Source organism: Wolbachia endosymbiont (group A) of Bombylius major (assembly GCF_947251895.1).
GTDB classification, from domain to species: Bacteria; Pseudomonadota; Alphaproteobacteria; order Rickettsiales; family Anaplasmataceae; genus Wolbachia; species Wolbachia pipientis.
The window spans coordinates 57,672-173,014 of sequence record NZ_OX366395.1 but is presented as its reverse complement, the minus strand read 5'-3'; the positions used below and the strand labels follow the sequence as shown (position 1 = coordinate 173,014).

The 115,343-nt window shown below is 34.9% G+C and carries 98 protein-coding genes, 2 tRNA genes, 2 other RNA genes and 9 pseudogenes (1 of these 111 only partly in view); 59 read left to right on the top strand and 52 right to left on the bottom strand.

Annotated elements, in window-relative coordinates; translation table 11 throughout:
• Window positions 1–165: 165 nt before the first annotated feature.
• A complete protein-coding gene (locus tag OPR49_RS00835; RefSeq protein WP_265027164.1) occupies window positions 166–1,281 on the bottom strand; it encodes a hypothetical protein in 1,116 nt (371 codons plus the stop codon).
• A complete protein-coding gene (locus tag OPR49_RS00830) occupies window positions 1,247–2,479 on the bottom strand; it encodes a hypothetical protein (protein ID WP_065095464.1) in 1,233 nt (410 codons plus the stop codon). The genes OPR49_RS00835 and OPR49_RS00830 overlap by 35 nt, the downstream gene beginning before the upstream one ends.
• Window positions 2,480–2,697: 218 nt before the next feature.
• Between OPR49_RS00830 and OPR49_RS00825 the strand changes: the two genes are divergently transcribed.
• The 13 genes and pseudogenes from OPR49_RS00825 to OPR49_RS00765 all read left to right on the top strand — a co-directional run bounded on the left by OPR49_RS00825 (window position 2,698) and on the right by OPR49_RS00765 (window position 15,474).
• Window positions 2,698–3,162, top strand: coding sequence for a RuvC family protein (locus tag OPR49_RS00825; RefSeq protein WP_065095465.1), 465 nt, complete (start codon window positions 2,698–2,700; stop codon window positions 3,160–3,162).
• Between the two features lie 103 nt (window positions 3,163–3,265).
• The gene (locus tag OPR49_RS00820; RefSeq protein ID WP_265026783.1) at window positions 3,266–4,486 is read left to right on the top strand and encodes a DNA modification methylase; all 1,221 of its coding nucleotides are present in this window, start codon (window positions 3,266–3,268) and stop codon (window positions 4,484–4,486) included.
• Between the two features lie 131 nt (window positions 4,487–4,617).
• Complete coding sequence (locus OPR49_RS00815) at window positions 4,618–6,510, top strand: hypothetical protein (RefSeq protein WP_264328554.1); 1,893 nt, start codon at window positions 4,618–4,620, stop codon at window positions 6,508–6,510.
• A gap of 175 nt (window positions 6,511–6,685) precedes the next feature.
• Entirely contained in the window at window positions 6,686–7,165 is a 480-nt protein-coding gene (locus OPR49_RS00810) for a hypothetical protein (RefSeq protein ID WP_065095468.1), read from the top strand.
• Window positions 7,166–7,184: 19 nt separating this feature from the next.
• A complete protein-coding gene (locus tag OPR49_RS00805; RefSeq protein ID WP_265026784.1) occupies window positions 7,185–8,654 on the top strand; it encodes an ankyrin repeat domain-containing protein in 1,470 nt (489 codons plus the stop codon).
• Window positions 8,651–10,477, top strand: coding sequence for a phage terminase large subunit family protein (locus OPR49_RS00800; protein ID WP_265027489.1), 1,827 nt, complete (start codon window positions 8,651–8,653; stop codon window positions 10,475–10,477). The genes OPR49_RS00805 and OPR49_RS00800 overlap by 4 nt, the downstream gene beginning before the upstream one ends.
• A gap of 3 nt (window positions 10,478–10,480) precedes the next feature.
• Window positions 10,481–10,705, top strand: coding sequence for a gpW family head-tail joining protein (locus tag OPR49_RS00795; RefSeq protein ID WP_065095024.1), 225 nt, complete (start codon window positions 10,481–10,483; stop codon window positions 10,703–10,705).
• On the top strand, window positions 10,706–12,115 hold the full coding sequence (locus OPR49_RS00790; protein WP_265026785.1) for a phage portal protein: 1,410 nt from the start codon (window positions 10,706–10,708) through the stop codon (window positions 12,113–12,115).
• Window positions 12,115–13,146: a S49 family peptidase gene (locus OPR49_RS00785; RefSeq protein ID WP_264328556.1), complete on the top strand. Its 1,032-nt coding sequence runs from the start codon at window positions 12,115–12,117 to the stop codon at window positions 13,144–13,146. The genes OPR49_RS00790 and OPR49_RS00785 overlap by 1 nt, the downstream gene beginning before the upstream one ends.
• Before the next feature lie 76 nt (window positions 13,147–13,222).
• Window positions 13,223–13,591 (top strand): head decoration protein, encoded by a 369-nt coding sequence (locus OPR49_RS00780; RefSeq protein WP_265026786.1) that lies wholly within the window; start codon window positions 13,223–13,225, stop codon window positions 13,589–13,591.
• A 37-nt stretch (window positions 13,592–13,628) separates the two neighbouring features.
• Window positions 13,629–14,024, top strand: a pseudogene (locus OPR49_RS00775) (major capsid protein); the annotation flags it as partial.
• A 65-nt stretch (window positions 14,025–14,089) separates the two neighbouring features.
• Window positions 14,090–15,178, top strand: coding sequence for an IS481 family transposase (locus tag OPR49_RS00770; RefSeq protein ID WP_265027486.1), 1,089 nt, complete (start codon window positions 14,090–14,092; stop codon window positions 15,176–15,178).
• 89 nt (window positions 15,179–15,267) lie between these two features.
• The gene (locus OPR49_RS00765; protein WP_265027163.1) at window positions 15,268–15,474 is read left to right on the top strand and encodes a hypothetical protein; all 207 of its coding nucleotides are present in this window, start codon (window positions 15,268–15,270) and stop codon (window positions 15,472–15,474) included.
• Between the two features lie 263 nt (window positions 15,475–15,737).
• Here OPR49_RS00765 and OPR49_RS00760 read toward each other — a convergent pair whose 3' ends face one another.
• Window positions 15,738–16,976, bottom strand: coding sequence for an IS256 family transposase (locus tag OPR49_RS00760; protein ID WP_265026724.1), 1,239 nt, complete (start codon window positions 16,974–16,976; stop codon window positions 15,738–15,740).
• Window positions 16,977–17,036: 60 nt separating this feature from the next.
• Between OPR49_RS00760 and OPR49_RS00755 the strand changes: the two genes are divergently transcribed.
• Window positions 17,037–17,741 carry a hypothetical protein gene (locus OPR49_RS00755; protein WP_265027162.1) on the top strand — a complete coding sequence of 235 codons (705 nt, stop codon included), beginning with the start codon at window positions 17,037–17,039 and terminating at the stop codon, window positions 17,739–17,741.
• Between the two features lie 125 nt (window positions 17,742–17,866).
• Here OPR49_RS00755 and OPR49_RS00750 read toward each other — a convergent pair whose 3' ends face one another.
• The 4 genes from OPR49_RS00750 to OPR49_RS00735 form a co-directional block, all read right to left on the bottom strand.
• Complete coding sequence (locus OPR49_RS00750) at window positions 17,867–19,861, bottom strand: ankyrin repeat domain-containing protein (protein WP_265027161.1); 1,995 nt, start codon at window positions 19,859–19,861, stop codon at window positions 17,867–17,869.
• 209 nt (window positions 19,862–20,070) lie between these two features.
• A complete protein-coding gene (locus OPR49_RS00745; protein WP_265027160.1) occupies window positions 20,071–22,317 on the bottom strand; it encodes a TomO hydrophobic C-terminal domain-containing protein in 2,247 nt (748 codons plus the stop codon).
• Between the two features lie 328 nt (window positions 22,318–22,645).
• Window positions 22,646–23,020 carry an Hsp20/alpha crystallin family protein gene (locus OPR49_RS00740; RefSeq protein ID WP_265027159.1) on the bottom strand — a complete coding sequence of 125 codons (375 nt, stop codon included), beginning with the start codon at window positions 23,018–23,020 and terminating at the stop codon, window positions 22,646–22,648.
• 219 nt (window positions 23,021–23,239) lie between these two features.
• Complete coding sequence (locus OPR49_RS00735) at window positions 23,240–24,433, bottom strand: coiled-coil domain-containing protein (RefSeq protein ID WP_265027158.1); 1,194 nt, start codon at window positions 24,431–24,433, stop codon at window positions 23,240–23,242.
• 271 nt (window positions 24,434–24,704) lie between these two features.
• Between OPR49_RS00735 and OPR49_RS00730 the strand changes: the two genes are divergently transcribed.
• The 7 genes from OPR49_RS00730 (at window position 24,705) to OPR49_RS00700 (ending at window position 32,749) form a co-directional block, all read left to right on the top strand.
• On the top strand, window positions 24,705–25,574 hold the full coding sequence (locus OPR49_RS00730) for an IS982 family transposase (protein ID WP_458694421.1): 870 nt from the start codon (window positions 24,705–24,707) through the stop codon (window positions 25,572–25,574).
• 586 nt (window positions 25,575–26,160) lie between these two features.
• Entirely contained in the window at window positions 26,161–29,490 is a 3,330-nt protein-coding gene (dnaE, locus tag OPR49_RS00725) for a DNA polymerase III subunit alpha (RefSeq protein WP_265027488.1), read from the top strand.
• Between the two features lie 48 nt (window positions 29,491–29,538).
• Window positions 29,539–30,312: a 30S ribosomal protein S6 gene (gene rpsF, locus OPR49_RS00720; RefSeq protein ID WP_265027157.1), complete on the top strand. Its 774-nt coding sequence runs from the start codon at window positions 29,539–29,541 to the stop codon at window positions 30,310–30,312.
• Window positions 30,312–30,587: a 30S ribosomal protein S18 gene (gene rpsR / locus OPR49_RS00715; RefSeq protein WP_265027156.1), complete on the top strand. Its 276-nt coding sequence runs from the start codon at window positions 30,312–30,314 to the stop codon at window positions 30,585–30,587. The genes rpsF and rpsR overlap by 1 nt, the downstream gene beginning before the upstream one ends.
• Window positions 30,588–30,594: 7 nt before the next feature.
• Window positions 30,595–31,152, top strand: a complete 558-nt coding sequence (gene rplI / locus OPR49_RS00710; RefSeq protein WP_265027155.1) for a 50S ribosomal protein L9 — start codon at window positions 30,595–30,597, stop codon at window positions 31,150–31,152.
• A 232-nt stretch (window positions 31,153–31,384) separates the two neighbouring features.
• Window positions 31,385–32,677: an adenylosuccinate lyase gene (gene purB, locus OPR49_RS00705; RefSeq protein ID WP_265027154.1), complete on the top strand. Its 1,293-nt coding sequence runs from the start codon at window positions 31,385–31,387 to the stop codon at window positions 32,675–32,677.
• A tRNA-Met gene (locus OPR49_RS00700) sits at window positions 32,677–32,749 on the top strand. Before purB ends, OPR49_RS00700 begins: the two co-directional genes overlap by 1 nt.
• Before the next feature lie 170 nt (window positions 32,750–32,919).
• Here the strand turns inward: OPR49_RS00700 and OPR49_RS00695 are convergent.
• Window positions 32,920–34,200, bottom strand: coding sequence for an iron-containing alcohol dehydrogenase (locus OPR49_RS00695; RefSeq protein WP_265027153.1), 1,281 nt, complete (start codon window positions 34,198–34,200; stop codon window positions 32,920–32,922).
• A gap of 42 nt (window positions 34,201–34,242) precedes the next feature.
• Between OPR49_RS00695 and dapE the strand changes: the two genes are divergently transcribed.
• Window positions 34,243–35,439, top strand: a complete 1,197-nt coding sequence (gene dapE / locus OPR49_RS00690; RefSeq protein ID WP_265027152.1) for a succinyl-diaminopimelate desuccinylase — start codon at window positions 34,243–34,245, stop codon at window positions 35,437–35,439.
• Window positions 35,440–35,556: 117 nt separating this feature from the next.
• Here dapE and nth read toward each other — a convergent pair whose 3' ends face one another.
• From nth to icd, 6 genes are all read right to left on the bottom strand, one after another.
• Window positions 35,557–36,195: an endonuclease III gene (nth, locus tag OPR49_RS00685; RefSeq protein WP_265027151.1), complete on the bottom strand. Its 639-nt coding sequence runs from the start codon at window positions 36,193–36,195 to the stop codon at window positions 35,557–35,559.
• A gap of 37 nt (window positions 36,196–36,232) precedes the next feature.
• Window positions 36,233–36,607 (bottom strand): hypothetical protein, encoded by a 375-nt coding sequence (locus OPR49_RS00680; RefSeq protein ID WP_265027150.1) that lies wholly within the window; start codon window positions 36,605–36,607, stop codon window positions 36,233–36,235.
• A gap of 62 nt (window positions 36,608–36,669) precedes the next feature.
• Entirely contained in the window at window positions 36,670–37,539 is an 870-nt protein-coding gene (locus tag OPR49_RS00675; protein ID WP_458694421.1) for an IS982 family transposase, read from the bottom strand.
• 57 nt (window positions 37,540–37,596) lie between these two features.
• A complete protein-coding gene (locus OPR49_RS00670) occupies window positions 37,597–38,007 on the bottom strand; it encodes a hypothetical protein (protein ID WP_265027149.1) in 411 nt (136 codons plus the stop codon).
• 113 nt (window positions 38,008–38,120) lie between these two features.
• Entirely contained in the window at window positions 38,121–38,540 is a 420-nt protein-coding gene (locus OPR49_RS00665; protein ID WP_245611009.1) for a DnaJ domain-containing protein, read from the bottom strand.
• A gap of 83 nt (window positions 38,541–38,623) precedes the next feature.
• A complete protein-coding gene (icd, locus tag OPR49_RS00660) occupies window positions 38,624–40,060 on the bottom strand; it encodes an isocitrate dehydrogenase (protein WP_265027148.1) in 1,437 nt (478 codons plus the stop codon).
• A 148-nt stretch (window positions 40,061–40,208) separates the two neighbouring features.
• On the opposite strand from icd, the gene OPR49_RS00655 reads away from it, so the two are divergent.
• On the top strand, window positions 40,209–41,243 hold the full coding sequence (locus OPR49_RS00655) for an RDD family protein (protein ID WP_265027147.1): 1,035 nt from the start codon (window positions 40,209–40,211) through the stop codon (window positions 41,241–41,243).
• A gap of 22 nt (window positions 41,244–41,265) precedes the next feature.
• A complete protein-coding gene (locus OPR49_RS00650; RefSeq protein WP_265027146.1) occupies window positions 41,266–41,742 on the top strand; it encodes an RDD family protein in 477 nt (158 codons plus the stop codon).
• 166 nt (window positions 41,743–41,908) lie between these two features.
• Here OPR49_RS00650 and rho read toward each other — a convergent pair whose 3' ends face one another.
• Window positions 41,909–43,312 (bottom strand): transcription termination factor Rho, encoded by a 1,404-nt coding sequence (gene rho, locus OPR49_RS00645; protein ID WP_007549497.1) that lies wholly within the window; start codon window positions 43,310–43,312, stop codon window positions 41,909–41,911.
• Between the two features lie 199 nt (window positions 43,313–43,511).
• Complete coding sequence (locus OPR49_RS00640) at window positions 43,512–44,114, bottom strand: cell cycle transcriptional regulator TrcR (protein ID WP_010082495.1); 603 nt, start codon at window positions 44,112–44,114, stop codon at window positions 43,512–43,514.
• A 331-nt stretch (window positions 44,115–44,445) separates the two neighbouring features.
• Here OPR49_RS00640 and OPR49_RS00635 point away from each other — a divergent pair, with 331 nt between their 5' ends.
• The 5 genes from OPR49_RS00635 (at window position 44,446) to trpS (ending at window position 49,611) form a co-directional block, all read left to right on the top strand.
• Entirely contained in the window at window positions 44,446–46,254 is a 1,809-nt protein-coding gene (locus tag OPR49_RS00635) for a peptidylprolyl isomerase (protein WP_265027145.1), read from the top strand.
• 401 nt (window positions 46,255–46,655) lie between these two features.
• Window positions 46,656–46,976, top strand: coding sequence for a 30S ribosomal protein S16 (rpsP, locus tag OPR49_RS00630; protein ID WP_265027144.1), 321 nt, complete (start codon window positions 46,656–46,658; stop codon window positions 46,974–46,976).
• Window positions 46,977–46,986: 10 nt separating this feature from the next.
• Window positions 46,987–47,964, top strand: a complete 978-nt coding sequence (locus OPR49_RS00625; protein ID WP_265027143.1) for a polyprenyl synthetase family protein — start codon at window positions 46,987–46,989, stop codon at window positions 47,962–47,964.
• A 61-nt stretch (window positions 47,965–48,025) separates the two neighbouring features.
• A complete protein-coding gene (locus tag OPR49_RS00620; protein ID WP_265027142.1) occupies window positions 48,026–48,595 on the top strand; it encodes a nucleotide exchange factor GrpE in 570 nt (189 codons plus the stop codon).
• A 17-nt stretch (window positions 48,596–48,612) separates the two neighbouring features.
• The gene (trpS, locus tag OPR49_RS00615; RefSeq protein ID WP_265027141.1) at window positions 48,613–49,611 is read left to right on the top strand and encodes a tryptophan--tRNA ligase; all 999 of its coding nucleotides are present in this window, start codon (window positions 48,613–48,615) and stop codon (window positions 49,609–49,611) included.
• Window positions 49,612–49,786: 175 nt separating this feature from the next.
• Here the strand turns inward: trpS and OPR49_RS00610 are convergent, their stop codons facing one another.
• The 3 genes and pseudogenes from OPR49_RS00610 to OPR49_RS00600 form a co-directional block, all read right to left on the bottom strand.
• Entirely contained in the window at window positions 49,787–50,548 is a 762-nt protein-coding gene (locus tag OPR49_RS00610; RefSeq protein ID WP_012673268.1) for an alpha/beta hydrolase, read from the bottom strand.
• A 1-nt stretch (window position 50,549) separates the two neighbouring features.
• Window positions 50,550–51,077, bottom strand: coding sequence for a c-type cytochrome (locus OPR49_RS00605; RefSeq protein ID WP_010082469.1), 528 nt, complete (start codon window positions 51,075–51,077; stop codon window positions 50,550–50,552).
• A gap of 440 nt (window positions 51,078–51,517) precedes the next feature.
• Window positions 51,518–52,771 (bottom strand): annotated as a pseudogene (locus OPR49_RS00600) (IS4 family transposase).
• Window positions 52,772–52,952: 181 nt separating this feature from the next.
• Between OPR49_RS00600 and OPR49_RS00595 the strand changes: the two are divergent.
• The 5 genes from OPR49_RS00595 (at window position 52,953) to OPR49_RS00575 (ending at window position 58,168) form a co-directional block, all read left to right on the top strand.
• Window positions 52,953–53,117, top strand: coding sequence for a hypothetical protein (locus OPR49_RS00595; protein WP_265027140.1), 165 nt, complete (start codon window positions 52,953–52,955; stop codon window positions 53,115–53,117).
• 205 nt (window positions 53,118–53,322) lie between these two features.
• Window positions 53,323–54,582 (top strand): hypothetical protein, encoded by a 1,260-nt coding sequence (locus OPR49_RS00590; RefSeq protein WP_265027139.1) that lies wholly within the window; start codon window positions 53,323–53,325, stop codon window positions 54,580–54,582.
• A gap of 92 nt (window positions 54,583–54,674) precedes the next feature.
• Window positions 54,675–55,943, top strand: a complete 1,269-nt coding sequence (gene proS / locus OPR49_RS00585; protein ID WP_265027138.1) for a proline--tRNA ligase — start codon at window positions 54,675–54,677, stop codon at window positions 55,941–55,943.
• On the top strand, window positions 55,940–56,311 hold the full coding sequence (locus tag OPR49_RS00580) for a holo-[acyl-carrier-protein] synthase (RefSeq protein WP_265027137.1): 372 nt from the start codon (window positions 55,940–55,942) through the stop codon (window positions 56,309–56,311). Before proS ends, OPR49_RS00580 begins: the two co-directional genes overlap by 4 nt.
• Window positions 56,312–56,671: 360 nt before the next feature.
• Entirely contained in the window at window positions 56,672–58,168 is a 1,497-nt protein-coding gene (locus tag OPR49_RS00575; protein ID WP_265027136.1) for a proton-conducting transporter transmembrane domain-containing protein, read from the top strand.
• On the opposite strand, the gene OPR49_RS00570 is transcribed toward OPR49_RS00575, so the two are convergent.
• From OPR49_RS00570 to OPR49_RS00550, 5 genes are all read right to left on the bottom strand, one after another.
• Window positions 58,165–58,827, bottom strand: coding sequence for a conjugal transfer protein TraJ (locus tag OPR49_RS00570; RefSeq protein ID WP_265027135.1), 663 nt, complete (start codon window positions 58,825–58,827; stop codon window positions 58,165–58,167). The two genes, OPR49_RS00575 and OPR49_RS00570, sit on opposite strands and share 4 nt — an antisense overlap.
• Before the next feature lie 58 nt (window positions 58,828–58,885).
• Complete coding sequence (locus tag OPR49_RS00565) at window positions 58,886–59,680, bottom strand: hypothetical protein (protein ID WP_065094520.1); 795 nt, start codon at window positions 59,678–59,680, stop codon at window positions 58,886–58,888.
• A gap of 73 nt (window positions 59,681–59,753) precedes the next feature.
• Entirely contained in the window at window positions 59,754–60,575 is an 822-nt protein-coding gene (locus OPR49_RS00560; RefSeq protein ID WP_265027134.1) for an AAA family ATPase, read from the bottom strand.
• Window positions 60,576–60,592: 17 nt separating this feature from the next.
• Window positions 60,593–61,180, bottom strand: coding sequence for an L-threonylcarbamoyladenylate synthase (locus tag OPR49_RS00555; protein ID WP_265027133.1), 588 nt, complete (start codon window positions 61,178–61,180; stop codon window positions 60,593–60,595).
• A gap of 118 nt (window positions 61,181–61,298) precedes the next feature.
• Window positions 61,299–61,769, bottom strand: a complete 471-nt coding sequence (locus tag OPR49_RS00550) for a hypothetical protein (protein ID WP_065094523.1) — start codon at window positions 61,767–61,769, stop codon at window positions 61,299–61,301.
• Window positions 61,770–61,844: 75 nt separating this feature from the next.
• Here OPR49_RS00550 and miaA point away from each other — a divergent pair, with 75 nt between their 5' ends.
• A complete protein-coding gene (gene miaA, locus OPR49_RS00545; RefSeq protein WP_265027132.1) occupies window positions 61,845–62,738 on the top strand; it encodes a tRNA (adenosine(37)-N6)-dimethylallyltransferase MiaA in 894 nt (297 codons plus the stop codon).
• A 6-nt stretch (window positions 62,739–62,744) separates the two neighbouring features.
• On the opposite strand, the gene OPR49_RS00540 is transcribed toward miaA, so the two are convergent.
• Window positions 62,745–63,683 (bottom strand): hypothetical protein, encoded by a 939-nt coding sequence (locus OPR49_RS00540; RefSeq protein ID WP_265027131.1) that lies wholly within the window; start codon window positions 63,681–63,683, stop codon window positions 62,745–62,747.
• Between the two features lie 167 nt (window positions 63,684–63,850).
• Between OPR49_RS00540 and recG the strand changes: the two genes are divergently transcribed.
• Window positions 63,851–65,872, top strand: a complete 2,022-nt coding sequence (gene recG / locus OPR49_RS00535) for an ATP-dependent DNA helicase RecG (protein WP_265027130.1) — start codon at window positions 63,851–63,853, stop codon at window positions 65,870–65,872.
• Between the two features lie 820 nt (window positions 65,873–66,692).
• Window positions 66,693–66,980 (top strand): hypothetical protein, encoded by a 288-nt coding sequence (locus tag OPR49_RS00530; RefSeq protein WP_064125289.1) that lies wholly within the window; start codon window positions 66,693–66,695, stop codon window positions 66,978–66,980.
• A gap of 15 nt (window positions 66,981–66,995) precedes the next feature.
• Here the strand turns inward: OPR49_RS00530 and OPR49_RS00525 are convergent, their stop codons facing one another.
• From OPR49_RS00525 to walE1, 4 genes are all read right to left on the bottom strand, one after another.
• Window positions 66,996–67,571, bottom strand: a complete 576-nt coding sequence (locus OPR49_RS00525) for a hypothetical protein (protein WP_265027129.1) — start codon at window positions 67,569–67,571, stop codon at window positions 66,996–66,998.
• 18 nt (window positions 67,572–67,589) lie between these two features.
• Window positions 67,590–67,664: transfer RNA gene (locus OPR49_RS00520), tRNA-Gln, on the bottom strand.
• Complete coding sequence (cutA, locus tag OPR49_RS00515) at window positions 67,655–67,990, bottom strand: divalent-cation tolerance protein CutA (RefSeq protein ID WP_253303679.1); 336 nt, start codon at window positions 67,988–67,990, stop codon at window positions 67,655–67,657. The genes OPR49_RS00520 and cutA overlap by 10 nt, the downstream gene beginning before the upstream one ends.
• A 441-nt stretch (window positions 67,991–68,431) precedes the next feature.
• Window positions 68,432–69,922 carry an actin bundler gene (gene walE1, locus OPR49_RS00510; protein WP_265027128.1) on the bottom strand — a complete coding sequence of 497 codons (1,491 nt, stop codon included), beginning with the start codon at window positions 69,920–69,922 and terminating at the stop codon, window positions 68,432–68,434.
• Between the two features lie 453 nt (window positions 69,923–70,375).
• Here walE1 and hflK point away from each other — a divergent pair, with 453 nt between their 5' ends.
• The 4 genes from hflK to terL all read left to right on the top strand — a co-directional run bounded on the left by hflK (window position 70,376) and on the right by terL (window position 75,527).
• The gene (gene hflK, locus OPR49_RS00505; RefSeq protein WP_010962866.1) at window positions 70,376–71,410 is read left to right on the top strand and encodes an FtsH protease activity modulator HflK; all 1,035 of its coding nucleotides are present in this window, start codon (window positions 70,376–70,378) and stop codon (window positions 71,408–71,410) included.
• 2 nt (window positions 71,411–71,412) lie between these two features.
• The gene (gene hflC / locus OPR49_RS00500; protein WP_182319521.1) at window positions 71,413–72,285 is read left to right on the top strand and encodes a protease modulator HflC; all 873 of its coding nucleotides are present in this window, start codon (window positions 71,413–71,415) and stop codon (window positions 72,283–72,285) included.
• 3 nt (window positions 72,286–72,288) lie between these two features.
• A complete protein-coding gene (locus tag OPR49_RS00495) occupies window positions 72,289–73,764 on the top strand; it encodes a DegQ family serine endoprotease (RefSeq protein WP_265027127.1) in 1,476 nt (491 codons plus the stop codon).
• A 230-nt stretch (window positions 73,765–73,994) separates the two neighbouring features.
• Window positions 73,995–75,527 (top strand): phage terminase large subunit, encoded by a 1,533-nt coding sequence (gene terL, locus OPR49_RS00490; protein ID WP_265027126.1) that lies wholly within the window; start codon window positions 73,995–73,997, stop codon window positions 75,525–75,527.
• A gap of 5 nt (window positions 75,528–75,532) precedes the next feature.
• Here terL and OPR49_RS00485 read toward each other — a convergent pair whose 3' ends face one another.
• The 3 genes from OPR49_RS00485 to OPR49_RS00475 all read right to left on the bottom strand — a co-directional run bounded on the left by OPR49_RS00485 (window position 75,533) and on the right by OPR49_RS00475 (window position 79,313).
• Window positions 75,533–77,935 carry a hypothetical protein gene (locus OPR49_RS00485; RefSeq protein ID WP_265027125.1) on the bottom strand — a complete coding sequence of 801 codons (2,403 nt, stop codon included), beginning with the start codon at window positions 77,933–77,935 and terminating at the stop codon, window positions 75,533–75,535.
• Window positions 77,936–77,967: 32 nt separating this feature from the next.
• On the bottom strand, window positions 77,968–78,147 hold the full coding sequence (locus OPR49_RS00480) for a hypothetical protein (protein WP_265027124.1): 180 nt from the start codon (window positions 78,145–78,147) through the stop codon (window positions 77,968–77,970).
• Between the two features lie 236 nt (window positions 78,148–78,383).
• Window positions 78,384–79,313, bottom strand: coding sequence for a hypothetical protein (locus OPR49_RS00475; protein WP_265027123.1), 930 nt, complete (start codon window positions 79,311–79,313; stop codon window positions 78,384–78,386).
• A gap of 750 nt (window positions 79,314–80,063) precedes the next feature.
• Here OPR49_RS00475 and OPR49_RS00470 point away from each other — a divergent pair.
• From OPR49_RS00470 to OPR49_RS00460, 3 genes and pseudogenes are all read left to right on the top strand, one after another.
• Window positions 80,064–80,675 (top strand): annotated as a pseudogene (locus tag OPR49_RS00470) (hypothetical protein); the annotation flags it as partial.
• A 600-nt stretch (window positions 80,676–81,275) separates the two neighbouring features.
• Complete coding sequence (locus tag OPR49_RS00465) at window positions 81,276–83,009, top strand: ankyrin repeat domain-containing protein (protein ID WP_265027122.1); 1,734 nt, start codon at window positions 81,276–81,278, stop codon at window positions 83,007–83,009.
• Window positions 83,010–83,085: 76 nt separating this feature from the next.
• Window positions 83,086–83,929: pseudogene (locus OPR49_RS00460) on the top strand (IS630 family transposase).
• Window positions 83,930–84,151: 222 nt separating this feature from the next.
• Here OPR49_RS00460 and OPR49_RS00455 read toward each other — a convergent pair.
• From OPR49_RS00455 to OPR49_RS00440, 4 genes are all read right to left on the bottom strand, one after another.
• A complete protein-coding gene (locus tag OPR49_RS00455) occupies window positions 84,152–87,853 on the bottom strand; it encodes a hypothetical protein (protein ID WP_265027121.1) in 3,702 nt (1,233 codons plus the stop codon).
• A 35-nt stretch (window positions 87,854–87,888) separates the two neighbouring features.
• Window positions 87,889–88,083, bottom strand: coding sequence for a hypothetical protein (locus tag OPR49_RS00450; RefSeq protein ID WP_265027120.1), 195 nt, complete (start codon window positions 88,081–88,083; stop codon window positions 87,889–87,891).
• A 273-nt stretch (window positions 88,084–88,356) separates the two neighbouring features.
• Window positions 88,357–89,658 carry an SHOCT domain-containing protein gene (locus OPR49_RS00445; RefSeq protein WP_265027487.1) on the bottom strand — a complete coding sequence of 434 codons (1,302 nt, stop codon included), beginning with the start codon at window positions 89,656–89,658 and terminating at the stop codon, window positions 88,357–88,359.
• Window positions 89,659–90,468: 810 nt separating this feature from the next.
• Window positions 90,469–92,352, bottom strand: coding sequence for an ankyrin repeat domain-containing protein (locus tag OPR49_RS00440; RefSeq protein ID WP_265027119.1), 1,884 nt, complete (start codon window positions 92,350–92,352; stop codon window positions 90,469–90,471).
• 390 nt (window positions 92,353–92,742) lie between these two features.
• Between OPR49_RS00440 and OPR49_RS00435 the strand changes: the two genes are divergently transcribed.
• Window positions 92,743–93,687, top strand: coding sequence for a hypothetical protein (locus OPR49_RS00435; protein ID WP_265027118.1), 945 nt, complete (start codon window positions 92,743–92,745; stop codon window positions 93,685–93,687).
• A gap of 13 nt (window positions 93,688–93,700) precedes the next feature.
• Here the strand turns inward: OPR49_RS00435 and OPR49_RS00430 are convergent, their stop codons facing one another.
• Window positions 93,701–94,600 carry an Rpn family recombination-promoting nuclease/putative transposase gene (locus tag OPR49_RS00430; protein ID WP_265027116.1) on the bottom strand — a complete coding sequence of 300 codons (900 nt, stop codon included), beginning with the start codon at window positions 94,598–94,600 and terminating at the stop codon, window positions 93,701–93,703.
• Between the two features lie 356 nt (window positions 94,601–94,956).
• Here OPR49_RS00430 and OPR49_RS00425 point away from each other — a divergent pair, with 356 nt between their 5' ends.
• Window positions 94,957–95,235: a helix-turn-helix domain-containing protein gene (locus OPR49_RS00425; RefSeq protein ID WP_265027114.1), complete on the top strand. Its 279-nt coding sequence runs from the start codon at window positions 94,957–94,959 to the stop codon at window positions 95,233–95,235.
• On the opposite strand, the gene OPR49_RS00420 is transcribed toward OPR49_RS00425, so the two are convergent.
• The 5 genes and pseudogenes from OPR49_RS00420 to OPR49_RS00400 all read right to left on the bottom strand — a co-directional run bounded on the left by OPR49_RS00420 (window position 95,232) and on the right by OPR49_RS00400 (window position 98,722).
• Window positions 95,232–96,101, bottom strand: a complete 870-nt coding sequence (locus tag OPR49_RS00420) for an IS982 family transposase (protein WP_458694421.1) — start codon at window positions 96,099–96,101, stop codon at window positions 95,232–95,234. The two genes, OPR49_RS00425 and OPR49_RS00420, sit on opposite strands and share 4 nt — an antisense overlap.
• An 89-nt stretch (window positions 96,102–96,190) precedes the next feature.
• Window positions 96,191–97,114: pseudogene (locus OPR49_RS00415) on the bottom strand (phage portal protein); the annotation flags it as partial.
• Between the two features lie 656 nt (window positions 97,115–97,770).
• Window positions 97,771–98,085, bottom strand: a complete 315-nt coding sequence (locus OPR49_RS00410; RefSeq protein WP_064085789.1) for a GIY-YIG nuclease family protein — start codon at window positions 98,083–98,085, stop codon at window positions 97,771–97,773.
• Window positions 98,086–98,249: 164 nt separating this feature from the next.
• The gene (locus tag OPR49_RS00405; protein ID WP_231115917.1) at window positions 98,250–98,423 is read right to left on the bottom strand and encodes a type II toxin-antitoxin system RelE family toxin; all 174 of its coding nucleotides are present in this window, start codon (window positions 98,421–98,423) and stop codon (window positions 98,250–98,252) included.
• A 65-nt stretch (window positions 98,424–98,488) separates the two neighbouring features.
• A complete protein-coding gene (locus tag OPR49_RS00400) occupies window positions 98,489–98,722 on the bottom strand; it encodes a DUF6290 family protein (RefSeq protein WP_012673333.1) in 234 nt (77 codons plus the stop codon).
• A 251-nt stretch (window positions 98,723–98,973) separates the two neighbouring features.
• Between OPR49_RS00400 and lipB the strand changes: the two genes are divergently transcribed.
• The 3 genes from lipB to OPR49_RS00385 all read left to right on the top strand — a co-directional run bounded on the left by lipB (window position 98,974) and on the right by OPR49_RS00385 (window position 100,811).
• Window positions 98,974–99,591 carry a lipoyl(octanoyl) transferase LipB gene (gene lipB / locus OPR49_RS00395; protein WP_010081985.1) on the top strand — a complete coding sequence of 206 codons (618 nt, stop codon included), beginning with the start codon at window positions 98,974–98,976 and terminating at the stop codon, window positions 99,589–99,591.
• Window positions 99,591–100,574, top strand: coding sequence for an LD-carboxypeptidase (locus OPR49_RS00390; protein ID WP_265027113.1), 984 nt, complete (start codon window positions 99,591–99,593; stop codon window positions 100,572–100,574). The genes lipB and OPR49_RS00390 overlap by 1 nt, the downstream gene beginning before the upstream one ends.
• 63 nt (window positions 100,575–100,637) lie before the next feature.
• A complete protein-coding gene (locus OPR49_RS00385; protein WP_156518066.1) occupies window positions 100,638–100,811 on the top strand; it encodes a hypothetical protein in 174 nt (57 codons plus the stop codon).
• Between the two features lie 260 nt (window positions 100,812–101,071).
• On the opposite strand, the gene OPR49_RS00380 is transcribed toward OPR49_RS00385, so the two are convergent.
• Both OPR49_RS00380 and OPR49_RS00375 read right to left on the bottom strand, forming a co-directional pair.
• Window positions 101,072–101,353: a recombinase family protein gene (locus OPR49_RS00380; protein ID WP_265027112.1), complete on the bottom strand. Its 282-nt coding sequence runs from the start codon at window positions 101,351–101,353 to the stop codon at window positions 101,072–101,074.
• Window positions 101,350–101,637 (bottom strand): annotated as a pseudogene (locus tag OPR49_RS00375) (IS3 family transposase); the annotation flags it as partial. The pseudogene OPR49_RS00375 and the gene OPR49_RS00380, both read right to left, overlap by 4 nt.
• An 81-nt stretch (window positions 101,638–101,718) precedes the next feature.
• Here OPR49_RS00375 and OPR49_RS00370 point away from each other — a divergent pair.
• The gene (locus tag OPR49_RS00370) at window positions 101,719–102,588 is read left to right on the top strand and encodes an IS982 family transposase (protein ID WP_458694421.1); all 870 of its coding nucleotides are present in this window, start codon (window positions 101,719–101,721) and stop codon (window positions 102,586–102,588) included.
• A 14-nt stretch (window positions 102,589–102,602) separates the two neighbouring features.
• Here the strand turns inward: OPR49_RS00370 and OPR49_RS00365 are convergent.
• Window positions 102,603–103,338, bottom strand: a pseudogene (locus OPR49_RS00365) (DDE-type integrase/transposase/recombinase); the annotation flags it as partial.
• 117 nt (window positions 103,339–103,455) lie between these two features.
• On the opposite strand from OPR49_RS00365, the pseudogene OPR49_RS00360 reads away from it, so the two are divergent.
• Window positions 103,456–103,901: pseudogene (locus OPR49_RS00360) on the top strand (transposase); the annotation flags it as partial.
• 33 nt (window positions 103,902–103,934) lie between these two features.
• Here the strand turns inward: OPR49_RS00360 and OPR49_RS00355 are convergent.
• Window positions 103,935–105,023 carry an IS481 family transposase gene (locus tag OPR49_RS00355; RefSeq protein ID WP_265027486.1) on the bottom strand — a complete coding sequence of 363 codons (1,089 nt, stop codon included), beginning with the start codon at window positions 105,021–105,023 and terminating at the stop codon, window positions 103,935–103,937.
• Window positions 105,024–105,379: 356 nt separating this feature from the next.
• Window positions 105,380–106,447, bottom strand: a complete 1,068-nt coding sequence (gene recA / locus OPR49_RS00350) for a recombinase RecA (RefSeq protein ID WP_265027111.1) — start codon at window positions 106,445–106,447, stop codon at window positions 105,380–105,382.
• A gap of 366 nt (window positions 106,448–106,813) precedes the next feature.
• Here recA and OPR49_RS00345 point away from each other — a divergent pair, with 366 nt between their 5' ends.
• Complete coding sequence (locus tag OPR49_RS00345) at window positions 106,814–107,683, top strand: IS982 family transposase (protein WP_458694421.1); 870 nt, start codon at window positions 106,814–106,816, stop codon at window positions 107,681–107,683.
• 293 nt (window positions 107,684–107,976) lie between these two features.
• Window positions 107,977–108,894 carry a J domain-containing protein gene (locus OPR49_RS00340; protein WP_265027110.1) on the top strand — a complete coding sequence of 306 codons (918 nt, stop codon included), beginning with the start codon at window positions 107,977–107,979 and terminating at the stop codon, window positions 108,892–108,894.
• Here the strand turns inward: OPR49_RS00340 and OPR49_RS00335 are convergent.
• Entirely contained in the window at window positions 108,879–110,180 is a 1,302-nt protein-coding gene (locus OPR49_RS00335; protein ID WP_265027109.1) for a bifunctional folylpolyglutamate synthase/dihydrofolate synthase, read from the bottom strand. The two genes, OPR49_RS00340 and OPR49_RS00335, sit on opposite strands and share 16 nt — an antisense overlap.
• Window positions 110,177–110,767 carry an MlaC/ttg2D family ABC transporter substrate-binding protein gene (locus tag OPR49_RS00330; RefSeq protein ID WP_182367199.1) on the bottom strand — a complete coding sequence of 197 codons (591 nt, stop codon included), beginning with the start codon at window positions 110,765–110,767 and terminating at the stop codon, window positions 110,177–110,179. The genes OPR49_RS00335 and OPR49_RS00330 overlap by 4 nt, the downstream gene beginning before the upstream one ends.
• A 109-nt stretch (window positions 110,768–110,876) precedes the next feature.
• On the opposite strand from OPR49_RS00330, the gene ssrS reads away from it, so the two are divergent.
• From ssrS to OPR49_RS00315, 3 genes are all read left to right on the top strand, one after another.
• Window positions 110,877–111,038: non-coding RNA, 6S RNA (gene ssrS / locus OPR49_RS00325), on the top strand.
• Between the two features lie 19 nt (window positions 111,039–111,057).
• Window positions 111,058–111,519: a type II toxin-antitoxin system RatA family toxin gene (locus OPR49_RS00320; protein ID WP_341812822.1), complete on the top strand. Its 462-nt coding sequence runs from the start codon at window positions 111,058–111,060 to the stop codon at window positions 111,517–111,519.
• A 53-nt stretch (window positions 111,520–111,572) separates the two neighbouring features.
• A complete protein-coding gene (locus OPR49_RS00315; protein ID WP_265027106.1) occupies window positions 111,573–112,259 on the top strand; it encodes a DsbA family protein in 687 nt (228 codons plus the stop codon).
• A 29-nt stretch (window positions 112,260–112,288) separates the two neighbouring features.
• On the opposite strand, the gene OPR49_RS00310 is transcribed toward OPR49_RS00315, so the two are convergent.
• Window positions 112,289–112,567 (bottom strand): DUF2671 domain-containing protein, encoded by a 279-nt coding sequence (locus OPR49_RS00310; RefSeq protein ID WP_265027105.1) that lies wholly within the window; start codon window positions 112,565–112,567, stop codon window positions 112,289–112,291.
• Between the two features lie 250 nt (window positions 112,568–112,817).
• On the opposite strand from OPR49_RS00310, the gene OPR49_RS00305 reads away from it, so the two are divergent.
• Window positions 112,818–113,465 carry an O-methyltransferase gene (locus OPR49_RS00305; RefSeq protein WP_010081993.1) on the top strand — a complete coding sequence of 216 codons (648 nt, stop codon included), beginning with the start codon at window positions 112,818–112,820 and terminating at the stop codon, window positions 113,463–113,465.
• 1 nt (window position 113,466) lies between these two features.
• Here OPR49_RS00305 and OPR49_RS00300 read toward each other — a convergent pair whose 3' ends face one another.
• The gene (locus tag OPR49_RS00300; RefSeq protein ID WP_265027104.1) at window positions 113,467–114,120 is read right to left on the bottom strand and encodes a glutathione S-transferase family protein; all 654 of its coding nucleotides are present in this window, start codon (window positions 114,118–114,120) and stop codon (window positions 113,467–113,469) included.
• Between the two features lie 107 nt (window positions 114,121–114,227).
• A pseudogene (locus OPR49_RS07520) lies at window positions 114,228–114,344 on the bottom strand (WPE palindromic element domain-containing protein); the annotation flags it as partial.
• 232 nt (window positions 114,345–114,576) lie between these two features.
• On the opposite strand from OPR49_RS07520, the gene ffs reads away from it, so the two are divergent.
• An RNA gene (gene ffs, locus OPR49_RS00290) (signal recognition particle sRNA small type) lies at window positions 114,577–114,676 on the top strand.
• Window positions 114,677–114,691: 15 nt separating this feature from the next.
• Window positions 114,692–115,343, top strand: the beginning of a protein-coding gene (gene dnaX / locus OPR49_RS00285) for a DNA polymerase III subunit gamma/tau (RefSeq protein ID WP_265027103.1). 833 nt of this gene lie beyond the right edge of the window; the window shows 652 of its 1,485 coding nt (coding positions 1–652); its start codon is at window positions 114,692–114,694; its stop codon lies beyond the right edge, outside the window.

Below are 115,343 nucleotides of genomic sequence, written 5' to 3'. Positions count from 1 at the left end.
AAGGAAAAAATTTGTCAATGCAAGGCAATATGAAGAGCAGTTAAAGCACCTATGCTGCAGGTGATATAAAACCAAAAGCTACTAGCCCTGCTCCAACTGTAAAATGGGAACTGGGAAACTATTTATAGGTGATTTGAACCGGAGAGACTTTAATCTACTAAAAACTTAACGAACTACTTTTATCAGCACAGTGAAAGGGTTAATACGGTAGCCATAATCTTTACGCGATGATCCAGGCCAACCAACTGTTTGAATCACATCATTACGTTCGATGTTTAATCCTAACTTTTTAGCTAAGGTGGTTTTTATTGTTCTTTGGATTGTGTTTAGTGGTTTTCTGATGTGATGTTCTGGATCTGCTTCTGGATCAAGATTTAGGCGCTTTTCTATTTCAGTTATGCTAAGCAACATGTGTTTTTCAGGAGGTAATTCTTTTTTACAATCATGCAAAAATTGTTCAAATAATATGCGAAAAACCTTCATACATGCTACAGCTTTCTTATTTAGAATCTCTATATTGTTTACGTAAAGTGAGCCCTCTATCAATTGCAACTTTAGCAATTCCTTCTCTTTAGGAGGTTCAATTAGATTAAGTGCAGTATGTAAGATTTGCATTGAAGTATTTGGTATGAACTCTAGTACTCCTCTTTGTGCTGCTTCTTGGAATACTTCAATTAACGTCTTATGCTGAAAGAAAAGGTCAACCATTTTTACTATGGGCAAATCAAGAGGTATGTTTGATGGATTTTTTCTCAGTATTATTAATACAGTTGGATTAGCTTTAAGCTTATCTATCGTTAAGAATGTTGGATTGGTGCAAAAATCAAGTATGATTAAACTTACAATCTTACCTTGTCCACCAACATGATAAACTCCACTTTCCACTTTTTGCCACATGAAATGCGTATTACTTAGCTGACCTTCAAACCAATTCATAAATTTCTCTGGGTTTAAATATGCAGATAAGCGGTGAAATCTTTGCTTCTTGTAGGTATTAGGTAAAATATCACGGTTGCAATTTTCACAAATTATATTATCGCATGCTTCGTTAAAGTCCTCATCAATGAAAATCTCATTGTTACAGTATGGATCAACTATATTTGGCCAATCTAATTTATCTTGTCTATGAGAGCAGATAATATAGGCCCTCTCTTGCATCTTAATTAATTCAAGATTCGACAAATACCTTGCTGCTTCGATATAATTTTGATTTGGATTAACCCAAGAGCTGCCAGAATTAAGAAGATCAGAGATTTGCTCTTGGCAAGATTGTAAGACCATAAAATTGTTTTATGTATGCTTTAAAATCCTCTCTTTCCCTTTTATTCAGAGGATGTTCAGAGTAGTAAATTGCTATATACTCATCACTTCGCTTGAAAAATAAGCCTATCTTTTTGCCTTGAAATATTACTTTAATCGACTCTATAAATGGCACTATGTCTCCTACAAATGGCTTTAAAACATGCAATTCCGGTGCAATAGGATCATATGGAGCAACAGTCAAAGTGATATTAGTATAGCTGTAATTGAAACGATTTGACTGAAATTTTAACTCAAAAGTGAATATATTTGAATCAGAGCCATCAACACAAACTTTAATGAATTTATATACTTGCTCTGCAAAGTTTTTATCCTGCGCGTTTACAAAAACACATTCAGAGCTAAAATAACGACTCGCAATGCTATTTGCTATCTCTGTAGCTTGATCAATATTTTTGGCAGTAAGATCTACTTGAGTACCATTAACTAGAAAATCCAAAATCATCCAATCTGGCTTATGACCATGAATAACCTTATTTGAGTTTAGTAGTAAATCTATACCACTAGCTCTACGAACTAATACATATAAACGATTTTGATGGTAGAAGAAACCTTGTAATTGATTTTCAAAACCGTCATTGCGTTTAATGTCGTCTTCTTTCAGTATCTGCACTATGGTTTCCTGAGAGATGAAGTCTTTAAATGGAACATTTGGTTGTCGTGGTGTCTTTTGAAGAGCAAATGATACAGAACCTTTTCTTTGTATTTTTTCAAAGTGATAGACAGACTTTAAAAGGTTGTGATCTACATGAAACAATAGAAATAACAAAGACTTTTTGTCGTATTTATTGTTACCTTTTAGAAGGTAGGATTTCATGAGTTCCTCAGTCAATGCAGATCTTGCAATTTCACTGACAGTAGCTTCAAGCTTTGCACGTTCAAAACAGCTAATCAGATAATAAATAACTAGAGAGTCTAAATGTTTAGCAATCACTTTACGTTTATATTGTATGGATGTGTTATCGTAGTCTTGATCATCAAAGAGTTGACCATTTAGCTTGTCTTTAAAGCAGTGTTGAAAGATAACACTTAACTGCCTACCAGAAAGTGAATTCATCCAAGAATGACGGACTTCTGTATTGTGAAAACGCTCAAGTAAGTAGTTAACTGGTACTTCTAAATCATCTTCCCAGAATTTACGGTTTGGGTAAACGTTCATAAGAAATTAGCTAAGCTACGTTAGCATAATAGATTAATTACACTGTTAAGATAGAAATCTGAAAGCCTTGACCAATAATTATACAATGCTTGTTTACTGATTTTTAACCAAGTTTTTTTCTAAAAAGTTTATTTATGAAGAAGATTTTTTGGACAAAAATTTTTCAAATCCTGAATATATATTATATAGCACTCTAGCGAAACAAATTCTGAATATAAGTGTCAATCCTAACACTCGATCTCGGCAAACAAACAGGCTGGGCAATTCTAACAGATGGAATAATTGAAAGTGGAAGCAAAAGCTTTCATGGTAGTCGTTTCAGTGGAGGTGGCATGTGTTTTTTAAGTTTTCGCAATTGGCTTAATTCTTTGAAAGAGATTTCTGCAGTGTACTTTGAGGGGGTGAGAAGACATCTAGGAACTGATGCAGCTCATTGCTATGGTGGTTTTCTTGCAGTGCTGTCTGCTTGGTGTGAAGAACATCACGTACCATACAAAGGTGTTAATGTTAAAACTATAAAACGCTTTATAGCAGGCAAAGGCAATGCAAGTAAGAGTGAAGTTATTGAAGCTGTAAAGGAAAAAGGGTTTTTGCCTAAAGATGATAATGAATCTGATGCTTTAGCATTAATGTTCTATGTTATGGATTTCAGTAAAAATGTTAATAAGACGAAAAATCCATAAAAAGTGGGTCCTTTCAGCCAGAATGGCGGGTTTGGTGGTGCTGACCCCAGGCCTTCTTTAGCGTCAGAGATATTTTGAATATTAACTTTTTAATTATTAAGATATGAATTTAGCAATCCACTACTATCCTGTTGAAAACCTCGTCGAATATAAGCGTAATCCTCGTAAAAATGATGATGTAGTAAATAGAATGTGTGCTTCAATTCGGGAATTTGGCTTTCGTATACCAATAGTTGCAAAAAGCAATGGAACTGTGGTTGATGGTCATTTAAGACTTAAAGCAGCAAGAAAGCTTGGTATGGAGAGTATTCCAGTGGTTTTAAGTGATAATTTAAATGAACCACAAACCAAAGCTTTTCGGTTACTTGCCAATCAATCAGCTAATTGGGCAAAGTGGGATGATGATCTTTTAAAGGTAGAAATTCAAGAGCTAGAAGATTTGCAGTTTGACCTTAAAATGACAGGATTTGAATTGGAAAAAGTTCAACGGTTTCTTGATGATTTAGATGGTGAAGAAGAAGATCTTTCTGACTTAGTTGTTGATGACAAAAAAGTAGAAATAACAAAACCAGCTGATCTATGGATTTTAGGTGATCATCGAATCTATTGTGGTGATAGCTCTTTAGTTGAATCATATAAAGCGGTATTAGATAATAAAATGGCAGATATTACCGTATGTGATCCTCCATATAACGTTGATTACGGTAGCAGTCAGGAAAGAGAAGAGAAAAAAATATTAAACGATAATCAAGGTGAAAAGTACGAACTTTTTCTCTACGACATCTGTTCCCATATTTTAGCATATACGAAAGGTGCAATTTACATCTGCATATCATCATCAGAGTTTTCAACGTTACAAAAAGTATTTGAGGAAGCGGGAGGGAAATGGTCAACATTTATCATTTGGGCAAAGAATCACTTTACGCTAGGAAGATCAGATTATCAAAGACAATACGAAGCAATGCTCTATGGATGGAAAAGCGGCAATAAACGTGAGTGGCATGGGGGTAGAAATCAAAGTGATCTGTGGTTTTATGACAAACCAGTGCATAACTCATTACATCCAACAATGAAGCCAGTAGAGCTAATGGAAAGAGCAATAGTTAATAGCATTAGATCAGGAGATATCGTACTTGATCCATTTAGCGGCTCTGGAAGTACACTGATTGCATGCGAGAGAACAGGAAGAATTTGTAGGACAATAGAGCTAGATTCAAAATTTGTAGATGTAACCATAAAACGTTGGCAAGTGTACACAGGTAGGGAAGCAATTCTTTCTGGTACTGGTAAAACTTTTTCAGAGATTCAAGAAGAAAAACAGTAAGAAAAAAGTGGAAAAGATAACGCAAACAGAAATTTAGTAAGCCTTGGTAGTTGTAATATTAATACTGGTATATACCGTATTTTAATGAGTTTAGCGTAACAAATAACTTTGGATTAAATGTGATGTACTCAATGAATCAAGAAAAGATGTTAGCTGGAGTAGTAACTTCGCAAACAAATAATGAAGCATCGTTTTCTGAAGAAGTAGAAAATAATGTTTCAAATTCTACACTATCTGTTAAGGAGAGAATTGAATTGTTTGAAAAAGGTACGAAGCAAGAACCTGACCTGAACACTGAATGCAAACTAGCTTCTTTAAATGTGATTAGCAATAGTAGCGATAGCAGTATTACAGCAAAAATAGACGAAGCAGGTGCTGATTTTTCAGTGAGTTGTTCTTCTTTAGTATTGGATGATGGTAAAGACATAGAGGACGAATTTAATGCAGTTTGTGAGGCAAATGGAATAGAATATAACCGTCCGTATTCTCTTGATCAGTTTGAGGCAGCATCCAACACATCTTCCAACCCCAAAATAGACAATACAAAAGAAATGCAAAAAGAGGAAGAGGATAAAGAATTAGGAGATAAACCAAAGCCGTTACCTAGGAATGGAATGTTGGAGAAGGACAATATTAGAAATGTAGCTCCACCTTCACCTAGAACAGCAGAAAATCATCGGTTGAGTATTATTCAGGATATTGCACCACCAAAGCTACCACATTCTTCTTTCCAATTAAATGGAGAAAAATGTGATGAGCAAGAAGCTATAGGAGAACCTATGTATGCAACTATAGACCAAAGTAAAAGATTCTCGAAAAGAGGTTTAGATGGTGAAATAAATGATCAAAGTCCAGAGATAGAAAAGTCAAATTCTGAAGAAACATCAATTAAGAAAGAATCAGAAGATATAACTGATGAACCTGTAGATCTGAATACGAAATTTTTAAAAAAGAGTTTGGAAGGAAGCGATAGTGGGATAGACAATAGAAGTGCAGAGGTGACAAGATCAAATTCTCAAGTAACAGAAATGAGTGAGTTTTGTGGCAGGCAAGGATGGGAGAATATGTCATTAAATCATGATAGTCCAGTTACACTTTCAACTAGCCCATCAGAAAAAAGTGATAATGAAGAAACCCCGTTAATTAAAAAAGAAAAGAAAACAAATAGAATTTTGCCAAGAGTAAAATATGCAATGCAGCAGAAGGAATTTGTAATTTTCGGTATAGCTGCTGTTGCACTTAGCGCTTCTGCAGCTTTGGTATATCTACAGGATAAAGGACAATTTATTGCATTTTTTGCAAACAGCCCTCTCTATATTACTATGCCAATGATAGCAATTACTTCATTGCTTGCAATTAGCACAATATTTTGTGGAATAAAGCAATTTAGAGATACTGAGGAGTGTCAAATAGGGGGAAAGAATGCGAATGAAACTTTGAATCAGGTGCTAAAGTATCAACCAAAAGATAAAGTAATAAAATCAGTCAAACTGGAATACAGCAATGGTACTCATTCACATTTTACACTTAACGCTTGGAAGGGTAAGAACAACTTCATTAATATTGACGACAAAGTCATTAGTAGAAGAAATAAAGTAGAATCAGTAATCAAAGATAGGCCATTATTTACAGCATTATTAAGCAGTTTGGTTGCTGCAAATATAGTATTGCCTTTATTACTGTATGTAGAAGGTGGTATTAATAGTGTACAGAAGTTTTACCAGAACGCTTTGATTAATAACGTAGGGTTATCACTACTTATAGGCTCGAGTATACTTGCACTATCAGTGATATTCCTTGGAGTACATTACTACAGAAAAACAAATTGCACAAATCTTGTATATTGTGAGGAAAGAATTGAACCAGAAAAAGTTAATGGAAAGTTCATTGAGGAAATAAAGGAAGCAAGGACAAAAGTGCTTGAAGAAAACCATAGTAAAGATGCCAAATGCAGCAGTTTAACGCTAGAGCAAGTAGTGGTTGAATCTCATAACTACAAAGATGCAATTTATAGTATTAGTTGAAAATAGCCAAATTTCACTATGTAAAAAGAAAGCACCGGAGTACTTCGCTCTATATTAGTAAAATATCTCTAAGACGCCGGCAAGTATAAACAGGTAGGGAATTGCTGATACTGGCAAAACCTTTTCAGAGATTCAAGAAGAAAATTCGTAGAAACAAGAGAGAGGAGAAAAAAAAGTGAAAATCACACAAACAGAATGGGCAAGAGAGATAGGAGTATCAAAGCAATATGTCTGTTATTTAGTAAAAAAAGGAATAGTTGAGTTGGAGGATGGACTCATTGACCGAGAACAAGCAAACAGGGCTATAGAAACAATCAGAGATCCAAGTCAACCACTGAGAAGAAAAAACTATTCAGAAAGCGGAGAAAAACTTTCCACGATGTTGCTTAAAACGCGAATAAAAAATGAAATGGAACGAGGTAAACTTCTTGAGGCAAAAGCTAGGGCTGAGATAGGAGAACTTGTAGCAGTAGAAGAAGTAAAGCGCGATGCATTTAATGTAGCAAGAGTTGTCCGTAATAATTTACTTAATATTCCAAATAGAGTTTCAGCATTGCTTGCATCACTGAGTGACACTGAAAAGATTCATATGGCGCTAACTGAAGAGATTACAAACTCACTTGAAGAATTATCTAACACTAAATTTCAAATATAAAAAAGATTTTGAATATAAAATGTCTGATAACTTAAGTTTAGAGTTAATAAAATGTCTCATCAATCAACCAGGAGTAGATGTAAATGTTAGAGGATTAAACGGAAAAACCCCACTACATTGCGCTATAGAGTTTGATGAATTAAGTATGGTAGATCTGTTACTCACGAAAAAGAACATTAATCCTTTTATAGAAGATAATGATGGTAAAACATCTCTTGATTACGCCAAAGAAGGGAAAAAAGCAGAAATATTACAAGCGCTAATTAATAACAAATACGGGTCAGAACAAGATAGCTTACTTCATTTAGCTGCAATGATAGGTGAAGTTAATGCAGTTAGATATTTGATAGGAAAAGGCATTGATGTTAATGTACGAAATACTCTGCATCATACTCCATTACATCTAGCAGCAGGCATAGGACATGAAAATATTGTCAAAATTTTAGTGAAAGAAGGAAATGCTGAAATAGATGTCTTTGATGCACGAAATCAGACACCAATGCACTATGCAGTTAATAACAAAAAGTTGGAAATAGTAAAGTTACTGCTAAAGCTTGGAGCAGATGTGAATAGTGCACGCATGGGACAAAACTCAATGAAATTGTCACCTGTGCATATAGCTGTAAGTAATACTAATTACGATGAAAGAGACTTATGTCTTGATATCCTCAAATCCTTAATAAAGGAGCCTAATGCTCAAGTCAATTTGCAAGACTACGAAAGTAAAACACCACTACATTACGCTGAAAGACTTAAAACAATAGAAGTTTTACTAACACGAGAAGATATAGACCCTCTGGTAAAAGACGATAGCGGCAAGACACCATTTGATTACGCTAAACCTGAGATAAAGAAGGCTTTGATGAGTAATAAATACGGTTCTGAAAAGAATAGTCTACTCCATTTAGCTGCACAAAGAGGAGAAATTGAGATTGTAGATGCAATTTTAAAAGAAGAAATCAATATTGATATTGTAAATAATAAAGGTCTATCACCAATTTATCTTGCTGCAGAAAAAAGGCATTTACATGTAGTAAAGTTATTGCTGAAAAAAGGAGCAAACTATACACCTGTTTTGCACTTAGCAATCAAGTCAAATAATTTAGAATTGCTAAAAACTTTATTTAAAGAAAAGAGCATCAAATTACCAGACGAGATAGGCAAGTCTGTACCAGTTTATTATAGGTGTATAGAACATAGAGATGCAAAAGTAAGAAAATACAACAATGTGATCTGTGTTTTTACCTCAGTAAGTGCAGTAGCAATAGCGGTATGTATAGGGTTAACAGCAACAACAATAAGCAATGCAATCATTTTTGCAACAATAACAGGGATATTTGCACTTATTATAGCAATAATGATAAGTGAGGTGAGCAAAAGATATATAGAAAACGAATTTCAGAAAAAGATGTTTATGGAACTGGAGGAGTGTAGTTCTACTGTTAATGACGTTGAGTTAGAACCAATTACTAGTAGATGCAGACAATGATATACGCTAGAGCTTTTTCTGAAGGTTTAAGACCAGATCCCCAGCTTAAAGTGTCAGAGTGGGCAAATGAGTATCGAGTTTTAGCACCAACTGCAGCATCAGAGCCAGGAAAATGGAGAACAGAGAGAACTCCTTATTTAAAAGAGATCATGGATTCACTTTCTCCGTCCTCACCAGCAGAAAAAGTAGTATTCATGAAAGGAGCGCAGATTGGTGGAACAGAAGCTGGTAACAATTGGATTGGCTACATCATAGATCAGACTCCTGGTCCAATGCTGGTAGTACAGCCAACAGTTGAAATGGGAAAACGTTGGTCGAAGGGAAGATTTGCACCGTTAATAGAGAGTACGCCATGTTTAAAAAGTAAAGTAAAAGACCCAAGGTCAAGAGATTCAGGGAATACTGTACAGAGTAAGGAATTTCCAGGTGGAATAGTAGTAATAACTGGAGCAAATAGCAGTGTAGGACTTCGTTCTATGCCAGTAAAATATCTCTTTCTTGATGAGATTGATGCCTATCCAGGAGATTCAGGAGGTGAAGGAGATCCAGTTTTACTCAGCATAGCCCGTACTAATACATTTGCACGGCGAAAGATTTTTTTAGTATCAACACCAACGATTCATGGAATAAGCAGAATTGAGAAAGAATTTGAAGCAACAGATAAGCAGTACTTTTTTGTACCATGTCCGTATTGTAATTACTATCAAGTTCTAAAATGGTCACAAATTAAATGGGAAAACAACGACTCAAGAACAGCACATTATGTCTGCACTGAATGTAGCAGCAAAATAGAAAATCATCAAAAGACAGAGATGCTAGACCGTGGAGAATGGAGAGCTACAAATCAAGTACACAATAGCAAAGTAATAGGATTTCACCTTTCAAGTCTTTATAGTCCAGTTGGCTGGTATAGTTGGCAACAAGCAGTAGAAGATTTTCTCCATGCCAAAGAAAGTGAACAATTACTGAAAGTTTGGATAAACACAACGCTTGGAGAAACTTGGGTAGATAAAGGAGAAGTACCAGACTGGAAGCAATTATTTAACAGGAGAGAATTTTTTCCCGTAGGCACAGTACCTAGGAGAGAAGTGGTACTTACTGCAGGAGTAGATGTCCAAAAAGATCGTCTAGAGGTGGAAGTTGTAGCCTGGGGAAAAAGCCGTGAAAATTGGTCAATAGACTACCGAGTATTTGAAGGAGATACAGGAGGTGGAGAAGTATGGAAAAAGCTTTCGGAGCTCCTCAATCATCATTTTATCGGTGAAAATGGGCTTGAATATATGATAAGTATGATGGCAGTTGATGCAGGATATGCAACACAGGAAGTATACAATTGGGTAAGAGGTCATCAAGGCTCTGGAAGAGTAATGGCAGTGAAAGGTGTAAATAAAGCGCTAGTGCCGCTGAGTAGCCCAAGTAGAGTAGATATAACAGTTGGTGGTCAAAAGCTAAAAAGAGGAATAAAGCTATGGCCAGTAGGAGTATCGATATTAAAGTCAGAGCTTTTTCAATTACTTAATATTTTGAAAGAAGAAGAGAAAGTGCCAGCAGGATATTGTCATTTTCCGGAGTATGCACCTGAATATTTTAAGCAGCTAACGGCAGAGCAATTAGTCAGCAAGGTAGTAAAAGGATACACTAAACAAGAGTGGCAGAAGGTAAGAGAAAGAAATGAAGTACTAGATTGCCGAATTTACGCAAGAGCAGCATCGATAGCACTGGGAATAGACAGATGGCCAGAGAGTAAATGGAATAGTTTAAGTGAAAAACCAGAAAGTAAAAAATCAAAGAAAATAGTGAAAAGTAAATGGATCAGCAAGTAGTAAATGTATAACGAAGATTATTTAATTCAAGTCGAAGAAGCGATAAAGAAGCTGCAAAGCGGAGAAAGAGTTGTCTCAATTGCATATGGTGACCATGTTGTGCGGTACGGAGAAGTTCAAATAAATGATTTATTGAATTTAAGACAACGAATTAAGGCTGAGTTAAAAGTTGCAGGCATGAGGCCAAAGAGGAAAATTGTTTTTTCAACGAGTAAAGGAATTTTATAAATGCTGCTAAAAACCTTCAAGCAATTATTTAACAAACCAAAGATAAAAAGCTCAGCGTGGGATGCAGCAGGCTCAGGAAGAAGATTTTTTCACTTTCAACCAGAGTTAGGAAGTATAAACAATTTGCTGTCTCAAAGCCTTGAGCACTTGCGTAGCCGCTCTCGTGATATGGTGAGAAAAAATCCATATGCAGCAAATATTATTGATACAATAGTAAGTAACTCTATTGGAACAGGAATAAAGCCGCAATCAAAAGCAAAGAATGCAGAATTTCGAAAGAAAGTACAAGAATTATGGCTGAAATGGACAGATGAAGCAGACAGTAGTGGAGTAAGTGATTTTTATGGATTACAAGCTCTAGTATGCAGAAGTATGATAGAAGGTGGAGAGTGTTTTGTACGCCTCCGACATCGTAAACTCGAAGATGGATTTTCTGTACCATTGCAACTTCAAGTATTGGAATCAGAACATTTAGATAACAAGAGCAATCAAACACTAGCCAATAGTAATGTAATAAGAAACGGGATTGAGTTCAATAGACTTGGGCAAAGAGAAGCATATTACCTATTTAAAGAACACCCTGGTGAAGGTTCGTTTGGCGAATCAGTGAGAGTGCCAGCAAATGATGTTTTACATATCTATAGACCATTAAGACCTGGGCAAATCAGAGGGGAGCCATGGCTTTCGAGTATACTTCTGAAACTTTATGAGCTTGATCAATACGATGATGCAGAATTAGTGAGAAAAAAGACAGCAGCAATGTTTGCGGGATTTATTACAAGACTTGATCCTGAAGCAAATATTTTAGGTGAGGCGCAAGCAAATGAGCAAGGAGTAGCACTATCTGGCCTGGAACCTGGAACAATGCAGCTTTTAGACCCAGGAGAGGACATAAAATTTTCAGAACCATCAGACGTAGGAGGAAGCTATGAAGCATTCATGAGACAGCAACTGAGGGCAATAGCAATAGGCACAGGGATAACATACGAACAACTAACAGGAGATTTAACCGGTGTTAATTATTCATCAATCAGAGCAGGATTAATAGAGTTTCGTCGTAGATGCGCTATGCTGCAACATAACATTATGGTATTCCAATTTTGCAGACCAGTATGGAGTAGATGGCTAGAACTTGCCACTTTATCTGGAGAGCTTTCTACAACAGATAATCAAGTATTTAAAGATGTAAAATGGATACCACAGGGATTTGATTGGGTAGATCCGCTTAAAGACCAGCAAGCACAGCAAATGGCGGTAAGAAATGGCTTCAAAAGTCGAGCAGAAGTAGTATCAGAAATGGGTTACGATGTTGAAGAAATTGACCAAGAAATAGCAGAAGATCAAAAGCGAGCTAATTCTTTTGGACTTTGTTTCGATTCTGATGTTAATCATAAAAGGGAAGGAAGGTGATGTGGATAAATAAACCAGTAATGGTAGAGAGAAGAAGCTTTGAACTACTATCATTATATAACAGCAAACAACCTATCTTTAAGAACTTAAAGCATTTTCATATAAACCCAAAAGGAATAGCAATAATACGTATTTATGGAGTTTTGACAAAAAAAACAGAAGCTTTTGATCATATTTTAGATATGACTTCGTATGAAAATATTCATGAAGAGATAGAGAGTGCTTTAGGAGATAAAAGCATAGAGACGATTCTACTTGACATAGATAGTCCAGGAGGGGAAGTAAACGGTGTCTTTGACCTAGCTGATTTTATTTATGAATCAAGAACAAAAAAGAGAATTATTGCAATAGCAAATGATGATGCATATTCTGCTGCATATGCTATAGCTTCTAGCGCTGAGAAGGTATTTGTGAGCAGAACTTCTGGTGTTGGCAGTATTGGAGTAATAGCAAGTCATATCGATCAAAGTAGGTTTGATGAAAAGCAAGGTATTAAGTACACCACAATCTTTGCTGGTAGTCGAAAGAATGATTTAAACCCACATGAGCCAATGACGTCTGAAAGTCTGGGAAGCTTACAAAAAGAAGTAGACCGACTATATGAAATGTTTGTGCAGCTGATAGCAAGGAACAGAGGTCTTTCAATTGAAAAGATTCGATCAACAGAGGCAGGGCTATATTTTGGGGAGAAAGCAATAGAAATAGGTCTTGCAGATGGAGTTACAACATTTTTTGAATTTATCAACAATCATAAAAGTAGGAGTGTTAGTATGACAACTATTGAGGAAAGCTACGAGAACTGTCGTAGAGAAATTTTAGAGATAATAAGATTATGTAATGTATCAAAGATGCCAGAAAAGATAGGAGAATTTATTGAGCAAAGCGTAAGTGTTGAGCAAGCACGGGAAGTTTTAATGGAGTTACTTGCAGAGCGAACGAAAAAGACAGAGATACTGAGTGCAATACCACAGAATTCAGGAGAAGAATTGATGATGCAGGTAGCTAAAGCTAGAGCACAATCAAGTATTTAAGTTTTTTTATAACCGCCGCGTACAATAACTACAAACATGGCGGTAAAACTAAAGGAAAAAAAGGAGAAAAGAAAATATGACATGTATAACCGAACAAAATAATCTAGGTGACTTATTAAAGTATGAGGCATCAAGTCTATATTCAAGAGATCAGATAACAGTAGCAAAAGGGCAGAACCTAAAGCTTGGTACAGTAGTGGCTCTCGATAAAGATAGCATGGTTAAGATAATAAATCCAACTGCCACAGATGGTACACAAACAGCGATAGGTGCAGTAGTAAGTGATGTAAATGCGACAGAAAATGCTAAAGCAGTAATTATTACTCGTGGTGCAATACTAGCAGATCATGCAGTGGTGTGGCCAGCAAATATCACTGAAGAACAGAAAGCTGAAGCAATAAAGCAACTTGAAGGACGAGGGATCATTATCCGCAAGGGAGCTTAAAAAAACTATTAAAAACACAAAAGGGGGAAAATAAAAAATGCAAAATCCATTTACAAATCCAGCATTTAGTATGACGGCACTAACAAATGCGATGAATATATTGCCGATAAATTATGGACGTGTTGAAAATTTAAATTTATTTCCAAGTAGGTCAGTAAGATTTAGACATATCACCATAGAAGAACATAATGGAGTTTTAAGCCTATTGCCAACACAAGTTCCAGGAGCACCAGCAACAGTGGGAAAACGAGGAAAACGGAAAATAAGAACATTTACGATTCCGCATATTCCGCATGATGATGTAGTACTGCCAGAAGAAGTGCAGGGAATAAGAGCATTTGGATCAGAAAGTGAACTGAAAGCGCTGGCAGACGTAATAACTGACCATTTACAGCTAATGAGAAACAAGCACGCAATAACATTAGATGTATTAAACAGGACTTGATATGACACTTTAAAAAAGTAAGTTAAGAATAATAAAAATAAGGAGTGTTAGAAATGAGTACAATACAAACAAAAATACTAAAACCAAAACTAGGATTACTAGAGCTAGCAAAACAATTAGGAAATGTGTCTCAAGCGTGCAAAGTGATGGGATACTCAAGAGATACATTTTATCGATTCAAGGAGTTATATGAAAATGGGGGAGAAGAAGCATTACATGAAATAAGTAAGAAAAAACCGCTATTAGCAAACAGAGTTTCGGAAGATATAGAAAGAGCAATAATTGGCATAGCTACAGAATTTCCTGCATATGGACAAGAAAGAGCTGCAAATGAGCTGAGAAAAAGAGGTATAATAATTTCCCAAGGAGGAGTAAGATCTGTATGGCTAAGAAATGACCTTGAAACTTTGAAAAAGAGACTTAAAGCACTGGAGGCAAAAGTAGCTCAAGACGGAATCATTTTAACTGAAGAACAACTTGCAGCTTTAGAAAAAGTGAAAGAACAAAGGGAAGCTCATGGTGAAATTGAGACGCAACATCCAGGTTATTTGGGTTCTCAAGATACCTATTATGTGGGCAATATCAAAGGCATAGGGCGCATTTATCAGCAAACTTTTGTTGATACTTATTCCAGAGTTGCAATGGTTAAACTTTACACGGACAGAACAGCTATTACAGCTGCAGATCTTCTTAACGATAGAGTTATCCCATTTTTTGATGAGCAGAGAATTCCATTATTACGCATTCTAACTGATAGGGGTACGGAGTATTGTGGCAAGCCCGAAAATCACGCTTATCAGCTATATTTAGGAATCGAAAATATCGATCATTCTAGAACCAAAGCCAACTCTCCACAAACTAATGGCATATGTGAAAGATTCCATAGAACTATGCAAGATGAGTGTTACAATATTATCTTTAGAAAGAAAATCTACTACTCTTTGGAGGATCTACAGATCGATGTTGATCATTGGTTGCGTTCTTACAATGAGACAAGGCCTCACTCAGGCAAATACTGCTATGGCAAAACACCTATGCAAACGTTTTTTGACAGTAAACATATTGCTTTTCAGAAAAATATTAGTAGCATTAAACAACAGCCTGATATTAGTTTTGACTACGTCAATTCTTCTGTCAGTTAATTCTTCTCTGTCAGATTAAATCTTGTCTTTTACAAAGCAAGAAGTTAGCATTTTTACTCACAGCTGGAACGATTGTAGCAATTTTACCAATGTTCAATTTGACCCCTTTTCCAGCACTTGCAATAACTTCTGCATGTGTTTTCAGTATCAATTTTATCGCAGTCAAGACACTAAAGAAAGCTATCACACAACGCAAAGCAAAATCCAAAACGGTAGCTGAGCCAGAAAAGTTGGAAAATGTTTCAGTTGAGCAAGCAAAAGAAGAATCTAAACAAGTTTCCAAAGATCTCCACTAATATATTTATTAAATAACTTTCTATTTCTATTTAAATATTATCCTTTCAATAAAATGCACTAGCAACACGAATATTTTGCAAAAAAATATGCAGGTTATGAAATTTTTGCTATCAAATTACGCAAATTCCTTAGCAGTCAGGCCCTGTTATTTGGGAAATGACATCAATAGAAACACCCATTCTAATTAAATTATTTGCGACTTTAATTCCCTCAATTTTATTAATTTTTGGGAATGTTCAAAAAAGTGTGTCAAAGCGCATTTTTAGTTCAACTCAATTTTCAATCTATCTGGAAAGAAAATATCAAGTTGAGACATAGTTAAAGCCCAATTAGGCAGAGCCATAGTCCATTTTTGCTCTACCTTCTTTATAGCACAATATACCTGTTTATACAAGGCATTTGTGCTGGTAAATGAGCCCTTGGTTTTAGTGAATTTTCTGATCTGTCTGTGCAGCCCCTCAATTGGATTTGTGGTGTAAATTAGCCTTCTAACTGGGCTAGAATACTTGAAATAACCAGATAAATTTTCCCAATTGTTCTGCCACGATTTTATAACTAAAGGATACTTTTCTCCCCATTTTTCTTCCAGCTCAAGTAAGTAATTTTCAGCAATTTCTTTACTTGTAGCACGATATATTTTTTTCAAATCATTCATGAAAACTTTCACATCTTTGCTGGATACATATTTTAGTGAATTTCTTATCTGATGCACTATACATAGCTGTACTTCTGCTTTAGGAAACGCACTATTTATAGCTGCAGGAAAGCTTTTTAGCCCATCTACACATGCAATCAGAATATCTTCTACTCCTCTTTCTTTGAGGTCATTTAGCACTCCCAACCAAAAGTTAGCTCCTTCACTTTCAGCCAAATAAAAGCCCAGGACTTCTTTTCTGCCATTTTGGTCTATGCCCAATATATTGTACATACATTTACTTACGCAATGTCCATCCTCTTTGACCTTAAAGAACATCCCATCCATAAATACTATCGGGTATACTGATTGCAGTGGACGACTACGCCATTCATTGATTATAGGCAGTAATTTGTCGGTAATACTTGATATCTCTGCCGCCGATATTTTGTGATCATAAATTTCCTCAACGTGTGACGCTATATCTCTATAGCTCATACCACTGGCAAATGTGCTCAAAATCTTCGTTTCAAGCTCTGGATGTAAGCTTGTTTGCCTTTTTTTGACTATTTGCGGCTCAAAACTTCCTTCTCTATCCCTTGGCGTCAAAAGTTCAAATGAACCGGCACTTGTCCGTAAAGTCTTTCCATTTCTCCCATTTCTTCGATTATTCTCTTCACTTTCAGCTAATAAGTGGTTTTCTATTTCACCTTCCAAACTTGCCTCCAGCAGCTTTTTTATAAATGGTGTTAATGCTCCCTCCCTTCCTGTCAACGGTCTTCCTTCTCGTATAGACGACAGGATATTTGTTTCCAACTCTTTATAATCTACCAATCCGTTAGTTCTGTTTACTACTTTCTGACTCATTGTCACACCTCCATTTTTTTATATCAATTTATTACTTTTTTTTCGGTTTGACACACTTTTTTGAACATTCCCGAAGCTGTTGATGATTATAGAAATAATTTTGATTTCAAAGAGCAAAAAGTTATAGAAACTGGCACTCAATCATATGAGGATATTAATAAAAATAATAAAGATTTTTATCTAATATTTAAAAACAAGAAAAGAGCTGAAACCGAGGTTCTTCTTCCTAAAGAAAAAATGGTGTCAACACAAAGACTAATACCATTAGATCCAGTATTATTAAACGACGAATATATAGGTAATGTTAATCTAACAATGATAGAACATGCTGAAGAAAAAGCGATGTCAACAAGAAGACTGATAAAAGTAGATAGGTCATTATTAGACAATGAAGATAACAAAGACTTTCAACTGACATTTGAAAACACCAAAAAAGCCCAAAACTCCTCAATAGAAAGGCCAAATGCTACTGACAGCTCCTCTTTAGTTGTATGTTTTGATGGCGATGCAACAGACAAAAAAGACAACCCATCAACAAAAACAACGCAGCAAAGACAAGCAATCCTAGCTGGTTTTGTTGGTACAGTGTTACTAGTGAGTAGTGTTGCGTTGTGTATAATGGAAATGCACGTTATAGCGGTAGTTGGCGGGATTGTTGGATTAGCGTGTATAGGTTTCGCACTGTATAAGCCAAATACCAAACTGGAGAAAGTGGAAGATCCAGCACAGCCTGTCATTGTTCATTCTTATTTGAATACAACATAAAAATGTTATGCTTAAAAACAAATAAGCATCAGGTAAACCTTTAAATAAGATAATTTATTGAGAAAATTACTCAAAATGTTAACTTAATATTACCATGGCTTTCCATTGTAAAATTATGTAACTGACTATCTTACCTTTTGTATACTTTCTTGTATAGGAGAAGATAAAGATACATCACCTAATGAGGAGTTGACGCTAAGTGTTTCAGAAGGTTGACTAAGCTTTCCAGATCTGAAAAAATATCCTTGTTCTATTGCCTTATTGACTGATAACCCTCCTAGCAAGCAATTCCTTCCTAGTTCTTCTTTACAGTGCTTTAAACTTTCCAGCAGACCTTGATCTTTTATTTCTACCTTTATTTGTTCTTTATTTTGCTCATCAGGGTATAACCTAACTTCTAACTCCCCTTGGCTAGTGTAGAAAGTTAATACTATGTCACTATCTTCTGCAAGATCTGTATAATTTCTTATTCTTCCTTGAGTTATAATTTCTACCTCACTTTTACCGATCTTGATTATATCTCTTCCGCATTCTATTTCTCCTTGAGTGAGTCCTAAATCCCTTGCTCCATCTGTAATCTTTGCAACATATATTGTGCTATCTTCTGAATATTCTAAGTAAAAAGTGGAATTATCTATCCTTGCATCATTCAATTCACCATTAGCAGCATTTTCCGCGATTGTAAAAAATTCTTTAGCATAATTAATATAATTGTTATATGCTCTGATCATATTCGCTTTATGACCCTTAAAGCCTGACTCTATTTCATTAATGACTTCAAAACTGCTCGAATTCTTTAACTTTCCTCCTCTCGATATTAATGCACATATTATATCACTAGCAACTTCAGGGCTTTTTTCTAGCTGTCTAATTCTTTTTATTACATGATCTGTGAAATAATTCTCTTGATCTTTAGCAAAATTCAGTCTTATTCCAGATATGATAGCTTCATTCACAACTTTTTGTAATTCAGCTATGCTTCCAGCTTCTAACACTTGACGCAAAAACTGATCTATCTTAGCTAATCGATCAGGTGGGATAATGTTTGATAAAAGGCTATCCCATCTTTCTACTAAATTCTTCCTTATCCCTTCAAAATTATCTTGCTCATCTTTCGTTAAAGAAGTTACTCCTGCTTGTGAAAGCAATTCTTTTACTGCAGAAAGTGTATAACTGTTAATCAGTGCTGAATTACCAGAATTAATTTTAACATTTAAAACTGTCTTTAAATCTTCGTCATTTTTATGCTCATTGAAAAAATTCTTTAGATTTTCAAATTGTTCGGGATCAGGTGCGTCCCAATCTGAATCAAGCGATTCAATATTAACCAGATGTAATAGCCGTCCATACAATTTTTTTTGATTGTCAGTTAAGAGACATTCTATAATATTATTATTATCACTTGCGATTTGTAGGGGGGTTTTGCCATCATTATCCTTTATACTCAGATCAGCCCCATTTTTTACAAGTAAATCCATGATTTTCCTACTTCTACTAGTACAATAAGCAGCATAGTAGTGCAGTGGTGTTTTACCTTCTCTATCCTGTATATTAGGATTAGCGTGTAGACCCAATAGACAATCGACATCTTCATATTTACAATGATACAGAGCAGTATCATGCAAAGGTGTTTTACCTTTGTTATCCTGTATGTTTGGATCAGCTCCTGCTTTCAGAAGATCATGCATATTCTCTTGTCCTACAAAGACATGTAGTAGTGTTGTTCCTAACTTGCTTCTCTTAAGGTTGAACACAGTCTTTAGGTCTTCACTGTTCTTATTATCTGCTAAGCACTGCTTAAGATTTAAGAAATGATTATAGTCATCACAACCTAAATCTTTTACAGCACTCAGGAGTAACTCTTCGTTTAACTTTTTTTGGCTAGATGTTAACTCTAAGTTGGGTGCATCCATGAGCCATTCGTATACTAGAGACTCTAAGTATTTTCTATCGTCTACCAAAGTTCTTGGACCATTATCTGAACAAATTAAACGTGCCTTGATGAAATTATAGTAATCATCTTGACTGTCCTGTGGTAGTAAATCAGTTGTTTTCGAAGCATGATGCTCAGAGCTTAATTCAAGTTCTGAGTTTTTCTCAATAGATTGATTAGAAACCATACTGTACCTCCTAGTCTAGATTAATATATTATGTAGAATATTTAGTATAAAGTCAAGCTAACTTAAGAATAATTCTTTCACTAAGATACTCTACAATATTACATGGAGAATGTATATTTTCTTTTCTTCTACACCCCCTCCTCTTAACTTAAGCTTATGGGTCACACCTTTGAACTTGCTAAAAGCTGAACGGGTACAAATTTAAGACTCTAAACACTATTTTGAGGAACTACACATTCAGGATCTTTTAAGACTTGATCAACTTCAATATTACTAAGTGCTGTATTTGCTTTATATGAACAGTAACATCCTGTTGCAAGAAAAATAAATGCAACTATAGCAAGCGTAATACATATTGCTAAGTAAGGTATTGTTAAACTTGCACCAACAGCACATACTCCAGAAAGTATAAAAAACGCAGATGCGTAGCTTATCTTATCTTTTATTTTTCTAGCACTCACGGTTAGGTTTTTTTCTTTTTTGCCTTCGATATCTTTATTTTTACTTTTTAGTTGTTTTTCTAGATTCTTAATTTGATTCTCTAACTGTTCATTTGTGCTCTCAGATTTCTGTACTTGTGTTTTCAGATCATTATTTTTACTTTTAACTACTACTAATTGTTTGATCTTAACATTTTGAAGTTCTTCTAGCTTGTGTTTTGTGACATTATGCTCGTGTTCTAGTTGTGAAACTCTTTGGTTTGCATTATTCTGCTCCTTCTCTGTAAGCTGAGCCTTTATGCTCATAGGTTCATTAGTTTTTTCATTCAAGCTTTGCTGGAGATTATTCGACTTCGGCTTTAACCTATGACTATTTTTTCCTACATTTGAGGTTGTGTAAGTACTTACAGAAAATCTTCTCTGTATAAGAGAGCGCTTTATATTTGGGTTTCTCAAACTTGAAACTTTGTTTAATTTTTCTGACCGTAAGGAAGGATTGGAATTTTCTTTACATAACCTAGAGATCATCGCTCTACTAGTTACTTGAGTGGGTTGCTTAGCCACTGGCTTCATTATATTTGGGCTCTCGTTTTCATTATTTTCGCATAAGACTTTAATAAATTGGCCAGAATTAGGCATTTTTACCTCCTTGTAACTATCGCTTATCGTTTCCTGTTGAAAACGCCCTGTTCCCACTATAGTGTCACTTTTTGCTTTTTCTGTCAACGCACTTTTTTCATCTGAAACTGATTGATTTGTTATAGTCAATGAAACATCTTCAACATTTATGATAGGTGATCCTTTATTGTAGTTATTGTTCATTCTTTCTATTAGGTCAGACTGGATCTTACACAAAATGTCCTCAAGGCTTTTAACTTTTTCATAATCTTCTTGAGAAATATAACCGTTATAATAGCACTGACTAGCAGAATATATAGTTTTGATAACAGGCATACCAGGATAAGCGTCCCATGCCCTACCTTGTTCCTTAGTGAAGTTACCTACCATTTCTAATATTTTTTCTACTACTTTCAAACCTTTTTGAGGCGATACAGAAATAACATTATCCTGAACAACATCTACACAATTAATTAAAGAATCAACATTTTTAGCATTTATTGCTCCTTTTACTGATTCTACTACACTCTCTAGATCGAGAGTTGGATTTTCAGGAATAATGACAAGTGATGATTCTTCATCATTATTTAAATCTTCTTGATCTGCAATGAATGACTTAGGACCGTCACCAATATTTGCAATCAGGGACTCAACAACTGTATTATCAGCGTCTTTAAAGTTTTGATTGATATCATCTATTAAACCTTTGCTATTAGCTTTGTAACTACTTAGTTGCTCAGGAATAGTAAGTGTTACTTTGCCATTTTCATAGTCCACTCGATCACTTTGAAATTTAAGTGTGAATTCTAGCTTACTAGCAGATTCATATTGCTTGAATTGGTCTGGATCTGGGTTTTTTATAATTATAACATCACTATACTTAACACTTGCAGAATCCGCACTATTACAATCAATACTTATTGTTTTTTTAGGAATTGTCATTACTAAATTATAGTGGATAAGTATAGGATGAATTTGCCTATATATTGCAAACTCATATCCTGCTTGATTACAATGAGTAATTAATTCTTCCAGTATATGACCGTTTGGCACTTCTGCTCCGGCATGTTCAAACATTTTTATAAAAACATGTTTTGCAATCTGACGTTTATCATTTTGCTTGGGCTCATCGGTTAATTGTTTAACAAAACTCTTACCTATAGGTTTATTGTTGATTATAAAACTCATCCTAGGTAGATCTTTGCAAGCTTGTTTACCAGAATTTGCATCTTTATTACTTTTGTTTGCTTTTACCTCACTGAGTAGACGTTGCGTAAGTTTAAACTCTAATTTGGTCATTGTGCTAGGACTGTAGTGAGCTTCATTCTGATCTTTCTCAGGAAAAGAGTGAATATCTACTTGCTGATTTGCAACACCAATAATTTTACCTCTTGTCATGTTTATCCTCAATATAGATAAGCTTACCCTAGTTTAGCACTAAATTGCAATTTAATCAAGTAAATTATTTAACTTTTCTCAAGAATGTAAAACATAACTATAGGTGTCTCGATATACACCTTGATTTGAATTTATACAGATACTTCTAAACTTACAATGTTATACCAATCCTCAATAGCTTTCTATCTATAAACCAGGGCTTAAGCTAATTTACCGTACGTTCTACTTACCTTCCCAACAACGAACTTCAGTATCACATCATGATGTCATCAATGTCTGTATATAGTGATTAAAACAGCAAGCCCCCAAGTTGGAAGCTTGCTATTGGTTACTTTACATCAATTTTCTTAACATGTTTTTCAGACTTAGGTACACTTATATGTAATACTCCGTCTGAGAAATTAGCAGATATTTTATCTTGGTCTACATTAGCTGGAAGTTGAAAAGACCTATAGAAAGAACCATGATACCTCTCACGATGGTAATATTGTTTATCTTCTGACTCTTTTTCGCATTTCTTTTCACCTTTCACTATGAGATTATCGCCAGATGTACTAATATCTACATTTTCTTTAGAGATACCTGGCAATTCTAAAGATAGGCGATAGTTTTGCTCTGTTTCATACAAGTCACAAGCTGGCAATACACTACCATCTCTTCTGAGAAGTCCAGGGCTAGCTCCCATAAAGAAGCTATTGATCAACAGCTTTTTGTAGACCTCTTAAGCTAAAATTATCGCGATTATTGTTTTTATTTGAATGAACTAGATTACTCATGTTACACCTCCTTATCGTTACTTGTGCATTATATAATCATTCTATTCACTAGTTTCAATACTGTGTGATATAGTTAAAATAAACGTGGACAATATTTTCTAAAACTAAATTGATGTCACGCTTTTTAGTAATACTTGGTTTACTGATTACAGGGATAGGTCTTGTTTATCCTCTAATACAAAAACTTGGCATACTACTGGAATATTTAATCCTTTTACACCATCCGTTGTGCTTGAGTAGAGTTTTTTCAAGTTCTCTAAGAAATCTTCCATTGTTTTGAAGTTTATCTGTCTTCCTTCGTTTTTCTCTCTATCCAAAAGGCGTTCTACATCTTTTATCTCCCTTTCTATATTAGATATTACCTCATACATGAAGCTGATCAGTCTTTTATTTTTATTAGAACAGATGGTTGTTTCATCAGCAAGAGTCTTGTTCTGTTGCTCAAGGGAGTAAACTTGTTTGCTTAACTCCCTTATTTTATATTCATTGTCTGTGATAGTTTGTTCTTTTAAAGATAAATCTTGAGCTTGATTTTTAATTTTTTCTTTTAACCTTCTATAATCTAAATCCATAAAACATTGTTTTCTCTCTTCCATTTTTGTCAACTTAGAGTCTAGTTGTATAATGTAACCATTTTTCGATTCAATGTCCTGTTGCATAGCCTGGCACTTTTCTACAAGCGAACCTCGTTCACTGATCAAAGTGGCTACTCTCGATTTCAAATTAGCAAAATTCCATACATTAGAATCTTTTTTACACTGAAGATCACCTAACAGATCATTTAATTTCTCGATTTCACTGTCTTTATCATTGAACTCTTTGTTTTTCTGATTAAGGTCAACTTTGTTTTTTAATTCTGTGCTTAATCTTTGTATTCCTTCTTGGCTTTTTAATTCTACTTCTAATCTTCCTTTTTCTGTTGTTAATTCGGAAATATTCTTACATTTATCATCTAATTGTCGTTTTGTATCAATTAGCTCTTTATCTTTCTGCTGTAATTGATTCTTTAATTCTTCCATTTGATTATTTGCAGTTTCTTTAGCTTCTTGCTTTAGAGTTAGCTCGTTTTCTAGCTCTAGCTCTCTTTTAGCAAGTTTATTTTTCCAAGTCCCCAACTCCTTATTATTACTAACTATTTTATATGAAAGTACAACTACCAAAACAGATAGTATAGATAGAACCAGTGCAACAGTAAGAGCTGCATTGAAAAATCCAACTGAAGAGAAAAAGTCAAAATAAGAGGATGCAGCAATTGCTACAGATGTAAGTAATGTAAGAGTGGCAAAAGCACTAGCTATAATATAAGGTGTATTATTGGTTTCATTGCGTAAATTCCTCATTACCTCTTTCTCACAAGTAAAATGGCAATCATATTATTATAAGCATCGAAAGAAGGTAAGCCATAAAAAATTAACATAAATCTATACTCACTGTACATTTTCCATTTTCAGTTTCAAGTACTGCTGGCTAAAGAGATAATTTTACTATCTTTTTTAGCTTGCAGAAGGTACCAGTTAATCGTTATAACGTGAATTCTGGATTAAAGGAGAATAGAAAAGGCAAGAAAACAGGGTAAACTCAGCAGTTATAAAAAAATAGATGAGGTTACCCATGGAAGATATAACAAAACTGTTTTGTTTGGTCGATGATTTTTGCAGAGATATAGAGAAAAATTTTGCAGATAAACTACTGCCAAATGGTAAAAAACCCACAAGAACAACGGAAATTGAGCACTCCGAAATCATGACAATAATCCTGCTATATCAACAATCTCCGTGTAAAAATTTCAAAACTTTCTATCTACATTACCTAACGTTGCTCTACAAATCAGAGTTTCCAAAGTTACCTTCATATACCAGGTTTGTTGCTCTAAAGCCTAGGGTTTTGTGGCATTTAGCAATGTTGTTGCATTGGCTTTGTGGACAGTCAGAAAACACTGGAATTTCATATATAGACACAACTCCCATTGCAGTTTGTCATGCAAAAAGAATATCCAAAAACAAAGTTTTTGCTGGAATTGCAAAATTAAGCAAGAGCACTTACGGCTGGTTTTTTGGTTTCAAATTACATATGGTAATCAATGAAAATGGTGAAATTTATGCACTTACGCTCACAAAAGGCAATGTTGATGATAGGATACCTGTGCCAAATCTGACGGAAAAATTAATCGGCCTTTTGTTTGGTGACAAAGGTTATATTGCAAAAGAGCTTTTTCAGAAGCTGTTTGACCGAGGTTTGAAACTTGTTACCAACGTGAAAAAAGGTATGAAAAATACATTGATTTCGCTAAATGAGAAGATTTTACTGAGAAAAAGGTCTATCATTGAGACTGTTTTTGGTTACCTAAAAAATAGACTAGAAATTGAACACACTCGCCATAGATCCCCTGTTAATTTTTTGGTTCATATCTTTTCTACTCTCATTTCCTATTCCATCAAATCCAAAAAGCCTTCTATTTCCTATTCTTTCTTCCTTCCTTAATCCAGAATTCGCGTTTTTAGCTACAAACGTTAAGAAATTTACCAAATGAAAAAAAAGGCAAAAGAAGCCCTGGGGTTATTATCCGCTTTAAAATATTGGCGTTTTTTATGTTTTAAACGCTTGACAAGCGAAATTCAGCTGCTTTTAATTGCAACTAACCTACGCTGCAAATGTTTAAGAAATTTACTAAGCAGAAAAAAAGACAAAGAATCCCCGAATTAGCTAGTCTTTTACTATCTCTGTCGAGTATTGGCATTTTTTGATGTCTTGTAACGCTTTATAAGCGCGTTCAGCTTATTTAGATAAAAATCTAGATGTAGATGAAGTTTTGTAAAGACATACAGTATCTATATACTGCAAAAAATTAAACATAAGACGCCGATACATTAAGTAATCCTTACCTTTTAATCTGCAGATTGGCGAAAGCAAATACAATAGCTTCAGTTTCATGATAAGGGGGCTGGCGAAGGGTGTCAAGTAAGTTTTTGTATTTTAATTTTAGAATTTTATAGGCTTTTGTTCTCATGAAAATTATGTTCTCATGAGTAAATTAATGTTATCCTTTTTTGTTGATCTAAAGTTTTTTATGTTCATACACTTGCGTGTTCATAGTGTTTATTCGCTGCTTGAAAGCTCGGTTAAAATTGAGGAGCTGATTAGCCTTTGTTTGCGAAATAAAATGCCAGCGGTTGCAATTACTGATTCAGGTAATTTATTTGGTTCACTTGAGTTTGCAGAATATGCGGCAAGTAGGGGAATACAGCTAATAATAGGATGCAATATTATAGTTAAACATTCAGAACAAAATTTACCTATATTATTGCTTGCAAAAAATGAGCAAGGGTACACTAATTTAGTCACTTTGGTGAGTGAGTCTTTTAGAAAGCGCAAGAATAACAGCGATATTCCTTACGTTGATTTTGATGAGCTATTGAATTTAAGTACGGGTCTGATCGCTTTAACCGGTGGATGTTTGGCTCAACTATTGTTGGGGCAAGATAAAGAAACGGTTGAAAAACTGCTTTCAGCATTCAATGGTCATTTATATGTTGAATTGCAGCGTCATGGGTTGAATAAAGAGCTAGAGCTTGAAGAAGCTTTAATAGATTTTGCTTATCAGCACAATGTACCACTGGTTGCAACGAACGATGTGTTTTTTCCAAATAGGTCTGATTATGAGGCTTATGATATATTAACGTGTATATCGGAGGGGAGTTATGCCCTGGAGAATAACAGAAAGAAGTTAACTACCGAGCATTATTTCAAATCTGTGGCAGAAATGGAGGAACTGTTCAGCGACATTCCTGAAGCAATTCATAACACTTTAGTGATAGCTAAGCGGTGCTCTTACATGCCAAGAAGCAGGCAGCCTATTTTGCCTAAATTTCCTTGTCGAGAAAATAAAACTGAGAATGAAGAACTGAGGGAGCAGGCAGTTGCAGGATTAGAATTCCGTATTGCGAATGAGACAGACATAGACCTTAAACAATACTACGATCGGCTGAATTACGAACTGAGTGTGATAACTTCGATGAACTACGCTGGCTACTTTTTGATAGTTTCTGATTTCATTCGTTGGAGCAAAGCAAATGGCATTCCAGTTGGTCCAGGAAGAGGCTCTGGTGCTGGATCAATTGTTGCTTGGGGCTTGCAGATTACAGACCTTGATCCAATAAAGTTTGGCCTAATATTTGAAAGATTTTTGAATCCTGATCGTGTATCGATGCCTGACTTTGATATCGATTTCTGCCAAGAGAAAAGGGACCTGGTTATTGATTATGTTCAGAAAAAGTACGGTTATGTTGCTCAAATAATCACTTTTGGTAAATTGCAGGCAAGGGCAGTATTGCGTGATGTTGGTAGAGTATTGCAAATGCCTTACTCTCAAGTGGATAAAATATCTAAAATGGTTCCATTTAATCCAGTAAATCCTGTAACTTTATCACAAGCGATAGAGTTTGATCAAAACCTGCAGAAAGAGCGGGATAGTGATGAGGTAATTGCAAAGCTTCTTGATATATCTCTTAAGCTTGAAGGAATATATCGTCACGTTTCAACCCATGCTGCTGGAATTGTAATATGTGATCAAAAGTTGGAAAATTTTGTTCCTGTGTATTATGATCCAAATTCAGCTTTGCCAATCACTCAATACAGCATGAAATATGTGGAGAAAGCTGGGCTAATAAAATTTGATTTTCTTGGGCTTGGTACGCTAACGCTAATAGATCATGTATGTCGTTTAATTAATCGTGATGGAAAAAAGATTGATATTTCTTCAGTTCCTTTGAATGACCAAAAAACCTATGAGATACTCTCAAGCGGTGATTCAATTGGAGTGTTTCAGCTTGAAAGTTCGGGAATGAGAGAAGCTTTAATTAAACTAAAACCGGACTGCATTGAAGATATTATCGCTTTAATTTCCCTTTATCGTCCAGGACCTATGGATAACATTCCAACTTATGTTGCAAGAAAACACGGACTTGAAAAGCCAGATTATATTCATCCGTTACTTGAGGAAGTATTAAAAGAGACATTTGGGGTAATAATTTACCAAGAACAAGTGATGGAAATAGCCCGTATTCTTTCCGGGTATAGCTTAGCGGAAGCAGATCTGCTGAGACGTGCCATGGGTAAGAAAATCAAGGAAGAGATGGATAAACAACGTGAACTTTTCATCCAAGGGGCAACGAAGAATGGCGTTGATTATGACAGGGCAAGTTATATTTTTGACCTTGTTGCAAAATTTGCTGGTTATGGGTTCAATAAATCTCACGCAGCCGCATATGCGGTTATATCTTATCAAACGGCTTACCTTAAAGCTAATTATCCGTTAGAATTTTTTACAGCACTAATGAATCTGAATATTGATGATAGAGATAAACTGAATTTATTTTATCATGCAGCAAAGTTTAGTGGCGTTACCGTTCTTCCACCTGATATAAACAAATCTAAAGCTGAATTCTCAATAGAGAACGAACGCATACGTTATGGTATTGCTGCCTTGAGGAATGTTGGTTTTTCTATAGCGGAAGGAATAGTGAACGTACGTTCAAGCGCTTGTAAGGACATATGGGAATTCATTCAAAATTCAGGTCATATAATAAATAAGAGAGCGCTAGAAAGCCTGATTAAATCCGGAGCATTCGATAGCGTGCATAAGAACAGAAAGCAGCTATATGAGTCAATGGACATGCTGATTTACTTTGCAAATAAAAACAAACAGGATAGAGAATCAAGTCAAGCTGCTTTGTTTGGTAGTCTTGATGTCCTCAAACCGAAACTTGAGAATGTGGAAGATTTTGATGAGGAGGAAAAATTAGAACATGAGTTATTTTCACTAGGATTTTATTTAACTAATCATCCACTTGAAAAATTTAGAACTCTTCTGGAAAAGTTAAATATTGGGTTTATCGGAGAAAATAGAACAGCAAAAACTGCTGGGGTAATATTAAATGCACGTATGAGAACTTCAGAGCGTGGAAGGTTTGTTATCCTCACACTTTCTGATCCCCATAACGTTTCTGAAATAGCATTCTATAATAATGAAATAATAGAAGAAAAAAGAGATTTATTTTCACCAGGAACATTTGTGATAATTGATCTTGAAGCTTCGGAAAATACAACAAGATTGGCAGGCAAAGATATATCTGAGTTTACAAAAAGAATCACTTCTACAATAAAAGAATTAGTTCTCACCACTGAGTGCACGGATTCGCAAAAAGCCGCTATGGAATTAAACGCAATATTAAAAGATGAAGGCAGAACCAAAATAATGCTAAAACTTCTTCTCGAAAAACACAAAGTGAGCATCTTATTACCAGGTGCATACTCAATTGCTCCTCAAGTAATTTATGAAATATCTAACTTAAGCTGGATTAAAGGCGTAGAAATTAATACAAATAACTTGCTTATATAAAAAAGCTTTATATAATGAAATATTTAATCGGTATTAAAGGAAGATATAGTGAATCTTTATGAATTTACTTTTATAGCACAACAAGGATTGTTACAGCAAGAAGTAGAGGAGATGGTCCAAGAGCTAGCTGTTTCATTGAAAAATATTAAAGCAGATGTTATGTTCCAGCAAATCAGGGATATTCTGAAAAAAGGAAATGAAAAGCTTACAACACAAGAGTTAGAAGTGCGTGCTGAAAACATTAAAGAAGGTCTAGTTGCTTACTCTGATTTCTTGGAAGATCTTACAAAAATTTTATGGGTTGAATTGGAAGAAGATCTTTCAAATTTGAAAGAAGTGAAGTCAAAAATCGATAAAGAGTTGAAAGATGACCTAAAAGATTTAGGAATAACGCAAGATTTTACAAAATTTCTAGGAGGCAGTACTAAAAGTGTGTTTATCCATAACGCAGTAAATGCTTTGAAGAGAAATATTTCAGAACATCTAATAAAGATTTTTCAAGATATTTTGAAAGATTTTAGAATAAACGGTCCAACTCAATCGAGCAAAGCGTTGGAAATGCTTTTGAAAAACATTGAAGCATCAGGATTAATCAAGTATGAACATTGGGGTCTTTTGGATTTTGCATATCCAATAAATAAGATGAAGAGCGGTCATTATTGTATAATGTGCATAAGTTCTACTGCGAGCATTCTGGATGAATTTGTGCGTAGAATGAAACTTAATGAGAACGTTATTCGCCACTTTCCTGTGCAGGTTGATAAAATTTTTGAAGGTAAATCTTATATGATGAATAAACAAATTGAGGAGCAAAGCGCATAATGATGAAAAGACGAAATAGTTTTAATAATTCTTACGTATCTGTAAATAATAGGACTGGCTTTAGGCGTTCTAAAGTTTGCCCTCTTGCTGCGTCTAAAGATGAAGACATAGATTATAAGAATATAGATTTATTATCCAAGTTTACCTCTGACTATGGTAGGATATTACCTAGAAGATTAACAGGCGTATGTGCAAAAAAACAAAGGAAGTTACGCTTAGCGATCATAAGGGCACGTTTTTTAGCTCTTGTTCCTTACTGTACTAAAAAAGTTTAGGTAATTTATGTTGATAATTTTAAAGGAAAATATAAGGACTTTAGGTAAGCTTGGTGAAGTTGTCAAAGTTAAACCAGGTTATGCACGTAATTTTCTTTTTCCACAAAGAAAAGCGGTGAAAGCTACCAAGGAGAATTTAGCAAAACTAGAAGAACAACGTTTATTGCTGGAGGAAGAGAATACAAAAAGATTAAATGTAGCAAAAGAGCTTGCATTGTCACTACATGATAAGTTTGTGGTATTAATAAAGCAAGCTTCAGAGGATGGTAAAATTTTTGGTTCTGTAACAACACGTGAAATTGCGAAAATTTTACTACAAGAAGGACATGTGATAGATCACCGTAGTTTATCTTTTGGTGGAATAAGCATCAAAAACTTGGGTGAATACCAAGTAAACGTAGAATTACATAGTGAAGTAGTAGTACCAATTACTATATACGTCGTGAAATCCGAAACAGATGCAAATGAGCTAAGGCAAGTAAAATTGCAAAATCAGAAGTCTGAGCAACAAGAGGCAGAGCAAGATGCGAATAAAGAAGCTACTGATGGTGATGAAGCTGATTAAAGATGATCTCCCATTATAGCCAAAAAGAAATGTCTGCCATGGCTAAGCTGGTGTCATCCCAGTGCTCCCCTCATGTCATCCCAGTGCGTGACACTGGGATCCAGTTTATTTCATCATGGACATTATTTTATGCTTCTAGAATCCGTTGTCCATTGAATAATTTGCAAATACTTTTATATCTGGATTCCAGTGTCACGCACTGGGATGAGACCATTATTGGAATAAATCAAAAATGATTCCCCGCTATAGCCGAAAAGAAATGTCTGCCATTTGGGAGGAAAATAATAAATTTAATATATGGCTTAAAATAGAAAAATTAGCGTGTGAAGCTCAAGCAAAGTTAGGAGTGATTCCGAATAATGTTGCTGAGAACCTCTCTGGTGCTATTGAATTTGATGTTGAATGTATCAACGAAATTGAATCCATTGTAAAACATGATGTTATAGCTTTTCTGACATATGTTGCTGAAAAAGCGGGAGTTGATGTTCGGTATCTACACTATGGAATGACAAGTTCTGATGTTTTGGATACATGCCTTGCGGTGCAGTTGAAAGAGTCATGTGATATTTTACTCGAGAATCTAAAAAATTTACTTGCAGCATTGAAAAAAAAAGCTGAGGATTATAAAGATATTGTTTGTGTTGGGCGCAGTCATGGAATGCATGCAGAACCAACAACTCTTGGATTAAAATTTGCTAGATTTTATGCTGAATTTAAACGCAATTATCAGAGATTAATTAGCGCGCAAAAAGAGATCTCAATTTGTAAAATATCAGGTGCAGTAGGTAATTTTGCAAATGTTGATCCGTTTGTTGAAGAGTATGTAGCGAAAGAAATGGGACTCATACCTGAAACCATATCGTCTCAAGTCATTCCTCGTGATAGACATGCCATGTTCTTTTCGGTTTTGGGAGTGATTGCAAGCTCAATAGAAAATATTGCAATTGAAATTCGTCATTTGCAAAGAACTGAAATCGGCGAAATTTCTGAGCATTTTTCTATTGGGCAGAAGGGAAGCTCTGCTATGCCACACAAATGTAATCCTATTTTAAGTGAAAATCTGACTGGACTCTCACGTTTAATACGCAGTTATGTTTTTCCTGCATTAGAAAATGTTGCATTGTGGCACGAACGTGATATATCACACTCGTCTGTGGAAAGATGCATTGCTCCTGATGCTTGTATAACAATGGATTTTGCTTTAGTGCGATTAACAGATTTGATAGATAAATTGGTGATCAATAAGGAAAACATTGAAAAGAACTTAAATTCTTCAAAAGGTTTAGTTTTCTCACAGCGTGTATTGCTTGAGTTAGTAAGTAGTGGTTTGGCGAGGGAAGAGGCGTATAAAATTGTTCAGAGCAATGCAATGAAAGTGAAACAAAACAACAGTGATTTTCTGGCCGAATTGAAACAAGATAAACCCTTACTTAAGGTTATTAACTCGGAAAAACTTGAATCTTTGTTTGATTTGAAATATTATACAAAACATGTAGGTCACATGTATAGCAAGGTTTTCAATTAGGCTGAGTAGCTCAGTTGGTAGAGCAGGAGGATCATAATCTCTTGGTCGGGGGTTCAAGTCCCTCCTCAGCCACTCGAACTAAACTATGTTTAGCAAAGCAGTGCTATTGGTGAAACCCAGTGTCAGTTACTTGGAATGAGTTGTATATCCACTCAGGTGAGGAGACAATGGATAAGAGATTGTGAAAAGGGTTTAGCTTTTGGCCTATGATCTCTTTAAATGACAGAATTTCACTACAAAACTTAACTTTCTTCTATGCAGTTAGCTAAGTCAAGAAAGGTGAATCTATCTCTTGTTGTAAACGCAAGATCGACCACTTTACAATATTGTTCTTTATTCCAACTGAGGTGCTCTGGTAAGTGTGGAATTGATAGATCTTCAAATATTTTTTGCAGGTGTTTTGCAGGTAGTAAATTTTGCTTAATTAAACTGGAAATATTATGCCATTCTTTACAAATAATCTCTTGGATTTTTTGCTGCATAATTTGCTTCTGTTCAAAAGTTCTTACAAATTCGATATTATCAAAGCACTGAGTTATATGTTTTACATCTAAAGTGGTCGGTTTGATAATCGGGTTTTGTATTGATAATATCTTTTCCTGCAAATTAGCCATAGTAATCGTTGTGACAGCAATTTTTTCGCCATGTAGTGAGGAATGGTCTCTTGTTACCATCTCCATTGCGTGAGCTATCATATGCTCTCCTTGGCTTGCAGAATAGCTGCCTTTTGATATTACCATTCCAAGTCCTGAAATTAGTAGAACTTCCATAAGTAATAGGACCACTTTTCTACTTCTTTTAGTAAGCGCCGTATACTCTCTTAGCAAAATTTGCTCCAAATCGCGAACAAGTGTAAAAGGTAATTCATTGTATTCTGTGCCAAGCAACAAATGAGATAGTAGCCAGTCAGCCTGAACTGTTGAACGACAAATGAAATCTGCAAATCCGCTTAATGTGAGACGCAGTGGTGCATTGGCAAGTATGTCTATATCTATATATACTGCTCTTGGAAGATGTGCTTTGAACGATTTTTTATATCCATTTACTAATATTGAAGCATTTGCAGAGGTATATCCATTCATAGAAGCGGCTGTTGGGAACGATATATAATCTTTTTTCTCGAGGTAGCTTGCATATTTGCAGATATCGTTAACAGTGCCGCTACCAAATGCAACTATTAAGTCACTGTCTTTTGCTTTGTTTCTAACTAGATTTACGGTTTCAAGAGAGGCAGCTCTGCTTGGTGTCATGCAAGTAGCTGACACTGGGATCCAGGAAAACAACTTATGGATTCCAGTGTCACGCGCTGGAATGACAGGTGGAGCTGGAATAATTAAGTTAGGAATTTTATTAAGTACGTTTTTGTTTAAAAGTTTTGCTGTATTTTTATCTGCAACTAGAAAGACGTCATTTCCGTGTCGTGTGCATATTTCATAGATATCATCAGCAAGGTAGTAATCTGTTATTACTTCCCTTAGAAAAGTTTGTTCGGTTTGATGTAATATTTGTTTTAAATAGTGCATAGAGTGTTTACAATATAGCAGTATAAGTATTTTAAGATTGACATGAAAATTGACCCTGTAGAGCTAACTAGGAAATTGATCTCTTTTGAGAGTATAACACCAAGGGACGGCGGGGCAATAGAGTATATAGCAACAATCTTTAAGAAGAGTGGCTTTGATTGTGAGATTTTAGAATTTGGTGATAAAGTTAAAAATCTTTATGCGAAATATATAAATGGAGTACCAAATTTGTGCTTTGCTGGGCATGTTGATGTTGTACCACCGGGTCAGTTAAAAGATTGGGCATTTGGTCCATTTAATCCAGAAGTGAGGGATGGCATATTATATGGAAGAGGGGCCGCTGATATGAAAAGCGGAGTAGCTGCGTTTATTGCTGCTATGGTAAATTTGATTGCAGAGAAGTTTCAATTCAATGGTTCAATAAGTGCATTGATTACCAGTGCTGAAGAAAGCATGGAAGAATATGGAACAAAGGCAGTTTTGGAATGGATGAAAAATAAGCAGAAAAAGATAGATTTTTGTGTGGTTGGCGAACCAACCAGTAGTGAGAAATTAGGTGATACCATAAAAATAGGCAGAAGAGGTTCTGTAACATTTGAATTAATTTGCCATGGAAAACAAGGGCACGTTGCCTATCCAGACCTAGCAGATAATCCAATATATAAGGTAATATCGATATTGAGTAAGGTAAAAAATACTACTTTTGATCATGGTAATAAATATTTTCAGCCTTCACATTGCGAAGTTACTACTATCGATGTTGGAAATAATACTAGCAATCTAATACCTGGTTCAGCAACTACACGTTTTAACATTCGATATAACAATGAACAAACACCGGGTGGCTTATATAAGCTGATTGATGAAATATGCTCCAGTGTAACTAACGATTATAAACTTTCTGTGCATAGCAGCAGGGACGTTTTCCTCTCTACTCCCGATAGAAATACTGATATTATGCTTGATGCGATAAATAAAGTTACCAGTATTGATGCTGTGCTGAGCACAAGTGGTGGCACATCTGACGCTGCGTTTATCAAAGATGTTTGTCCAGTGATTGAATTTGGTATAATCAACAAAACCGCACATCAGACAAATGAATGCGTATTAGTAGACGATATACACAAGTTAACAGCTATATATAAGGAATTTATAGAAAATTATTTCAATCCCACTAATAAAATATTAAATCAGGTCAACGTAGTTAGTAATATATCTAGTGGTCCATTGTTAGCTTAGATGTAATCAGATCTCTTGCATAACTGTTGTTTGAATAACAACTGGTGTCATTCCAGCAAAATGTGTCAAGTAAGTTTTTTCGTTTCTATAGCTACTTGGATGACAAAAAAAGAAATACTAGACTTTATACCTTTTGCACTCAAATTCACATAAATCATGAATTATGCACGTTTCACACGAAGGTTTCTGTGCTTTGCAAACATATCTACCATGCAAAACTAGCCAATGATGAGCATAAAGCAGGTATTTTTTGGGAACCACATTTAAAAGAGATTGTTCTGTTTTAAACACATCTTTTTCTTTCACAAGCCCGATTCTATTGCTCACTCTAAAAACGTGAGTATCAACTGCCAATGTTGGAATGCCAAGCCCCGAATTTAAGAACACATTAGCGCTCTTTCTCCCCACTCCCGGCAAAGACACCAAATCATCGAAATCAGTAGGCACTTTGCTGTCGTATCGTTCTACCAATATTTTACTAAGCCCGATTATGTTTTTTGCTTTGGAATTATATAAACCAATACTGCTTATGCATTTTCTCAGCTCATTTTGCCCAAAGCCCAGCATCTTTTCTGGCGTATCAGCAATGTCAAATAGTTCTCTTGTAATTTTGTTAACGCTTACATCAGTTGTCCGCGCTGATAAAACTATCGCAATCAGTAACGTAAAATGATTGGTATAATTTAGCTCTATTTTTGGCGCAGGATTTGATTGTTGAAACTTTTCAAATATTAGTTCTACTTTTTTTGAGTCCATGCATAGAGCTAAAAGCTTATACTATACTGCCAACCTCTTATTGTGCAAGAATTTGCTTTTGAGGTCCAGACGGCTGTTTAGCGTTAACATCAGACATATTAGTGTTCACTTCATCGAAATTCCTCTCAGCAAATTCGTTAGCCACCTCTGCAAAACACTTTCTAACAAGAGGCATAATTATCGGCATTAATAGTTTTCGCGGGTCATACCGTCCTAACAGATCAGTTTCCTTTTGCACTCTATCTCTTGGATCTTCCTCAAGTAAATCTTTCATGTGTTTTTCAGTGTATATTTCACAAGCCTTTGAAAATGTAGGACTAAATATCTCAGTAGCTAGCAGTGCTAACAATGACAAAGTACCAAATATTGTCACATCAACATAAAAACTGCCAGAGATAAAACCCTCTATCATTAAAGAAGTAAAAAAGACAGGCAAAGGGTAAAAAACAAAAAGCTTATAACGCGAATTCTGGATTAAGGAAGGAAGAAAGAATAGGAAATAGAAGGCTTTTTGGATTTGATGGAATAGGAAATGAGAGTAGAAAAGATATGAACCAAAAAATTAACAGGGGATCTATGGCGAGTGTGTTCAATTTCTAGTCTATTTTTTAGGTAACCAAAAACAGTCTCAATGATAGACCTTTTTCTCAGTAAAATCTTCTCATTTAGCGAAATCAATGTATTTTTCATACCTTTTTTCACGTTGGTAACAAGTTTCAAACCTCGGTCAAACAGCTTCTGAAAAAGCTCTTTTGCAATATAACCTTTGTCACCAAACAAAAGGCCGATTAATTTTTCCGTCAGATTTGGCACAGGTATCCTATCATCAACATTGCCTTTTGTGAGCGTAAGTGCATAAATTTCACCATTTTCATTGATTACCATATGTAATTTGAAACCAAAAAACCAGCCGTAAGTGCTCTTGCTTAATTTTGCAATTCCAGCAAAAACTTTGTTTTTGGATATTCTTTTTGCATGACAAACTGCAATGGGAGTTGTGTCTATATATGAAATTCCAGTGTTTTCTGACTGTCCACAAAGCCAATGCAACAACATTGCTAAATGCCACAAAACCCTAGGCTTTAGAGCAACAAACCTGGTATATGAAGGTAACTTTGGAAACTCTGATTTGTAGAGCAACGTTAGGTAATGTAGATAGAAAGTTTTGAAATTTTTACACGGAGATTGTTGATATAGCAGGATTATTGTCATGATTTCGGAGTGCTCAATTTCCGTTGTTCTTGTGGGTTTTTTACCATTTGGCAGTAGTTTATCTGCAAAATTTTTCTCTATATCTCTGCAAAAATCATCGACCAAACAAAACAGTTTTGTTATATCTTCCATGGGTAACCTCATCTATTTTTTTATAACTGCTGAGTTTACCCTGTTTTCTTGCCTTTTCTATTCTCCTTTAATCCAGAATTCACGTTTATAGCATAAGTAAATACAATTTATTCTATTTACATATTGATCAGTAGAAATTTCAGAGTTTTTGTATTTTTTTTCGTAATGTTGTGTTAAAGCAGATAAAATCTCTGTCATAATAAGATTTAATGCTACTAGTGGCAAGCATAAACACATCAAGGTATTACTGGCAATTAACCAAGTAGGTAAGAAAATATAGCAATAAGTTGCTTCAGCAAAGGCCAAAAAAAGTAAAGTATATGCCTTGGTCTTAAAAAGACTAGATAGCAAATCGTCTCTACGCTTTATAAACTTTTGCATTAGCGCTTGTTTGTCTTCCCTTATTAAACTTCCATTCTTTGTTAAAGGGGCGATATAACTAAATAATTGTATGTTAGGTTTAAGCAAGTGTTCGTCAAGCTCATTTCTCAGCTCTTTGACTTTATCATCGAAAAGTGAGCCATATCTTGTCCAATAATTTATATCATGGATTAATTTATTTTGGTGTTGCAGATCCTGTATTAGCGAGCTGCTTTTTTTTCAAGTATAGAAGCAAGCTCAGCAAAATTCCTTCCTCTAACTTCCTCTTCAGTGATATTCAATTTTTCAAATAATTTCTTCCTATAATGGAATTCACGCGCTGTTAAATGCCCATCACTTTCAGCATCAACGCTAATTTTAACACAAGGGTCCCCTGACTTTAAAGGTTCAATATATGCATTTAATTCTTTATAAGCTTTGTCAAGATTTTTAAATCTTTCTTCATTTCCACCTTTATCAGGGTGGTGTACAAGAATCAATTTTCTATATTGTTTTTTTAAAACGCTACTAAGCTCTTGATGATCCTTACCTATAACTTGCTTAGCTTCTATTTCCAATACGTTGAACAGATCAGCATTATCACAAAACTCCTGACCAGTTAACTTGAAATGTTGACCCATTACTACATCTCACATAAATAAATTATATCTCTAGTATAATCTATTTAAATGTTTTATACAATCATAAGAATGTCAAACGATCATTAAGAGAAAAACCCCTCTTTCCCATCATATAAATACAATTTATCCATCCTTACAACATCAAAATTGTGTTCTTCAAGTTTGATTAGCAAGTTATTCACATCACTATTTGTAATAGCTTGCTTTTCATTATTTGCGATAAACCTACAGGTTATTTGATCACTTGAAGGTTTTGAGTTTCCTGGCCAAATCGCAAGTCCTTTTGAGTATATTGCTATCATTTGCAGATTACTTGATTCAAATAATCCTACTATTTCATCAACATTACTGGATTTGTCCCAAGCGAGAGTTATATCACTACCCACTAGCTTTTTAACTTTGTAATCTTGTTCGTAATTATCTTGTACTTTATTTATTTTACTATCCAAATTTATTTTACTATCCAAACCACTGCCAATTATAAGCTCAGCAGGTTTCTTTCCTAAATTATCTATAACAGCTTCTGCAAATTCTTTGGTACCAACTTTCTGTTTACTTCTTTTCTCCTTATATAAATCGGCAGTGTGTATTCCATCCTCCAAAGTCTTGAGCCATGCATCGTAGATTAGTTTTGCAGTACCCACTTGACCTATGTAAATTAGCATATGCACTGCAGCATTTAAAAGACCAGAAGGATTGGCTATGTTTTTTCCTGCAATATCAGGGGCAGAACCGTGCACTGCTTCAAACATTGCGTATTCATTCCCGATGTTGCTACTTCCGGCAAGCCCCACAGATCCAGAGGTTTGTGCGACTATATCTGATAATATGTCGCCATATAAGTTCTCGGTTACTATAACATCAAAATTCTCCGGTTCTGTTGCAACACGCGCCATTCCAATATCAACTATATAATGTTCTGCCTTTATATCTGGGTATTCTTTTGCAATACGATCAAACGCTGCATGGAAAGTTCCGTCAGTCATTTTCATGATGTTATCTTTAGTCAGGCAAGTTACTTTTTTTCTGTTGTGTTTTTTCGCGTATTCAAAAGCGTACCTGCATATTTTCTCTGAGCCAGATCTAGTAATAATTTTAGTGCATTGGTAAGAGTCACCGGTGAGCCTATGCTCTATTCCGGTGTAAACGTCCTCTTCATTTTCACGTATCACTACGATATCAAACTTATCGAATTTATTTTCTATCACAGGATGATATGAAATGCATGGTCTGATATTTGCATATAACCCTAGGTTCTTTCTGAGCGCTACATTTAAGCTCTTGTGGCCTTTACCTTGAGGAGTTGTTGTCGGAGATTTTAATAATATTTTTGTCCTTTCAATTGATTCCCAACCACTTGGAGAAATTCCGTGAGACCATTCTTTACTATAAACACGCTCACCTATTTCAATAATATCTACTGAGATCTTTGCTTCTGCTTCGCGCAATACCGACAGCACCGCTTCCATAATTTCTGGTCCGATACCGTCGCCATATGCAACTGTGATTAGTGTTGACATAACTTTCCTAGTTATAAATGATTTAATATTAATTTAAATAATAGAGTGGCACAAGTAGCTAATATTACCCAAATTAGTATATTTACGGTTATTTAATAACGTATTTTTATATTATATGATGATATTATGAAACATAAGTGAGGCGTATATGAATACTGAAACGAGTGTTAAAGTAAATTATGCGAAATTTACTAAACGCGTTACAGCGTATGTAGTTGACAAAATAATATTTCTAGCCTTTTATTTATTCATTTTGTTCATGTTATCAGGTAAACCCTATGCTGACTTTTTTAGCGATTTCTTTTCTGATACTGAGACAGCCCCTTCAGTGCAAAATGAAGTACTAGAAGCATTAATATATATAGTATTAGAAGTATTAATGATAATAAAACTTGGCTGGACTCCAGGGAAATTGTTATGTGGTATATATATAAAAGATGCAAATACACCTAAAAATGTTGCTTTAATGCAAGGAGTAATAAGAAGTACTTTTAAAGTGTTTTTATGTGTACCTTGCTATATTTCTGGTTGGTTTTTTATTTTACCAATCTTGGTTTTAATATTTGCAGTATTTGATCGACGCAAACAGACTTTTTACGACAAAATTGCAAAAACAGTAGTATATGATAAAACTGCAAAAAAACCTGAAGAATGCCACTTAAATTTAAACTATGTGGGAATAACTAGGCGTGTAATAGCATATATTATTGACCTTTTTATTATTACAGGAATTTCTTTAGTCTTTTTTTCTCTTGCAAAGATGGTTTTTGATCCTGATGGATCTAAACTGTTGACTATATGCCTGTGCTTTTTGCTATCAATAATATTCGGAGTATTCATGGTAAGGAGGTTCAGTGGTACTCCAGGGCAATTGCTGTGCTGTATTTGTATAAAAGATGCAAATACGCTTGAAAATATTACTCTAGTGCAAGCAACAACTAGGTATGTTTTATCTAAAGTGCCTAGCTTATTTGTATTGAGCTTTATAGTTATTGTGGGCATTATAAACGAATCTCTTGATAACCCTTATGAATGGTGGTTTTTACTTCCAGTAAACTTAGTCTCCATAACTATAATTATAGCTATAATACTAATTTTTATATATGCAGTATTTAACCAACGCAAGCAGTTTTTTTATGATAGAATTACAAAGACAGTGGCAATAGACTATAAACCTAGTTGATATTTTTCTTTATAGGTAGTACATGGATAAAAAAGTAAACTACTCAACGATGACAAGACGTGTTCTAGCATTTATAGTTGATTGTATTTTATTTATCGCAATACCATTTGGTTTAATGGCGGTGGGTTTCTCACTTACACACGCAATACAAGGGATCATGGGTGCAATAATTGTAATCACCACGATTGTATTTTCTTTATTTTTAATGATACCATGTATATTTCATATATTCATGCTAGTAAAATTTGGCGGCACTCCAGGACACTTGTTATTTAGCATGCGTGTAAAAGACAAAGATACATTTGAGTCAATCACTACAATGCAAGCAATGAAAAGGACTATAGCTCTTTTTATAATTTATTGCATATCACTTTGTAATCCCATTTTATTCTTAGCTATACTAATCTTAGTTTTAGTATGTGCAGTAGGTGATGAACATAAACAAGCTTTTCACGACAAAATTGCAAACACGGTAGTGATAGATTATAAACCTAGTTGATATTTTCCTTTAGCTATCTGCCACCAAGGGTGTCATTCCAGTGTCACGCGCTAACTTGAGGTAGATTGCCAACTTAACTATAAATATATTTTGGTAAATCCGAATTATTTTAGCTATAAGAGCGTTTTACTTTTTGCTCAGCATATCCATCATAACTGGCTTACTTTTAGTGATTCATGGAGTTAAAAAAGTCAGCATTGCTCTTTGTTAAAAGTAGTTTGTCACGTAAAAATTCCATTGCTTCAACGGGTCCCATAGGATTGAGTATCCTACGCACCACCCATATTTTATTTAGTATAGCCTTATCAACTAATAGCTCTTCCTTCCTTGTTCCGGATTTTGTAATATCAATAGCTGGAAATATACGTTTATCAGAAAGTTTTCTATCAAGTATGATCTCAGCATTTCCTGTACCTTTAAACTCTTCAAAAATAACTTCATCCATTTTTGAACCAGTCTCTATAAGAGCTGTGGCGATTATAGTTAAAGAACCCCCATTCTCAATATTACGAGCTGCTCCAAAAAAGCGTTTTGGTCTCTGCAGTGCGTTTGAATCTACACCACCAGTTAGAACTTTCCCAGACGAAGGAATAACCGCATTATAAGCACGTGCAAGTCTAGTAATATTGTCAAGTAGAATTACCACATCTTTTTTATGCTCAACCATTCTTTTAGCTTTTTCTATTACTATTTCAGCAAGCTGTACGTGACGGTAAGCAGGCTCATCGAACGTAGAACTTACTACCTCACCTTTTACAGAACGTATCATATCTGTTACTTCTTCAGGTCTTTCATCTATAAGTAACACTATTAATTCTACTTCAGGGTGATTTATAGCTATAGAGTTAGCCATTTGCTGAAGCAATACAGTTTTTCCTGTGCGAGGTGGAGCAACTACCAACGCTCTTTGCCCTTTTCCAAGAGGAGCTACTATATCTATAGCACGCATGCTTAAGCCTTTTTTATCATCACCATTATTACACTCAAGTACTATGCTTTCCTCAGGATAAAGAGGAAGCAAATTATCAAAATGGACGTACTTTCTTAATTCACTTACTTCAGTAGAGTTTATACTTTGAACCTTAGTTAAAGTAAAATATCTCTCTTTATCACCAGGTGGCCTTATTTCTCCATATGCCATATCTCCTGTACGTAAATTAAACTTCTTTATTTGCCCGTTAGAAATATAAACATCATCGGTACTTGGGGCATAATTTGCACTTGCTGAACGTAAGAAACCAAAACCATCAGGCAATATTTCCACTATTCCACTCCCTGTGGTTATGCCTCCTTCTTCACTCATTTTTTTCATTAAGCTGAATATTATTTCCTGCTTTAGCATTCTACCATTGCTTTTACCGTTAGTTGAAATTTTTCTTTCTTCAGCTAACTCTAACAATTCTTCTGCTGTTTTCTCTTTTAATTCGCTCAGATCTAATGTTTTTCTGTTTTTCTCAGTACCTTCGTTGACCATCTGTTTTACTGTATCGTTATTGTAAATTTGCTCACTTTTTTCAGGTTGAGCTGTAACCTTTCCTTTTGCCAAAACATCTTCATTGATTGTTGTCATAATCCTCCAAAAATTTTAATTGATGCTTACTAACCTAAAATGTGACTATAAGATAATAAATTAGGCTGAGTTAGTTTCAGTGCGTATTAAGCTTAATTACCATTAAACCCCATACTTTACTTACATTATACTAATAAACACTAGCAAGTCAAGTTAATTTAATGTTAACAAAGCACAAAAATTTGAGGATTTTCAATAGCTATTCTTTATATTTTTTTAACCTTTCTTGCTTCTCCTCTTCTACTTTTGCTTTTTCCACTTCTGCTTCTAAATTTTCTTGACTACATAAGCCGAGTAGTACAGGATCTTGGGGTTTTATATTTTGCATGTTATGATGAGATCCATCTCTTACCTGCTCAACTGTGTAATTTGTTGTACTAATTAATTTAGCTATAACGTTATTGTCCAAGATAGGAAATTTTTTTACTAAATAATAAATCGCATCAGGTTTATCTCTACGTCTTGCCGTAGAGGCAAAGCCAAGAATGCTACCAATCGCTTTACTCCTTTTTTTTATATTTTTTATAATCAAATTTGGTACACGATTTGGATTTTTTTTGCAATCATCGATTTCTTTTTCAGTAATTATTCCAGAAATAATAGGGTTATATTTTTCTACTTCTATTTCCTCATCAGCTATGTCTTGTACTTCTTCAAGGGCCAATCTGCAACATTGTGCTATTTGATTAAAAGTTAAACCAGTGTTGTCTACTAACCAAGCAGCTATTTGCACTAGAAACTGTTTATTTCTATCGTTATTGCCCTTAGAAGATTCCATTGACATCAAAAAAGCATCTCCCATTTAAAGTATCCCTTACTGTTATACAGAGCTAAAATATAAACTATTAAAACTAAAAAAGCATTAATTTTGTCATTCAATAACTTTTTGTTTGTCACTTCCCACCTCTTAAGTTAATTAAATGCGCTTACCTTTAAGCATATTTCAAACAAAATATTTCCCCTTCCTAAGGTATAGTATAACTCAGTTAAACATATGTTCCTATTTAAGATTAGAGAGTTAAATTTTAAATTAATATATTGTAATATTATATATATTAGCTAATAAAGCAACAGGTTTACAAGCATTAAATTATCACTATTCTATAATTAATCATTAATTAACTGGGTTTAAAATGAATGTTAAAAATTTTTTCACTAAAGTAACCGTTGTCCTTTTAGCTTGCCTGTTAATCTTCATGGGAATTGGCAACCTTTTATCAGGTGATGATGAAAAAGAAGAGGTAGCTAGGGTTGGAAAAGAAGTTATAACGTCAGATGAGTATAAATCACTATATCAAAATTATGAAAAGCAAATTTCTGGATCTGATGCGAGTAGAGAACAAGTAAAAAAGCTGAAATATGATTTGCTTAACGCACTTATAGAGCAAAAACTATTGTTTAACCTAACTAGTGAGCTGGGGTTGACAGCTGGAGAAGAATCTATAAAAAACCATATTAAAAACACCAAATACTTTCAAAATGATAAAGGTGAATTTGACAAAAATAAATTCTATGAAACGCTAAATGACCTGCATATGACAGAGAAAGAGTATATAGCAAAGCTAGAGAAAGTCCTGCCTGCAATGATGTTCATGACTTCATTATTTAAAGATAATTATCCAGTAACTTTTGGCGAGAAAATTGATGAGCAGATATACAAAAGTCGCTACCAAACTAGAGTAGTTGATATTGTTAAAATAACTGAAGATGCAGTTACAAACATTCCTGAACCAGATGATCAAGCCTTACTTGATTTGTACGAAAGAAATAAATCCCATTTTTATTATCCTGAGTATCGAACTGCGCAATATATTTCCCTAGGCCAAAAGTATTTTGAAGATCAAATCAAGATCTCAGATGAAGAAGTTGATGGTATAATAGAACAACAAGAACTTAAAGATCAAAGAGATATATTCAATGCAATATTTTCTACCAAAGAAGAAGCTGAGACAGCAAGAAGAGCATTTGAGGAGGGTAAAACAAGCTTTGAACAGATAGTAGAAGAGTTTGGCAAAGCAAAACTTGAGGAAACTAGAGTAAATAATATAACTAAGGATTTTTTACCAGAAGACGTGAGAGAGAAGGTATTTGCTCTCAAAGTAGGTGAAGTAAGTGAAGTTTTAGCAAGCAGTTTTGGTTGGCACATAGTAAAAGTGGAAAGTGCGCATCAAATCTCTGATGAAGACTTAGTTGATTTAAAAAAAGACATAAAGTCAGTTCTAACTAACCAAAAGTCTTTTGAAAGAGTCAATGATTTCATAAACCAAGTGAACTATAAAATATACAATGGTTCAGAAATTGAAGAAATATTGAGTGAATATAATTTACCTATACAAACTATTGGTCCAGTAGATGCGAGTGGAAAAGATCAAAGCGGTAATAACGTAGGAGATTCTGGTGATTTGATTTCTTTCATTTTTTCGCGAGAAAAGGATCAGAAAGGTTATTTTAAGGGCGTTGGGGACGCTGTTGTTAGTGTAAAAATCGTCGATATCGTTCCACCCAAATTGCAAAGTTTTGAAGAAGGCAAGGCATTAGCGGTAGAGCTTTGGCGTAGTGAGTTTATAAAAGAAAGAATGTTTAAATTCGGGCAAGAGGTTGCAGTTCAACTAAGAGAAAAAACAGATTTGGAAGAAATTCAAGGTGTGGAATTAGTTAAAGGTCAGCAGATGCACCGCAATAAAGTGGATCAACAAAACTACCCCTTTTCTTTTGTAGAAGAGATTTTCAATATGAAAACAACTGGTTCAGTGACAGATCCTATTCAATACAATAATGAAATTATAATAGGTGTTCTAAAAGAAATGCATTCATCAAATGGCAAATTAAACACGCTTGACACCGGAAAACGTGTGATGATATCGCTAAAAGAGCAATTAATTAGCTATCTGGAATCAAAGTATAAAGTCGAAGTTAATCACGCTATACTTGATGATATATAATCAAAAATCTTATAAGTTGCTTCAAACGCATCCAGTGCCCAGACACACAACTGTACGAACATTGCGATTTGAGAGCAATCTTCACTAGAAAGGATGTCATCCCAGTGCCCAGACACTGGGATCCAGGAATTTTATTAAGTTGGTAAGCATAAAAGTAGCCGTTTTATGTTAAAATACAACGTTTTAATGATTAAAAAAAGGCTGGATTCCAGTGTCAAGCACTGGAATGACACCATTTGCTGTGCAATTTACCTTCAAAAATGAATGTTCGTATAGCTGTGCGCCCGGCACTGCCCTACATTATTGGTAATTATATTATAAGGTGCAAAAGTTGTATAATTCATTTGACTTAAAACGGCTCATTGTATAAAATTATAACTAACATATGAATAAAGGTTAACATGGCAATTAAAATAAGGTTGGCAAGGTTTGGCGCAAAGAAACGCCCTTTTTATAGAATAGTTGTAGCTGATTCACGAGCACCAAGAGATGGGCGTTTTATTGAGAAAATAGGACAATATGATCCAATGTTACCAAAAGACAATAAAAATCGTGTTGTGGTGAAGGCTGATAGATTAAAACATTGGCTAAGCGTAGGCGCGCAAGCAACTGAAAGAGTACTGTGGTTTATCAAAAAAGGCATAGTAACTTTAGAAACAAAACCAAAGAAAACAGAAAAGAAGAAAGTAGAGAACAAGAAAGCACAAGGGCAAGAGGCATAAGTCTCTTAAAATGCTAATAACAAACAGCGATAGATTAGACGATGTTGTATCTTCTGATTTATCAGATATGAAGGACTTTATCTTCAAAAATGTCAATGATGAAGATGCTAAGCTTGCTACTGATATTATATCTCATCTTGTTAGTTCAGGTGGAAAAAAAATAAGGCCTAAACTAGTTTTTATTATATGTAAAGTGCTAAACTATTCTGGGGAGAATAGGATCAATGTTGCTGCATCGGTAGAGTTTATACACAATGCTACTTTACTTCATGATGATGTGCTCGATGAAAGTGAGGCACGTCATGGAGTTAAAACAGCGAATAAGATTTGGGGAAATAAATCAAGCATTTTAGTTGGTGATCTATTGTTGACTCTAGCATTTAGATGGCTTATAGAGTGTGGAAATTTAAATATTCTCTCTATTTTATCTAAAGCATCGCATTTACTTGTGAAGGGTGAAATAAAGCAGATGACAGCACGCTTTGACCCCCACACAGTCAGGGAAAATTATTTTGATATCATTGGAGAAAAGACAGCATCTTTATTTTCTGCATGCTGTGAAGCTGCATCAACAGTATCTGGTGCAACAAATGACGAAACAGAGAGGCTAAAGAATTTTGGTTTTAATTTTGGTATGGCATTTCAAATAGTTGATGATATGCTCGATTATACTGCTAATCAAGGCACTTCTGGAAAGCAAGTCGGAAAAGACTTTTTCGAAGGTAAAGTCACCTTACCTGCTATTATAGCATACGAAAAGGGCAGTCCAGCAGAGCAAAAATTCTGGGAGAAATGCTTTTCTTCAGCTAGACACAATTTTGACCAAGCATTACACTATATTAATCACCATAATGCCATTCAGCTTTCTATGGAAAAAGCTAGACACTACATTAATATGGCGCAAAATGATATTAGTACTTTTTCTGATTCTTTTTATAAAACTACTTTAATTGACTTTTTAAATGCGAGCATAGAAAGACGAATGTAGCTGGTGCTTGATATTTTCAGATTAATTGCTATATATTTATTAGATTCTTAAGGGTAATAATATGTCAGATAGTAGTAAAGAGAAAAAGAAGAAGTTTACCGATATGGTAAGTAAGCAGAAAGGTAACGATCAACAAGGTGATGATCATAAACAAAATGATGATTTAAATGAAGGCCTTAATGCATTAAGAGAACGTGCAGCTCAGCTTGAAGATCATTTACGCCGTGTTGCTGCAGATAATGAAAACGTCAAACGTATAATGCAAAAGCAAATTAGCGATGCAAGTGACTATGCAGTCACAAAATTTGCACGTGATATGATTGACTCGTGTGACAATTTAAAAAAAGTAATGGAAATTTTGAAAGACGGTGATCCTGTTCATGAGGGGATTAAAGTAGCTTATCAAAAAATTATAAATGATCTGAAAAAACATGGAATAGAGGAAGTAGATCCACTTGGTGAGCTTTTTGATAGTAATTTACACCAAGCTGTTGTGGAAAGAGAAGACAATGAAAAAGAGCCTGGCACCATTGTAGAGGTACTACAAACTGGTTATACTATCAAAAATAGGTTGCTCCGCCCTGCAATGGTTATTATTTCTAAGAAATCTGCTGATTGTGGAAGCGATTAGCATGAGGTAAATGTATAATGACAAGTATTGTCTTTTCAGGTATCCAGCCAAGTGGCGTACTACATTTAGGTAATTATCTTGGTGCAATCAAACAGTGGATAGACTTACAGGATAAATACAAATCTCTTTTTTGTATTGTCGACCTACATGCAATCACAGCAAATAAGCTTCCCGCAAGTGAATTAAAAAGTAATATTTTCAAAACAGCAGCAGCTTATATTGCATGTGGAATAGATCCAGAAAAGTCCATTATTTTTAATCAGTCCACAGTTAGTGGTCATGCAGAACTGGGCTGGCTGCTTGGGTGCTATACACCAATTGGTTGGCTTAATCGTATGACTCAGTTTAAAGATAAAGCTGGTAGCGATAAACAAAAAGCCTCTCTTGGATTATATAGTTATCCAGTACTTATGGCTGCAGATATATTGTTGTATCAAACTAAATACGTTCCTGTTGGTGATGATCAAAAACAGCATTTGGAGCTTGCACGTGATATTGCGTCAGCTTTTAACAATCATTATAAACTGGATCATTTCATCGTACCTGAAATCTTAACTTTGGATTGCACATCAAGGATAATGAGCTTAAGAGATGGTACAAGCAAGATGAGTAAATCTGATCCTTCAGAACATTCATGCATTAACCTTGATGATACGGATGACTTAATTGTCAAAAAAATAGAAAAAGCAAAAACAGATTCAATTCTAGGCTTTGCTACTTTAGAGTGCCGACCAGAAATAAGCAATTTGATAAACATTTATTCAGTGCTTAGTAATGTAAATGTGGAAAAAGTATGTGAAGAAGTGAACAAACATGACATGAAGCACTTCAAAAAAGAGTTAGCTGATTTAATTATCAGTGTTATATCACCCATACGTGAGAAAATGAATGATCTTTTAAAAGACCAATTCCATTTACATGAAATATTAAAAAAAGGTACAAAGAAAGCAACAGAAATTGCAACCCATAATATAAAAGAAATCAAGGAGATTATTGGATTTGCTCAATATCTGTAAGGTTCCAAAGTGTGATGGTGCGAACCGTCATACCGCCGCGGTATCTCAGCCGCTAACACGTAGCGGGATGACGGTTTTTCAAATTGTCGGTAAATCTAAGTCAGTTTAGCTATAGGCAGCAATTTTCTGTATTTATTTTAAGTTGAAGAAAGCTCAAATGAAAAATCGTGTTTTGCTAAAAATCACAGAATGCAGTCTGGTTACAAAATTCTCTAATGGTCTTAAATAAAACTTCCAGTGAATGATTGTCAGACATATTGTGCTCTGCTGATTTTATTAAGTGTACTTCAACATCGGTTGACTTAATTTTTTCAGCTAAATTCAATGAAGTTTGATAAGGAACATCTTTATCATTAATGCTATGCAGCAAGCGCACAGGACAGTTTATATCTATTGTCTTTTTGTTTAAAAGAAGGTTCTTTCTGCCATCTTCGATCAAATTTTTAGTTATTTTGTATGTACAATGCTCTGAAGTAAAATCTATTACACCTTTAGAATCTAGTTCTTCTTTTTGCTTGCCTGACAATTGCTTGAATATCAAATCTTCAGTAAAATCGGGAGCAGACGATATACCAATTAGTGCTGCAATTTTTTCTGGAAATTGAAGGGCAGTGAGCAACATCAGCCATCCTCCCATACTTGAACCTATAATTATTTGTTTATCGCTAGTTAATTCACTCATTACTTTAGCACAATTTTTTTGCCAATCACTTATCGTGTAATCAATAAAATTACCACTTGAATGACCGTGACCAAAATAATCAAATAGCACAAGTGCTACGTCATTTTCTTGGCAAAATTTGTAAATAGCAGTTGCTTTAGTTCCATCCATATTGGATGCAAATCCACCGAAAAAAACTACAGAAGCTTTCTTTCCTTGTAGCTTTCGATATGCTATGTGACCATTATTTCCATCAAACAATTTACAATAATCCATACTACTTTGGCAAAGCAACCGGACTATCACTCAATTGATGCAAATAACTAACTAGATCTGCAATTTCTTGTGGATTGGAAATACCTGCAAATGCCATACGTGTACCTTTTATATAGGCTTTTGGGTTCTTTAAAAAGGCAAATAGCTCCTCATACCCCCATTTTCCACCTCTTTCAAGCACTGCTTTTGAGTAATTGAATGAGTTACCAAGATGGGCCTTTTTATTTCCAACTATGTTCCATAAGTTTGGTCCTACTTTATTCATTCCACCTTTCTCAAAACTATGGCAGGCTATACATTTTTTTGCTGCTGATTTACCTTTCTCAAAGCTAGCATTCTGCATGAGCGCTCCAATATCAAGCGCCACTTGCTCGATTTTTTGCTGGAACTCATTGCTGCCAGCAGCTACTATCGTTTGGTGTTCAATCTTATATTCTTCTGGACTGTAAAGCATATCAACTACATTACTAACTATCATAATGATTAGCCCAGAAAGTAAAATCGATGCTGCAATCTTATTAAGCTCCATAGTTAATTTTTATTAAGTAATGTTACTTAAATTATGCGAATATTTTCGCAAATAGCAACCAATTACCTTGAAGCTCGCTAAAGATGAGAGTCTCTATAGCTGACCCAAGAAAGGTTTTCCTACGTCCATACCGCCGCGAACCGTCATACCGCGATTCATTCGCGGTATCTCAGCCGCTAACAAGAGATCCCGCTAACAAGTAGCGGGATGACGAGGTACACTGCCATTAAGTTAAGGAAAGAATGGTTAAAAACTGAACTAAAAAGTCAGAAATAATTAAGGATTTATGACAAATGCTGAAACAGAATAGAGTAAACTTTAAAGCAGATAAACTCTGAAGTGTAAATTACTTAAGAAATAGTTTGTTTAGAAGTCATTTTACAGGAGCTATGGCAATAAGCTACCCAGTTATTATCAGAAGATATGAATACTACCTCTAGTCAAAATATGTGTTTTCTAACCCTTTTTTGGTAATTGAACGAACGAAGATAAGGTACCTTATGATGATCAACTTTCCTTCCCTTTCTTACCGCCAAAGTGTTCATCAAAAATAGCTTTGATAATTGATCCATAATGCAGTCAGTATCTGATTCCGTAGCAAAAATGTCGAAAGCCAAGTTTTTGATCGCGTTAAATGAGACAGATTTGTTAATGCTCCTCTTAAGCTTATCATCGGTTAAGTCCATATTCAACGCTTCTTCTACATCTTCTGTCATAACACTTTCTAGGTTGCCAATAAAGATAGCTGAAAAAATCCTGTTTAACAGACTCAACACTTTTTCCTGTAAAATTTTCTAGACTTAGTCTTCCTTTGAGTTTTGCAAAAAATGTCTCAACTCCCCAGCGTAAAAAATATAACTCCTTAAATCCTCCAGTTTGAAACTTTTGTTCATCCATTAATGATGTAGCTAACACTTCAATTTCACCAGATGGTAGTACCACTTTGAAGCGTTATTCCACTATTTTCTTGTTTTATCTTACGCTGAGCACATATGGTAACCTCAACACTAGATGGGCTTTTTTCTTCAAACATAGCATTCACTTCATTAAAAGATGATCTGGGACATCGAATGACATAAGCAATTTTTCTTTTTGTAAGGCTAGAAAGAAATTTATAAGATAAATATACAAATCAGTAAGTCATTAGTATTTACAACTTTAAGCATTTCATCTGCTGAGTTAATTTCATGAGTGTTACCTCTATCTAACACTGACCTTATGGCAACATTATTTAGCACATCATAACAAACCGCAAAGGTTGCACTTGCATAATCACCTAAATCTTTTGGTTTTTGGTTACGTATTTTTCTTGAGCCAAATTCATTTTTTATTTCAACGCTTGTTGGTAAAATGATTTTGGAGGCATCAAGAGCTAACACTCTAAAGCCAAAACAAGTTTTAAATTTTTGGTCTTGGTAGTACAAGGAAACCACACCTTCGTTAATTTCTGAAAATGCACTGTGTTTCATTTTTTTTCTTGCTTGACTAAAAGCACTAGCAGTAACGGTATAGTCTTTTTTCCTATATAAAATAAATTCGTTTAGTATTACTTGCAGCGACTTTACACTTTTTCTTAAAATTAAGATAAATATGTCAATAAAAGATAACTTCCTCTTTCTCATAAAATCTTTTGAAGATGATTTATGGGATTCTATAAATTCTAGACTTGCCAATTCATTTTGAATAAATTTTATTACTGCCTTTTTTACTCATACTACCTTTAAACTTATTGGTATACATCATTATCCCATAAAATCTATCTTTTTTCCTTAACTTAATGGCAGTGTGACGAGGTTATCGTCATGCCGCCACGAACCGTCATACCGCGATTCATTCGCGGTATCTCTTAGCCGCTAACAAGTAGCTGGATGACGATTGTCAGGGTGTAATCCCAGTGTCCCTATGATGTCATCCCAGTGCCCAGACACTGGGATCCAGGAAAGTTTGCTTGTAAGCAAGCAAACTAGCACAGAAAGTGGTTACAACATTTTCGATGAGATTATATGGAAAACTGGATCCCAGTGTCAAGCACTGGAATGACAAAGGAGAGCAGTGTCAGCTACTTGGATGACACCTTTTTTCTACTTAGTGTGGGTTATATAAGAAGTCTATTGTATGGCTATTGCTGGTCGTATATTACTTATAGCTTATCTATTCGAATTTTGACTTTATTTTTCATAATTAATTATTGATACTGTTGATAATCTAGTTATTATTAATGTTCTATTGGTTAATGAGGTAAAAAATGTCTACATCCAACCTTAAAATTTCGATTGCTGCTTTATCATTATGTGTATCTGCCGTTGCAGCTTATATATATTTTCCTTATGTTATTGCAGCAGTTTCTGGTTCTGGTGCAATTGAAGCAGTTCCCTTAGCAATTTTTGCTGTTTCTGCGATTGTTGCGCTGGTTTCAGTGATATGTCTTATTAGACTGGCCGTTTCTAGAGCTGGTGATAAGAAAAAAATAGATCTTAGTGGAGAAGAATCCGGCCATACTGTATCTCAAGAACCACAAGAAAAGTCTGTTGAGCAAGATAGTAGATCACAGATAAAAGTTGATAGTAGTACTAGTTCGCAGGATAAATCAAGTGTGCCTACTTCTCCTTCACAGTCTTCGCAAACACGTGTTACAGCAGTTCCTCATGTACCACATAGTGTACCACCATCCCCTTCGTCTCCACCAAGTGCTGCTCCACCACCTCCGCCTGTTCCAAATTCTAAAGCTGCTAAGAAATCAAACAATAACGGAAATCAACAGCCACAAGATCTTGTGACTGTTAAGCAAGATAGTAGATCACAGGATAGTGATACTAGTTCGCAGCATAAATCAAGTGTGCCTACTTCCCCTTCACAGTCTCCGCAAATATGTGATAATGTACCACCACCTCCTCCGCCTCTATCAAGTGGTGGAGCATTGCCACCACCACCTCCTCCTCTATCAAGTGGTGCAATATCTCCACCACCACCGCCTGCTCCAAGTTCAAATGAAACTCTATTGGATCAAATAAGAAAAGGTATTAAATTAAAAAAAATTCCTAAGGGGGAGACAAAGAAATCAAACGATAATAAAGATGATCAGCAAAAAACTTTGATTGCTAATTTGAGTCAAGTACTTGACCGTCGATACAAAGCAAATCATTCGAGTAGTAGTGAAGACGAGCATGAAGGTAACGGTAGTATATCTGATAGCTGGGAAAATACATCTCTAAGCTCCCAACCAAACAAAAAAGAAGGAACAAGCACTTCTGGCAGTGGTCATGGATCTGGTGATGGTGCAAACTCTAGATCCACATCTCCGTCACATTCTGAACGAAAGACAGAGGAGTCACCGGTACCGCCTAAGCCTGCTAATTTACAAACGAAACCTGAAGCTCCTCTTGTAAACAAAGAAAGTGATGTAAGCTCGGTGAATAGTAAGGTGCAAAATCTATCTGTTAAAGACCGTTGTGGAGTGTTTGGTGAAATGGCTACTAAATTTGAGAGGGATTTGTTAGTACGTTAAGGAAAGCACCACGCACTTCCCTTCTTTTTCAAAATAAGTTTACCTACAGGTCTGATTGTATTAAGATTACTTAATACAATCAGATCTATTATATGCGTTTATCCAAGTATTACTTACCAACTCTAAAGGAAAAGCCTGCCCATGCTAAGATTATCTCCCATCAATATTCTTTACGTGCAGGTTTAATAAAGCAGATAGCATCTGGCATCTATACGTGGTTACCACTTGGTCTGCGCGTGCTTAAAAATATTGAAGACATCATCAGAGATGAAATGGATAAATCTGGTACAATTGAAGTGTTAATGCCTTGTGTGCAACCGGCAAGTCTTTGGCGAGAATCGGGACGCTATGATGATTACGGTAAGGAAATGTTGCGTATAAAGGATAGGCATGAGGAAGATATGCTTTTCGGTCCAACGCACGAGGAAGTGGCAACTGATTTAATTAGAGATGTGGTAAAAAGTTACAAAGATTTACCACTTTGTTTGTATCATATCCAGTGGAAATTCCGTGATGAGGTAAGACCACGTTATGGTGTTATGAGGGGTAGGGAATTTTTGATGAAGGATGCGTATAGTTTTGATGTGGATTACGAAAGTGCACAGAATTCATATAATTTGATGTACAAAACTTACATAAAAATCTTCAAACGCATGGGACTTACTCCAATTGGAGTTCGAGCTGATACGGGGCCAATTGGAGGAAATTTGAGTCATGAGTTTCATATATTGGCAAACACTGGTGAGAGCACTTTATATTATGACAATAAATTTTCTGAACTACTGGAAAGTGAAGATGTTGAAAGTTTAAAGAATATATACGCAGTTGCAGATGATATGCACAACCCTAAAACTTGCCCTGTGCCGCAAGAGCAGTTAAATGTTAGTAAAGGTATTGAAATAGGGCATATTTTTTATTTTTGCGACAAATATTCAAAGCCTATGAAGGCAAGTGTTACTTCTCAAGATGGAAAAAATGTCAATATACATATGGGTTCGTATGGCATTGGGGTTTCAAGACTTGCTGGTGCAATAATAGAAGCTTTTCATGATGATAAAGGAATTATCTGGCCAGAATCGGTAGCTCCTTTCAGAATTGGTTTAATCAATTTACAACCGAAAGTAACGGAGGCTGCAGATAAAATATATAAAGCTTTGAAGAGCGATGAAGTGCTTTACGATGATACAGAAGGAAGTGTAGGAGTAAAATTTTCTAGGATGGATCTGATAGGCTTGCCGTGGCAAATAATTGTCGGAAAAAAGGCAATAGATGAAAAGATAGTTGAAGTAAAAAATAGAGCGACTGGAGAGGTAAAGGAAATGCAGATTGAAGAAGCAATAAATCACTTTAGCACAAAATGATACACGGTATCGGCACTGACATAGTATATATACCAAGAGTATCGAGGATATTACAAAAATACGGGGAAAAATTTCTTAATAGAATCTACACTGAAAAAGAAATAGAGCTAAGTAGAAAGTATAATAGTCAAGAAATGCGAGCAAGGTATTTCGCTAAGCGCTTTGCGGCAAAGGAGGCTTTTGTTAAAGCACGAGGTAGTGGTCAGGGTATTATAATGAAAAATATAGAAATATACAATGATGTAAGAGGCAAGCCATATCTTACCGTTAGCAAGGATTTTATCTCCAAAATTCATCTTTCTCTGAGTGACGATGGAGATTACGCTACTGCATTTGTTATAATTTGCGTCTATAGCTCACACAGATAAAGTTTACTCTTTTGTCATCTTATGGCTTACTGTATGAACATTCATTTTTAAAGGTAAACTGCACAGCAAATGGTCAGTGCTTGACACTGTACTCCTTTGTCATCCCAGTGCCCAGACACTGGTTTCTGCAATCTCATCGAAAACGTTTTTCTATGCTAGTTTGCTTGCTCACAAGCAAACTTTCCTGGATCCCAGTGTCGAGCACTGGGATGACATCTTTGTTGTGTTTAACAAAAACAAATGTTCGTACAGTTGTGGAATGAATCGCGGTATAGCTATAGCATACACAAACAACTAAAAAACATAGCAGTTTTTCTATGATTTGAGTATAATTCCAGCTTTACCTAAACAAAAAATTTAATGGACTATATCTTAATATCTCTTTCCTTACCATTTTTTATTACTGAGAATTATTTGTTAATTACTGCGTTGATTCCGCTTTTAAGTGCTTTTGTTATTTTTTTTACTGGTAAATGGCCCAGAGTGAACAATAGTATTACTGTCGCTTCTTCTGTACTTCTGTTTACGTATACGTGTCTATGCACTTTATATTGGGTATATGGTGATCATTCTCAATTTATTCTTATGGATTTTGGTAATAATTTGCACATTAGTTTAAAGCTAGAGTCTACTGGAGTAGTATTCAGTTTATTAATATCGTTTTTATGGATACTAACCAGTGTATATGCAATATGTTATATGCAGAATAACTATGCTGATAGCAATCACTCAAGTTTTCTATGCTTTTTTTCAATATCGATTAGCTGTGCAATGTTTATTGCTTTTTCTGGAGACTTGCTCACTACATTTGTCTTTTATGAGCTTCTAACTATTAGTACATACCCTCTGGTTACTTACAACTCAACAAATGAATCAATGATTGCAGGACGCTATTACTTTGGCGTGCTATTTTTCTCTTCTTTGGTATTGTTTTTTCCTGCAATAGGCCTTTTATATAATGAATTTCATACTTTAGACTTTGTAAGCGGTGGAATATTCAAATTTGATACTTCACTCATCACTTTCATTGCAGTGTGTTTTGCTATGCTGATTTACGGAATAGGAAAAGCTGCATTAATGCCAATGCATTTTTGGTTACCAAAAGCAATGGTTGCACCAACTCCTGTAAGCGCACTACTGCATGCTGTTGCTGTTGTGAAATCCGGAGTTTTCATTATCATAAAAGTTATATTATACACTTTCGGCGTCGATAACATGCAACGTTTTGTGCAGCAAAATTGGTTTGCTGGAGGGTGGCTTCCGTACGCTGCTGGATTTACTATTATTACTGCATCATTGATTGCACTAAAGCAAAAAGAATTAAAGAAGTTGCTTGCTTACTCTACCATCTCTCAATTGTCGTATATTATATTATTCGCTTCAATTTTTAGTGATCTCAGCATGAGGGTTGCAATTTTTCAATTAGTTTGCCACGCATTTGCAAAAATCACTTTGTTTTTCGTTGCCGGAGCAATAATAACGAGAGCAGGTGAGAAATATATAGATAAGATTTACGGTATAGGACGCAGTATGCCAATTAGCATGACAGCATTTGCTATAGGTGCATTGTCTATGATAGGGGTGCCGCCTGCTCCGACTTTTTGGGGTAAATTTCTCATTTTTCAAGCTGTTTTCAACTCTGGCAATGTAATACTTTCTGTGTTTGTAACTCTAGTGTTAATTGTTAGTACTATACTCAACGCTCTGTACTTTTTACCGATAATTTACAATGCCTTTTTCTTAAAACCTTCTCAGAATTACTTTATTAAAAAAACACCAATTCTTCTAGTTTTACCTCCAGTTATTACTGCTATGTGCACTTTGGTTATTTTTTTTAGCTACCAAGTAATATTTTAAAATCTGTATTTATAACCATTAACAATAAATTTAAATGGTATTATACCAGCCAGAGTTGCTTTTATATTCGACAAAGTGAAGCTAATCTCCACAGTATCCTCCTTATTTTGCTCGGTTGTAAAAACTACAGTAGCATTTCCAGCAAATGTAACTAAGTCCTTGGTCGATCGATCAATAGATAATGTTATTACATTTATGTTGGCGATTTTTCTTTTAGATAAAGACAAATTACCAGCTTCATTATTCGTTTTTTCCTGAAAGCCTTGATAGATTTTATGTATAGAATTGTTTCTTATAAAATTTTCTTGGTACTTCGGTTCAACGATCTTAATGGACTCGTATATTTTAATGTATTTACTTATTAAGTACCTCGCTGTGGAAGTGTATTCATCTTCCTTTTTACTGAAACTAAGCTTATGCATTGCAGAGAACTCATCTTCTGTGTGGTTCATATACTTCACAAAATTTAAATCTTTTTTAATAGGAAATAACAGGTATATGTTTAATGTTAATAAACATAAGCATACTAGGAGAAGCGATACTATTAATGCCATCCAAGATCTTTCTGCTACACAAAACAGATACCTATGGCAGTACCATTCGACTGCTTTACTGAAATAACTTTTGTTTTTTACTGATTCAAGCAATTTATTTTCCATAACACAATGCTACCAAATCCAATTATAATAACAACAAGATTAGATACTCTAAAAAACTTTAAAATATGTCTAAATTTTCCAAAATAGGATGAATGATTATATCACCTTGTTCCGCAATAAGGTAGAATTTGTCGATTTTGCTCACATCTATATTTATCATTTTTATACTGAAATTTTCAGGATTGTAAATATTACTTTCAGCACTTTTGTGATAATTATAATAATGTAATTTATTTTGATCATCAAAATAACCAAATTCATCAGCGAGGGTTCCCACTTTGCTACCTTTACCATCTTTGACTAGCCTAAATAGATCAATTGCATGGTTTTGAGATCCAGGCTCAATAGGACCTTCTGCAGCAAAAAACTTAGGTGCATGACCAACATATTCCTTAAATTTTAGATTATGAGTCTTTTTTACACTACCAAAATCCACAAATTTATATTCATCTGAAACGCCAGAATATTGTGGATCATACTTTTTATATTCAAAAAACTCATTACCTAAAAAATTACAAAACGTTAATTTATAATTATCATGATCGGATTTAACGACTTTAAGGTAATGAAAATCTCTAGGAATCTTTACTTCCTCTTCCGTAATATGATTACGTACAACAAGTTCATCATTTAGCATATGATAGCCAATTTTTGGCAAAGTAGCTATATTGATTGTCTTGTTTAGCTTAAAATTTGCTTCATAAATGCCACTTAATAACTCCTTTCCTTTTTCTAGGGTTACGTCTTGATCTGAAGCTATATTCTTAATTAAGCTTAATTTTTTCTGCATGTTCAATATGGCTTTCGTCAAAACTTCTATTGATTGCCATACAGTTAATTTATTATCAGTCAAATTATATACTTCGAGTATTAAATTAACAGAATTTTATCATGAATTTATGTTAAAAGTATTATACTTCGTAAACTTATGTCATGATATTAACTACATTAGCTAAAACATGCTTTTTATCTAAGTGGAGTTGCTTTGCGGCAACGAAAAGTTTATCTATTTTTTTCCACTGACTTAGCAGAATTTCAACACCATTTACCTCTCTCTTTATGCTTTCTAAAATGAAGGCCTGAATTATATATGATGCTAGTTCTAGTTCGATTTCGCTATTAATTACTTTATTAATCATATTGGGATTCTTTAAATCATGAAGAAATTTATAAAAGCATTTGTATGCTTCATAAGCATCACTACTTATTGCATTTATTATCATTCCTGGCATTCCAGGAAATAAAGTGATCATTTCATCAAACGTTTGATCATCAAACTTACATTGAGATGAAGCAACTTGCTTTGTTTCATCATAAGTTAATGGGAGTAAATTCAGCTGAAAGCACCTACACAAGATAGTGGTTTGTATATCATATGGCTTATGGCTAATTATAAATATCTTAGAATTTTTTGGCGGCTCTTCTAATATTTTCAATATTGCGTTTTTAGCGTTATTAGTCATTGCCTCTAAGCTATCTATTATAGCTATTTTGTGTTCTGATTGAATGGGACTTAAGTGTAGAAAGTTTTTCATTTCTCTGACTTTTTCTATTCCGATAGTATCACCTTCAACAATGTGTAAGTCCAATGCTACTTCATTATAGTTTTTTATGAGTAACCAATTGGAGAAGGATTTTGCAAGTGTTGCTTTTCCTATACCTTTTTTACCACAGATCAGCCAAGACTGAACAGATAAGTTGTTCATTAATTTTTTTTTGGCCTGGTTGTGACCTATTACTTTTTTCATTCTTTCTCCTATAGATCTTAGTTTGAAAATGCATTGGCTACTGTTTGTAATAAAATTGCACCTTCCCTTAAAACCTTAATCTTATCTTCGGTTAAGTCAATAATAGTAGATTCTATACCAGAAACTACTTCATCATCTTCAATCACTGCAGATAAATGTTGCTTAATGGATTGTGGTATATCGTCTGCCTTACATACACTTTTTTCTCCTGAAATATTTATACTAGTTGCAACTATTGGAACTTTCAGTTTGTTTAGTATTGAAATTGCAATAGGATGCTCAGGGATTCTGATGCCTATACTATCTTTAAAGAATTCGTTTGGCAATATATTATTGTTTTTAAGTGGTAAAATATAGGTAATCGGTCCAGGAGAAAAGTGATTTACTAAACCAATATACTTTTTCTCTAGCTTTGCTATTCTCATCAAGCTGCAAATATCACTAACAAATATAGACAGTGGTTTATTTTGAGAGCGTTTCTTTATCTGATATATTTTTCCTATAGATTCATTATTTAATGCATTACAAGCAAGAGCATACACTGTTTCTGTTGGAAAACACACTAACAAGTTGTTCTGTATTGCATTTATTATTTTAGATACCATATAGCTAAAAACTTATTCATAACAACTAGATCAGTTTTGTTGCATTGTATCTTATATAGTAACTGCTAGTTTTTGTGAACGTAATGCAACGCAGCTTACCATTTGTTATGCAGACTTGCTACAACCCAAACTCTTCATTGACTTTATCAACTATTGCCTGTGGTGGATCCTCTCCCCATCCTGAATACAAAATCTCTCCATAGTCTGCAACATCTATAGAGCCAGTTCTGCTTTTTGCTAGAAACATTTCTCTTTTCTCTTTATCAACTAATACATAATGCCACGCTGATTTTCCACGATCTTTACCACGAACTAAGTATACAAGATCTGACCTACTTCTTTTTGTTGCATCAGCAAAAGATCTTTCATTGACAGTTCTGCTCTTGCTTTTTATGCCGCCACTTTCAGAAAAAGCTTCCTTAGATTCGGTTTTTTTGCCTGCTAATTCAGAAATTTTTCCTTTTTCCCCTAGCGCACGTTCTTTGGTGTTTTGAGACGAATACTTACTGGAAAAACCTTCCCCTGTACCGCCAGGAGTTCTGTTTGTGAAACGCTTAGTAAATGAATTATTGTCGTTGTTTTCTGCCATAAAAATCTCCAAACTTTAGATTGTAGAATCCAAATTTTTACTACACCTTATCATATGTTAATTAAATTAATATAAATGAGAAACAATATAGTAATTATTACAGGAATTACAGCTTCAGGTAAATCAGAATTATGCGATAACCTGAGAGAAAAATATGGAAATATTAGTATAATAAATTGTGATTCAAAGCAGGTATACAAAGAAATTCCCATAATTACTGCTCAACCACTAAAGCAAGAAGAATTTTATAAATTATATGGTTATGTTTCAGCAAAAGAAAATTATTCCGTGGGTCTATGGTTAGAGGATTTAGAAAAAGAAGTTAATCACGCATTAGAAAATGCTCAAATACCTATCATCACTGGAGGAAGCGGGCTTTACATCAGCAGTTTAATCAAAGGCTTATCATCAATGCCACAAATAAGTCAGGAAGTGAGGAAAAATGTAAGCGAATTAAGGAAAAATTTAAGTAAAGAGGAGTTTTACAAATTAGTGCTAAGCAAAGATCCAAGGATTCAAGGTAAAGTATTCATGAATGACTCGCACCGCCTTTCAAGGGCACTTGAAGTTATCACTGAAACTGGTAAGACAATCTTTGTATGGCAAGAAAATAGACAGCCTCCTTTATTCAATAATTTTAAGATATATACAATTCTGCCTAAACGTGAAGATGTATACCGAAAAATAAATTTTCGTTTCATTACAATGATTGAAAATGGAGCAATTGATGAAGTAAAAAAGCTACTTAGCATGAACCTAGCCCCACATTTACCAGCTATGAAAGCACATGGAGTGCCAGAAATTGTAAAGTATTTGAAAGGTGAGATTACTTTAGACGAAGCGATACAAATTGCTCAAACAAACACAAGACACTACGCGAAACGTCAGTACACCTGGTTTAAAAACCAATTTCCAAATGCTGAAGTGATTGATTGTGCAAGCAAGCTGACAGAGATTGAGATATCTTAATCATTATCAAGGATAAGTTCTACCCTGATCGTGGGTAAGTAACTCTACACTGTTCACTTTCAGTTGCTTATCCAAGTCATGCCCTATTTTTATTTTAAAAAATCCAAATTTTTCGCACAATTTCTGAAAACATTCTTTTATGACGTCAAACAAGTTTTTATCACCTATATTATAGTCCTTCAGTCTCTTAGGAACAGTAAGTGACAATTTACCATCTTTATATGTTGCACCATCTTTTCCATCTTGAGAATGAAGTGTGAATTCTAGTGAGCTAGACAGGTCACATACCTTATCATCGAGTGTACTGCCACTACTTCGGGAAAATATTGGTAATTTCATATCCGATCTAATACTTACATTATTTTGGTCAATATAATCAATATTCATTACTCTTTTCGGGGAGGATACTAGAAATGAATGTTGGCCAAGTGCAAGTTGGGATTCTATCAATACACCAGCTTCATGCCCCGCTTGATTACAATTGATAACCAGTTCTTCCAAAATAGGATCACTTGGAACTTTTGCTTCAGCATGCTCGAACATTTCTTTAAAAACTTCTTTTGCGAATGGGCGATGGTTTTTATCTCCTTCTTTTGGTAATAGGTGAGCGTACTCTTTGCCTAAATTATAAAATCTTTTAACCTCCTCTTTATACTGATCAGTTTTTTTATTATTAGGAATTTTCGGACCTTCGCAATATTCTTCCCAAATTTTGTCAAATCCTTTTTTATCTTCGTTTATTAATGCTTTAGTTAAAATTTTGTCTATACTTTTGCCATTAATAACAAAATTCATTCTGTAAAAATCCTCATACATCTGTTTACCAGAGTTCGCTGAGATATCCTTTTCATCAGCTCTTAATTTGCTATAATCAAACTTTTCTGCTTGAGCTCTTAGTGTAACTATTGGATTTTCCTTTTCTTTTGGTGTAGAGCTGTTCATCATTAATACCTTGATATAGACTGCTAACGGTATAATAATACATAAAAATGATTAATAAGTCAATAAAATATTTTATATAAACGCAAGTTCTATGATAGCAAATAGTTTGACTATAAGGTGACAGGATCTTAAGAAGACTCTATAACAGTTTTACACATGTATGAATCTCAATGAGCAATCAGATTTTTCTAAATAGCAGGCTGGAGAATATACCTAAATTTCATTCCACAATATTGCCTAAACTTTGTGGTAGGGACAAAGTGGTCGACCTGCTATTTTATAGGCCACTTAGTTATGTGGATAGAAGTAAGTCACTGCCCGATGCTCAAGCTGGAGAATTTATAACTTTTGTTGCAAAAGTTTATGAGCATCAGCCGCCCACTTTTAGAGGTAGACCATATAAAATAGTCGTTGAAAGTGAGAGTCAGTATATATTCATAGTCTTTTTTAATTACTCAGTTAAGTATTTATATAAACTATTTCCAGTTGGAGCCTATGTAATTATCAGTGGCAAACTCGAAAAATTTGCTGAGCATTGGCAGATTACTCATCCAGATTATGTGTCGCTTGACATCAACCAATTTAAAGAAATAGCTCGCATAGAGCCAGTCTACCAATTATGCCGTGGCATTACCAATAAGAGCATTGGGAACATAATAAGCTCTCACCTAAAGGAATTGCCTGATTTACCAGAGTGGATAGATGATACATTAATCAAGCAAAAAAAATGGCTAAGTTGGAGGGAAAGCATCATAAAGTTGCACAGACCAAGCTCATTGGCGGAAGCCGAGGTTTGTAGAAAAAGGCTTGCTTATGATGAATTGTTTGCATATCAGCTAGCACTGAAACTTGCAAGAGAAAATCATGTAAAAGAAAGGAGAAGAGAATTTATAGTATTGAGTAAATATAAAGAGCAAGTTTTAAATGAATTATCGTTTCAATTAACAAACGATCAAATTCGTGCAATAGATGAAATTTCAGAGAGGCAAAAATCCAAGTACCGCATGATAAGCTTGCTGCAAGGTGATGTTGGTAGTGGCAAAACCGTAGTTGCACTTTTTGTGATGCTAAATGTGGTAGAAAACAACATGCAGGCAGCTCTAATGGCACCGACTACTATCTTGGCGGAGCAACATTATAATTGGATTGAGGAAGTTTTATCCTGTACCGATATAAAAGTTGCTCTGCTTACTGGTAAAACTTCGCGCAAGGAAAGAAAGATTATTATGAACGAACTTGCAAGTGGTGTTTTAAATATAGTGATTGGCACTCACGCACTATTTCAAGCTAACGTTACATTTAAAAATTTAGGGCTTGCAGTCATAGACGAGCAACAGCGATTTGGAGTGATGCAGAGAAATCGCTTGGTAGGAAAAGGAGAAAATGCCGATATACTTTTCGTTACTGCAACTCCCATTCCAAGAACTTTGCAGCAAGCTATGTATGGTGACATTGAATGTTCAATTTTGAAAGAAAAACCAAAATCCAGATTGCCAATAAAAACTGTAACTATGAACATTAGTAGGGTGCCAGATGTTATTGAAAAGCTAAAAGGTGCTATAAACAGGGGTGAGAAAGCATATTGGATTTGTCCATACATAGAAGAAAACGAAGAGACTAATATTGCTGCAGCAGAGATGCGTTTTCAGGAATTACAAAAAACATTTCTTGATAAAGTTAGCATAATACACGGAAAATTGAATCAGGAGCAGAAAGATCAAGTTATGTTTTCCTTCAAAAGGAATGAATTTTCTCTGCTTGTTGCAACCACTGTGATAGAAGTTGGTATAGATGTGCCAGATGCAACCATTATGATTATAGAAAATGCAGAGCAATTTGGGTTATCGCAATTACACCAATTAAGAGGCAGAGTAGGACGAGGAAACAAGCCATCTTTTTGTGTATTATTATACGATAATTTAAGTAAAAGCTCATCTTCAAAGTTAAAGATCATGTGTGAGTCACAGGACGGATTTTACATTGCTGAAAGGGATATGATGCTAAGAGGCAGTGGAGATATTTTAGGCACAAAACAATCAGGATGTATGGAACTTAAATTTGCTGATTTATATCAGGACAAAGAGCTGCTCAATCTCGCGTATAATAACGCAAAAGGCGCAATGGCTGATTTTGAATTACTGCTTGATATATTTGAATATAGAAGTAGATTACATTTTTCAAAATTTCAGTAGGAAAATCAGGTAACCCGCAGAAACGAAAAAACTTACTTGACACCCTTCGCCAGCCCCCTTATCATGATGCTGAAGGTATTCAGTTATCTTCATCTGTGCAGATTAAACAGCAAGAAAACAACGTAGTTGGCGTCTTATTTTTAATTTTTTGCACTATGTGCACCTTATGTCTTCACAACATTTCTGGGTTTTTACCTATATAAGCTGAAACGCGCTTATAAGTCGTTTAAGACAGTATAGTACGCCGATTTGCAGGATTAGAGAGTGACAACTAGCTAACACGGGGTTTCTTTTGCCTTTTTTTCTGCTTAGTAAATTTCTTAGCATTTAAGCTAAGGGTCTGTTGCAGTTTAAAAGTCGCTAAATTGCAGCGTTTAGAATAAAAAACGCCAATATTTTGAAGTACATATAAATAACTAGTTAACTACGGGGCTTCTTTTGCCTTTTTTTTCATTTGGTAAATTTCTTAAATATTTAGATTAGTTGCAATTTAAGAGCCCGTAAAGGGTGTCATTCCAGTGCCCCTGTGATGTCATTCCAGTGCTTGACACTGGAATCCAGGATTTTATTAAGTTGGTGAGTATAAAAATAGCTGTTTTACGTTAAAATACAATGTTTTGATGATTATGGAAGGGCTGGATCCCAGTGTCAAGCACTGGGATGACATCATCATAAAGGAACCAGTGTCAGCTACTTGAATGACATCATAGGGGCGCTGGAATTACACCCTGACAATCGTCATCCCGCTACGTGTTAGCGGAATCTGCTGTGGCGACATAAACTCAAATCATTTCAAATTTCAATCCAAAGAGGTATCATTATGTCAAACAACTTCAATTTTAAAGAATTTTTTAACCACTATGAAACAAATAGTACGTCAGATGATATACAAAGGTATTATTTGCTGTGGAAATCAGTAATAGCGCAGGCAATGATTGATGCAGCAAGTCACTGCAAAAAAACAGAAAGCTTGGTAGAAAAACGTAAGGCAATTTCTTGGTTATCAGACTTTAGTCAAGATTTTGTGCACACATGTATATTGGCTGATTGTGATCCGGTATACGTAAAAAACAAAATACAGCCAATCTTAAAAAGCCTTACTAGATAAAGCCTTTTTATATACTCAATGAGGTTTACTCCTTTTACCGAAAAAAATATAATGCAATCTCCTATCTATAGTTTCCTCTATATCTTTGATTAATAGCTGCTTTATCATGTTTACTTTTCGCTTTGCATCTTGAGCTTGACGCTCATTGTTACCACTGTTATTGCTGTAATTATTCTTATCACTATAACTACTGCCACTTGGTTTGCTACTGTTACTGAACTCACTACCCTTTTTTCTTCTTGTGTTGAGTATCTGTATTATCTTTTCCTTTAAAAAGGACTTCCAGCCTGTGCCAAGTAATAATTTATAGAGAAAATGCGGAGTAAGAAACGCCACTAATATTCGAATAGAAATTCCGTAACCGAGATCTTCCCTATTTTCATAATACCACTTGCAATATTGAAACAAACGGTAAAACGCATTTTTGAAAGAGCCAAATTCTACAGCATACCAAAAACCATTGCTGAGAAACATCAGCACAATGCTGAACGTGTAAAGATACATTGTGCAGAGAAACAGCTTTACAACTATATCTTTCAAGCTGCCTAGTATATAATTAAATAATCTTAATTTATATAAAAGTGATATCATTTCACACCCACTTCAATATGGCTGGGGTGGAAGGATTCGAACCTTCGCGTGGCGGTATCAAAAACCGCTGCCTTACCACTTGGCTACACCCCAATACTACTTACATCAATAACACTATTAGCCCAATTAGTAAAAGATTTATTTGCTTTTTCTATGGGCATCACAGCAATAGCTGGCTGATCATAAGAATGCATTGCTTCGATTTTTTCTACAATTTTATCAACTTGATCATTTTTGCTTTTCATAATTGCTACTATTTCACAACTACTGTTAATTTCACCCTTCCATAAATACAGAGAATTCACTTCAGGAAATATATTTACACATACAATTAATTTCTCGTTTAACAATTCCTCAGAAACAGTCTTAGCCTCCTCAAAATTTGAAAAAGTTGTATAAACCAAAACTAAATTATTCATTAGTAGCTACATAAATGCATTGCTACTATACTCTACCGAGATTTATTCATCAAGAGAAAATAACGCCAGCGCGTACTGTATGAACATTTGTTTGCAAAGGTAGTATGTTAAGTGTTATAGCTAGTTTGCCTCAAACGTAAAGGTGTCATCCCAGTGCCCCTGTGATGTCATTCCAGTGCTTGACACTGGAATCCAGTTTTCCATATAATCTCATCGAAAACGTTGTAACCACTTTCTATGCTAGTTTGCTTGTAAACAAGCAAACTTTCCTGGATCCCAGTGTCAAGCACTGGGATGACACCTTTCCTAGCAGAGAAATCACAATGTTCATACGGTTGTACGCATACCGCTGGGATCTAGGATTTTTCTATAGTTTAAAAACAAAAAAAGGACGTTACTCATTGAGTAACATCCTTTTGGAGAAGGTAGAAGTTTTACTTATTACACTGTTCCTGGAGTTGTTGTAGCTCTTGAGTTGACAGGTTCTGCACTAGGTTGATCTAGAGATGCGCGTCGTTTTGCCAACTTTTCTTCGAGTTCTCTGTCAAATTCTTCTTTTAAAGGAAGAACTTGTTTTCTTGTTAGCGTAGAAGAACCAGAACCCATTCCACTATCAGTAGAATTACTGTGAGTGAGAGTTCTGTTACTCAAACTATCCAGGTTTTGCTCCACAATAGGATCACTGAGAACATCTTCACTGAAAGAACTTTGTCCATTTAAGTTAGTCAATGAGGCGCTTCTAGGTAGTTCTGGTGGAGCAACTGGAGTAAGCTTAGGAGTTAAGCTACTGGATGAATTGCTTCTACGGACTGTTGCAAAGTTCTGAGAATCTGAATCAGAGACAGTAGCAGTACTTTCAGTTCCTATAGAATTTAGTGAATTGCTTTTTGACAAGCTGTTAGATTGTTCAGAGCCTTTTCTTCCCAGTGAAGAGAATGATGATGACACAGACCTAGTTAAACTTTTGACAGAAGGCCTGTTAGCTTTTTTCTCTGCTCTGTCAAACATATTGCTTACGCTTGAGTACAAATGATTTTCTCTACATTCTTTAATAACCTTCTTAATTTCATCGTGATGTTCAGAGAAAACACTGTCGATGAAATAACTACCTTTAGGTAATGACCTTTGTGTTAACAAGTTATGCAAGCTTTTTTCATTTAAATTATTAATGAATTCTTTCTGTACTTGCCATCCAGAAGTATGTTCAATCTCCCCTGATTTTGCCTTCTCTGCCATTTTTAAATCAATTTCTGACGATATTCCAGAAAGTATATTTTTCACTAACCCAGAATTATTTCCTTTATCAGCAAAAATTGCTTTCATATCATTTCTTATTTCGTCAGATTTCTTAATTGCATCTGGAGTAAACCTTTTTACCTTATCTAAATAGTCCGTCTCACCAGATGCCTTATGGAACTTATTTGCCACTCCTTCGCCTACAAAACTAGCGCCTTTTTTCAGTGAATCTACTGAATGTTCATAACCTTCTTTCACCTTATCTTTAACATGTACAGCACCATCTCTAACTTTTCCGGCAGTATATTTCGCCCCATCAACTGTTTTTTCTGCTGACCACTTGAGCCCTTTATATCCAGATTGAACTGCTTTTACAGCGACTTTTACAGCGAAATATAAAGCAAGACCAACTATAGCACCCGGTATAGCAAGTGTTGCACCAACTGCCAAAAGTGGTAGTACTGCCGTAAATAACCCACTTGCTGTACTTACTACAAGAATCTTATCTCCTTGTTTCATCTTAGAGAATTCTGTATCTCCTTTTAACAGGTCAGTCATTCTTTCTTTTAGCTTCTTGTGATCATTAGCAATATCTGAATTTGGTAGATTTTGCATCGTTTTATTCAAATCAAAACTATCTTCTGGTTGGTTTTGTTGAGTTCCAACAGAATTTGAATTTTTTTCATTATGTGACATTTTAAACCTCACTATTAATTAAATATATTATAATTGTATTCCTTGATTCTTAAGTTAGTGTTAAATTGATTGCCAGTATTTATTTGTCTTCAAATAATTTCGCTTGACGTGTTTTGTGGTAGCGTAGAAAATTAGGTCAAGAAGCTGCAGCATTTATGAAGTATAGAAAAAGAACACTCATCTTTTTGGCTGTTATAACTTTAATAATAATAGCTTTACTATTTAGGTATAATTCCCATTTTCACGAAGACGTAGTGCACTTAAAGAGTGACAACAAAGAATTCAAAAAAAAGCCAGAAAATTCCATAGAGTCGACCATATTACATAGAGAAAAGGAAGTGTACGATCATGTTTTCCATCCTGATGATTAATTTGTAAATAAAATAGCAATTTATGTTTGCATTTTCTTATTAAAGAAGTAATATTAGCGTATTAATTATAGAATAAATCATTATGTTTGATGATAATAATCCTTGGAATCTGGGAAAGAAACCGGTAGGGAACAAAACTCCTAATAATGAAGATATTTTAAGTAAAGCTGTATCTGATATAAGGTTCTTTCTTAATGGGTTAACCAGAAACAGGGGCAAAAAACCTTATTTCATCATTTTCATTATTTTGCTGTTCTATGCTTGCACTGGCTTTTATATTGTCCATCCTAGTGAGGAAAGTATAGAACTTACCTTTGGTAAATATTCTAATACAGAAACACCTGGTTTGCGTTATCACTTCCCCTACCCTATTGGCAAGGTTTTTAAAGTGAACGTTAAGGAAGTAAATCGTGAAGAAATTGGGGTAAGTAGTTCTTATGGGCGAGATACAGATCGCGGTGAAGGCGTGATGCTAACTGGAGATGAAAATATAGTCAACGTTAACTTCGAGGTTCAATGGCGCGTTAGAGATGCTAAGGACTATTTATTCAAAGTGCGGGATTACAAACCCGGTTTCAGTGTTAAAAATGCTGCTGAAAGTGCCATGAGAGAAATAATAGGTAAAAACACGATCTCTTTTGCACTTGGTCAAGGCAGACCAGAAATTTCTAGAGATACTAGAATTCTATTGCAGCAGATTCTTGATGGATACCAAATGGGTATAGAGATTTTATCTGTTCAAATGAAAAAAATTGATCCACCAGAAAAAGTAATCAGTTCGTTTAGAGATGTACAAAGTGCTCGTGCAGACAAAGAGCGTACTATAAACGAAGCATATGCTTATAATAATGATATTATACCTCGAGCAAAGGGTGAAGCGATAAAGATAAAATTAGATGCACAAGCATATGAAAATGAAATAATAAATGAAGCAAAAGGTAATGCAAATCGCTTTTTATCTCTTTATGAGGAATATAGACAGAATCCTTCTCTCGTTAAGAATCGTATTTATCTTGAAACTATGGAAAATATTTTCAGTAAGGTAGACAAAGTTGTTGTAACTGATGATCTGAAAGGTATGTTTTCTTATTTACCTCTTACAAATTTAGGGAAATAACCATGAGTAGTAATATTAAAATTGTTTTTGTTTCTGTATTTGTTGTTTTATTGATTGTTTTATTTAATTCAATATTTGTTGTGCAAGAAACAAAGCAAGCGATAGTTATACAACTCGGTAAAGTTGTAAGAGATGTTAGGGAAAGTGGCTTATATTTTAAGTTACCATTCATAAATAGTGTAGAGTTTCTTGATAAAAGAGTTTTAGATTTAAGTCCTGATAAGATCCCAAGGGAAGTGATAACAGCGGATCAAAAACGTATTATAGTAGATGCATATGCAAAATATAAAATAACAAATCCTGTTATTTTTTACCAGGCTGTGAGGAATGAATCAGGGCTGGTTAGAAGATTATATCCGGTTATAGAAGCACACATAAGAGAAAATATAGGCAGATTTTCGTTGATTAGCTTGTTGAATGAAAAAAGATCAGAGGTTATGCAATTGATTCAGCGTGGAGTTTATTCTGAAGCTGAAAAATTTGGCATAGAAATAATAGATGTAAGAATTAAGAGAGCAGACTTACCAGAAGAAAATAGTTCTGCAATATTTCGTCGTATGCAAACTGAAAGGGAAAAAGAAGCAAAAGAAATTAGAGCAGAAGGAGAGCAAGCTGGGCAGGAAGTTAGATCAAAAGCTGATAAATTAAAAAGGGAAATTATCTCTAGTGCAGTAAAAGAATCGTACGAAATAAGGGGCCGTGGTTATGCTGAAGCAACTAGAATTTATAATGAGGCATTTAAGGTCGATGAAGAGTTCTTTAACTTTTATCGCTCTATGAGCGCTTACAGTAAATCATTTGCCGAAAATAATACTAAATTTGTACTTTCACCAAACAATAACTTTTTAGATATTTTAAATAAAGGATGGAAATAGTTTATGAAAATTATTTTATCTATATTTGCATGTTTTTTAATTGCGTTTTCTTCATACGCTAATGTGTTCGACTGGAACGCAAAAAAAGTTGTTGATGCTAACACTCCTGCATGCAGCTGTGGTCAAGGACTTGCCGATTTAGTGGAAGAACTCATTCCTGCAGTTGTAAATATTTCAAGCGAACAAATAATCAAACAAGAAAGTAATAATAGAACTAAAACCCCCTTTATGCCAAGAAATAATTTCTTTGATGATTTTAGAGAGTTTTTTGAGCACTTTGATCAGTTTTTTATGGATAGGGGCCCTAGTGTTAACAGAGAGGTGGTGTTGCTTGGTTCTGGGTTTATTATAGATAAAGATGGAACCATAGTAACCAATTATCACGTTATTAAAAACGCCCAAGATATCACAGTTACTATGAATGATAATACTCATTTTAAAGCAGAAGTTTTAGGCTATGACGCAAGAACTGATCTTGCTGTGCTTAAGATTCATTCTGATAAAGATCTTCCTTTTGTTGCATTCGGTAATTCTGATACAACAAGGGTTGGCGATACAGTTATTGCAATAGGTAACCCATTTGGTTTGGGTGGCTCTGTAAGTACAGGAATTATATCTGCAAGGTCCAGAGACATTAGTATCGGCACTATGAATGAATTTATTCAAACCGACGCTGCAATTAATAGAGGCAACTCTGGAGGGCCATTATTTCATCTAAATGGAAAAGTTATAGGCATTAACACCGCTATCTATTCCCCATCTGAGTCTGGCGGCAATGTGGGTATAGGCTTTGCTATACCATCTAATTCAGCTATGTCAATTATTGACACATTAAAAAGTGGCAAAAAAATAAAACATGGTTGGCTTGGTGTGCAAGTTCAGCCTATAACGAAAGAATTCGCTAAGTCCTTGGGTTTAAAAGATACAAAAGGTGCATTGGTTGCAAGTATAGTAAAGGATAGCCCTGCAGAAAAAGGTGGAATTAAGGTGGGTGACATATTATTAGAATTTGATGATAAAAAAATTGATAGAATGACACAACTGCCTCAAATGGTTTCAAGAACTGAACCTGGAAAAAAAGTACAAATTAAGTTACTTAGAAAGAGCAAAGAGGTCAATATTAAGGTTGTGATTGAAGAATCTGCAAATGATGGTCAAGGTAATAATCAAGAAGAAAATAAATCAACATCCGATTACATAACTGGTTTAACTGTTTCAAACCTGCCAAAAGAATCAAAAGAAAGTAATCCTACAAAAGGTGTGATAGTTACCAATGTAGATAGTAACAGTAATGCCACGCTGCGTGGTATTAAAAAAGGAGACATTATTATCCAATTAGATGGAACCAATATAGAAAATACTAATGATTTTCAAAAACAAGTTGATTCAGCAGTAAAGAAAAACGGTAAAGATTCAATAATGTTGCTCATTTACCGCAATGGAAATCAATTCTTTACTTCGATAAAGTTGAAGAAGTAATTTTATTCACTAAATTTACAAAACAGTAGTGTTGTAAGCTCGCTACTGTAACACTTCAATCTTATAAAATAAATAAAAATCTACACTAGATTTCTTGCATAACCATATAAAAAATCAAAGGATGTCATTCCAGTGTCAGCTACTTGCATAACGCCGTCATAAAGGAACCAGTGTCGGCCACTTGGATAACACCATAGGGGTTACTTGGGTGATACTATAGGAGGTCTAACATGAACTTTCTAAAATTCATTGAACTGTGCTTTCAAACAGTGGTGCCGGGATGTGAGTATAATGATTATCAGTACATAAAAGTCATAGCAGACAGGCTGGAAGCAGCGAATGCTGGCGAAGTAAGGCGCATAATATTCAATATGCCTCCGCGTTCAATGAAGTCCATATGTGTGAGTGTTGCGTGGCCCGCATGGATACTGAGAAATCAGCCAACTGCAAGAATAATAGTTGCAAGTTATTCTAAGTTGCTTAGCGAAAAACATTCGCTCGATACGAGGTGCATAATGCAATCTGATTGGTATAAAAAGCTATTTCCAGAGGTAGAACTATCCAAAGACCAGAACACTAAATATAAATTCCAAACAGTGCAGAGAGGATACAGAATCGCAACATCAGTTGGAGGAACATTAACCGGTGAAGGTGGTGACTTTATTATTGTGGATGATCCGCTTAACCCTGCTCAAGCTTTGAGTGAAACATTTAGAAAACGTGCCACAAACTGGTTCGATCAGACTTTAGTAACGAGACTCAACGATAGAAAAAAAGGAGTAATTGTGCTTGTGATGCATAGGCTCCACCTGGAAGACTTAACTGGGCACCTCTTATCCAAGCCAAAAAACATATGGCATCACATTTGTTTGCCAATGATTTCTGAAAATAAGGAGGTTATTTATTCAATTAATAACCATACTGGTGTCATTCCAACCCCCCCTCCTGTCATCCCAGTGCCCAGACACTGGGATCCAGAAAATTCAACCGCAAAAGACTGGATTCCAGCATCAAGTGCTGGAATGACACTACCTGCAAGAGTATTATACTCAAGAGAAGAGAATGAGTTATTATATCCCCTGGAGGGAGGAAGAGAAGAAGTTGAGATGATAAAAGTTGAACTCGGGAGTTACGCTTTTGCTGCTCAATATCAACAAAACCCCCTGCCGCTTTCAAGTGGTATAATTAAACAAGAGTGGCTAAAGCGCTATAAAAATTTCCCTGATAATCTCTCACATGTAACTCAAAGCTGGGACACTGCAGTTTCAACAAACGATTCCAGCGACTTTAGCGTCTGCACCACCTGGGCAAAAATAGATAATAAATTCTATTTACTTGATGTATATCGAGCAAAGCTTGAGTACCCAAAGCTTAAAGAGCAAGTTCTGTCACTAGCTGCAAGATGGACGCCACACGCAATTTTGATCGAAGCAAAAACGAGTGTTCAACAATTAACACAAGAGCCAAAAGCAAACAGTAATTTACCCATTATTGAAATCGTGCCACACAATGACAAACTCACTCGATTTTATCAAATTGTTCCGGTGATAGAGTCTGGCAGGGTTTTTCTGCCACAGCAAGCAGTATGGCTCAATGACTTTGAGTACGAAATTTTAATGTTCCCAGAAACTCGCCATGATGATCAAGTGGATAGTACCGTGCAATATCTGCAATGGACAAGAAAAACTAACACCAGTGCTTTCAGGGTCAGGGACTTTGGCCCTAACCCTAATAAAACACTTGGGTGGTTAAGATATATCTAAAAACCTCAATTTTTCTCCAAAGCTTTTGACATATACTTTGCCTGTTGCACACTACACTCTTTGCACTCTGAAGAGACACTTCCCTTATGTGGCACAGCAGGAGAACCCATAGAACAAAAACCACTATCTCTATCAACTTTTTTAGAACTAGAGTTATCAGGTAATTGTGCTTTTGTAAGTTGCCATAACTGTGATGTTTCATTCTCTATAGATAAGTGTGTCTCCCTTTTCCCACCAAAAGTATACAGCAAGTATTTTATCTGCGCATCCTCAAGAGATCCGGAGTCTAGCTTCTTTTGCTCCTCAGGAGAAAGAAATGGGCGTAGTTCCTTCCTCTCGTCACTAGTAAGAGGTTTTAGTCCACCTGACGCACCTTCATGCGTAGGAGAAGCCACCCCTGAGGGTGGATTACTTTTTGCTTTTATTCTATTTGGGAATGAAAAAAATGACTTAGACACAGATGATTTTTCAGTTACAGGAGTTTCAGGAGTACTTCGCGTTGTATCACGCCCTACATCATGTCGCTTCAAGCTTGCGTCATGTTGCTTAGGCTTAGAAAGTAAAGAGAAGAAACTTTTTATTTTACTTTGGAGACCACTCCCAGGTTTCTTCGGAGCTTCATTCTTTTGTGGCTTCGCTTTAGAACACTCATCACTACTTTCTCGATCACTTTCATCAGTAACTTGCTGTTTTTCAGGTTCCTCATTACAAATGTTCTCCGTATCTTTTGGAGAATCTTCAAAAACCCCAAAATTTAAGGATATTGAATTATCCCATGCTGTAGGAAAAGGAATCGATGATGGCCTATATCTCACTTGCTGACCCCGAATCTCTATTAGCATACTTTCATCATCTGCCTGAGCACCTTCCAATGGTAAAGATCCTCTCACACCTACCTGTGAGCAAGCCCCTTGCTCGCTTTTATCATGTTCTTCAGATTTCATACTCAAAATGTTCACATCTTCAAAACATGGAGAACGTGCAAAAAACTCAGAACTTGAGGACTTTGGATCATTCTTTGTCGTAAGTAGAATTAGTCTACTCGGTATTCCGTAATGAAATGGAGGAGTTATAACACGTGAAGAAGATGATGGCGAAAAGTACGGATCCCCAATACTAGCCCCTGTTAGCATACCTTCACCAGCACCTAAAGATAGCTGTGATTGACCACAAGTGGGTTGACTTGGATCTATTTCCTCCAGCACCAACTGAGACATCCTCCCTGTTTCTTCCTCTCTTTCTGACCATTGCCTGGGAGACTCCCCTAATACTCGATCCTGACTCCGACCCCGCGTGGGAGACTCCCGTGTCGGTGATGGTTCAGTTAATAGCGTTCGAGGAAGCTCAGGGTCAATGGACAGTTCATGTTTTGCATTGATTACAGAGCTTTCCATGATTTTGCTCAATACACAATACGAGATTTCCTTATCATAAAAATTTATACCATATACTCCTTTCTTATAACCTTCTCCTAGTAATTCTGTTAACTGCTCCTTAGTGATACACTTATTAACATTATTCAATACAGAATAACCAAATACTTTATTGATATTTTTTGCCTCTCCCTGAGTCAGCCATCTAAACTTCCCATCAGTACCTAACACAACAGGTATAAGAACTGAATTTTCTTCACTACCTAAATAGGGTGCACGAAAGACACCGTAAACCAAAAGACCTAATTCAGCATAAATCAAGTCAATTATTCTGTCCTTTATTACTTCAACATATTTATCCTTATTGTTAGGAATCCGAAGGTGACGCCCTATGAGCCATAAATCACGCTCTATCATGCTATTAATGAGTGGAATATTATTTTTGAAAATGTCCTTAATGTATACACAATTACCTTCAACTTCAAAGAGGCTTGAAGGAACATTATCATGGCTTTCGATATCTAATCGAAATAACTCTCTAAACTTGTTTCTTATTTCTTCATTTCCAAAATCTGTACAGTATAGATAATGCCTACGATCAAACTCCACAGCTCCGGTTGAGCTATTCATATGCCTTACTCCAAAAATTTTTCCAAGTTTTTCTTCAGTACGGCGTGCAAATGAAGACATTAAATAGCATTTTAAGTTAAAAACTGTGCCTTCATTCACAGGGACCACATATTTCATACCCTTGTTGCTATGTTGCAATTTCCCTCTTCTTAAATTAAACGGAAAAGATTTAATATCAAAAGCTATGTCTGCATCATCTTCAGTTTCATAAAACCTTTTTATTACTTTACTTTTAAAGTCATTCATATAACTTGTACATTGCTCAGCATTCATGTTTTTATCAAATTTAATGACAATAAAATCTCCATTCCATCTACTTTCTAGAATAAGATTAGTATCAATAATGCGATAAAAACGATTATTAGAATTAAATGCTTCAATCAGCTTCTTAGTTATTTTAGGCATAACACCCTCCCTATTTAAATTACCATAAATCTTTAACTTTTACTGCTACCTTGACTGCTAGACTGATTTTGCTTTCTTCTTTCCTCCTCTTTCTTTTGCCACTTTGTACTAAAGTCATCAAACCTCTTATCCGTCCTATCTATGCAAACTTTTCCTCCTCCTGGTGCATTATTATCACCATATGTTGGTTTAACGTAATTATCTTTTGGCATATTTACCCCCGGTAAAAATATTATGTAACTAATATACTAAAAATAAAATTAAGTGCAAGCACTTTTTTATATTTTTTTTCAAAAAATTTTATTCACTCTTTTTCATAAAATTCAGTTTTCTAGATTCCAGCGTCACGCGCTGGAATGACACTCTCCTTTGTCATCACAAATAACCCATAGGTGTTATCCCAGTGCCCAGACACTGGATCCAGTCTTTTTTGTCATCTAAGTACTAGCTATCCCCTCGATGGTGTCTTTCCTATTGAATCCACATGATTATTAACTTTTACATCATCAGTCAATCCTCTTGGTGGTTGAGCACTACTTGCAGAATTACGCTGATCAGCACTAGACTTTCCATTATCAGTAGTTCCCGATGGAGCTTGAAAATGATCAGCTGGAGAACATCTGCTTTTATTCATTCCCGCTTCTTGCATATTATAATTAACCTGATTTTCTTGTATCCTTACATTCGTGTCTCCAGACGATTCGTAATTTGCTTTACGTACTATTCGCCTCTTTGGAGCTTCCTGTTTAGGTGCAGGTTCAGTTTCCCTCGCTTTCTCCTGCTTCGCTTTTTTCTCTTCTTCCACTTTTGGTTTTTGTGAATTTTCATGAGATTTTCTTTCAAGCTCAGTAAGACGCAATAGATGTTTCAAAGGATCTGACACAATTTCAAGCTCTGGTTTGCTCAGAGGAATTGGCCTTACAAATCCGGGTGAAACTTCAAAAAGGGAAACTGGAACTTTAGGTTTTTCTCTTTCATCCACTTTCATTTCTACGTTTTCGCAAACTTCTTTATTTTCTTCCTTTAATGATGTTTTTTCTGCTTTTTTATCTTCTTTTTCTGTAGATGCCTCTACCGCAGCCGCCAACTCAACTCCAAACATCTCTGCGAACATTGTAACAATCCATCCGACAACGGCCATTTGTAACCTGAGTTTCAGATCTTGCAATGCAGTTAATCTTTCTAACGCCCTTGCAAACTCTTCTTCTGATAACTCACCACTGCCTAATTTTTCCTGCAATTCTTTTATCTCTTTGTCCAACCTCTGATTGAAACTTAAATCGCGTGCAAAAATCTTCTTGATTAACTCCTTAAGCTTATCACGCAAAAACTTAATTATCGAAAGAAGCCAATTTTTTTCTTTCTTCTCCTTGAGCATTTGGTAGATTTTCGGATCTACATCTACTTCAAAGAGGTTAAAGAGAGATTCAAAGAAATTCCAGAAATCTCCGAGTACTTTTTCTCTTTCACCATTGAAATAATCTTCATCATCTTCTCCGATATGTAGCTCTGCTTGAGATGATATTTCATCGATACAACTAGAAGCCTGACGCTCACACTCGAGCCTCCTGAGTGAATCTTGTCTGGTGAGCTCCTCTACGCACTGCCTCTATTGCTCTGATATAGCTAAAGTGACTTACGATAATTTGAAAAACAAAAATTCGTCATTCCGCTACTTGTTAGCGGAATCTATACCGCGAATGAATCGCGGTATGACGTAGGACTGCTGTCATCCCAGTGCGTGACACTGGGATCTCGTTCCTTAACTTTATAGTGTAAATTATTTCAAATTGTGTCTAGCTGCAAGTATAATAATTTCCATTTATAGATAAAGTATGTTGTAAATGTTATGCCAAAGAGTATAATAAAATCTATATCAAATACTTTACAAGAAAAAGTGATGATAGAGGCAAAAACAAATATTAATAAGGATAATTTAAGAAAAGTGCATGCTAGAGTTTGAAGAAGCAGTAAAAATAAAAAATATTATTGAAAGGTTAAATAGCACATGATATAATATATATATAGTGTAAAAATGTAAATAATTTTATTGACATCTTTATATTAATAGTTCTTAAATATTTAGTACTGTAGAATTAAATTATTAAGTTTTATGAAGGGAGTAAAAATGGTGGAAAGCTTTTCAGGTAACAATAAAGATAGTAATTTTATTGAGGGGACAAAAATAATGGAAAATTTTTCAGATAATAACGGAAACGGTAGCTCGATCTTCCAAGGAAAAATCAGGGAGCAAGATTTCTCTGCAGAGCAGAAGTTAAATGAACTAAAAGCAGCCGTAGAGGAGCTCACCAGACAAGATTCACTCAGGAGGCTCGAGTGTGAGCGTCAGGCTTCTAGTTGTATCGATGAAATATCATCTCAAGCAGAGCTACATATCGGAGAAGATGATGAAGATTATTTCAATGGTGAAAGAGAAAAAGTACTCGGAGATTTCTGGAATTTCTTTGAATCTCTCTTTAACCTCTTTGAAGTAGATGTAGATCCGAAAATCTACCAAATGCTCAAGGAGAAGAAAGAAAAAAATTGGCTTCTTTCGATAATTAAGTTTTTGCGTGATAAGCTTAAGGAGTTAATCAAGAAGATTTTTGCACGCGATTTAAGTTTCAATCAGAGGTTGGACAAAGAGATAAAAGAATTGCAGGAAAAATTAGGCAGTGGTGAGTTATCAGAAGAAGAGTTTGCAAGGGCGTTAGAAAGATTAACTGCATTGCAAGATCTAACGCCTACGACAATGTTACAAAAAATAATATAGAGTTCAAAAGCGTGATTTCTAGGGAGTTTCTGCGCTCAAAGGCAAATTAAAAGGTTGAACCTAGAAGCTATACGAAAAGTCTGGTTGGTAGAAGTCCTCGCGATTGAGTGTCATTTCTATAACTTCCCCCTTACTATTACCCACAAATATGAACGTTTGTTGCATAGTTCTTAATGGTATAACTTTTGCTTGAAATAACTGTTTATATGGTACAATTTACAGCTTTTAGTTGCTAAAATTATAACTCTTAATTTAATAATTTTAATCTAATAATCTTTCAAGTTAATAAAATTATTTGAGTAAATACAATACCATGCCTTTATTTGTGGGTAATAGTAAGATTTTTAATAAAATTAGTTGCCAAGAATACTATAATAGAGTAGATGTGAGTTTTAAAATTTTGCAAAAATTTACAGCAAAAAAGTTGGAAGCAGAACCCTTTTTAACTCATCTTTTTGAGACTTTTGACAATTTCTTAGAACTGAAGAAGGAAAGGTGCATTTTTTTATTGACTTACCTATGTATTACGGTAATCACTAAAGAATTAGTGAGTAATGGTTATAGAATATGCATGGTGGGGTAGCAAGCAAGGAATTGAATTATGATATTTCAGATCAGTCATCAAGCACTAGAGATCTACGTGATATTTTAGATCAGTTAGAACAGGATATCAGTCTATTAAATAATCCCAGTAATATTCAACGTATAATGTCTCTTCTACAAGTAGGAGCTGATCCAAATCTAAAAAACCAAGCTGGAAAAACTTCGTTAGATTACTTAAATGAAGAATTACGTGAAATTGTAAATTGGTTAGCAATCAATATCAATCTATTAGATGATGTCAATTGTATTCAATGTATAACGTCTTTTCTACACGTAGGGGCTGATCCAAATGTAAAAAACCAAGCTGGAAAAACTCTGTCATATTACTCAAGTAAAAGATTACATGACGTTTTAAATGAGGCAAACAATAGCGATCTATTAGGTAATCACGGTTATATTCAACATATAATGTTTCTTCTACAAGCAGGAGCTAATCCAAATTTACAAAACCAAGATGGAAAAACTCTGTTACATTACGTTGCTGAACGTAACGATACTGGCGGTATAAAGTTTCTTTTAGAAAAAGGAGCTAATCAAAATGTGCAAGATCAAAGTGGAAAGACTCCATTTGAATATGTTACTGAACATGAGTGCCTTCAAGCTATTAAGGGTTTGGGTTATGATTTAGATGATTCTCATGAAAATGAAGGGAATTCAACAACACCTGATGGTTCGGTAGATGATTGTTCAAATAGCTCTGGTGATGATAGTCAGATAGAGTCTGTTAAATTGAGTGATTGTAACACAGAAGAAGATTCAAACTGTAGTTCAAGTGATAATCTTTGTAATGATGATAAAAATGACAATGAAAAAGATGATAAAGAAACTGTAACAAATTTAATATTTGAAGAAATAGAAGGTGTTCTTAGTGATTGTGCGAAACCACGCGATGGAACCAAAGAGTATATAGGGAGGGTTAATGATATTACCGACCAAGACGATGAAGATAAAGATGAAGCTTTAGACATCACAGAAAGTATCACTAGTAATTTATTGTTAGAAGGTGGGAAAGCAAAAGAAGAATTTTTCTCCAGCGGTAGCGATACTGAGCTAGCACAAAATTATAGATCTGATTATATACGTAATCCCGGTGAGAAATGTAAAGAAATTAAAGACAAGCTAGAGAGTATAGCATATAAAGGTATTGTAGGCGGAGATAGACAAGCTCAAAAGGGGAAGCTAGAGGAAGTGGAGATAGATAATCAATGTTTTCGTATGAAATATTCACAAGATAGTATTATTGAACCTGCGAAAATCTTAAACCATGAAAAAGCTAAAGAGTTAAATTTAAAAGGCGGCACAATTCAAATTGGGAAAAGTATAGTAAAAGTTGAAAGCGTAGGTAAAAAAAGAAATTATACAGATATCTTAAAAGTTAGCATTGAAATGTCTTTTACCACTGAGGTAGGAGAGATTAGTATTTGTCTACATCCTAGTGAGAAAGATAGTAATAAAATAGAGGTAGAAATTGGTGATGAGAGTAAAGCAAAGCTTAACAAGTTAAAAGCTGAGAAGAAAAGTTTAGGAGAAAACTGTCTTTTGGGAGGAAAAAGTGTTCTGGAAGCTATAGAAGATAAAGGTTTTAAGAAAAATGGTAGTGTGTCTACAGAGACTACTAAGGATGTTCCATCTACTGATCTTACGCAAGTTCATCCGCAGCGCGAGGCAAGGTCTAGGGGGTTAGGTTATTTAGGATAAGATTTAAGAAATTATAGCTCTTTTCATAGAAGTCCGGATGTGATAAGATAAGGATAGACGATGATAAGGAGGTTGAGTGCCAGCAGCATATAGTTATGACTTAAGGAAAAAAGCAATGGAAGCGCTAGAGGAGGGAGAAAGCAGAGAAACAGTGGCAGCAAGATTTAAAATTGGACGAACTACTTTATGGGAGTGGCAGCAAAGAAGAAAAGAAACAGGAGACTTTCAATCAAAAAAACTTGGAAATGGAGGTTACAATCACAAAATTACCGACTGGGATGCCTTTGCTAAATTTGTCAGAGAAAACGGAGGAAAGACTCTGTCGGAAATGGCTAAACTTTGGGGCAACGTTAGTATCCAAACGATCCACCGAGCTCTCAGAAAAATTGGATTTACGCGCAAAAAAAGACCTATGGATACAAGGAAAGAAACGAAGAAAAACGTGCTGAATTTTTGAAAATTATAGCAACAAAAGAACCAGAAAACTTAGTGTATATAGATGAGTCTGGCATTGATAACACAGAGATATGGGTATTGCCAGAAAGGACAGCGGTTTTATGCCCTAAAATCTGGAAAGAAAACGCAACGAATCAGTATGGTTGCAGCCTTAAGTAGAAGAAAGATAGTTGCTCCATTAACCTTTGAAGGCCACTGTAATATGGATGTTTTTAATGGATGGTTTGAGCAATTTTTAACACCAATCTTGGAGCCTGGACAGACTGTCATTCTCGACAATGCTACTTTTCATAAGTCTGATAAAGCTCGCTAAAAGAGTCGGTGCAGAAATTTTGTATCTGCCGCCGTATTCTCCAGATTTTAACAAAATTGAGCATCATTGGTTTGCTATAAAAAACAGAGCCAGGAAAAACATTCCTCTATTCGAATCCTTTCGTCGTGCTGTTGATTCTGCCTTCCTATGACCTGTTCGGACTATTATGAGAAATGCTATAGTTATAGCAATATGGCTCAATGATTTTGAGTACGAAATTTTAATGTTCCCAGAAGCCCGTTATGATGATCAAGTGGATAGTACGGTACAATATTTACAATGGATGAGAAAAATTAACACCAGTGTTTTCAGGGTCAGGGACTTTGGCCCTAATAAAACACTTCGGTGGCTGAGAGCAGTGAAATTAATAAACCTAATACTTATCTATTTGATCAAAGGGATTACTCAAACTTAACGACTCCAGCCTTGGAAGTGGTGAAGAATCTCTTTTCTGAGATTTTCTTGGATTACCTTCACCTACAGGCGATTGAGACTTACGTTTTTGCGAACCTCTTCCATTATTCCCCCTATCAAATCCTGGTAACGATTCTTCAGACGATGAATTATTGCTTCCGCTTCTCGAGGATTTTCTTGTTGGACTACCTTCATCTTTAGACCATGGAGACTTACGTTTTGGCGATTTTCCTCTAGGATTCTCATAATCCATAGACTCATAACCACTACTTGTTATTGCATCAGCTTTGGAGCTTACGTTTTCAGCATCAGTTGCCTCTCCTGAAGAGATACCGCTATCTTTATTATCTTCGGACTTCACCTTTCCAGCTTTTGATCTATCTTCAGTATACCCTAGATCTTTCACAAACAACTCTGTTTCCAAAGGTTTATAAGTACGTTCAAGGTAATATCCAGCTTCGTATTTCTCAATTAGAATATATTCTAATGCGCTTTCATCGGGATAAGAGGCTGTAGCTGCTTCGTTAGGTTTTATCTTACTGTAATATCTTCCTTCTCTTTCTATTCCTTTCAACTTGGAATCTACCAATTCGCCCTTTTTAGATTTCACTTCCTCTTCGACAATGTTAATGTTGATATCTCCTATTTTAATGTCGGTATTTCCTATTTTCACTTTTTTCTTATACCCATAAATAAAAAGTTTTTTTAAGTTAAATAAGGCATCACGACTTATATTAGCAACAACTGTCATTTTTTGGTTTTTTTCACAATTAGAAAGAAATTCAAATGGAAACTCATTGAGATCATAGGCTTCTTTTTTATCTTTACAATACTCTTTTTTCGTCTTATCTTTTACCTCCTGTAAATATTCTTTTACATTAACACTATCACCAATTAAACTAGCAATCTTCCCATTTTTTACAGTAAAGTTAGTATCAGGGCAGTCGAAATTATTATTACTGTAGTTAAACGCATAAAGCAATGCTTTAAACAACTCTTTTTCTTCCTCGTTAACTAATGTACCTCTAAACCGTCGTGATTGCTCTCTGAACAACAATTCTACTTCACACTTTGCACGAATACGGTCAAGCACGTATTCACCTCCTTCAAATGCAACTGGAATTATTTTCATTGGCTCTTCATCAGGAAAACAACCCTCACATGCTTTTTCAAGAGAATCGCCATTAGATAGCTGGTAATCTACCCATTCGTTCTTTTCACGTTCCTTTACATCTTTGACCCAATTAATGTCGATAGCATCTACGTTTTTCCCAAGCTTCTGACTGAAAAGGGTTTTTAAGTTAGATAAAGCACCACTACTTATATTAGCAACAACTGTCTTTTTTGGCTCATAATCATTTTGATTTTTCTCGTAATCAGGATCAGGAAAAAATTTAAATGGAAACTCATCGAGATCGTAAAGTTTTCTTGCTTCTTCCTCATCTTCACAATACTCTTCTATTATATAATCTCTTACCTCCTGTAAATATTCCTCTCTATCAACAGTATCATGGAGTAAACTAACAATTTTCCCATCTTTTGCAAAAAAGTTAGTATAAACACCATCAGAAGTATAATTCGTTAAGTTCAATGTATAAAGCAATGCTTTAATCAACTTTTTTTCTTCCTCACTAATGTTAGCACCTGCCTGAGCACCTCTCGATGATAAAGATCTACCAACAGGTGGCTGGGATCCTGGAACACTACCACCACTAATTGGAATAAGAGGAGGCGGAGGCGGTAATAAATCAGGGTCCTGAGTACTAGTAAATGAAACAGGTAGCCGGGATCCTGGAACACTACCACTAATTGGAATAAGAGGAGGAGGTAATGAAGATAAAGGTCCACTAGAACTCTGTGTCCATGATAAACCAATAGGTCTTAGTTGGGTAGGTTGCGGTAACGGCATCCATTTATTTTCGTGCGCGGGAGGCGGTGATGACCATGATAAACCACTAGGTCCTGGTTTAGTAAATTGCATTGACGACGTCCTTTTATTTTCGTGCGCGGGAGGCGGTGATGACCATGATAAACCACTAGGTCCTGGTTTAGTAAATTGCATTGACGACGTCCTTTTATTTTCGTGCGCGGGAGGCGGTGATGGCCAAGATGAAGGTTCACTCTGTGACCATAACGAGGATCCTGGGATACTACCACTAGCTGCTGCAGCACCTAGATTTCCCCCTTTAGATGGCCCTGGAACACCCTGACTAACTGTAGGAAAACTCAATTGTGTCGATGACCAAGATCCTTTACTCGTTCCAGCTGAATTTACATGATTGTGCAGCAGCCGTCCTTCTTTTTCCGTTTCTGATCCTTGCTCTGACCCTCGCCTGGGAGAATGCTCTAATGCTCCATCCTGACTCCGCGTGGGAGACTCCCATTCCATATCTGACAGTTCAGTCGATGGCCCTGGACCACCACTTGGAGAATGCGCAACAGAATCCTTAGGTTTCGGAGGTGAATTACTATCATAACCACTATCTGTGTCTGCTTTCCTTTGGTTGGGCGGTGTTCTTAGTCCACTCGGTCCTGCATGTGTAGGAGAATTGAGTGGCGACTGTGCAGGCGACAATGCTTGCAAACGAAGCTCAGGGTCAATGGACAGTTCATGGTCTTTGTTGATTACAGAGTTTTCCATGATTTTATTCAGCACACAATAAGAAATCTCTTGATTAGCAAAATCTATTCCGTATATTCCTCTCCTGCCAAATACTGGTAGGTGTTGTGGTGAAGTACAACCTTCAATATCACGTAATATGTTAATATCAAATATATTATTAATATTATTCACCTCTTTCCTAGTTAAAAACCTATCAACGTTACCGTCTTTTGCAATAGGCACTAGAATTGAGTTTTCATGATTCCCTAAATAGGAAGAACGAAGTACAAATTCAACTGGTATGCCCACCCTGCGAATAAAATCAATTATTGAAAATTTTAGACCCTCAACAACTTCATCTTCGGCACTTGGGATCTCAAAATCACGACATATCAAAGATGCTTTGTCTTTTACTATGTTCTTAATAAACTCAACATTATCAAAAATGCTTTTTTCTATGTATACACGATTATCAATTATTTCCAAGTAGTCCATTGGAACATTTCCGTATCTTGCAATTTTCGATGACAATAAATTAATAAAGCGTACTTTTAGTTTCCAATCATTAAAACGCATACAATATAGATAAGATTTTCTGTCAAAGCTTACATAGCCGGTATTTTCTTCTGCATATCCAATACCAAACTCGTGTCCTATATTCACCTTTATATCTTTTGCAAGTACATGGGCTAGGCAACATTTTAAATTAAAAATTACATCTTTATCTATTGGCACCGAAAACTTATACCTTCCTTTACTATCTTTATTCAATTGTTTTTTACTAAATTTAAAAGGAAAAAAACTTATATTAAAAGACATACTAGCACTACTCTCATCTTCACAAAATTCCTCTACTATTTTTTCCTTCATATCGTTCAAATACTTCATACATTGATCAGCACCCATACTTTTATCAAATGAGATAACAATATGATCTTCCTTATGAAAATTTCGATGTAAATTTTGTACGGTAAGATTAGTCATGACAATATCATTTTTACAAAGATTAATATTAAAGGCCCTTACTAATTCTTGATTTATTTCGCTTACATTAGGCATAACACCCCCCTATTTAAATTACCATAAACTTGCTGTTACTTACCACTTTTGCCACTACCTTGACCACTAGATTGATTTTGCTTCCTCCTCTCTTCCTCACGCTTAATTCTCTCTCTAAAATCATCTATTCTCTTTGGGTCTACTTTACTTAGATCAATTTTTCCTCCTCCCGGTGGATCATTCTCACCATATCTTCGTTTTTCAGAACCTGAACCTTTATTACCATGCATATTGCCCCCAGTAAAAATATTATGTAATTAATATACTAAAAATAAAATTAAGTGCAAGCACTTTTTTATATTTTTTTTCAAAAAATTTTATTCACTCTTTTTCATAAAATTCAGTTTTCTAGATTCCAGCGTCACGCGCTGGAATGACACCTGTATTTCTCTTTGCCATCAATCCCTACTCTTTAATGTCATACCAGTACCTCTTTTTCTTGTCATCCCAGTGCCCAGACACTGGGATCCAGTGTTCTTTATCACATAAGTAGCTAACACTAGCTATCTCGATGGTGTATTACCATTCCCTCTTGCTGCACGTTCATTCAATACATCAGTAACTTTTGATCTAGGATCTTCTTGAACACTACTTGCAGAACTACGCTGATCAGCACTAGCATTAGACTTATCAGTAGTTCCTGATGGAACTTGAAAATGATCAATTGGATAATTGTGTGTAGGAGGTTTATCTCGTGCTTGTCTTCTTGCATCCCTTTTACTAGCTTTAAACTGTTTACTTTTTTTTGGTTGATTTGTCTTTTCTGCAGGCTGCTCCGCAGGTTTCGGTGGACACACCTCTTTCTTCGGTTCAGGCTTCGCTTTTTTCTCTTCGTTCACTTTTTCTGGTTTTTGTGAATTTTCATGAGATTTTCTTTCAAGCCCAGTAAGACGCAATAGATGTTTCAAAGGATCTGACACAATTTCAAGCTCTGGTTTGTTCAGAACAACTGGCCTTACAAATCCGGGTGAAACTTCAAAAAGGAAAACTGGCACTTTAGGTTTTTCTCTTTCGTCTACCTTAATTTCTACTTCTTTGTGAACTTCTTTATTTTCTTCTTTTAATGATGTTTTTTCTGCTTTTTTATCTTCTTTTTCTGTAGATGCCTCTACCGCAGCCGCCAACTCAACTCCAAACATCTCTGCGAACATTGTAACAATCCATCCGACAACGGCGAGCTGTAACTTGAGTTTCAGATTTTGTAGAGCCTCGAGCCTCTCTAACGCCCTTGCAAACTCCTCTTCTGATAACTCACCACTGTTTAATTTTTCCTTCAATTCTTTTATCTCCTTGTCCAACCTCTGATCGAAACTTAAATCGCGTGCAAAAATCTTCTTGATTAACTCCTTAAGCTTATCACGCAAAAACTTAATTATTGAAAGAAGCCAATTTTTTTCTTTCTTCTCCTTGAGCATTTGGTAGATTTTCGGATCATCTACATCTACTTCAAAGAAGTTAAAGAGAGGTTCTAAGAAATTCCAGAAATCTCCCAGTGGTTTTTCACAATTGAAGTAACTCTCATCATCATCTTCTCCGATATGTAGCTCTGCTTGAGATGATATTTCATCGACACAGTTAGAGGCCTGACGCTCACACTCGGTTCTTCTGAGAAAATCTTGTCTGGTAAGCTCTTCTATTGCGGCTTTTAGCTCGTTTAGCTTTTGCTCTGCAGAGAAATCTTGCTCCCTGATTTTTCCTTGAAAGATTGAGCTACCGTTTTCGTTATTATTTAAAAAATTTTCTATTACTTTTGCTCCCTCAATTAAATTACTGTTTTTGTTATTACCTGGAAAGCTTTCTACCATTTTTACTCCACTCATAAAACTTAATAATTTAATTCTACAGTACTAAACATTTAAGAACTATTAACGTTAAGATGTCAATAAGATTACTTAAATTTTTACGTTACATATTATATCACGCTCCATTTAACCTTTCAATAATATTTTTGCTGCTTTTTCAAACTCTAGCATCTTCTTATTAGTGTTTAATTTTGCCTCTACCATCACTTTCTTATAAAGTATTTGATGTAGATTTTATTATACTCTCTGGCATAATATTTGCAACATATTATATTCAGAAGGAGAAACTATCAGAGCAACAGAGGCAGAGCAATACAAATAGTAAAAACTTTCTAAACCTCAAACTTGAAAATGGAGGAAACGCTTACTTACTAAAGGTGCTCAAAAACATCCAAGACCTTAACTCTAGACCTACCCATTCCAAGAAAAATTCTTCTCACGGGGCTACCTTTTGGTTCTGGAAGTGATTGATTATTTAAGTTATTAGTGATATATATTGTTAAATTAATAATGATTTATTTGGAAATAACAGAAAAACTTATGATAGTTTTATACCTTAAATGAAATCCTTTTTATTGATCTCATCCTTTTTGCAAAAACATTCTTAACTTTTTCACCACTTTTTCTGGCTAAGGTTACTTTTTGATTTCTGCCTACTTCCTTTGCAGACATGCTCTAAACGTTGGATTGTTGAACGCTTGGCTTTCCAATTTTAGGCGTATGAGCAATCCTCTCACTTCACAAACTAATATCTTTTTTAATATAATCACTATACAAACTAGCACATTTCTCAGTTTGAAGATATGCTCTTAGTCATTTGCTTCCCATAGATAAAAGCTCTATCACCTCTTTGTAATCATTATAGATAGCATAATGTAGAGGAGTAAATCCTTCTTTATCTACTATATTAATATCAGCTCCTTCCTTTAGTAAAAGCTCTACTATTACTTCATCATTAATATGCACAGCATAATGTAAAGGAGTCCAACCATCCTGATCTTCTGCATTAATATTTATTCCTTTTGTAAGTAAAAACTTCACCATTTCCTCATGACCTTCCGAAGTGGCTGAATGTAAAAGGGTAAATCCTTCTTTATCTACTGTACAAATATTTGCTTCTTCCTGGAGTAAAAATTCTGCCATTTCTCTATTGCCTTGGTGAACAGCATGAAGTAAAGGAGTCCAACCACGCTGATCTTCTGCATCAATGTTCACTCCTTTTTTAAGTAAAAATTTCACTAACCCTTTTTTACTATTTCCAGCAGCATAATGTAACATAGTTCCCCCACGCTGATCTGCTGCATTAATGTTCGCTCCTTTTTCAAGTAAAAACTTCACCATTTCCTCATGATCTTCCGAAGTAGCATAATGTAACGGAGTACGTTGCTCTCTATCTACTGCGTTAATATTTGCCCCTTTTTCACATAAGAATTCCACTATCTCTTTTTTACCACAAAAAGCAGCATGATGCGCAAGAGTACATCCAGTCTCATCTGCTAAGTTAACACACAACCCATCTTCTATTAGTCTTTGAAGTTGCTTTATATCACCTTCCGTAATAGTTGCAAAAAGCTGTTCATTTGACTTCATAAGTGGTGTGTCCATATGCGCATTCCAAAACTCAAATCCCTTAGTATGATTTTGGGCTCCCTCATAACAACGATATAAAAAGGTATTTATATCAGATAAGTTTGCTGTTTCTGTTACTACAGGTCGGTAAATGGCCAGACCTTCTTTGCTTTGTGCTGAACGATAAGGTATTGCAAGAACAAAAGTTATTCCTTCTTGATCTCTGATATCATGTGCCTCAATAAAGAGCGATTCATCACGCTTATTGTTCAGTGTCAAAAAGCCATCATAGGCAAGTAGCGCGTAATCACCACGTGAAGAAGAAAGTATAGACTGCAGTCGTTCTCGAGCTATAGCTACGGCACGTTCGTATGGGAGATCATCACCATAAACTCTCTTATACCAACGTTCGTCCGCATTTTGTATAGCAATTAGTGGTACAACATTCTCCCCACCCTCTAATTGCCAAACCATATGAGCCGTAAAAAACCCGACGAACTGTGCAAAATCATTCTTAACAAGACTGTCAGTTTTTGTCCAAGGTACTTTGCGCCATGCACTACTTTCAGCGTCCTCACATATTCCTGTTCCTTTTAGATATTTTTCTATTTCATAGTGATCATAAGGAGTATCTCCATTTTCATTTTTCTCATTAACATCAATACCTTCTACTTTTAATAAAGCCTGTGCTATTTTAGTATTGCCATCGAAAGCAGCCAAATGCAAAGGAGTCCATCCATTAGTTTCTTTCTCATTAACATTAATACCTTCTACTTTTAATAAAGCCTGTGCTATTTTAGTATAGTCATTGAAGGCAGCCAAATGCAAAGAAGTATCTCCATTTTCATTTTTCTCATTAACATCAATACCCTCTACTTTTAATAAAGCCTGTAATGCCTCAGTATTGCCATTGAAAGCAGCCAGATGTAATAATGTAAATTTTATATCAAATAGTGTATAGATACTGGGTAATAGTACATCAAATTGATAATTTATATCAAATCTTTCCTGTTCCCACTTTTGATACATATATTTACATTGTTCTTTTAGTTTCACCTTTATTTGTTCAAGTATATCACTCTCATTTGAGTTTAGTATCTCTTTCCATTGCTCTAGTGTTAAAATCATAGATATCTTTTCTGTTAAAAGTTATAATATAACTTAATTATTGCATATCTTAATAAGAAGATCAAGATTAGTACATTTCTTATATATTTTAATTAGATTATTAATAATATAGAAACATACTAAAAATTAGCATAACAGCAAATTGAATTATTTACTTTTTACAAAAAATATAAAAAAGGTCGTACATTCGTGAGAGCAAGCCGCGTAAAAATAAGGTTACAAAAATAGAAGCTTGAAATCTTTGCAACAAAATTATGCAAAACAGTTCGTATGTAAATTTAGCAAAAGTAAGCCAATATAGGTAGTTTTAGCGTATAATAAAATTACCATATAAAAAAGTTCGTATGTATTGTTTGGTAGAGGCGTGATACACAAAAATCAGAGAGTAAAATGAGTTTAGATTCTAATCTCGATAAAAGACATCATAGTCGTCTCTTACCTATTCAAGAAGTTACAAGTAGTGCTGCAAGACCATCTTCATGGATAAATGATTTGTTTGGTTGGGTGAAAGAAAAAAGTAAAGTGGTAGTATCAAATGTAGTAAATGGAGATGCTGCTAAAGAATTGGAGGATTCTAGATCTGAAGATATTCAAATGGGCTCAAGCGACCAACAAAAATTAAAGCAGTCTGGCTATGACCGAGCGCAAGAAATGGAATTTCAATATATGTCAAAATATGATGCTCGTAAGTGTAATGATAAGAATGTTGGTGCCCATAGCAAAAAACGTGGCAATAGTAGGCAGGAAAGGCAACAATACGAAAGCAAAATGAGTAACGAACAGAGTGTTATTAGCAAGAGTGTTAATCAATCTAGAGTTATAAGTAGCGAAAAACAGCAGAGGTTAGAAGTTTCCCATAGTAGGCCAAAACCTACTTTATCTCACCATAGCGACAAAAAACATAGTTACTATGATGGTCAACCTAAAAAAATTAGTGAAAGAAAGGAGCACACAATAAATGATAAGCAGTTTAATAGCAACTATACACATAGTAGTCAATATAAACCGATGATTGGTATAAACAATAAATGGTCTGAAAAGATTAGTAACGAGAGAATAGATAGTAGGAAAATGGTAGGAAATATAAATCAAAATCAGCAAAATTCTCACAGCTCTAAACATGCGCCTTTAACACATGTTACAGCACAAGTTGATATACCAAGTACACTATTAGCATTTAATGTGTTGGCTATGAAAGTGACAAATCAAAAATTTAACAAACCACTCTTACCTAAAAAAATCCAAAAAGGAATGCGGTATGCTGAAAAAGTTAGAGCTGAGGCTTCAGGATTAAAGGTTGGAGGCAGAATTGGAGATGCTTTATATTTTAAGTAGGTAGAAAGTTATGTTATTCTTGCAATTTTTTGATTTTATTGGAAGGAAGACCAGTGGATTCAGCTATTAAGTCGACAGATACGCCAGCTTTAAGTAGGTTTTTAGCCACTGCTATTTTAGCTTTCATTTCACCTTTTTCTTCGCCGATTTGGATGCCTTCTTCTCTACCTTTTTCAGTAGCATCATCAAGTTTTTGAGCGAGGACAGCCTGTTCATCAAGAATACGTTTTATTTCCTGTTCATAAGCAATAAATTCTTTTTCTGACCAGTTGAATCTATTTAGCTCCTCATACGCTTTCTTGATTATTATATCGCTTCCTATTATCCCTTCCAACTCCTCTTCACTGGTTTCGTCTGCATATTTGAAGAAGTAAACCCATTTCTCAACTATATTTTCTAACTGATCTTCTTTTGTTTTCGGAAATTTTGGCAACTCAATAAATATAAAATAAAAATCTTTTAGATCATGCTCATTAGTGTCTTCATCCCGAATAGTATGCTTTGATTTGTACTCAGATTTATTAGGAAACAGTACACAATCTGCTATAGCAATGAAGATAATTTCCTTAAGGTTATGATACTGGTTACCTTTATCAGCTTGCCTTGAGTAAGCTTTAGCAGCATAGTATTGAGCACGTTTTTCAAAGCCTTTAGTTTTAGCGACCTGCATTTCGACTATTACTTGCACCCCATTTTCATCTCTACAGAGAACGTCAACAATACTTTGCTTTTTAGCGGCGATATCAGGGTCTTGAATAGTACTTAGAAACTCTATATCCTTTATTTCATCTTTACCAGTGAAGCCAATGATGTCATTGAGGAAGTGAATAAGAATATCCTTATTTTTTTCAGTACCAAATATTCTTTTGAACGCGACATCATTTCGTACGTCAAGGAACTTCGAAAGAGCCATAAAATTAACCTAAAAAGCATTAATAATTATACACAATTCTGAAGAAATGTTCAAGTTTTTTATTTTTTTAAGTTTTGAATGCGTTAAACGGCTGTCAGAGATCATCTTAGAATAGCATCCTCTACTTTAGACGTCTGTTTTGTACATCTTTTATCAACCCTGCTATAAAGCGCCTTACAAGCCCAGGAAATGGATGCTATGAATTTGGAGCTATAGGAGACATCGAAGATACACTCTAAAAACCATCATAAGCCCTCCATTCAATTCTACAATACTTGTCATAGCGTGAGCATTGAATATACTAGTTTTCAACAGGCATCTGAGAGTTAGTTTGTTTTGAAATCGTGTGAAAAAGAGTGACCGCTAGTAACATTAATAGTAGCCGTATAAAGCATACTAACGCTACAAGATATAAAATAGCGCAAAAGATAAGAAGCTGGAGGTTAAAGCGAGGATATACCCTGAAAGCTTTAGCAGATAAAACAGGCATAAAATATTACACGCTGCTAAAATATGAACAAGGGGTACAAGGTATTCCAACTAAAGACATAAAAAGACTAGCGGACGCATTCTCAACTAAGGCTGGAACTCTATTTCCTAGACAAAAAGTACTAAGAACGCGAATTCTGGATTAAGGAAGGAAGAAAGAATAGGAAATAGAAGGCTTTTTGGATTTGATGGAATAGGAAATGAGAGTAGAAAAGATATGAACCAAAAAATTAACAGGGGATCTATGGCGAGTGTGTTCAATTTCTAGTCTATTTTTTAGGTAACCAAAAACAGTCTCAATGATAGACCTTTTTCTCAGTAAAATCTTCTCATTTAGCGAAATCAATGTATTTTTCATACCTTTTTTCACGTTGGTAACAAGTTTCAAACCTCGGTCAAACAGCTTCTGAAAAAGCTCTTTTGCAATATAACCTTTGTCACCAAACAAAAGGCCGATTAATTTTTCCGTCAGATTTGGCACAGGTATCCTATCATCAACATTGCCTTTTGTGAGCGTAAGTGCATAAATTTCACCATTTTCATTGATTACCATATGTAATTTGAAACCAAAAAACCAGCCGTAAGTGCTCTTGCTTAATTTTGCAATTCCAGCAAAAACTTTGTTTTTGGATATTCTTTTTGCATGACAAACTGCAATGGGAGTTGTGTCTATATATGAAATTCCAGTGTTTTCTGACTGTCCACAAAGCCAATGCAACAACATTGCTAAATGCCACAAAACCCTAGGCTTTAGAGCAACAAACCTGGTATATGAAGGTAACTTTGGAAACTCTGATTTGTAGAGCAACGTTAGGTAATGTAGATAGAAAGTTTTGAAATTTTTACACGGAGATTGTTGATATAGCAGGATTATTGTCATGATTTCGGAGTGCTCAATTTCCGTTGTTCTTGTGGGTTTTTTACCATTTGGCAGTAGTTTATCTGCAAAATTTTTCTCTATATCTCTGCAAAAATCATCGACCAAACAAAACAGTTTTGTTATATCTTCCATGGGTAACCTCATCTATTTTTTTATAACTGCTGAGTTTACCCTGTTTTCTTGCCTTTTCTATTCTCCTTTAATCCAGAATTCACGTTTTAAGTGTTATCACCTGGTATGCCAAGCAACTGCGGCGGGACGCCAAAAGCCAGGGCAATATCGCGGGCTGAACTGTGTTTGGACTCAATGAAATCCATATCCCTTGGTGATAAGCTCATTTCCTTCCACTCCAAGCCTCCTTCAAGCAATATCGGTCTTCCAGCGTTTATAGAACCTGAATAATGATCATTTATCTGCGCTTTTAAGCGTTGGTACTGCTCTTGACTTAAACTTCCACCACTTCCATCTTTTGCTGATTTTACAACTATTGCACCACTTGGTCTTGCTCCGTTTTGCAACATCGCTTGATTCCAAGCACCCGCCTGATTATGCTGATCTATGCTATATGCAGCTGCCTCAATTGGTGATAACCCATACCAATCATTCAAAGGATTAAAGGTCTTTAAGTGCAACACTGCTGAACATCCAGTTAGTTTATCAACTTTAAAGTCATAACTATTGTTATTTATGGCATAACGATAGTTATAAGGAACGTTATTTCTCCCTGGAACAATTTCAACCCTATCTGGGCGCAGAAGATAAAGCTCTGTTGGTGGTTTTCTACTATTCTGTGACTCAATCATCAATATATAAGAATTGCCGTTAACTAACCGATAAGTTACAATCCCCTCAATAAATTCCGATTTTGATGTCATTGGGTTAGGAGAATAAAGTAATTTCAGTAATGGATGGGCTTTTAGTTGCGATTTTCCCTGGTCAGTAAGCTGGCAGAGAGTAAGAGGTACCGAAGATGCAGCACTTGCAATCATATTGATTGCTCGAAAGGCAATAACATTTTTTATGTAACCTTCCTCAGCAAAACTTACATAATCACGCTTACTCCAACTTGGCTCCATCATTAGTTGCAAAGCAGAATATTTAGTAAATACTGCACTTTTTTTTCTTTGAAAGATGTTGAAATTCATATGTGCCTCCTAAAAAATTGAATTTGTGGTAGAATTATATCAATTGGTGTCACAGGAAGGATATACTAACGTACGAACATTATGTTTGAGAGCAATCTCTACACAGTAGTTAAATGGCAGGCACAATAAGGGGTAGCAAAAAGAATGAGCTTTTTTTTTGAGCTGAGCGAAGCCACCTAAGGTAGAAAATGAATCAGGAAGGAGTAAAAATATAGTATCTGTTCAGAGGAGTGGCTAATGTGCAAATATTGAAGCAAAGTGCGTGACACACAGCTATATGAACATTGCAATATGGCACATAGTAAACGATGTCATTCCAGTGCTTGACACTGGAATCCAGCTTTTTCATAATCATCAAAACGTTGTATTTTAACATAAAACGGCTACTTTTATGCTTACCAACTTAATAAAATTCCTGGATCCCAGTGTCAAGCACTGGGATGACATCATAGGGGCGCTGGAATGACACCCTGACAACCGTCATCCCGCTACTTGTTAGCGGGATCTGGAGATACCGCGAATGAATCGCGGTATGACGGTTCGCGGCGGCATGACGATAAGGTTTATACCTTGTCATCCCAGTGCTTGACACTGGGATTGATTTATCTTGTCTACCTTATTTTGCCACTCCGCTGAACGGATACCAACAAATGGTGTCATTCCAGTGCTTGACACTGGAATCCAGATACGATTTCATCATATAAATCTTTCCATTCTTGATTTGTTTTTTCAATTAAGTTTATTTTCCATTTTCTCTGCCAGCTTTTTAGAAGCTTTTCTTTACTAATTGCTAAATTTATGTCTTGAAACTCCTCAAAGTAGACTAATTTACTAACATTGTACTTTGACGTGAAACCGGAAATGGCTTTGCTTTTATGCTCCCAAATTCGTTTGATTAAATTTGATGTTATACCTATATACAGGGTTCCATTTCGTTCACTTGCAAGTATATAAACATAATAACTTTTCATATATAGTAACCTGGATCCCAGTGTCTGGGCACTGGGATGGCACCATTTATTGTAAGGACTTACCTCACATTTACTCTATGATTATCTTTTTAGATCACCTTGTCTACCTATTTTGCCACTCTGCTGAACGGATACAAAATATATTTAATGTTTATATGATGTACTTACTTATAAATGTCTTTTCTGTGTCCTATCTCTGTGATAACCACTTCATATTTTATAATATTTACGGAATAGATAACGCGATAATCACCTACCCTTAATCTTCTTTGTCCTTTAAATCTGTAATATAATGGTTCACCAAGGTTAATGGGATCAACTGTAAGACGCTTATTTATCGCATTTATGATTCTTAATCTTATTGTTTTTGGAAGAGCTGGAAGGTCTTTCTCAAGAACGCTTTCTATGAAGATAATATTGTATTCCAGTCTACATCCTCACTTCTAATTTTCTTCACACCTGAAACATTACGTCTAGCAGCACGCTCAATTAGTATTTTATCTTCCTCATTTTCAATTGCTTCTTGTATTAGCTTCTCTGCTAGTTCTTTAATGGACTTATTTCTTATTTTAGCCAGTCCAGCAAGACACTCTGAAATTTCGTTGTTGAAAGTTATGCTAAATTTTGAGTTTGCCATATATTTTACCTAAAATCTACTAATAATTATACAACATTTTTCTGAATTTTTCAATAAAAAAAGTTGCCTATACGTAAAGAGGACCTGTGTTGACAAATAATTAAACATTTGTCATGTACTATGTTTGTTAAGGAGAAATAGCACAGAAGTTAGTATTAAGTATATTAGGAATAAGGAAGGCTGCGCTCAGTGTCACACACTGGAATAACAGGAAAAAACGAACTGCTATACTAAAAAAAAAGAAATTGAACATGACAGAATGGCTAATATCTAATCAGCTTATTGATTATAACTGTGCCGTAAAATCTATGGAAGAGAAAATTCAACAAATTCACAATAATTCAGCAGACGAATTAGTATGGCTACTCCAGCACCCTCCACTTTACACTGCAGGAATCAGTGCAACAGCTGATGATATTGTTGAAAAACTATTTCCCATATATAAAACAGGAAGGGGTGGTAAACACACATATCATGGTCCAGGACAGCGCATTATATATTTAATGTTAAACCTTAAAAAAAGAAACAAATGCGATATAAAGCTATATATTAGAGATCTAAGTAAGTGGATCATAAATGTTTTAAAGCAATTTAATATACTTGGAGAGTTTAGAGAAGATAGAATAGGCATTTGGGTAAACCATAACGGAGTAGAAAAAAAAATTGCAGCTTTTGGTATCCGTTTAAGAAAATGGGTAACTTATCATGGCATAGCGCTTAACGTCTTTCCAGACCTCTCTCACTATAAGGGTATTATTCCTTGTGGGTTGCAAGGTTATGGCGTCACGTCAATGGAAGAACTAGGAGTGAAAGTTCCACTCTCTGAATTGGATGATATACTAAAAAAAGAGTTTTATAAGATATTTTAATGATTGTTTATCTTTTATATTTCATTCTCACTTTATGTGCTAACACAAGTATTCATGCAATCGACCAAGTTGATATTATTGCTCCTTCTTCGAAGGGAAAAGAATCAGATCTGACTACTATAAAAGAATATGTAGAAGCTTTGGATTTTAATCCCCATATTTCGGAGAAAATATATAGTAATGATAATCCATTTTATTCCAACTCTGATGAATTCAGAGCAAATGATTTGATTAGTGCACTAACTAATGATAGTAAAATAATTTGGTGTATCAGAGGAGGAGAAGGGGCTTCTCGGTTAATTCCCTATCTAGAAAAGTTACCCAATGATAAAAAAGAAAGGATTGCTCAAAACAAAAAGATCCTCATAGGCTATAGCGATATAACTGCCTTGCACATCCATCTACAAGCTAAATATGATTGGCAAACTCTTCACGGCACCATGTTGGAAATGATAGTAAATAACTCCGTTTCTGAAAGCTCTGTTGAAAAATTGAAAGAGTTAATTCTTAACAAGCGGAATTCTATCAGATTTGATAACCTAAAGACGATAAATAATGGCATTAGACTAAAAGATGGCAGATTAGAGTCTAAAATCATCGGTGGTAATATGACTCTAGTTGAAAATAGTATAGGAACCGCTTGGCAAATAAATGCGAAAGGTAAAATTCTATTTTTAGAGGACATAAGAGTTTACCCATACGCAATAGAGCGCAGTTTAGATCACCTAAAACAAGCCCACATCTTTGATGGAGTACATGCAGTAATCTTTGGGGATTTCGTTAACTGCTATAACGATAACCTTGTTGAAGTTGTAAAAGAAAGGTTTGCAAAAAGTGTTAACTTTCCTGTATTTACAATAAAAGGGGTAGGCCATGGACATACAAATGATCCTTTACCTTTTAACACTCACGCTATTATTAGAGTTCAAAACGAAAAAGAAGGTTTGTTTTTTATGGACGTGCAAAATGTTAACTACACATAGCTGATAGCTCACTAGGCTTCTTTTGAAATTGTTAAGGTAATTGTCATCCGAGTAGTTGACTACTTGGATCCAGTTTCACCTTATGATGGTGTCATGAAAGTAGCTGACACTGGTTCCTTTATGACGGCAGCACTTTCTCCTGTCATCCCAGTGCCCAGACTACTTGGATCCAGAAAAAAGGATGATGTCATTCCAGTCTGGAATGGCTTTGTTGCATCGCTAGCTATGATGGATTAAAGATAAAAAAGGTAGAGAATATCAGTAGCTTATTATTCTGGTATTTATAACAAGAACGGTCAGTGAATACCTAAATTTGAGTAAAAGAAATTTCACTACCACTCACTAATCCGGCTAAAATTCAAGAATTTCAATGCTTTAGCTATTTTCAATAGAATTAAATTTATTAATATAAATAACAAATTACTATTCCTAAATTTGATCAGATTGATTGCAAAAAAACAAGATTTTCAATAAGTTGCTTATAATCCTAATTATAGTTAGTCTTTCATAAGTAGCGATGCAACAAAGCCCAACCGATCTAGTGAATAGATATAAACCTTATTAATTTTTCCTTCTGCTACTTTATCACGTAAATTCTTTAAACCTTCACGCTCTAAATTTGACCCTCTACGGCCATCGTCAGTGAATACATATTCTTCCAATAACTCATGTCCATCTACAGCAATTCTACGCTTAAGCTCTGCAATTTGGCTCTCTATTGTATGATCCCGCACTTGTCGGTCTGATGAAACTCTTGCATACAAGGCCACCGTTATCATCTTTTTCTACCTCCTTTTCGTTGTTTCTTTTTACTGAATACTTTAGTAACTGCTCGTAAGCTTCTGATAAATGTGTATGGTCCCAGAGTATGATGGTAAGGATTAAGTATAAATAAATCAGGAAATTTTGTCCACTGAGAACATACAAATTCAAAAGGGGTAAGACCCTTAAGAGTTTTGAGTCTTTTAGCGTAATTGTAGGCTATAACGAAGCTATAAAGGTGCTCTTTGAGTTGCTGGTGTGATTTGTAGTAATACTTTTTAACTGTAGCATCTTTTAACGTGAATTCTGGATTAAAGGAGAATAGAAAAGGCAAGAAAACAGGGTAAACTCAGCAGTTATAAAAAAATAGATGAGGTTACCCATGGAAGATATAACAAAACTGTTTTGTTTGGTCGATGATTTTTGCAGAGATATAGAGAAAAATTTTGCAGATAAACTACTGCCAAATGGTAAAAAACCCACAAGAACAACGGAAATTGAGCACTCCGAAATCATGACAATAATCCTGCTATATCAACAATCTCCGTGTAAAAATTTCAAAACTTTCTATCTACATTACCTAACGTTGCTCTACAAATCAGAGTTTCCAAAGTTACCTTCATATACCAGGTTTGTTGCTCTAAAGCCTAGGGTTTTGTGGCATTTAGCAATGTTGTTGCATTGGCTTTGTGGACAGTCAGAAAACACTGGAATTTCATATATAGACACAACTCCCATTGCAGTTTGTCATGCAAAAAGAATATCCAAAAACAAAGTTTTTGCTGGAATTGCAAAATTAAGCAAGAGCACTTACGGCTGGTTTTTTGGTTTCAAATTACATATGGTAATCAATGAAAATGGTGAAATTTATGCACTTACGCTCACAAAAGGCAATGTTGATGATAGGATACCTGTGCCAAATCTGACGGAAAAATTAATCGGCCTTTTGTTTGGTGACAAAGGTTATATTGCAAAAGAGCTTTTTCAGAAGCTGTTTGACCGAGGTTTGAAACTTGTTACCAACGTGAAAAAAGGTATGAAAAATACATTGATTTCGCTAAATGAGAAGATTTTACTGAGAAAAAGGTCTATCATTGAGACTGTTTTTGGTTACCTAAAAAATAGACTAGAAATTGAACACACTCGCCATAGATCCCCTGTTAATTTTTTGGTTCATATCTTTTCTACTCTCATTTCCTATTCCATCAAATCCAAAAAGCCTTCTATTTCCTATTCTTTCTTCCTTCCTTAATCCAGAATTCGCGTTTTTAGCGTCCTATTCATACGCTCAACTTGCCCATTTGTCCAAGGATGGCTGATTTTTGTTAGACGATGTTCAATGTCATGTTCTTCACAAACTCTATCAAATATGTGTTGAAAAGCGTGTTTATGAAGTTCTTGATTGGTAAATTGTATACCGTTATCTGTCAAAATAGTATGGATTTTATAGGGCAAAATTTTGATCAAATTACGCAAAAACTCAGCAGCTATTGGTTTTGTGGCACTGTTATGAAGCTCGACATAGGCAAATTTGGACGTTCTATCTATGGCAACAAACAGGTGCAACTTTCCTTCTTCTGTTCTAACTTCTGCTATATCAATATGCTACAGGATATTGTTTGAACCTCTTTTTTGCTTTAACTTCACCATCGACATCTGGTAGTCTGCTAATGTTATGTCTTTGCAAACAACGATGTAAATTAGAGCGGCTCAAGCGTGGGATAGAGGCTTGCAAAGCATAGAGGCAATCATCTAATGGCAATAGTGTATACTTACGAAATGCAACAATTATCGCCTCTTCTTCCTTGGTTAAAACAGTTGATCTTGGTTGTTTTGGGCCCATTGTAGCATCTTGCGTAAATAAGCGTTTTTTCCATTTCACAATAGTTTTCGGGTTGAGATCATAGCGCTCGGCAAGTTTTGCTATGCTCTCTTTACTATTTTGTATTGTTCTACGCACCGCCTCTGTTGTTTTGGCGCACCCATGTAATATCTGTCCCATAATGACTCCTTAAATGATGATGATAGTATACCATCACTCTCTGGGGGAATGTTCAAAAAAGTGTGTCAAACCGAAAAAAAAGTAATAAATTGATATAAAAAAAATGGAGGTTTGACAATGAGTCAAAAAATAGTAAACAGAATTACCGGATTGGTAGATTATAAAGAATTAGAAACAAATATCCTGTCGTCTATACGAGAAGGAAAACCGTTGACAGGAAGGGATGGAGCATTTACACCATTTATAAAAAAGCCGCTGGAGGCAAGTTTGGAAGGTGAAATAGAAAATCACTTATTAGCTGAAAGTGAAGAGAATAATCGAAGAAATGGGAGAAATGGAAAGACTTTACGGACAAGTGCAGGTTCATTTGAGCTTTTGACGCCCAGAGATAGGGAGGGAAGCTTTGAACCCCAAATAGTCAAAAAAAGGCAAACAAACCAGAGCTTGAAACGAAGATTTTGAGCACATTTGCCAGTGGTATGGGCTATAGAGATATAGTGTCACATGTTGAGGAAATTTATGATCACAAAATATCGGCGGCAGAGATATCAAGTATTACTGATGTAAAAGACAAGATTTAATCTGACAGAGAAGAATTAACTGACAGAAGAATTGACGTAGTCAAAACTAATATCAGGCTGTTGTTTAATGCTACTAATATTTTTCTGAAAAGCAATATGTTTACTGTCAAAAAACGTTTGCATAGGTGTTTTGCCATAGCAGTATTTGCCTGAGTGAGGCCTTGTCTCATTGTAAGAACGCAACCAATGATCAACATCGATCTGTAGATCCTCCAAAGAATAGTAGATTTTCTTTCTAAAGATAATATTGTAACACTCATCTTGCATAGTTCTATGGAATCTTTCACATATGCCATTAGTTTGTGGAGAGTTGGCTTTGGTTCTAGAATGATCGATATTTTCGATTCCTAAATATAGCTGATAAGCGTGATTTTCGGGCTTGCCACAATACTCCGTACCCCTATCAGTTAGAATGCGTAATAATGGAATTCTCTGCTCATCAAAAAATGGGATAACTCTATCGTTAAGAAGATCTGCAGCTGTAATAGCTGTTCTGTCCGTGTAAAGTTTAACCATTGCAACTCTGGAATAAGTATCAACAAAAGTTTGCTGATAAATGCGCCCTATGCCTTTGATATTGCCCACATAATAGGTATCTTGAGAACCCAAATAACCTGGATGTTGCGTCTCAATTTCACCATGAGCTTCCCTTTGTTCTTTCACTTTTTCTAAAGCTGCAAGTTGTTCTTCAGTTAAAATGATTCCGTCTTGAGCTACTTTTGCCTCCAGTGCTTTAAGTCTCTTTTTCAAAGTTTCAAGGTCATTTCTTAGCCATACAGATCTTACTCCTCCTTGGGAAATTATTATACCTCTTTTTCTCAGCTCATTTGCAGCTCTTTCTTGTCCATATGCAGGAAATTCTGTAGCTATGCCAATTATTGCTCTTTCTATATCTTCCGAAACTCTGTTTGCTAATAGCGGTTTTTTCTTACTTATTTCATGTAATGCTTCTTCTCCCCCATTTTCATATAACTCCTTGAATCGATAAAATGTATCTCTTGAGTATCCCATCACTTTGCACGCTTGAGACACATTTCCTAATTGTTTTGCTAGCTCTAGTAATCCTAGTTTTGGTTTTAGTATTTTTGTTTGTATTGTACTCATTTCTAACACTCCTTATTTTTATTATTCTTAACTTACTTTTTTAAAGTGTCATATCAAGTCCTGTTTAATACAGCTGATTCTAATAATGACTTAGAGGTTCTATGCCTAGAATTCCAGATGCTTGACTTTTATTTTTAAGCTAAAAACCATCTGGCGCCTATGGTTTTTATTTTTTCAGAATTTTATAGCTAACGGAAGAGGGTTGTATTTTTTCGTTAAAATTCTTGCATTTTATCCCAATGCTAATTTTACCATCCAAATAGCCCCTTTCCTGTTATCCAGGTAACTAACATTGGAGCCCAGAAAACTTTATCTATATATCATTTATTTTTGAAAATACTATGTTATAACTTAAATTAGAAAACTGATTCTTCTAAAAGTTGCTCACTATCCTCGTCTATTATGATAGAATTATCATGATTTCTGAGTAAATCTCTGATTTTCGTTTCTATTTCATTTGCGATTTCTTTGTTTGTTTTTAGGTAAGTTTTTACATTCTCTCTTCCTTGCCCAAGACGTGTGTTGTTATATGAATAGTAAGCGCCTGCTTTTTCAAGCACACCAAGCTTTGCTCCCATATCTATTATTTCTCCGAGTTTTGATATACCTTCATTGTACATTATATCAAATTTCGCTTCTCTAAATGGAGGAGCAACTTTATTTTTTACAACTTTAACTCTTGTTTCATTGCCTGTAATATTTTCTTTGTCTTTTATTACACCAATTTTTCTTATATCAAGCCTTACAGAAGTATAGAATTTTAATGCATTTCCACCCGTGGTAGTTTCAGGATTTCCATACACTACTCCTATTTTCATACGAATTTGATTAATAAATATCAATATACAGTTCGCTTTTGAAACGGCAGAGGTTAGCTTTCGTAGCCCGTGACTTAGAAGCCTTGCTTGCAGCCCCATATGTTGATCACCCATATCACCTTCAATTTCAGCTCTTGGAGTTAATGCTGCGACAGAGTCAATAACTATCACATCAACCGCACCAGAACACACTAAATACTCAACAATATGCAACGCCTGCTCTCCAGTGTCTGGTTGTGAAATCACTAAATCATCAGTGCTTACCCCAAGTTTACGAGCATATAAGACATCCAATGCATGTTCTGCATCGATAAATGCGCATGATCCTCCTTTTTTTTGTGCTTCAGCAATCACGTGCAAGGCAAGAGTGGTTTTACCAGAACTCTCGGGGCCAAATATTTCAATTATACGCCCTTTTGGCAGACCTCCAACACCTAGAGCCGAATCAAGCGCAATTGATCCTGTGGATATTGTGTCTATTTTTTCTACAGGGTTTTGCTTCAACTTCATTATTGCACCTTTACCGAATGCTTTTTCAATCTGGCTTATTGCGTTATCTAGCGCTTTTTGTTTATCACTATTTCTTTCTTCTGGGTTACTTGCCATAGATCATTTATTAATTTGTATAATTCTCTATGATAATCGAACGTGAATAACCTGCCAAGGTTTTTCTAGTATTTATGTATTATTTCAATTATTATTTCAATGAAAAATATTAACGTTTTCATAAAGCAGATATTTGTTTGCCTTCGTTAGTAACACACTATACTTTAGTGTACGAACGTTGCAATTTGCAGCATAGCAGGTGGTGTCATCCAAGTAGCCAACACTGAAATGACTAAATTCGAAATGGCTACATGAATTTATTGTAAATTACTACCGTATAAACGTGAATTCTGGATTAAAGGAGAATAGAAAAGGCAAGAAAACAGGGTAAACTCAGCAGTTATAAAAAAATAGATGAGGTTACCCATGGAAGATATAACAAAACTGTTTTGTTTGGTCGATGATTTTTGCAGAGATATAGAGAAAAATTTTGCAGATAAACTACTGCCAAATGGTAAAAAACCCACAAGAACAACGGAAATTGAGCACTCCGAAATCATGACAATAATCCTGCTATATCAACAATCTCCGTGTAAAAATTTCAAAACTTTCTATCTACATTACCTAACGTTGCTCTACAAATCAGAGTTTCCAAAGTTACCTTCATATACCAGGTTTGTTGCTCTAAAGCCTAGGGTTTTGTGGCATTTAGCAATGTTGTTGCATTGGCTTTGTGGACAGTCAGAAAACACTGGAATTTCATATATAGACACAACTCCCATTGCAGTTTGTCATGCAAAAAGAATATCCAAAAACAAAGTTTTTGCTGGAATTGCAAAATTAAGCAAGAGCACTTACGGCTGGTTTTTTGGTTTCAAATTACATATGGTAATCAATGAAAATGGTGAAATTTATGCACTTACGCTCACAAAAGGCAATGTTGATGATAGGATACCTGTGCCAAATCTGACGGAAAAATTAATCGGCCTTTTGTTTGGTGACAAAGGTTATATTGCAAAAGAGCTTTTTCAGAAGCTGTTTGACCGAGGTTTGAAACTTGTTACCAACGTGAAAAAAGGTATGAAAAATACATTGATTTCGCTAAATGAGAAGATTTTACTGAGAAAAAGGTCTATCATTGAGACTGTTTTTGGTTACCTAAAAAATAGACTAGAAATTGAACACACTCGCCATAGATCCCCTGTTAATTTTTTGGTTCATATCTTTTCTACTCTCATTTCCTATTCCATCAAATCCAAAAAGCCTTCTATTTCCTATTCTTTCTTCCTTCCTTAATCCAGAATTCGCGTTATAAGGTGCGATGCAACAAAGCCATTCCAGTGTCAGCTACTTGAATGACACCTCTTAGATGGGTCAGCTACTCAGATCTGCCATGAAAACTGCAACCCTAAATGTTGGAGCACTGTCGTACACTAAGCGCTGTAATGACAATTTTAGTCGCTTCATACACTTATCATGCTAGTCATAACAGAAATAATTTTTACCAAAGATATTTATGAAATAATTGACATAGTTTGGAAATATGTATATTATAGAACATTAATAGTTAGTTAATTTGTAGGTGTTATATGGGCTATAAGCTAAGAACAAGAGAGTATGATTATAATGAAAGTTTATTTAAAGAGCTAGGCATTGAAACGCAAGAAGTAGAGGGGCGTAACTTTTTAGAGATATCTAATATAATAACAAAAAAGTATAGAGAGTTAGCAAGAAAATCTCACTCAGATAAAACAGAAGGAAGCGATGAAAAAATGCAAGCCATTAATGAATATAAGGCAGGACTTTTAAAATATACTAAGCCATTAAGCAATGGGAAAAATTTAATAATTGTTGAGGAACAGCAAAGATATGTGCAATTAGCTCAACAAGGCCAGAATGATAAGCGCATAAAATGTTTCATTATTTTTGAAGTAGTAAGCCTATTACTACTCATTTCATCATTAGTGTCGTATCTCTACTTAGGATTTAGGTTATTTAAGGCTGCTAATTTTACCAATGCACCTGGTATTTTGTTTAGTGCTAGTCTAATAATAGCTGTTACAACTTTTTTCTTAACAACTTATTTTACTTTTTCTTTAGTTAAAAAAATTGTAGACCTGCAGAATACTCGACAAGAACAAGGCGAAAACTTAGATCAAGAAGAGCTAAAAGAGGAAATATTTAAAAGTAGAAAATATAAATTTTTGACTTTCACTTCTCAATATTTATTTTATCTTCCTTGTATTTTGTTGGGTGCTGGTTTGGCATTACAGTATCAATCTGGTTGTGTGGACAGCAAGGTGCTTATTGGACTCGTTGCTGTATTAGGGTGTATTTTATTATTACAGTTAGCAGATGAGATCTACGAGAGAAAGGTTGTAGATCTTGTGAAAACTGAAGGAAGGGGTACTGAACAAAGAGCACCTGTAGGAATGTTAACCGAAAAGCCAAGCAGTACTATAGATCCTGATGGTGCTTTTAACACCTCAGCTCATGAAGTGGGTTGATTATTCTCCATACTCAAATCTCTAGCTAGGAACAATGAGCCACAGATTAGTATGGTTTTGACGTTTTGGATAGAGGCTTTTAATATGTGATTTGATATTGCATCGCCAATTGATTCACATTCAACTGCTTTTATTCCTATGTTATTGGCTTTTTCCCTAATCAAATTTGTATTTGTTGCTTTAGGTTCAGACTTAACACAAACCGCACATAGTAGTTTGATATATGGTTTTAAGTGTTCTAAGAACTCTTCTACATTTCTGTTACGAGTAACACCAAAAATTATATAGACACCTTCAGCAAAGTTATCTCTTACCCACTGAGATAGTACTCTAGCACCATCATTATTGTGTGCACCATCTAAAAATAATTGCCAATCTTTCGGTAGTAGGGAAATTAAATTACCTTCTTTTATAGACTCTAGCCGTGCAGGCCAATAAGTGCACTGTAAACCTGAAGTGATATCCTCTTCTCCAATATCAAATTCATACTTTCCACTTAAAATACTACATGCTGCAATAGCATTGCCTGCATTAATCACCTGATGATCACCCTTTAAAGACGGCAAAGGAAATTCTATTGATTGAATAGCTGATTGAAAAACCATTTTGTTGTTCTTTTTTTTGCAATTCCATTCAAGGCCTCCTCTATACAGAGGAGATTTCTTATTTATTGCATGGAATTCTAGTGTATTCATTATAGACTTTTTTTGTGGTGCTATTACACAAGGAATATTAGGTTTCATTATTCCAGCCTTTTCACCTGCTATGGTTTCTACAGTAGGGCCAAGATATTCTGTATGATCAAGGGCAATGGAAGTAATGATTGTTAAAATCGGACTATCTATAACATTTGTTGCATCAAGCCTTCCACCCATACCCACTTCAACTAAAGTTATATCGGCTTTATGACGAGAAAAAGCTAAAAAAGCTGCAATAGTTGCAGCTTCAAACAGAGTGGTAGGTTGTTCTGCAATTACGGCACGGCATTCTTCTAACAAGCTATATAATTCATTATCGTCGATATAACTGCCTGCAATAACTATTCTTTCATTAAAATTCACCAAATGTGGAGAAGTGTATGCGTGTACCTTATACCCTGCTGCTTGCATTATATATTTTATAAATGCTAGTGTTGAGCCTTTCCCATTAGTTCCAGCTATATGAATTGCGGGAGGCATTTTTTTCTCGGGGTTATCTAGTTTGCTAAGAAAGCCTTTTATGCGATCAAGAGAAAAATCATTCGGCCTGCTACCAAGTGGCTTAGGCCAATGAGGCATATATATCATAGATTGTTGTTACATTTTAATTCATCTATCACACTTGCTATGCCATGTGTGTCGATTTTTTCACTAAATTGAGAACGTTGATTAATAGCAATACTTATTCCACTCATTACAACATCACTTATCAAGAAAGAACTGTTATTTTTAGTAACTTTAAAATCAATATTTGTAAATTCTTCATCACCGTAAGAAAATCTTGTACCAATTAAGCAAGTTTCATCGTCAACTGCTTTTGTACTCATTATGATCATTTCACTATCATGCATGTATTTATATAAAATTTTAACGCACAAACGCGTAAGATACACTTCATACTCTCTTAAAAAATCTTCTTTTTCTTTTTGTTTAACTAAAGCCCAATGTTTCCCTATAACGAATTGCGATATTCCTTTGAGGTTAACATTATTCTGAATGACCTCCTGAAGCTTTTCGTGTACATGCTCTAGGTTTTTTCTATTTCCTTTTGTAGATATACCATCCACTTGTTGCTTCATAGTATGCACAAAAATTTTGTGATCTGTACAATTAGTATAAGCACTTGAAGAAATTACAATAAAAACAATAATGATTAAAACTTTAGTAATGTTCATAAGATAAACTATAATACTTAAAATGCAAAATTTAATAAAGATTAAATAATAATCGCTGACTTTAATATACCTATAGACATGCCCTGTGTAAATCATCTATAATTCAAGTAGGGGTCTGTGCTATGCGTTATGAGTTAAGTTAAATTTCCCGAGCGATAATTTCTAGAGAAGGGAATTGCCTCTGCTGGTTTCGTGGAAACTAATATGCGATGCCCACCTTAACTTCAGGTCTCAGGAATCTACTAAGGCTGACGGTAGATACGGATCCTTTTTTGATTGGTACTAAATTTATGCTTCATCAATACAGAGAACAAGGTACCTTCCTATGTTCGCCTAATGAAGTATTCAAAATTGTAATTGATGTTGAAAGGTATCCTGATTTTGTTCCTTGGTGCAAAGCCGTTTATATAAAAGAAAAAATTAACAACCAAATGGTTGTGGATCTCCTCGCAGCTTTTCATGGAATTAAAGGAAGGTACACATCAGAAGTTACTTCTCTTTCTCCAAGTGGAACAAATGAAAGTTGGATAAAAGCTGTATCATCAAATGGAATATTTAAACATCTATACAATGAATGGCAATTCATTCCCATAGATGAAAATAAAACCATGGTAAAGTTTTATATAGAGTTTAAGTTTAAGTCCAACTCATTTTCCACTTTATTAAACTCAGTATATAAATATACACAAAGTAAAATAATTGCTGCATTTAAAGATAGGGCTGAAAGCCTTGCTAAACAAAAGTTATCTTGACATTATTAATATAAATATGTAATTTTTTTAGTAAGTTGAGTGTTTGTATTGTAATGATTTTTAGACTATTGTTTTTACTAATTCTTATGAGTGTTGATTCTTATGCAGTTGTTAACCAACATATTCAAAAAGAAACTAATGAAATAACATCAAAAGAGTTACTATCACTATTACCTGATGATAAATTATTAGGAGATCCAAAAGCACCAATTCTAATGATAGAATATGCTTCATTAACTTGCTATCACTGCTCTCTTTTTCATAAGAATGTTTTTCCTAAAATTAAAGAGAAATATATAGATACAGGTAAGATGTTATATATATTTCGTCATTTTCCTTTGGATTACAGAGGGCTAAAGGCTGCAATGCTAAGTCATTGCTACGAAAAACAAGAAGACTACTTTAATTTTAACAAAGCTGTTTTTAACTCAATAGATTCGTGGAATTACTCCAATTTGAGTGATTTGACTTTACTACAAAGAATTGCTGCACTAAGCAACTTAAAGCAAGATGCATTTAACCAATGCATTAATGATAAGAAAATAATGGATAAAATCGTAAATGATAAATCACTGGCAATTAATAAACTTGGTATCACAGCCACTCCAATATTTTTCATCAAGCTTAACGATGATAAATCATATATAGAGCATAATAAAGTTAAACATGGAGGGTATAAAGAGCTGAAATACTTCACTAATGTGATAGATAAATTATATGGAAAAGCTATAGTGGAGTAATACCACTGTAGCTTACCATATAAAAGACTCTATGCTGAGTCATTGTTTTTCACTACTGTTCGTTGTTTTTTACGCTCAAACTCTCTTTTTTTACTGTGCCAAGTGTAGTAATACATAGCGATTTTATTCTCTATTAATACTATTGTCCCATCATAAAACTGAACCATATCCATAACTTTTCTCTGAGCTTCATCAAAACGTTCTTTATACTTTTCACGATAAGCTGGATTATGTAGTAACATAACCCCTTCATTCTTGTTAGATTTTTTGTTTAACGTTTCAACTTCACCAGCAATAGTATAAGACATATAACCCCCTCTAATTGATTATAAAAATTATATTTTAAAAAGAGAAATGCGCATAAACAATCCCTTTAATTCTAGCATAATAATCGACTGTTTATTATACTAGTTAACTATAGTACGATATATAATAATTTTTGTCACTTAAAATTTTATACTATGAAATAATAACTTAAAATAAATGTTTTTATTATTTTAAACTATATTATTATATTTATAAATTGTGTATGAATTAAGTCTCCCTAATTTATAATATATGCGTAATAATTTTAGTATAAAATTGTCATACATAAGAAATCTATTTGCAAAAGAATATAAAAAAATAGAAGAATATTGTATTCTTGAAAAAAAGCAACATATTCAAATTGGCCCTGAAGAAGGAAAGCTATTAAGTTTATTTATAAAAATCCAAAAAATCAAAAGTATTGTTGAGATTGGCACGTTATACGGTTACTCGTCGATTTGCATGGCAAAAGCTCTACTAAAAGACGGTCATATATATACAATAGAAAATAATCCTCAACACTCAAGAATAGCAAAAAAAAATTTTAGTGCTTTTAATCTAAGTGATAAAATTACTCTAATAGAAGGCGATGCACTGGAAAAAATTAATGAATTATCAGCAAAAGCACCATTTGACATGATATTTATTGATGCTGACAAAAGTAGTTATCCTAAGTATTTAGATTGGGCAGAGTCATACATTAAACAAGATGGGCTAATCGTTGCAGATAACACTCTACTGTTTAACACAGTATTTTTAGAATCGCCTCCAAAAGAAGTATCAGAAAAATCATGGCATGCCATGAGGGAGTTTAATAATAGATTATCAGATGAAAAAAAATATTTCTCTATATTGATTCCAACTGATGAAGGAATGACTGTAGCTTTAAAGCTAACATAAGTTAAAAATCAAGGTCAGCATAATGTTTAGGAGGGATTAAACCAGAAATCCTCTCTAATAATATCTCACGAAAACAAGGCTTTGATTTAACAATGGAGTACCATTCTTTTAAAATTTTACTTTTTTCCCATGGAAAACTACTTACATAATCCATTACGGAAATATGCGATGCTAAAGTAATATCAGCTAAAGTGAACTTATCAGCTGCAAGCCAAACGTTCTTGTTAATTAAGTGTTCGATGTATTCCATATGGCAAGGCAGGTTATGCTGAGCTGCATGAAGAAATCTAGAGTCAGGGCTGCGGTTAGTAATTACTTTTTCATTCATAATATACTTAGTAACTTCATTGTAAAATTTGTTATCGAACCAATTGATTAGAGCGCGTATTTTAGACTTAATAATAGTGGATGAACCAAGTAATTTGACGTCGCTATTGTAAGTCTCTTCTATATATTCACAAATGGCATTACTATCCGCTATTACAAAGTTATTATCTATTAACACTGGTACTTGCCCGGTTGGATTGATCTCCATAAATTCATTCCGCTTTTCCCACGGATTTTCATACACTAAATCACAGCCTAATTTTTTTTCTTTTAGAAAAGCTCTAACTTTTCGTGAAAATGGACAAAGAGGAAAATGATATAAAATCATAATGTTCCTCTTTTGTTATACCAATATCCTTTTTTTGTTACTCTATGGCTTGACCTACAACTGTACGAACTTTCTTTGTAGTCCACAGAAGTTTGCGTAGCAGGTAGTGTCATGCAAGTAGCTGACACTGGAATCCAGTTCTTGTTATACAATTGCCTAGTGCGCTCATTTACAGTTAAGTTTTCTGGATCCAAGTAGTCAAGCACTGGGATGACATCCTTTTCGGTAAAAATTGCTCTTATATCACAACATTCATACAGCTGTATGCCTAGGCACTGGGATGACATAAATAAGCGCTGAAATGACATAAATAAACATTGGAGTGACAATCTTGTAGTGACTTGCATGACAACTAACTTTTTGTTTACTTCAAAATAGCACTGTAAAAAATTTAACATATCAAATTATAGAGCTAATATAGGATATACCTTGCTAAATAAAAAAAAAAGTATAATATTTTATAAGGTATGCAGGCAAAAACTCTGTAATTTGGTCAGATCAGAAATGAAGCAGCCATATCAGAACCTTTTTGGGTTGCATACCTATTTCATTATTTGTTTTATCCGAGGCTATGAATATAGCATTAAAACATCGTCCTAGTAGCTTTAAAGATCTAGTAGGTCAAGATATATTAGTGCGTGTATTAGAAAATGCTTTTATTTTAAACAAAATCCCACAATCTATACTCCTCTCTGGTAGTAGTGGAGTTGGTAAAACCACCACTGCAAGGATAATAGCTTTATGTTTGAATTGTTCCCTGGGGCCAATTTTTGAACCTTGCGGATCATGTGAAAATTGTCTAGCAATAAAAAATTCAAGCCATCCAGATGTAATTGAAATCGATGCAGCAAGTCACACTAGCATTGACGATATTAAAGTAATCCTGGGAGATATTTGCTATTCACCTATAAGCTCTAAATTCAAAGTCTACATTATAGATGAAGTACATATGTTATCCAGCAGCGCATTTAACGCATTACTTAAAACCCTAGAAGAGCCACCATCTAGTGTAAAGTTCATTTTAGCAACTACGGAAATAAAAAAGATACCAATAACTATTATTGCACGTTGTCAAAGATTTGATTTACACAACATTCCTGTAGCTAAAATAGTGGAACGTTTAAATGATGTTGCACAAAAAGAGAGTTATTCCATTGAAAAGGGAGCATTAGAATTAATTGCACGACACTCTGGAAATTCAATGCGTAACGCCTTGTTTTTGA

Coding starts and splice junctions, on each gene's coding strand:
- OPR49_RS00835 (WP_265027164.1), bottom strand. CDS start 1,281: ATGGTCTTACAATCTTGCCAAGAGCAAATCTCTGATCTTCTTAATTCT.
- OPR49_RS00830 (WP_065095464.1), bottom strand. CDS start 2,479: ATGAACGTTTACCCAAACCGTAAATTCTGGGAAGATGATTTAGAAGTA.
- OPR49_RS00820 (WP_265026783.1), top strand. CDS start 3,266: ATGAATTTAGCAATCCACTACTATCCTGTTGAAAACCTCGTCGAATAT.
- OPR49_RS00815 (WP_264328554.1), top strand. CDS start 4,618: ATGAATCAAGAAAAGATGTTAGCTGGAGTAGTAACTTCGCAAACAAAT.
- OPR49_RS00805 (WP_265026784.1), top strand. CDS start 7,185: ATGTCTGATAACTTAAGTTTAGAGTTAATAAAATGTCTCATCAATCAA.
- OPR49_RS00800 (WP_265027489.1), top strand. CDS start 8,651: ATGATATACGCTAGAGCTTTTTCTGAAGGTTTAAGACCAGATCCCCAG.
- OPR49_RS00795 (WP_065095024.1), top strand. CDS start 10,481: ATGTATAACGAAGATTATTTAATTCAAGTCGAAGAAGCGATAAAGAAG.
- OPR49_RS00790 (WP_265026785.1), top strand. CDS start 10,706: ATGCTGCTAAAAACCTTCAAGCAATTATTTAACAAACCAAAGATAAAA.
- OPR49_RS00785 (WP_264328556.1), top strand. CDS start 12,115: ATGTGGATAAATAAACCAGTAATGGTAGAGAGAAGAAGCTTTGAACTA.
- OPR49_RS00780 (WP_265026786.1), top strand. CDS start 13,223: ATGACATGTATAACCGAACAAAATAATCTAGGTGACTTATTAAAGTAT.
- OPR49_RS00770 (WP_265027486.1), top strand. CDS start 14,090: ATGAGTACAATACAAACAAAAATACTAAAACCAAAACTAGGATTACTA.
- OPR49_RS00765 (WP_265027163.1), top strand. CDS start 15,268: ATGTTCAATTTGACCCCTTTTCCAGCACTTGCAATAACTTCTGCATGT.
- OPR49_RS00760 (WP_265026724.1), bottom strand. CDS start 16,976: ATGAGTCAGAAAGTAGTAAACAGAACTAACGGATTGGTAGATTATAAA.
- OPR49_RS00750 (WP_265027161.1), bottom strand. CDS start 19,861: ATGGTTTCTAATCAATCTATTGAGAAAAACTCAGAACTTGAATTAAGC.
- OPR49_RS00745 (WP_265027160.1), bottom strand. CDS start 22,317: ATGACAAGAGGTAAAATTATTGGTGTTGCAAATCAGCAAGTAGATATT.
- OPR49_RS00735 (WP_265027158.1), bottom strand. CDS start 24,433: ATGAGGAATTTACGCAATGAAACCAATAATACACCTTATATTATAGCT.
- OPR49_RS00730 (WP_458694421.1), top strand. CDS start 24,705: ATGGAAGATATAACAAAACTGTTTTGTTTGGTCGATGATTTTTGCAGA.
- dnaE (WP_265027488.1), top strand. CDS start 26,161: ATGTTCATACACTTGCGTGTTCATAGTGTTTATTCGCTGCTTGAAAGC.
- rpsR (WP_265027156.1), top strand. CDS start 30,312: ATGATGAAAAGACGAAATAGTTTTAATAATTCTTACGTATCTGTAAAT.
- rplI (WP_265027155.1), top strand. CDS start 30,595: ATGTTGATAATTTTAAAGGAAAATATAAGGACTTTAGGTAAGCTTGGT.
- purB (WP_265027154.1), top strand. CDS start 31,385: ATGATTCCCCGCTATAGCCGAAAAGAAATGTCTGCCATTTGGGAGGAA.
- OPR49_RS00695 (WP_265027153.1), bottom strand. CDS start 34,200: ATGCACTATTTAAAACAAATATTACATCAAACCGAACAAACTTTTCTA.
- dapE (WP_265027152.1), top strand. CDS start 34,243: ATGAAAATTGACCCTGTAGAGCTAACTAGGAAATTGATCTCTTTTGAG.
- nth (WP_265027151.1), bottom strand. CDS start 36,195: ATGGACTCAAAAAAAGTAGAACTAATATTTGAAAAGTTTCAACAATCA.
- OPR49_RS00680 (WP_265027150.1), bottom strand. CDS start 36,607: ATGATAGAGGGTTTTATCTCTGGCAGTTTTTATGTTGATGTGACAATA.
- OPR49_RS00675 (WP_458694421.1), bottom strand. CDS start 37,539: ATGGAAGATATAACAAAACTGTTTTGTTTGGTCGATGATTTTTGCAGA.
- OPR49_RS00665 (WP_245611009.1), bottom strand. CDS start 38,540: ATGGGTCAACATTTCAAGTTAACTGGTCAGGAGTTTTGTGATAATGCT.
- icd (WP_265027148.1), bottom strand. CDS start 40,060: ATGTCAACACTAATCACAGTTGCATATGGCGACGGTATCGGACCAGAA.
- OPR49_RS00655 (WP_265027147.1), top strand. CDS start 40,209: ATGAATACTGAAACGAGTGTTAAAGTAAATTATGCGAAATTTACTAAA.
- OPR49_RS00650 (WP_265027146.1), top strand. CDS start 41,266: ATGGATAAAAAAGTAAACTACTCAACGATGACAAGACGTGTTCTAGCA.
- rho (WP_007549497.1), bottom strand. CDS start 43,312: ATGACAACAATCAATGAAGATGTTTTGGCAAAAGGAAAGGTTACAGCT.
- OPR49_RS00640 (WP_010082495.1), bottom strand. CDS start 44,114: ATGGGAGATGCTTTTTTGATGTCAATGGAATCTTCTAAGGGCAATAAC.
- OPR49_RS00635 (WP_265027145.1), top strand. CDS start 44,446: ATGAATGTTAAAAATTTTTTCACTAAAGTAACCGTTGTCCTTTTAGCT.
- rpsP (WP_265027144.1), top strand. CDS start 46,656: ATGGCAATTAAAATAAGGTTGGCAAGGTTTGGCGCAAAGAAACGCCCT.
- OPR49_RS00625 (WP_265027143.1), top strand. CDS start 46,987: ATGCTAATAACAAACAGCGATAGATTAGACGATGTTGTATCTTCTGAT.
- OPR49_RS00620 (WP_265027142.1), top strand. CDS start 48,026: ATGTCAGATAGTAGTAAAGAGAAAAAGAAGAAGTTTACCGATATGGTA.
- trpS (WP_265027141.1), top strand. CDS start 48,613: ATGACAAGTATTGTCTTTTCAGGTATCCAGCCAAGTGGCGTACTACAT.
- OPR49_RS00610 (WP_012673268.1), bottom strand. CDS start 50,548: ATGGATTATTGTAAATTGTTTGATGGAAATAATGGTCACATAGCATAT.
- OPR49_RS00605 (WP_010082469.1), bottom strand. CDS start 51,077: ATGGAGCTTAATAAGATTGCAGCATCGATTTTACTTTCTGGGCTAATC.
- OPR49_RS00590 (WP_265027139.1), top strand. CDS start 53,323: ATGTCTACATCCAACCTTAAAATTTCGATTGCTGCTTTATCATTATGT.
- proS (WP_265027138.1), top strand. CDS start 54,675: ATGCGTTTATCCAAGTATTACTTACCAACTCTAAAGGAAAAGCCTGCC.
- OPR49_RS00580 (WP_265027137.1), top strand. CDS start 55,940: ATGATACACGGTATCGGCACTGACATAGTATATATACCAAGAGTATCG.
- OPR49_RS00575 (WP_265027136.1), top strand. CDS start 56,672: ATGGACTATATCTTAATATCTCTTTCCTTACCATTTTTTATTACTGAG.
- OPR49_RS00570 (WP_265027135.1), bottom strand. CDS start 58,827: ATGGAAAATAAATTGCTTGAATCAGTAAAAAACAAAAGTTATTTCAGT.
- OPR49_RS00560 (WP_265027134.1), bottom strand. CDS start 60,575: ATGAAAAAAGTAATAGGTCACAACCAGGCCAAAAAAAAATTAATGAAC.
- OPR49_RS00555 (WP_265027133.1), bottom strand. CDS start 61,180: ATGGTATCTAAAATAATAAATGCAATACAGAACAACTTGTTAGTGTGT.
- OPR49_RS00550 (WP_065094523.1), bottom strand. CDS start 61,769: ATGGCAGAAAACAACGACAATAATTCATTTACTAAGCGTTTCACAAAC.
- miaA (WP_265027132.1), top strand. CDS start 61,845: ATGAGAAACAATATAGTAATTATTACAGGAATTACAGCTTCAGGTAAA.
- OPR49_RS00540 (WP_265027131.1), bottom strand. CDS start 63,683: ATGATGAACAGCTCTACACCAAAAGAAAAGGAAAATCCAATAGTTACA.
- recG (WP_265027130.1), top strand. CDS start 63,851: ATGAGCAATCAGATTTTTCTAAATAGCAGGCTGGAGAATATACCTAAA.
- OPR49_RS00530 (WP_064125289.1), top strand. CDS start 66,693: ATGTCAAACAACTTCAATTTTAAAGAATTTTTTAACCACTATGAAACA.
- OPR49_RS00525 (WP_265027129.1), bottom strand. CDS start 67,571: ATGATATCACTTTTATATAAATTAAGATTATTTAATTATATACTAGGC.
- cutA (WP_253303679.1), bottom strand. CDS start 67,990: ATGAATAATTTAGTTTTGGTTTATACAACTTTTTCAAATTTTGAGGAG.
- walE1 (WP_265027128.1), bottom strand. CDS start 69,922: ATGTCACATAATGAAAAAAATTCAAATTCTGTTGGAACTCAACAAAAC.
- hflK (WP_010962866.1), top strand. CDS start 70,376: ATGTTTGATGATAATAATCCTTGGAATCTGGGAAAGAAACCGGTAGGG.
- hflC (WP_182319521.1), top strand. CDS start 71,413: ATGAGTAGTAATATTAAAATTGTTTTTGTTTCTGTATTTGTTGTTTTA.
- OPR49_RS00495 (WP_265027127.1), top strand. CDS start 72,289: ATGAAAATTATTTTATCTATATTTGCATGTTTTTTAATTGCGTTTTCT.
- terL (WP_265027126.1), top strand. CDS start 73,995: ATGAACTTTCTAAAATTCATTGAACTGTGCTTTCAAACAGTGGTGCCG.
- OPR49_RS00485 (WP_265027125.1), bottom strand. CDS start 77,935: ATGCCTAAAATAACTAAGAAGCTGATTGAAGCATTTAATTCTAATAAT.
- OPR49_RS00480 (WP_265027124.1), bottom strand. CDS start 78,147: ATGCCAAAAGATAATTACGTTAAACCAACATATGGTGATAATAATGCA.
- OPR49_RS00475 (WP_265027123.1), bottom strand. CDS start 79,313: ATGCTCAAGGAGAAGAAAGAAAAAAATTGGCTTCTTTCGATAATTAAG.
- OPR49_RS00465 (WP_265027122.1), top strand. CDS start 81,276: ATGCATGGTGGGGTAGCAAGCAAGGAATTGAATTATGATATTTCAGAT.
- OPR49_RS00455 (WP_265027121.1), bottom strand. CDS start 87,853: ATGCCTAATGTAAGCGAAATAAATCAAGAATTAGTAAGGGCCTTTAAT.
- OPR49_RS00450 (WP_265027120.1), bottom strand. CDS start 88,083: ATGCATGGTAATAAAGGTTCAGGTTCTGAAAAACGAAGATATGGTGAG.
- OPR49_RS00445 (WP_265027487.1), bottom strand. CDS start 89,658: ATGGTAGAAAGCTTTCCAGGTAATAACAAAAACAGTAATTTAATTGAG.
- OPR49_RS00440 (WP_265027119.1), bottom strand. CDS start 92,352: ATGATTTTAACACTAGAGCAATGGAAAGAGATACTAAACTCAAATGAG.
- OPR49_RS00435 (WP_265027118.1), top strand. CDS start 92,743: ATGAGTTTAGATTCTAATCTCGATAAAAGACATCATAGTCGTCTCTTA.
- OPR49_RS00430 (WP_265027116.1), bottom strand. CDS start 94,600: ATGGCTCTTTCGAAGTTCCTTGACGTACGAAATGATGTCGCGTTCAAA.
- OPR49_RS00420 (WP_458694421.1), bottom strand. CDS start 96,101: ATGGAAGATATAACAAAACTGTTTTGTTTGGTCGATGATTTTTGCAGA.
- OPR49_RS00410 (WP_064085789.1), bottom strand. CDS start 98,085: ATGAAAAGTTATTATGTTTATATACTTGCAAGTGAACGAAATGGAACC.
- OPR49_RS00400 (WP_012673333.1), bottom strand. CDS start 98,722: ATGGCAAACTCAAAATTTAGCATAACTTTCAACAACGAAATTTCAGAG.
- lipB (WP_010081985.1), top strand. CDS start 98,974: ATGACAGAATGGCTAATATCTAATCAGCTTATTGATTATAACTGTGCC.
- OPR49_RS00390 (WP_265027113.1), top strand. CDS start 99,591: ATGATTGTTTATCTTTTATATTTCATTCTCACTTTATGTGCTAACACA.
- OPR49_RS00380 (WP_265027112.1), bottom strand. CDS start 101,353: ATGATAACGGTGGCCTTGTATGCAAGAGTTTCATCAGACCGACAAGTG.
- OPR49_RS00370 (WP_458694421.1), top strand. CDS start 101,719: ATGGAAGATATAACAAAACTGTTTTGTTTGGTCGATGATTTTTGCAGA.
- OPR49_RS00355 (WP_265027486.1), bottom strand. CDS start 105,023: ATGAGTACAATACAAACAAAAATACTAAAACCAAAACTAGGATTACTA.
- recA (WP_265027111.1), bottom strand. CDS start 106,447: ATGGCAAGTAACCCAGAAGAAAGAAATAGTGATAAACAAAAAGCGCTA.
- OPR49_RS00345 (WP_458694421.1), top strand. CDS start 106,814: ATGGAAGATATAACAAAACTGTTTTGTTTGGTCGATGATTTTTGCAGA.
- OPR49_RS00340 (WP_265027110.1), top strand. CDS start 107,977: ATGGGCTATAAGCTAAGAACAAGAGAGTATGATTATAATGAAAGTTTA.
- OPR49_RS00335 (WP_265027109.1), bottom strand. CDS start 110,180: ATGATATATATGCCTCATTGGCCTAAGCCACTTGGTAGCAGGCCGAAT.
- OPR49_RS00330 (WP_182367199.1), bottom strand. CDS start 110,767: ATGAACATTACTAAAGTTTTAATCATTATTGTTTTTATTGTAATTTCT.
- OPR49_RS00320 (WP_341812822.1), top strand. CDS start 111,058: ATGCTTCATCAATACAGAGAACAAGGTACCTTCCTATGTTCGCCTAAT.
- OPR49_RS00315 (WP_265027106.1), top strand. CDS start 111,573: ATGATTTTTAGACTATTGTTTTTACTAATTCTTATGAGTGTTGATTCT.
- OPR49_RS00310 (WP_265027105.1), bottom strand. CDS start 112,567: ATGTCTTATACTATTGCTGGTGAAGTTGAAACGTTAAACAAAAAATCT.
- OPR49_RS00305 (WP_010081993.1), top strand. CDS start 112,818: ATGCGTAATAATTTTAGTATAAAATTGTCATACATAAGAAATCTATTT.
- OPR49_RS00300 (WP_265027104.1), bottom strand. CDS start 114,120: ATGATTTTATATCATTTTCCTCTTTGTCCATTTTCACGAAAAGTTAGA.